Origin of the sequence: Streptomyces poonensis (assembly GCF_014650915.1) — a bacterium.
Taxonomy (GTDB): Bacteria; Actinomycetota; Actinomycetes; order Streptomycetales; family Streptomycetaceae; genus Streptomyces; species Streptomyces poonensis.
Genome location: NZ_BMVW01000014.1, coordinates 83,797 through 194,476, shown reverse-complemented (window position 1 = coordinate 194,476; position 110,680 = coordinate 83,797). Strand labels below are relative to the sequence as shown.

The following is a 110,680-nucleotide window of genomic DNA, read 5'->3' as shown; positions in this document are numbered from 1 at the left end:
CCCGCGAGGAACTGCTGAGGCATGTGTGGGGGTGGGATTTCGGCGACGTGTCGACCGTCACCGTGCACATACGGCGGCTGCGTGAGAAGGTCGAGGACGATCCGGCTGCCCCGGAACTCATCAGCACCGTGTGGAGTGCCGGATACCGCTTGGACCCGCCCGGACACGGGGCGACACAGGCAGGCGACAGGAACCTCCGACCATGATCGACATGCTGGTCATCGTCGCCCTGGCAGCCCTCGGCGCGTTGCTCGCCGGGCTGCTCGCCGTCCCCGCCGTCACCCTGCTGCGCCGCCGCTCGGTCGTCCTGTCGATGTTCGCGGTGGCCGCGCTCGCCGTCGTCGCCATGGCGGCGGGCACCGTCGCGGTGGCACTGGAGATGTTCCTGTCGGGACACGACTTCCGCGTGGTGCTGATCGTGGTCGCCGTGTCGGGCGCGATCTCCCTCGCCGCGGCACTGCTCTTCGGGCGCCGGATCGCCGCGGGCAGCCGGGAACTGGCGGCCGCGGCATCCACCGTCGGCAGCGAGGCCGGCTTCGTGGCCCCGGCGGACCCGCCCACCGCCGAACTCGCCGCACTCGCCGCCGCCCTGGAGCAGACCGGCACCCGGCTGAAGGCGGCCCAGGCGCGCGAGCGGTCGCTGGACGCGTCGCGGCGCGAGCTGATCGCCTGGATCTCGCACGATCTGCGCACCCCGCTCGCCGGACTGCGCGCGATGGCGGAGGCCCTGGAGGACGGCGTCGCGCCCGACCCGGGCCGCTACCACGCCCGCATCCGCACCGAGGTCGAGCGGCTCTCCGGCATGGTCGACGACCTCTTCGAGCTGTCCCGCATCCAGGCCGGGTCCCTGGAGCTGACCCTGACCCGGGTCTCGGTCTACGACCTGGTGGACGACGCCCTCGCCACGGCCCGGCCGCTCGCGGACGAGCGAGGGGTACGGCTGCTGGACGGCGGCATCGCGCCCCTTCCGGTCCGGGTCGACGGCCAGGGCATCACCCGGGTTCTCGGCAACCTGCTGGTCAACGCCATCCGGGCGACACCTGCCGACGGAACCGTCGCGGTGAGCGCGCGCCGCCGGGACGACCGGGTGGTGCTCACGGTCGAGGACGGCTGCGGAGGCATCCCCGAGCAGGACCTGCCGCGGGTGTTCGACACCGGCTGGCGCGGCGGCCGGGCCCGTACGCCACCCGGGCAGACGATGCCGGCCTCCCCTGGTACCTCCGTGGGCGTGGCGGACGGGATGACGTCCCCTCCTCGTGCCGCCGCCGCGGGACGGCTGCGGCATGGGGACACCGGCGCGGGACTCGGGCTCGCGATCGTACGCGGCATCGTCGAGGCCCACGCCGGACACGCCACTGTCCGTAATGCCGGCGCGGGATGCCGCTTCGAGATCACCCTGCCGGCCGCCGACGCCCGTCGGCCGGAACAGGCCGTGCCGGACCGGCGTCCCCGGCGGGCGGCTCGGTAGGCGCGGGGAAGGACGGTGCGGAGGGTTCGAACGGGGCCGCCGGCACCTGGGGGGGCGTGGTGTCCGGGGCCGCCGCCCGTGAAGCGCCGCAGCACCTGCTCGCCCGCTACGGCGCCCAGGAGGAGGCGGCCGCCCGGGAACCCGTTCACCGAGTGCTTCCCGAGCACCCAGCAGGAGTGCGGGCTGGACGGCTACCGGATCCGCCGCTGTCCCGGTCGGCACCGCCATATGCCCTTGACCTCCCGTGTCCCCTGCCTGACCGTCTGCTGGTCCGCGAGCTGGACGAGGATCGCACCCGGAAGGCCGCAACCTGCACGCCCCCGCCGAGGAGCTGCGGGCGATGATCACAACGTTCGCCGACGTCGGCTCGGCCACTGGAATGCTGATGCGGACCCCGCCGGCCGTCCGACAGTCCCTGCGGGCATGACGTAGCACCCGGCGGAGCACTGGGCTTTGCGCCGTGCACCCGCTTCGATCACGCCACCTTCACACGTGGCACACCGTTCCCTCCGGGAAATCGGTATGAGATGTTCCGGTCTCTCCGCACTCGCCGTTCCGCGGCGCTTCACAGGAAGACCACCGGTGCCCGCCCCACCACTCAACGTTCGCGCAAATTCGCGGAATGTCCAAGTTTGAGCCATTTCCCCTCTGGGTCTAGACGAAAATGATCACCTCCTCGGAAACTTGTGCGCGTTTTGATCTTCTTTTGACTCTCTAAAAAGGAGTGGGCGTGCATCGCCACAGATCCGTCGACCCGCTACCCGGTCGGCCTCCCCGCCGCGGCAGGGCCCGGGCCTTCGCCCTTCCCCTCGCTCTCGCCCTCCTGACGCAGACCGCCGTCACCCTGGGTCTCGCCCCGGCCGCCTCCGCCACGGAGACGGACGCCGGAACCGCCCCGGCCCCCTCCGCCGCCCAGCAGGAGGAGTCCGAGGCCCTCGTCACCGCCGAGGCGCAGGGCCGGCGGATCGAGGTCGTCGGCGCCCGGACCGAGCACACCACGGTGTGGGCGAACCCGGACGGCACGATGTCCGTCGAGTCCTCGGCCGGCCCGGTGCGCTACCGGGAGAACGGGCGCTGGGCCGACGTCGACCTCACCCTGGTGCGGAACGCGGACGGCTCGGTCGCCCCGAAGGGCCACCCGGGCGACCTGCGCCTGGCCGGCCGGACCGGCGCGGCCGGCGGCGACCTGGTCACCCTGGGCGACGGCGACCAGCAGATCTCCCTGGGGTGGAAGGGCGCACTGCCCAAGCCCCGGCTGGACGGCACCGAGGCGACGTACGACGACGTGATGCCGGGCACCGACCTGGTGGTCCGGGCCACCCGGACCGGCTTCGAGCAGTTCCTCGTGGTCGCCGACCGGGAGGCGGCGGAGCGCGCGGCGTCCATGACGCTGCCGGTCCGGGCCGAGGGCCTGAAGGCCGCGGAGAGCGCCGACGAGGGCCTGGTACTCACCGACGCCGACACCGGTGAGGAGGTCGGCCGCACTCCCACCCCGTTCATGTGGGACTCGTCCACCACCCACCCCGACGCCCCGGGCAGCCGGACCGCCCGTGTCGACCTGGACGTCACCAAGCGCAACGACGGCTTCGACCTGTCCGTGGAGGCCGACAAGGGGTTCCTGGCCGACGAGGACACCCAGTACCCGGTCACCATCGACCCCGCCGTCTACCTCACCAGCAACCTCGACACCGAGGTCCACGAGGGTGACACGAGTGACCACTCCGCCGACTACGGCCTGAACGTGGGCCGGGAGTATCAGAAGACTCCGGCCCGCGCCTTCATCAACTTCCCCCGTGAGTACAGCGACGTCGACATCACCGGCCAGGACGTCGTCAATGCCGAGCTGAACCTCTACTCGCTCTGGTCCGACGTCTGCACGCCCCAGTCCTGGGAGATCTGGGAGACGGGCCCGGCCACCGCCTCCACCACCTGGGACACCCAGCCGGTCTGGCGCACCCAGGCGCGCACGTCCACCCAGACCTTCGGTCACGACGACTGCGGCCCCGAGTGGCTGAACGAGGACGTGACCACGCTGGTCCAGCAGTGGTCGAAGACCAGCAGAGCGATCGACACGATCGGTCTGCGCGCCACGGACGAGGACAACACCGACGCGTTCAAGATCTTCGCCTCCTCGGACAGCGAGTTCACGCCGTCCCTCCTGGTGACCTTCGAGCCGGTCACCGCCCCGGAGAAGGACCACGTCGAGTACTGGACCGACGTCCTGCAGGCCACGTACCGCGAGTTCGGCGGGGCTCCCGGCCCGCTGGCCCGGGCCGGCGCCATGGTGCACGGGGCGGTCTACGACGCCGCCAACGCCGCGCGGTGCGCCGAGGACGAGCTGCTGTGCCTCGGTGACGCCTACCTGGTGAAGCCGACGGCCTCCAACGGCGCCGTGCCGGACGTCAACAGCGCCGTCGACCAGGCCGCCCACGACGTGCTGACCTCCGTCTTCCCCGGTTACGACTTCAGCGACGAACTGGCCGCCGCGCGGGCCACCGTCCCCGCGGCGGTCACGGCCGCGCAGCGGGCGGCCGGCGCCGAGATCGGGCAGAAGGCCGCGGCCGCCATGATCGCGGACCGTGAGAACGACGGCTCGGCGGCCGTCGAGCCGTACTACGGCTCGGAGGAGCCCGGATACTGGCGGCCGACCCTGTTCGACGCGACTGGTGCCCCGGTCCCCGGAGCGACCCCGCAGTGGGGCGGCGTCAAGCCGTTCGGCATCCTCTCCGGCAGCCAGTTCCGCACCGCGGGACCCGGCGGCCACACCTCGATGAGCTCGCTGCTCGCCAGCCCCGAGTACGCCGCCCAGGTCAACGACGTGAAGGCGCTCGGCGGCCATGACTCGACCGAGCGGACCAAGGACCAGACCGAGGCGGCCAAGTTCTGGGCCAACGACCTCAACGGCAGCTACAAGCCGCCGGGGCAGCTCTTCGAGCACACCCAGATCCTGTCGGAGCAGCAGGGCGTCTCGATGGCCGGCAACGCCAAGCTGTTCGCCCTGGTCTCCTTCGCCATGGCCGATGCGGCCATCGTCGCCTGGGACATGAAGTACCGGACGGACATCGACCTGTGGCGTCCGGAGACCGCCATCCAGAAGGACGGCGACGGCAACGACGCCACCGAGCCGGACGAGGACTGGACGCCGCTCCTGGTGAACCTCATGGGCGCCAAGTTCAGCCCGTACTTCCCCGCCTACGTGTCCGGCCACGCCACCTTCGCGGGCGCCTGGGAGAAGGCCGTCCAGGAGTGGTTCGGCACCGACGACATCGGCTTCACGGGCACCACGGACGACCAGTTCGCGATCGGTGTGACCCGCCACTTCGACAGCATCTCCGAGGCGGCGCTGGAGAACCAGCGCGGCCGGGTCTGGCTCGGCGTGCACTACGACTGGGACGGCGTCGACGGCCGGAAGGCCGGCAACCAGGCGGCCTCCTACATCGCCGACCACACCATCCGGCCGAACACCGCGGACACCTGGGTGGCGTACGAGCAGGTGCACAACCTCAACGGGTGTGCGGCCCTCGGCGAACGCCTGGTCGCCGAGCACCGCTGGAACGAGTACCGGTGCACGCCCACCGAGGACCCCGAGCACACGCTGTACGTCAGGTGACCGGCCGATGAGGAGAGAAGACAGCATCATGCGTGTGCGCAACAGCACTCGGAAGGGCGCCCGGCGCGCCACCGTCGCCCTGGTGGCGGCCTGCGTGGCCGGAGCGGTCGCCACACCGCTGGCCATCGCCGCGGCCTCGTCCGGGACGTCCTCCGCGGCGTCGTCCGAGGACCAGGCGGCGGGCCGGAGCGACCTGCTCCTTCCCGTCCCGGGCGCCACCCGTATCTCGGACGACCCCTACATGCCGTTCCAGATGTGTGCGAGCCCCGCTGGTGACCCGGTGGTCGCCGACGGCGCCCCCACCTTCGCCGCCACCCTGGAGTCGGTCGCCCCGCCGGGTACGGTCGAGCCCGAGCAGCCGGGTTCGCGCCGGAAGGTGACCTTCGAGCTGGAGAAGGCCGACGGCAAGCCGGTGCTGCACCAGCAGCTGCTGAGCCCGAGCAGTCACAGCTTCGTCTACAGTCCGCCCGCCCGCACCCTGGACGACGGTGCCTACCGCTGGCGGGTCCAGGTGAAGGACGGTCCCCGGACCTCCGGCTGGACAGACTGGTGTTCCTTCACGGTGAAGGGCGCCTGACCTCCGCCCGGGGCCACCCGTACGGCGGGGCCGCCGGAACGAGCGTGCTCGTTCCGGCGGCCCCGCGTTCCCGCGCCCGGCTCAGCCCTGCCGCAGCGGCGGCGTCGCGACGGGAATGCCGTAGGCGGTGTCCCCGCCCCGCCCACACCGCCCTCGCAGGAGACGCCCACCGGTCCCCCGACCGTTTCCCGACCGCGGCGGCCTCCGCGCATCACTGCGGAGTCGCCCCGGTGGGAATCGCCGACGTGGACCAGGCCCGCCACCGTCTCCCGCAGCGGTGCTGCCGCTGTACCGGAACCCGATGGCGGGCGGGTTCGTGCGTCCGTGGCGCAACGCGGCGGCGGCCGGCTCCTGAGGGCGGGCGACACCGTCGCCCGAGCCTCGCGGGGGTCCGACGCCGGCGCCGGGGAGAAGACCGACGGCCAAGGCGCCACCCGCTCACCGGCGCGCTCGGACTTCTCCTGGCCGTGCCGGCCCCACCACCTGCTCCGTGTCCGCCTCCGTGACCGCCGGGGCCGGCGGCCAGGTGCCCGGCGCGAGTATCCCGAGCGCGTAGGCACGGGCGACCAGTTCGGTGCGGTTGGCCGCGCCCCAGCGGACGGACAGGCGCCGCAGATGGTAGGTCACGCCGTCCGTGGTCAGGCCGGTCGTGCGGGCGGCCTGTGCCGTGGTGGCGCCTCCGGCGAGCAGGGCGAGGATGCGGGCCTGGACCGGCGCCACGCGGACGGGCGGCTCGGCGCAGGGCGTCCGCTCGCCCAGCACCCGCAGCATCACCAGCAGCGTGGGCGTGGCGTCCGCGGAGTCGCTGACCGGGTCCGCCGTCAGCTCCCCGTGCCGTTCCGCGCCGCCGGGCCCACGCCAGCGCACCGCCACCTGGTACCGCGACCGGTGCCTCAGCCGCAGCGCCTGCGCGATCCGCGCCACCTGGCCGGCCTCGCGCGGGCTGAACAGCTCCAGTACGTCCCGGCCGCGCAGCCGTCCGGGTGCCGTCCCGCACTCCGCCGCCATCGCGGGGTTGGCCAGCAGCACCGCGCCGTGCACGTCGCAGACGGCCACGGGCACCGCCACCCGGTCGAAGAGGGTCAGGGCGCGGTTGCGCCACACCACGGCCTCCGCCCGGTCCGGTTCCGCCTGGTCCATTCGCGCCCGATTCGCCTCCATCAGCACCTCCCGCCTGCCACGGCGGGCCGGCCGGGGGCAAGGGCGACACGCCTGTGCGTCCTACACAATCATGTAGTGCGGTGGCGCGGACCGGTGGGCCCCGTCGAGCACTCTGGAGGGCAGTACATCCGTACCGCGAAAGGCAGTTGTCGCGCCATGCCCCCCACCGCGCCCACCCCCCTGTCCGCCGACGCCCGTCCCGGCGTCCCCGTCGTCGACATCTCCGCCACCGGCCCCGGCCGGGCCCCGATCCAGCAGGTCATGGACCTGATGCGGGAGCACGGCCCGGTGCTGGTGCGGCGGCTGCACGGGCGGGACACCCTGTTCGTCGCCGACCTGGACCTGGTGACCGAGCTCGCCGACGACCGGCGGTTCGCCAAGCACATCGGGCCCGCCCTGGAGAACGTGCGCGCGTTCGCCGCCGACGGGCTGTTCACCGCCTACAACGACGAGCCCAACTGGGCGAAGGCCCACGACGTCCTCATGCCCGCCTTCGCACTCGGTTCGATGCGCACCTACCACCCGGTGATGCTGCAGGTCGCCCGGCGGCTCGTCGGGGCCTGGGACCGCGCCGCCCGCTCCGGGCGGCCGGTGGACGTGCCCGACGACATGACCCGGATGACCCTGGACACCATCGGGCTGGCCGGCTTCGGCTACGACTTCGGCTCCTTCACCCGCGACGAGCCGCATCCCTTCGTCGCCTCGATGGTGCGCTGCCTGGAGTGGAGCATGACCCGCCTGGCCCGCGTCCCGGGCCAGGACCACTCCGCGGCCGACGCGGCCTTCCGCGGCGACGCCGACTATCTCGCGCAGGTCGTCGACGAGGTCATCGCCGCCCGTACCGCCGGTGCCGAGTCCGGCGGGACGGGCGGCGATGACCTGCTCGGTCTGATGCTCACCGCCCGGCACCCGGCCGACGGCACCACCCTCGACGCGGCCAACATCCGCAACCAGGTCATCACTTTCCTGATCGCGGGCCACGAGACGACCTCCGGCGCCATGTCGTTCGCCCTGTACTACCTGGCCAAGCACCCGACCGCGCTCCAGCTCGTGCAGCGGGAGGTGGACGAGTTGTGGGGCGACGCGGCCGATCCGGAGCCGACGTACGAGGACGTCGGCAGGCTGACCTTCACGCGTCAGGTGCTCAACGAGGCGCTCCGGCTGTGGCCGACGGCCGCCGCGTTCAGCCGGCACGCGCTCGAGGACACCGTGCTCGGCGGCCGGATCCCGCTGCGGGCCGGGCAGGGCGTCACCGTGCTCGCCCCGATGCTGCACCGGGAGCCCGTCTGGGGCGACAACCCCGAGCTGTTCGACCCCGCCCGGTTCACGCAGGAGGCGGAGGCGGCCCGGCCGGTGCACGCCTTCAAACCGTTCGGCACCGGTGAACGCGCCTGCATCGGGCGGCAGTTCGCGCTGCACGAGGCGACCATGCTGCTGGCGATGCTGGTCCACCGCTACCGGCTGCACGACCACGCGGACTACCGGCTCACGGTGAAGGAGACCCTCACCCTGAAGCCCGACGGCTTCACGCTGACGCTCACCCCGCGCACCCCCGCCGACCGCGCCCACCCGCCGCTGCCGGGCAGCCGCCCCGCCCATGGCACCGGGGACCATGGCACCGGGAAGGCGGCCGCCCCCGCCGCCCTGCCCGCCCGGGTCCGCCCCGGCACCGGCGTTCTCCTCCTGCACGGCAGCAACTACGGCACCTGCCGCGAGTTCGCCGTCCAGCTCGCCGACGAGGCCGCCGCGCTCGGCTGTGAGACGCAGGTGGCGCCTTTGGACGCCTACGCCGGAGGTCTGCCCGCCGACCGGCCCGTGGTGATCACGGCCGCGTCCTACAACGGCCGCCCCACCGACGACGCCACCGCCTTCGCCGCCTGGCTGGAGGGCACCCCCGCCCTGGAGGACGTTCCCGATCTGACGGACGTCACCTACGCCGTCCTAGGCGTCGGCGACCGCAACTGGGCCGCCACCTACCAGCACGTCCCCACCCGCATCGACGACCGCCTCGCCGCCCTCGGCGCCACCCGGCTCCTGGACCGCGCCGCCGCCGACGCCTCCGGCGACCTGACCGGCACCGTCCGCGACTTCACCGCCCGGCTGCGCACGGCCCTCCTGGAGCGGTACGGCGACCCCGAGGCGGCCCCCGGCACGGACCACGAGGCCGCGGAGCCCACGGCGGCGTACGAGGTCCGCACCCTGACCGGTGGTCCGCTGGACGCCCTCGCGGAGCGGCACGGACTGGTGCCCATGACGGTCACCGAGGCCCATGACCTCACCGCCCCCGGGTATCCGCGCCGCAAGCGCTTGGTACGCGTCGCCCTGCCGGAGGGCGTCACCTACCGCACCGGCGACCACCTCACCGTGCTGCCCGCCAACGACCCGGACCTCGTGGAGCGCGCCGCCGCCGCGTTCGGCGTGGACCCCGACGCCGTCCTCGACATCCGTGCGACCCGGCCGCGCCGTGACGGCCTGGCGGTGGACCGGCCCCTGACCGTGCGGCAGCTCCTCACGCACCACGTCGAGCTCCAGGAGCGCCCCGGCGCCGACCGGCTGGCCGCCCTGGCCGCCGCCAACCCCTGCCCGCCCGAGCGTGCGGCCCTCGCCGCCCTCCCCGGCGACGACCCGCGCACCCTGGTGGAACTGTTCGAGGACCACCCCGCCCTGCGCGGCGCCCTGGACCGGCCCCGGCTGCTGGAGCTCCTCACCCCGCTGCGGCCCCGGCATTACTCCGTCTCCTCCTCCCCCGCCGCCGACCCCGGCCACGCCGACCTGATGGTCTCCGTGCTCGAGGCCCCGGCCCGCTCCGGCAGGGGCACCTACCGGGGCACCGGCTCGGGCCACCTCGCCGCCGTCCGGCCCGGCGACACGGTGTACGCCCGCGTCCAGCCGTGCCGGGACGCCTTCCGCGTCGACGGCTCGGCACCCGTCGTCATGGTCGCGGCGGGCACCGGACTGGCCCCGTTCCGCGGCGCGGTCGCCGACCGGGTCGCGGCACTCGCCGCGGGCGCCCAACTGTCCCCCGCCCTGCTCTACTTCGGCTGCGACACGCCGGACGCCGACTTCCTGCACGCCGCGGAACTGCGCGGCGCCGAGGCCGCGGGCGCCGTCTCCCTGCGCCCTGCCTTCAGCGCACTTCCGCAGGGCGAGGTGTGCTTCGTACAGCACCGCATCGCCGCCGAGGCCGACGAGGTGTGGGACCTGCTCGAAGCGGGAGCCCGGGTGTACGTCTGCGGTGACGGCGCCCGGATGGCTCCGGGCGTGCGGGAGGCGTTCCGTACTCTCTACCGCAAGCACACCCCGGGCGTCAGCGGGCAGGACGCCGAACGGTGGCTCGACGCGCTGGTCGCGGACGGGCGCTATGTCGAGGACGTGTACGCGGCCGGCTGACCGGGAGGACGGCCTGGATCGGTCCCCGGACGGACGGGACAGGCCGCCCGTGATGCCCCGGCCTCCCCTCTCACTGCGCCGGTCGAGTTCGGGAGTCGAGTTCGAGGAGCGCCCACCGGAGCGTTTCACCCCGCGCGGGGAGTGGCGGAGGACGACCGGTGTGTGCGGGGACGGACCGCCCCCGCACACGTCCGTGGGTCAGTCCACGGTCACCACGTTGCGCGGGGCCTCCGCCAGGCGGGCGAACGCGGCGCCGAAGTTGCTCTCGACCTCCGCCTTCTCCGCCGTGTTCGGATACGGGTTCTTGCACGAGACGCCGGCGCTGGAACCCGACATCAGGCTCGTGCAGGGGCCGGGCTTGCGGTCCGGCAGGCCCAGGATGTGGCCGAGTTCGTGCGCTGAGATACGGACCGTGTCGTAGCCCTGGTTGACGGCCTGCCGTCCGATGTAGACAGTTCCGTTGCCGAGTGAGGTGGTCAGGGCCCGGGGCCAGCCGTTGTCGGCCAGGATCCGGATGTTGGCGCGTTGACCGGCAGCGGCCGGACGCAGTTCGACGCTGTCCACGCTGGCGTTCCAGATCGCCGCACCTTGGTCGACGGCGGCCCTGAACTCCGCCGAGGCACTGGCGTCGTAGGTGACGACGCGGGCTGCGAGGGACTGCGCGCCGGAGCCTGTCGGTGCTGCGTACGTCTGGCCGCCGGCCAGGGTGAGAGCCACCGTGAGGGCGGCGGTGAGGCCATGGGCTAATGCGCGTGCGTACATGGTCGACCTCCCGTGGGGGGTTGGCGTGCTCATGTCACGTACTGCCGGGTTCCTTGCCCACGGCCGGCGCGCGTCAATCCGTCAATAGGCGTGAGCGGTTCCGAGCCGGCGCCCCGCCCCGGGGGGCGCGTCGGTGCCGCGCTCAAGGCACTCCTCGTCGACACTCCACGACACGCCGTGTTCTGCCGCCCGGGTCACGGTCACGGCCTCCCGCGCCTTCGCCGCCTACGTGATCGGGGTGTTCCGCGCCGCACAGAGAGGGGAACGCCTACGCCGCTGCCGCCGGCACCACGCCTGCGGCTCACGCACTCGCCCAGCACGCCATACATCTGTCACCTGGAGGTGCGCCAATGCAACGCGGAGCGATTGGTGGGTGCAGCTCAAGGCGCCGGGACCGTACCGCCCCGGCGGCGTACGGCGCCGCCGGGGCGTGCGAGACGGACGGTCATGGGTTCGACCCCGTCAGGAACGCGAGCCGCGGATCGGTGAGGTTCGGAGCGATCTCGATGATCTCGGCCGAGACGACCTCGTGGGCGACGAACGGGTCCGCCGCAACGCGTTGCCGCAGGTCGTCCAGGGTCGTGTCATGGGCCAGCACGGCACCGCCCTGACCCGGCTGAACGCCTCCGACCAGCAGGAAGACCCCGTCACTCATGCCTTGCTGGATCCATTCCTGATGGCCCGCCATGTAATCCGGAGCCTGGCTTCTGTTGGCCCCGAAGCGGAGCAGGACGACGAACACTGGTTCTCCTTCGTTTGCTGGTGGTGTGGTCGGTCGGCTCAGCGACGGGAGCGCGGTGACGCATGATCTGCGAGGCGCTCGTCGAGCCAGCCATGGAGGCGGTCGACCTCCCGCTGCACGAACTCGCCGTCGTGGAAGGCGTTGGACAAGGTGGCGATGCCTTGACTGAAGGCCAGGACGTGCATCGCGAGATCGTCGGCTTCTACCGTGAACCCGAGCGCCTCGAACTGTTCCCGAAGCCACGTCCGGAACAGCTCGAAGACGGCGACAGCCTGGGAGCGCGCGGGGTGATCGAGTTTGGCGAGTTCGTTCGTGAGGGTTCCGACCGGACAGCCGTAGTTCTCAATGTCCGCACCGTTGGTGATGACGATCTCCACGAACCGTCGCACCCGCTCAGCGGGGCCCGGCTCGTCCCGTTCCCACTCCGCGAGCATCGCGCGCGTACTGTGGAGCCGGGCCTCGATGACCCCGATGAGGATCTCGTCCTTGGTCTTGAAGTGGTGGTAGAAGTTGCCCCGCGAGATGCCCACCGCCTCGGCGATCGCCGCGAACGACGTGTGCTCGAAACCGTGCTCGTAGAAGAGCCGGTTCGCAGCATCGACGATCTGTGCCCGCGTACTTGTGCTCCCGGCCACCGCACGACCTCACAGTCCTCATCCAGTCAGTACTAGGACAGGCGTCCTAGTCGTGGGCGCTACTCTAGGACAAGCGTCCTAGAGGGCGTCAAGGATGAGCGAGGGCGGGCGGTGTCGACAACGTCATGGCTCGCACCAACTGGTGGCGGGGCTGCGCCGGTTCGGTGCTTGGCCACGGGTCTTTTCTCACCGGGGCGCGGCGGTGGGGTGTGTCAGCGCGAAGACGAGCCCGGCGAGGGCACAGGCTCCAGCCGACAGCAGCAGGGACCACCCGGTGTCCGCGGCTGCGGCGGCGCCCATGAGCGCGACGCCGAGGGTGGCGCCGACCTGGCGCACAGCGTTGAGCAGACCACCGGCCGCGCCGGCGGTGCCTTCCGGTGCGGCGCTGATGACGGCCGCGACGAGGGCCGGCAGAACGTAGGAGACACCGAAGCCGGTGAGCACCAGGCCCAGCGCCAGCCAGTGACAGGCGCCGTCGGCGAAGACCGTGCAGGCGAGGACCGCGCCGCCCGCGGTCAGGAGAGCGAGGCCGGCCAGGATGGGGCGCCGGGGGCCTGTGCGAGCCACGATCCTGCCGGTCAGTGGCGGGTTGGCGGCGAAGGGGACGGTGAGCGGCAGGAACGCGAGCCCGGTTTCCAGCGGACTCAGGTGCCGCTGTTGCTGCAGCAGCAGGGGCAGCACGAACAGTGCGCCGGCCAGCGCGAAGCCGGCAGCTGCGGCGGCCAGCAGGCCGGCACGTACTTGCTTCGACCGCAGCAGGGCCCGGTTCACGACCGGCGCCTGGCTTCTGCTTTCGAGTACGGAGAATGCCAACAGTGAGACCACGAGTCCCGCCGACGAACAGACCGCGTGGCCCCAGGCCCCGGCTCCGGCGGCGATCAGCGCGTCCGTGAGGAGCGCCAGCACCACTGCGGCGGCCAGCTGGGCCGGCCAGTCGACGCGGTGGCCGCTGCGCGGACAGGCCACCGAGCGGGTCCAGGTGAGGGCCAGCACCACCGCTCCGAGAGGCACGTTGATCAGGAACACCGCTCGCCATCCGGCTGCCCCGACCAGGGCGCCTCCGGCGATCGGACCGGCCGCGACGGCCGCGCCGCTGATCGCGGCCCACACCGAGACCGCGCGCGCTCGGGCGGCCGGCTCCGGGTACAGACGGGCGATCATCGCCATGGAGGCGGGCACGCACGCCGCGGCGGCGGCCCCCGATATCGCCCGCAGAAGAAGCAAGGCCCACAGGCCGGGGGCCACGGAGCTGAGCAGGGACGCCAGACCGAACACCGCGATGCCGGACCGGAAGAGCCGCTCCGCGCCGAACCGGTCGGCCGCTGCTCCCGCCGACAGCAGCAGCGCCGCGAACGCCACGGTGTAGCCGGTGATCGCCCACTGCAGTCCGGCCATCGAGGTGCCCAGGGACGATGCCAGATCGGGCTCGGCGACCGACAGCACCGTGGTATCGAGCAGCACCATGAAGTAGCCCAGCGAAATGCCCGTCAGCGTGCCGGCACGCCGTCTCCTCGCCGCGGGAGGGATCGCGGATGCGGTCGGCTTCACATGAGTCATGGCTGAACAGCCTCCTGAGCGATGGGAGATGCGGGAGAGACGCGGTCCACTGTGGTCGCTGCGGATCCGGGGCTCCACCGGCGCATTCGCACGTCCCGTTCGGAATTTTCGAACGCTCGGATGTGTTCTGCCGTCACATGGAGCTGCGCCAACTCAAGGTGTTCGAAGCCGTCGCCGAGCACCGGACCGTGACCGACGCCGCCGTCGCCCTCAACCTCGCCCCTTCATCTGTCTCGCAGCAGATCCGGGCCCTGGAAACCGCGCTCGGCGTGGCCCTGTTCGTGCGTAGTTCCAAGGGGATGGTGCCGACGTCCGCCGGGCAACGGCTGCGCCGCTGGGCACGCTCCCTGCTCGACACCGCCGAGCAGGCCGTCCGCGACGTCCGGACCGAGCGCTTGAGGCTGCGGCTCGGCGCGCTGGAGACCCTCGCCGGCTCCCACGTTCCTGTCGTCCTGACCCGGCTGGCCGAGCGGCGGCCCGACATCGACGTCGATGTGCGCTCCGACCGTGCCCGCCAAGGGCTGTTCACCGATGTCATCGCGGGGCGGCTCGACGCGGCCCTGCTGCTGGACGCCGGCGAGGACGTGGGCGGCCTCGGCTTCCCCACCCCGGCCGAACCGCTGACCTTCGTCGATCTCGACCCGGTCCCGCTCGCGCTGGTCGCCGCCCCGACGCACCCACTGGCCGGCCGGGCCGAGCTGTCCCCAGCCGACCTCGACCGCGAGCGGCTCCTGGTCAACGTTCCGGAATGCTCCTTCTGGATGGCCGGCGACCGGATCCTCGGCGCCGGCCCCGAGCGGGTCCGGGCCGGCGGGGTGACGGTGATGCGGGCCTGGGCCGAGCACGGTCTCGGGATTTCGCTGCTGCCGCACTTCGCGGTCGCCGACAGTCTCCGGGCCGGCACGCTGATCCGGCTCGGCCTTCCCCTGCCGGACCTCAGCCTGCGCCTGGTCTGGCGGGAGGACCGCGAAACCCTGCCCGGCCTGCGGGACATTCTGTACGCCGCGGTCCGCCCGTACGCGCACGGCTCCCTGCCCCGCGGAGAAGAGGACGGCCCGGGTCCACGCGCGGGCGCGGTGCTCACCAGCGAACCAGATGCGCGACGGGCCGACGTGGGCTACTGATCTCTTCTGGCTGTTGTCGGGTGGTGGTCGGTCCGAGGCCGGTGCCCGTGAGACAGCCGGAAGAGATCAGTGGTCTCCTTGCAGGAGCCACGCGGCGACGTCCACGTCACTCAGGTGCACGGATTCGGAGAGCACCACCCCGGTAGTGGTGTCCCCCAGCTCTGCGAGGTGCTCGATGACCTGCTCCAGGTGGTGCGCGTCCCGTACCGCGATCGTCAGCTCGTAGCAGTTCGCCCCGGTGACGTGGACGCACGACAGGACGTGACCGATAGCCAGAAGCCGGTCGCGAAGGACCTGCGGATTCCGGGAGGAACCGTGCCGGGGACGCAGCGAGACGTGCGCCCGGAGGCTCAGTCCCAGCCGATCGAGGTCCAGATGGACGCCATAGCCCTTGATCACACCGTGCTCCTCCAGGCGCCGGATCCGCTCGGCGACCGCCGGCCGGCTGAGGCTCACACGGCGGCCCACCTCGGCGAGGCTGATACGGGCGTTGCGGGAGAGCTCGCGTATGAGCGCGAGATCCACGGCGTCGACACCAGACGATCGGGAGACAGACACGCCAGACCACCTTCTGTTTGACGGCTGGAGCTGCGGTATCCCGTCGAAGTGGCATGGCCGGACGGACAGCGGCAGCCTACCGTGATCGCTCATGAGAGCTACCGTGCTGGAAGATGCCGGACGCGTCCGCCTCGTCGACGTCCCCGACCCGGTGATCGAGCAACCGGGCGACGCGCTGGTGAGGGTCTCCCTCGCCGCCGTGTGCGGATCCGACCTGTGGCCGTTCCGAGGTCAGGAGGCGTTCACGCCGGGTGACCGCATGGGTCACGAGTGGATCGGGGTCGTCGAGGAGGTCGGCGCGGACGTCACCCGCATCCGGCCGCGCGATCTCGTGCTCGCGCCGTTCGCCTTCTCGGACGGTTCCTGCCGGCAATGCCGCGACGGACTGTTCACCTCGTGTCCCAACGGCGGCTTCTGGGGCGGCCGTCATGACGGTGGGCAGGCCGAGGCCGTGCGTGTGCCGTTCGCCGACGGCACCCTCGTCCCGGTGCGTACGGACGCGGACGCCGAACTCCTGCGCCGGCTGCTTCCGCTGACGGACGTCATGGCGACCGGGGCGCATGCCGCTGTCCTGGCCGATGTGCGGCCAGGGTCGGCCGTTGTCGTCCTCGGGGACGGCGCCGTCGGGCTCTGCGCCGCCCTCGCCGCCCGCCGCGCCCGAGCGGGACGTATCTTCCTCGTCGGCCGCCACCCTGAACGCAGCGACCTGGCCAGGCGCATGGGGGCGACCGACATCCTGGCCGCAGACGACCCCGCGACCATTGGATTCATCCAGGACGAGACCAAGGGCGGTGTCCGCAGCGTCGCGGAGTGCGCAGGGACCCAGTCCGCGCTCGACCTCGCGACCGAGCTGGTCCGGCCCGGCGGCATCATCGGCTCCGTCGGCGTTCCCAACGGCGTGGACCGCGTCGACCTCTACCGGCTGTTCCGCCACAACATCGCCCTGCGGGCCGGGGTCACCCCGGCCCGCCGCTATCTGGAGCCCCTGCTCGCAGAAACCCTCGCCGGGCAGCTGGACGCGTCACCAGTGGTCTCGGCCGAGATGTCCCTGGAGGATGTCGCCACCGCCTACCGGGCCATGGACACACGTCAGGCGATCAAGATTGCGATCCGCCCATGAGCCCGACCGTGCGGAACCCCGCGCCGAGCGGAGCCACAGCACACCCGGCGTCCGCCGGTTCGAGCGCCCTCTGCTGCTACGGGCCGATGTGCAGGTGGGACGTCCAGAGTGACGGCCGTTCGGGCTCTCGCTCGCGCAACCGGGACATGGCGTGGTGGAGGGAATCGGCGACGGTTGCCTGCTGATGCGTCGTCAGGTGGTCGTAGAAGGCCGACACCAGGCGGGTGTTGGCCTGATCGGTCACCTGCCAGAGGCTGCCCACCAGATGACTGAAACCGGCGAGCTGGAAGGCCGACAGGAGGTTGACGGACTCGTCCGGCAGGTCGAGGCGGTTCCGAGCGGTGCCGCAGGCGGACAGGAACGCCAGTCCGGCCCGGTCGGTGCGGGCGGCCGCGATGTCACCGATGTGGAGCCGACCGTCGTGCAGGACGAGGTGGCCCTCGTGATGGCGGCCGGCGTCGTGTCCGGCGTGGCAGGCCACATGGACGATGTCGTGGTCCGGGAGGGCCGTCATCAGGTGTTCCCTGGTGGCTGCCGGGCCGTGCAGCAGGCGGGCGCGGGGGAAGGAGCCGGTGAGCAGGGCCGCCTCCTCGTCGGCGGCCGGCAGGTCCGGCGCGCCGGGAGTCCGCGGCAGGGTGACCCCGGCAGGGTGACCACCAGGGGACGGCTGTCCGGGCCGGGTCGCCAGGGCCGGAGACGGCCGAGGGCGTGGACGGTGGGGGTGTAGGACGACACCACGAGGGAGAAGGCACTGCCCTCCTCCCGGCGTTCGGCCATGTGCAGCGGGAAGTGGCTCAGCGGACCGGTGGGACACCATCACATGCGCGGTGGAGCGGCACCTTCCCGCGGACCGCCGAGGTCGTCCCGCAGGGCGTCGAGCACGGGCCCCACGACGGTGTCCCAGAGAAGAGCCAGCCCCGTGCGCAGGGAGTACTCGCCCAGGCTGCGGCGGGCCGGGGTGACCGTGTGGTCCAGCGCCAGTTCGGCACCGCCGAGCAGATCCCGGCCGAGGCGCCGGACGGCGTCGAAGGTGAACCCGGGCAGCGGCAGGCGGCGGACGCCCTTCCGGGTGACGAGCAGGGCGTCGGAGCCGTAGCGGCCGAACACCGGGACGGCGACGGGGCCTTCGCGGCAGGCGGCGAGGATCTCCTCCAGGCGCGGCGGCTGAAGGAGATTGCCGAATCCCGGTACTCCTTTGATCTCCTCGATCAAGTGCCGTCGTTCGTCGGCGAGCCGGTGGCGCCGGTCGGCGTCCGGCACGGATCGCAGCCGGACCGGCAGCTCCTCCAGGGCCGTGGCGAGGCGCGGGGCGCCGGCCCGCAGCCGCTCCAGGTCCACGCGCACGGCCGACGTCTCCGCGTGCAGCACCCCGCGTCCTTGCTCCAGCAGTTCCAGCGCGCGGGCCGGTGAGCCGTCGGCCGGCGCGCAGGAGGCCGCCGGCGTGGGCAGCAGCGCGTAGGAGGAGAGGCGGCGCTTCCGGTCGCCCGACCGCAACTGGCAGCCCGCGAGGTCGGGCAGCAGGCGGACCGCGAGGGCGAGATCGTCGGCCGCGTTCGGCCAGTCCTCCAGGACGATCTCCAGTTTGCCGGCGTACCAGGCGCTCTCGAGGCGTCTGTGCACGTTCTCCGTCGTGGATCTGGCGACCTCGCGCAGCAGGGTCGCCGCCTCCCGGGCGTCCGCCGCGTCGCCGTAGTCCACATACCGGTTGTTCAGGGCCGTGCCCAGCAGGTGACACCGGGAGGCCCGTTCGGAGGGACTCACGGCGGCGGCCAGACCGTCCCGGAGGACGGCGACGGCCTCGGCCGGCACGGCGGGGTCGCGGGTGCGGGTGTACTGCTCGGCCAGGCTGTCGGCCAGCGCCTGCAGCACCGCACCCGTCGGCCGGCCCGCCGTACCGGTGTGGGCCTGCCGGCTGAGCCGGAGGGCTTCGGCGAGGTCGGCCGACCCGTCGTGTGCGGGTCCGCCGGACTGGGCGCGCCGCAGGAGCCAGCGGGCGAGGTTGGCCTGGACGGTCGTCTGCAGTTCGGGATCGGTGTCCGGGTTGAGGGCGGCTTGGGCCGCGCGGCCCAGGCCGACGATCTCGTCCAGTACGGCCGGGTCTCGACGCCGGCCCTGGAGGCCGGCCAGTGCCTCGAGTTCGTGACCGAGGTTGTTCAGTTCCCGGGCACGGGCGGGGTGGTCGTGGGGCAGTTCGTCGACCAGCGCACGAGACAGGCCGACGGCCTCGCGCAGCGACTCAAAGTCGCCGTGGTCATCGTGGCGCAGGCGCAGCAGTCCGGCGAGATCGGACACCGCGTCGGCCCGGCGCGGATGGTCGGGCGGCAGCCCCGTGGCCACCGTACGGGCCAGGTCGATGGCCTCGGTGAGTACGCGAGGTTCGGGGCGCAGGGTGTAGGCGTGCCGCAGGGCTTCGCACAACCGGGCCAGATGGTGGAGGCGGTCGGGAGAGCCTTCCGGTGTCTCGGCCACCAGTCGACGGGCCAGGCCGATCGCTCCGTCGAGGAGTTCGGGGTCGGAGTGGTCCTCGTGCAGCAGGAGCAGGGGTGTGCACGCTGTTGCCCATGGACCGCGCCCGGTGGTCCTTCCCCTCCGCCATGACGATGCCCAGGTGCAGCACCGCGGCCGCGCCCAGCATGGCTCTGAGCGGCCCGGTGGGTGGAAGGTGACAGCGTTCGGCTGCGCTGGTCAGGTGGAGGGAGGGCGGGCAGTGTCATCCGGCCGGTTTCGGGTGAGGTCGGTGGCGGGCTCGGTCGCGTAGCGGCTCATCACGTGGAGGGTGGCCTGTGGCGTCAGCGGCTGGCCGCCGGCGCTCACGTTCTGGAGGTCTCGGAAGTACTGCACGTACAGGGCAGGGGTGAACGTGCTGAGCATGACGGCGGGTCGGTCGGTCAGGTTGGCGAAGGTGTGCGGGACGCCGGGCGGGACCATGACGAGCGTGCCCGGGGTGGCGTCGTAGTCCGTGTCCCCGACGGTGAACCGCACGGTGCCGGAGACGATGTAGAAGCCCTCGTCGTGCCGGGCGTGGCGGTGCTGCGGCGGTCCGGGGGTGTGCGGGGCGAGGACGGACTCGGCGATGCCGATGCGGTGCTCGGTGCGGCTGCCGTCCTCGAGGATGCGCATGCGCGTGGTGCCCACGACGATCCTCTCGCCGTCGTCGGGACCGACCACCGATACGGCGGGGGTGGCCTGCGGTTCACTGCTCTTGGCTTCGTCGGACATGCTCCCAGTGCACCGCCGGGGCGCTGCGGCTGTCCAAGATCCGTTCCGTGACGCCGATACCTTAGGGGTATCGTTGCAGCGTGGAGCTACGTACCCTGCGCTACTTCGTGGCCGTCGCTGAGGAACTCCACTTCGGCCGGGCCGCCGCTCGACTGCACATGAGCCAGCCGCCGCTGAGCCGGGCGATCAAGCAGCTGGAGACCGAGGCCGGTGCCCTGCTGTTCACCCGCTCGCCTGCCGGCGTCACGCTCACCTCCGCGGGCGCGGTGCTGCTCGACGAGGCGCGGGCCCTGCTCGAGCACGCCGACCGCGTCCGCGCACGTGTGAGTGCAGCGGCCGGCGCCGCCACCCTCACCGTCGGCATCCTGGGCGACAGCACCGACCCGGGCATGACCAGGCTGGCCGCCGCTTACCGCCGGAGCCACCCCGGCATCGACATCCGCATCCGCGACACCGACCTGACCGACCCGACCTGCGGACTGCGCGCCGGGCTGGTCGATGTCGCCCTGACCCGGGCGCCGTTCGACGAGACCGCCCTGACGGTGCGTGAGCTGCGCAGCGATCCGGTCGGCGTGGTCGTGCGCGCCGACGATCCGCTGGCCCGCCGCGACCGGCTGCACCTGGCCGACCTGGACGACCGCCGCTGGTTTCAGTTCCCGCAAGGAACCGACCCGATCTGGCAGTCGTACTGGAACGGCGGCAAGCCACGCGAGGGCCCAGTCGTGCGCGTCGTCCAGGAATGCCTGCAGGCCGTGTTGTGGAACGGCACCGTCGGCCTGGCCCCGCTCGGACACGACCTGCCCGCGCAGCTGGCTACGGTGCCGCTGGCCGACCTGCCGCCGAGCCGAGTGGTGACGGTATGGAACGAAGGCGACACCAATCCGTTGATCCGGTCGTTCACCGACATCGCGACAGCCGCATACCGCCACTGAAAGCGCCTTTCCATCGGCACTGCCGCACCTCGCTCGTGACCGAGCCAAGCGCCGTGGGCCGCCGACCGACCGGATCAACGGGTTGGTGCCGTCCTCGTCCAAGGAAATGACACCGCGGTGGCCGTTGGCGGTCGCCGCATGTCCCCGTGCCGCGCTGCCGGCCACGCGCGCGGGTGGCGACCTCGGTGGCCCCGATCGTGACGAACCGGCCGCTCGGGGCGTGGAGCGTGGACCTCACTTCGGGGGTGGAGGACCTGCAGCAGCTGCTCGAACCGGCCGTCGCGGGCCGCGGCCAGGAAGGCCTGCACCACCTCGCGTTGCTGTCGTCGGCCGCTTGCCGACTGCCGGGCTGCCCGTACTTTCCTGCGGGCGCGGCTGGTGAGCATCTTGGTCGCGTCGGCGGTTGCGCCGAGGATGGTGCCGATCTCCCCGTGGGGCACGGCGAACACGTCGTGCAGCACGAATGCCAGTCGTTCCGCCGGGCGCGGCGAGTCGAGGACCGTGAGGGGCGGAGGCCGACGGAGTTCCCGAGCGCCACGAGGTCATCCGGGGCAGGCGCGTCGTCGAGCGTCATGGCGTACTCGGGCAACCGGTCGTCGAGGGCGACTTCCGAGCGGGTCCGGCCCGACCGCAGGACATCCAGGCTGAAGCGGCCGACCACGGTGGTCAGCCAGCCGCCGAGGGTGTCGGTGGTTTCGGTGGTGTCGGTGTCCTGGCGGGAGAGACGCAGCCACGCCTCTTGGACCCCGTCCTCCGCGTCGGCGTGTGATCCCAGCACGCGGTGGGCGACGCCTGTGAGCCGGTCGCGGTGGGCCTCGAAGGCATCGGCGATCGATCGGATCCGTGGGACGGGCGCCGGGCATGTTCTTACCTCCCGGGAAGCTGCCCCGTCATGCCGTTGCACGATGCGGCCCGGTCGCTGCTCCACGAGTTATGGCCGAGCAGCGACCGGGCCGCGTCGTGCGCCGGTGCCGTCGCCGTGACGGGGCCACCTCAGGCCGGAGACGACCGGGCCTGGCGGCGGTGATCAGACCGACGCGGTCACGCGGCCGGCAGCGTGCGCCTTATGACGGCTGCTGTGGTGCCGGTGGGTGAGCAGGAAGGCGAGCAGGCCGAGCGCGGTCATCAGGGCACCGGCCACGGCGAGCACCGGGTAGTGGGTCGTCCGGTCGAGGACGAGGCCGCCGATCGCGGAACCCAGCGCGACACCGGAGTTGAACGAGGCCGCGGCCAGCGCGGAGACCAGGGCCGATGCCGTGCCCGCGACGTTCAGGACATAGGACTGCAGCGGCGGCACCATGCCGAATCCCGCGCCGCCGAGCACGACCAGCAGCACCAGAACGGCGGGCAGGACAGAGCCCAGCGCCCACAGGGCCAGCAGTCCGACGATCAGGAGGGCGAGGATGACGACGACCGTGCGGGTCACCGACCGGTCCGCGTAGCGGCCGCCGAGGGCGTTGCCGGCGATCAGGCCCGCCCCGAACAGCAGGAGCAGCCAGGTCACGGAGCCGGCGGACACACCGGTCACGGACGTCAGGTAGGGAGCGATGTAGGTGTAGACGACGAACAGACCGCCGTAGCCGAGCGCGATGGCGAGGAACGTCGTCCACAGCGCCCCCTTGCGCAGGACGGCGAAGCCGCGGTCCGCGGAGGCGTCGCTGTCGGCGGCGGCGCGGGGCAGCAGCAGCCACATGGCGAGGATGCCGAGGGCGGCCAGGGCCGAGACGACCCAGAAGGAGGCTTCCCAGCCGGCCGCGCGGCCGACCACGTTGCCGATGGGGACGCCGATCACGTTGGACACGGTGAAACCGGTGAACACCACGGCGATGGCCATGGCCCGCCGGGAGGGGGCGACGAGACCGGACGCGATGGTGATCGCGGTGCCGAGGAACCCGCCGAGCATCGCCCCGGCGAGCGCCCGGGAGACGGACACCACCAGCAGCGAGCCGCTGAGCGCGGTGACGGCGTTGGCGACGAGGAACACCAGGGCCAGGCCGATCACCAGCGGCTTGCGGGGCAGGCGGAGCGTGGCGGCTGCGACGACCGGGCCGCCGATCATCGCGCCGAGCGCGAAGCTCGTGGTCACCCAGCCCGCCAGGGACACCGAGACCCCGAGATCGTCGCTGATGACGGGGAGCAGGCCGTTGGGTACCAGCTCCGCCGTTCCCAGGGCGAAGGCAGTCAGAGCGAGGGCAATGATGGGGAGAGGCATGCCCCGATAGTGAAAGGTGCGCAGGTCAGCTACCAGTTCCCGCTTGCTGCGCTCCCTGCGGAGGGTGTCACTGGCAGGGATATGGTCGGCATGTGGTCGCGTCCCGCCGCGAGCCGTACGGTTGAAGTATGAACAATCCGGGTGATCTGGCTGTGTTCCTCCGCGCCAAGCGTGCCGCCCTCCCGCCGGAGGCGACCCCCCTGAACGGCTTCGGCGTCCGCCGCCGGGTGCCCGGCCTGCGCCGCGAAGAAGTCGCGCAGCTCGCCGGGGTCAGCGTCACGTACTACACCCGCCTGGAACAGGGCCACAGCCGCCATGCCTCCGACGAGGTCCTGCTCGCGCTCGCCCGGGCGCTGCAGCTGTCCGTCACGGAGACCGAGCACCTGCTGGACCTGGCCCGCGCCAAGCGCCCCGCCGCCGCACCGGACTCCGCTCCGGAGGCGGCCGGCCCGAGCGCACGCGCCCTGCTCGACCTGGTCGCCGTACGGCCCGCGGTCATCCTCGGCCGACGCAACGACGTCCTGGCCTGGAACGACCTCGGCCACGCCCTGATCGCCCCGCACCTGCCCGCCGACGCCCCCGACGACCCCGCGACGCGGCCTTCCCTGCCCCGCATGCTCTTCCTCGACCCCCAGGCGCGCGCCCTGTACCGGGACTGGAAGCAGGAGGCCGCCGACTACGTCGCCTACCTGCGGCTGATCAGCGGCAAGTACCCGGACGACGAGGTGCTGACCCGCATGATCGGGGAGCTGTGCATGCGGGACGACGACTTCTCCGCCCTGTGGGCCTCCGGGCGCGTCGGCGAATGCGTCGCCGGTACCAAACGCATGGTGCATCCCCGGGCCGGCGAGATCACCGTCGACTTCCAGCTGTGGGCGCAGTCGGACCGGCCCGAGCAGCGCATCGAGATCTACGAACTGCAGGACGCCCCCGACAGGGCACGCACCAGTGCCTTGCTGGACGTGCCCGTCGCACCCGTGTTCTGACTCCTCGGGTCCCCGTCCTGCCCGCGGACCGAGCCCGCTCGCGCTGACCGGTCGGCAGGGCCGGCTCGACGCTGTCGGGGATCTTGGAGTTTCCCGGCGCGCCATTATGATCAGCGGGCATGCTCGGGGCTGGGGCTGTTTCGAAGATCGATCCAGTTGTCGAGATGTCTGTTGTCGCTCCGCTCCGTTGCGGTGAGCAGGTCCCGGCTGCGGACGCCCGGGTCGGGATACGAGTGCGCGCAGGCGGCGGCCGACTACCGGCGCTGATGGCCCAGGCGCCCCTCGCGCCGGCCGTCCACGCCCTGCCGGCCGGCGGCGTCCGGCTCGGGGGCGATGTACACGACGCCATCCTCACCCCGGCCGACATCCGGCTGCTTCTGGGCGACGTCAAGGGCCACGGCCCCGGGGCCGTACCGCCGGCCGCCACCGTCCAGACCGCCTTCCGGCACACCGCCGCCACCGAAGGCGACCCGGCCCGTCTCATGAACACCCTCGGCCTCACCCTCACTCCCTCCCCGGGACGCTATGGGCGCTATCTGCACCTCCTCGACCCTCTCCGCCACCACCAAACACCCTCCGACCGCTGGACCGCCCGCGAGCTCGACACCGCCGTGTACTGGGCCGGCACCAACCCTGGCCTCCCAACACCCCAGAACAAACACCCACCCCGACCCCGCCCCGACCCCGCCCCGCCCCCGACCGCCCGCCCGCCCGAGAGCACCGGCGCACATCTCGGTGCCCCGAGCAGGTGGCACAGGCGCGATCGCCTGACGTGGCAAGGGTGCTCAGCAGGTCAGCGTGCTGCGTAGTCGGGGAGGCGGACCGCCCGCGTGCGGGTCTTCTCCGGGGCGTCGGCGGCGAGCATGTCCAGGACCTCCTGGGTGGGGGCGGGCATGAAGAACCGCTCCGCCCCCTCGCGCCCCACGGCCTGGTGCTCGGTGACGAAGGGCCGCATCGCACTCTCGTAGGCTCTGAACGCTGCCGTGTGGTCACCGCCGGCCTGCGCCAGCTCGCCGGCCAGCACGTACGCGCCGATCAGGGCCTGGGACGTACCGCGTCCCGACGTCGGAGCCGCGCAGTAGCCGGCGTCTCCGAGCAGGACGACCCGGCCGCTGGCCCAGGTGTCCATCATTACTTGGGCATTGGCGTCGAACCAGAAGTCCTCGGCCGTCCGCATCTCAGTCAGCAGCCGCGGGATCTCCCAGCCCTCTCCGGCGAACCGCTCGGCCACGATGCGCTGCTGCTCGCCGGTGTCGTGGCGGTCGTACTCCAACTCCTCGGCGGTGAAGTGCAGGGCGGCCCGGGCCCGGCCGTCCAGGTCGCCGGCGAACACGTTGGCCGCCTTCCCGGGGGACACGTACAGCTGCCCGGTTCGGCGCAGACCCAGATAGTTCGGCAGGCTGAAGATCGCGGTGTGGATACCGAGTGGGTGTACGAAGCGTTCCTCGGGGCCGAAGACCAGCGCCCGGGTCCGCGAGTGCAGCCCGTCGGCGCCGACCAGCAGGTCGAACCGGCGCGGCGGCCCGTTCCCGAAGGTGACGTGAACGCTGTCGCCGTCCTGCTCCACTGCGGAGATGGAGTCACTGAAGAGATACTCCGCTCTGTCCTGGGCGGCCGCGTGCAGCAGCCGGGTCAACTGCCCCTTGGGCACCTCCAGGTCACCGGCGAAGACCGCGGCCGGCAAGGTGACGTACTGCCTGCCCTCGGCGTCCACCATCGCCGCGTCGCCCATCTGGGTGTCCAGCGCCCGGACCGGCTCCAGCAACTCCATCCGGTCCAGAACGTCGAGGGCTTCACCGCGGAAGTCGACGGCGTAGCCGCCGTGCCGGACCTGCCGGGCGCGTTCGATCACAGTGGGCTGAAAGCCGTGACGGTCCAGCCAGTAGGCGAGTGCCAGGCCGGCCACGCCGGCACCGGAGATCAAAACCTTCTTGTTCATCGTCATGCATACAACGTACGAACTCATCCACTGGCTTTGAAGTGCTACTTTGATGAAAGCGTCCTAGTACATAAGAGATATGGTGCACTAGTGCACCATGGTCCGGACCTCACTCGGCAGAAGGGTCGGCCATGCCCCAGCCCCCGTACGCGCGGATCGCGGGAGAACTGCGTCACCGGATCGAGACGGGCGAACTCGCTCCCGGTGAGCGCATGCCGTCCACCCGGGCGATCACCCAGCGGTGGGGCGTGGCCATGGCCACCGCCACCAAGGTGCTGGCCACGCTGCGGCACGAGGGCCTGATCAGGGCCGTGCCCGGGGTCGGGACCTTCGTCCGTGAGACCACGCCGCAGGCCCGCTCGGCGAGGTCCCCCGCCGACGATGCGGCCGTGCGGACCCGCATCGTCCGCGCGGCGATCGCGCTCGCCGACGCCGAGGGAACGGCCGGGCTGACGATGCGACGGGTCGCCACGGAACTCGGGATGCCGACCATGTCGCTCTACCGGCACGTCGCGAACAAGGACCAGCTGATCGCCCTGATGGTGGACGCGGCCTTCGCCGGCGAGCCGCTGCCGGCCCGGCCGCCGCAGGGCTGGCGGGCCCGGCTGGAGCTGTCCGCGGCCATCCAGTGGCGCATTTATCAGGCCCATCCCTGGCTGGCCGCAGCCCTCAATCTCAGCCGCCCTCTGCTGGTGCCGCACGGCATGCGGCACATCGACTGGGCCCTGGCCGCCCTGGACGGCCTCGGACTGGACGCCGACACCCGCATGCACGCGGCCGTCACCCTCTTCGGATACGTCCGAGGCCAGGCCGTCGACATGGAACCCGAAAAACGAGTCGCCCAGGCCAGCGGCATCACCGCGCAGCAATGGATGGACGCCCAGCACGACCGCATGACCACCCTGCTGGCCCAGGGCGGCCTGCCCCATTTCGCCTCCGCCGCCGCTGGAACCGACCTCTCCCCCGCATCACTCTACGAGTTCGGCCTCACCGCCCTCCTCGCCGGCCTCACCACACTCATCGACGCGGCGAACCCCGCAACACCGCCACCCAAGAACTTCGTTACCACTCCGCCCAGCGAAGCACCGACGACACCTCCACACCCAGCCGGCCCTCACGCTGCGGCATCGGGCTAGCACCTCCCCCGAAGGACAACGCACTCACCGGCCCGCACCAACGCATGGGGACCGCCAGAGCCAGCAGACCGGCGCCGAAAGACAAGGAGAACATGATGTCCACCCTCGGTTCGTTGAACGAGTTCTGCTGGATGGACGTCAAAGTCCGCGACCCGTCCGGCACCGCCGCCTTCTTGTCGGAGGCACTGGGCTGGTGCTTCGCAGTGGATGAGGAGGACTGGCGCCAGGCCACCAAGATAACCATCGAGGGGTACCGGATCGGCAGGGTCAGTGACAACAGCCGCCCACGCAAGGCGCTCGGCTGGGAAACCCCGGCCGAGCGCCGGCACAAGATACTCGCCGCCTGATCGACCAATTACGTATAGCGACGACCGCTAAAAACCGCGTTCCCTGCCCCTGCGCGGCTTACGTGGCGCCTTTCCCCAGGGTCCGGCAGGCCGTTCCTGCCGGACTCTGGCAACGAATTCGGCACGGGTCGAAACGGCCCGTGACTGCGGGCGCAGGACCGACTCTGCGTCCCACGGCTCGACATCCGTCCATCCGAACCCGAGGACGATCTCGTCGAAGACCGGTGCGAAGTCCGCACCGACCAGGTCCGGCATCCGGTGGCGCAGCTCTCGAACCCGGGCAACGAAGGCTGCGGGCAACGGGACGTGATACGCCTCCAGATAGTGCGCAAAGTCCGCGCGCCACACCCACATGCCATCGGTCACCAGCGACGAGCAGCCGGACGTGTGCCGGTGAACCTCTCCCGTGACGACATCGACCCCCGCCTCCATGAAGTACCTGAGGTGATGGCCTACGTCGAGATACTCCACGATCTCTGCTTCATCCGGTTCGCCGGACGCTTGCATCTGAGCCCTCAGCGGTCCCGCAGCCAACTCGCTCGAGTAACCGAAGTCATCGAAAAAACCGAGCAGCCTCAGCACGCGCAACCCCTCTCAGCCTCTCCGAAGCAACGTCGAGGCGAGGATACGCGGGTTTGAGGGCCCCCAGTTCGGCCCATGCGCGACCGCAGCCGCCCGGCCGCGTGATCACGACCGAGCGACTGCTTGACTCTCTGTGCCACACGTCAGAGATCACGTGCTGCTACGACCGCTGAAATCCGCGGCCTGCTCCGGGCCTTGACGACGTCCGAGGGTCAGGCCGGCGTGATGTTCTCCGCCTGCGGGCCCTTCTGCCCCTGGGTGATGTCGAAAGTGACCGCCTGGCCTTCCTGAAGCTCACGGAAACCAGAGGCGTTGATGTTGGAGTAGTGCGCGAAGACGTCCGGCCCGCCGCCGTCCTGCTGGATGAACCCGAAGCCCTTCTCGGCGTTGAACCACTTGACGGTTCCGCTGGCCATGCTGCTGCCTTCCAGTCGTCCTCCGGGCCCACACCGCGCGGTCCCGGAGATGCCCTGATCCGCGTCGCACAGCAAAACGCCCGCGCCGAGCACGGGCAGGTACTGCGAACCACGACATCTGTGCAGTGACGCTACACGGCGAAAGCGAACCTCACCAGGGAGCAACAGGCACGATCCGCACCAGGCCACCAGCACCAGTCGTCTGTGCCCGTTCGCGAGACCGGCCGATTCGTCCTCTGCCGATGGCGGTCCGCGTACCGCGCCCAGTACTACGGCCGCCACGGGAATCTGAGCATCCGCACCACCGTCTTTCGCTGACACCGGTTCCTGGGTGCTCCCCGCGCCGCAGACGGGACGGTTACGGTCCCGGAAAAGCTGACCGAGTCCGGCCGCGATGTCCGCCCCACTCCGCAGGGTCCACGACGTCCACGCGAACCTGAGCATCGGCGACCTGGGCCTCAAGGAGTACGCGGCATGGGCGCACGATGACCCCGAGGGAATCTACCGGTCCCTATGAAGGGGACTCACGAAATGAACGGGACTCACGAAACGGCTGACAGAGCAGCCTTAGTTCCTGCAGGAGGCGGGCGTTGATCTTGAGGTTTTTCGCGGCGCCGCGGTGGTCCGTCAGCTTCTTTCCCAGCTCGTAGCCGTCGGGGGCCTTGTAGCCGCTGGTGACGGCGAGGCCGCCGCAGGCGCGGGCGCATTCCTACGGCACGGAGACCTCTACGACAACCGTCGGCCTGGGCGTCAGAGTGTCCCTGAAACGTGCACGCGCGCGCTTCAGGGACACCGCCTCAATCTGACGATCAATCCGGTCACCGCTATGCCTACAGGCTGGCTCTCAGACGCTCGACGAGTTCACCGACGGCTGCCTCACCGCCCCGCGGAGCCTCTGGCCACTCCTCAACATGTGTCCACCAATATTGCCGAGGAGTGCCGGGGTAGCGCGGCAGGAGGTGAACATGCAGGTGAGGCACCTGGTCCCCGATCACAGCCGCATAGACGTGTTCAGCACCTGCAACGTTCCGAAGGGCTCGGGCGGCCGCGGCGTTCCAGCGCCCCATGTGCCCGGCTTCCTCATCGGTGAGATCGGCAAGCCCGGCTGCGTGCCGACGCGGTTCCACCAGTAGGTGTCCGGAACACGTCGAGCGTCTCCTCGTCGCGGATCTGGTAGCCCTGCCGCGTGTGTGGGGTCTGATCGCCGGGGCGGTCGTCAGCAGACGCCGTTTCCCGGTGCTCACGCCGGTGCGGGCGCCTTCTCGGCGGCGTGCCGGCGCTTCCAGCACGCGACGGTCAGCACGGCCAGCAGCGGCCCCCAGAGGATCAGCGGCGCGTAGCAGACATAGAACCAGGCAGCCTCCCAGCCGCTGGCCTGGCTTGGATAGCTGTCCGGCAGGTCGTCGCCTCGGATCGTGGTGCCCTTGATCTCGGAGACGGTGAACAGGAGGGTGAAGATGAGCGTGAGGATCGTGGCCCCGACGGCGGCCGGGACGATCGCTGCCTTCGTCGGGACCCGGCGGCCGCGCAGGACTGGGACCCAGCGTGGGAACACCTCGCCCCAGCGGGCGATCAGGCCTATCGCGGTGAACGCGAGAATTTCGGACATTATCGACAGGGAGACGATGTACGCCCGCTCACCGACCCCGATCCCGTCCTTGAACGCGGCCGGGAGCCGCCAGATACTCGATGGCAGGACGGTCAACGGCACGGTGTACGCCACGAGTTGGATCCCTCGGGACACTCCGGGAACGGGCTCGTGGGCCGCCCGCCATGCAGCGCGAAGTCGTCCGCGACGGGCGGGAGCGGGTTCTTCGACGTGCAGGAGCGGATGCATATGCGGTCCTCGGTTTCGGTGGACTGGTGGCCGACCCGTTCAGTAATGAAGATCCCAGTCAGAGGGGCACCGAGGATCGCTCTGCGGAATGAACTCGGCTCCGACTGAAGGCCGATGGGAGCGGTGGACCACAGGATGACGGCAGGGCGCCGCACGGTGACCAGAGACGGACTGCGCAAGCTGTTCAACCGCCGCGTGCAAGGCGTCCCACAGCCCTATCACGAAGCACTTCGACGGCCTTACTGCAAGCCCTCGATCGTTGCCAGAACTGAGAGGCATCGCTCTCCGGTGGGACCAGACGTTCTCGACCCCGAACGGCGAACGGTGTCGGATTTCCGCTGACAGCACCAGACTCCACCCGTTCGATCGACGGACAGGCGGCCTCCACCTCTCAGGGATCCGTAACTGACTGGCACGAGCGACAATCTGGTCGAACGTGGGGATTCCCATGAACACTGGCAAGGTCCGTGGTCCTTGCTGTGCATCGAGCTGGTCGATTTTTTTCTCGGCCGCGGCCAGGCTGACGGAGAGTCTCGACCTCGCCGAACCAGCCCTCGCGTTGCGCTTCGGCGATCCGGTCGGCGACCGGCTGTCGCGGATCTCGACCAACCGCGCCCTCTCGGCAAGGGAGACGATCAGGGCGGGACATCGGACGCCCCGTTGACTGAACGAACCAGGTTGATTGTGCAGTTCAGGGCACAGGTGACGTTGTCGCCCAGTACGGTCTGCGGTCGTGATGGACGATCGTGTGCCCGACCGAGATCTGTCGAGGTTGGCCGTTCCTCGGTGGGGTCGGCTGGTGGAGACCGGCGACCGGTACCAGCCCTACCGGCTCGTCGACGCCGACGCCGACGGCGCGGCCGTGGCGCCGGTTGCGGTGTTCTTCCAGGAGCTGCTGGCAGCCGGGAAGACGGCGGCGACCGTCCGCTCCTATGGCATGGACCTATTGCGGTGGTGGCGGTTCCTGCACGCGGTCGAGGTGTCATGGGATCGAGCGACGCGCGTGGACGCTCGGGATTTCAGCTGCTGGATCCAGCTGACGGTCAAGCCGCGAGCGATCGCGGCCAAGCAGCGGCCGGCCCGCAGCGTCGGCGCCCCGAACCCGGTTACCGGGAGAACGAGCCCTGGGCTCGGCTATGCCCCATCGACCGTTGCCCACAGCGAGACAGTGCTGCGCAGGTTCTACGATCTGCACCGTGATGCCGGATCTGGGCCGCTGATCAACCCATTCCCACTGGACCTGGCGCGCCGCTCCGGCCGTGCGCACGCACACCACAACCCGATGGACGCCTGGGCACCGGAGCGGAGAGGCCGCTACCGGCCCACCCTTCCGCGCCGGATTCCGCGCTCGATCCCTGACGAGTGGTTCAACACGCTGTTCGCGGCCCTGCCGTCGAACCGGGACCGGGCAATGATCGCTTTTGGGATCTCCAGCGGAGTCCGGGCCTCGGAGCTGATCGGCGTCCGGCAGTGCGACGTCGACCCGGGACAGCAACTGATCAGCGTTGTGCGGAAGGGCTCCCGAGCACGGCAGCAGGTTCCTGCCTCGGCAGATGCGTTCGTGTGGCTGCGGCTTTACCAGCAGGAGCTGCACGGGCTGGTGCCGCGGGGCCGGACGCAACCAGTGTGGTGGACGCTGCGGCGCCCGTTTCAGCCGCTGACATACCACGGCGTCCATCGCATGTTCGAGCGGGTAAACGCCGCCTTGGGTGCGGACTGGACCCTTCACGACCTTCGTCACAGCGCCGCCGCCCGCATGGTGCGCGACCCGGCGCTGACCCTGAACGACGTGCAGTGGATCCTCCGGCACGCGCATCTGACCACGACTGAGCCGCAGGTCGCCTGGTCGAAGCAGGAAGCGGAACGAGTTCGCAGGGTCTATGGACTGGCCTCCTGAGCAGGCATGTTGCCGAGATGATCCCGTCTGATGCATGATCTGCCCTCCAGAAGGGAGGGTCTGGAGTGGTGCATCAGCGCAAGGTGGCCCTGGCCGGGTCGGCTCAACCAGAGCTCGTCTCCGGGATGGTCCAGCTGCGTCCCGAGGACGCGATGTTCGACGCGATGCTGCGGGGCTGGCGTGCTCAGCAGAAGTCACGGGGGCTGAAGGACGACACGATCGACCCGAGGGAACGGCTGATCCGCCGGTTTCTGGAATCCACGAACGGTACCCGTGGCGATGGACGCCCGCCCACCTGGACGAGTGGTCGGCGTCGTTGACGAGCGAGAGGCACTCGGCACCGTCCACGGTCCGCAGCTACCAGGGCATCGTCCGGCTGTTCACCGACCTCCTCATTGACGCCCGCTACGGCTGGGTCCCGGCCTGCGAGGAAGCCTTCGGTACCTTTCCGGTGGCGATCTGCCACGAGTGGAACACCCTCCCTCACCTGCAGGATTACGAAGGAGACCCGGAGGCGAGGCCTTCCACGCGGGAAGAGCTGCAGGTCTTCCTCGACTACGCCGACGACCAAGTGGAGCGAGCGGTCCGGGCGAAACGCAAGGGAGCCCTGGCGGCCTACCGCGACGCCACACTCTTCAAAATGATCTATGGTTGGGGACTGCGCCGGACCGAGACGTCCAAGCTCGATGTGGTCGACTTCGGACGTAACCCGCAGGCCCGCCAGTTCGGCCGGTACGGCACCCTCAACGTCCGCTACGGCAAGGCGAAGAAGGGCCAGCCGCCGCGCAGGCGAAACGTGCTGTCGGTGATGGACTGGGCCGTCGAGGCGGTCACCGACTACGTCGAGAACGTCCGCCCGCGCTTCGGGTTCACCGATCACCCTGCTCTGTGGATCACCGAGCGCGGTGGCCGCCTGCAGCCCGGCTCGATCAACGACCGGTTCGAGGCATACCGGGACGCTCTCGGGCTGACGAAAGAGCTGACCCCGCACAGTCTTCGGCATTCGTACGTCACGCACCTGACCGAGGACGGGGTGGACCGGCGCTTCATCCAGCAGCAGGTCGGCCACGAGTGCGACAGCTCCCTGGCCATCTACACGCACGTCAGCGACGACTTCATGAACACTTCCCTGCACAAGGCACTGGCCCCGGCGTTCGCCGGGGCCTGACAGGAGGGATCCGGCGATGGCCGCCAAGCTCGACTACCACTGGCACCTGCGCAAGGTCATGGCCGGCCGCGGAATGTTTTCCACCACCGACCTCCTCCCACTGCTCGCCGAACGCGGCATCACACTGTCCACGAGCCAGGTCTACCGGCTCGTCGTCGAGCGACCGGAGCGACTGAGCCTGAAGATCCTCATGGCCCTGCTCGACATCCTCGACTGCACCATGGACGACCTCATCGAGCCCATCGCGGCGGCCGGAGCCGTGAAGAAGCCGAAGAAGGCAGCCGCCGGCGGCTCGGCGCCCGAGTCGGAGGGGCTCGGCGGACTGCGTCCAAAGCGTGCCCGGATCAGAGGAGTTGATCGGCCTTGACCACGGCCGACCATCTAGATCGCGCCGTCGCGGACCCGATCGGCCTGATCACCGACCTCGTCTCCGATGTCGAGAAGGAACTCGCCGCCGAGAGAATCCGGGCCGTGGTCACCGCGGTCGCGGGCGGCCGAGCGAAGTCGCGCCAGCTGGCCAAGGCTCTGGCGATGCGGTCCGCCGTCCTGGCCGACGGCCGGTCCCCGGCGCCCCGGGCGATCGGCGATCTGCTCATCGAGCTCCGCAAGGCCGGCGCCTCGGCGATCGCGGCACCGGTCTGCGCGGAGTGCGGCAAGCAGCTGCGGACCCTCCAGCGCAAGGGCCATGGGCGAAAGGCTCCGCACACTCGGCATCCGGCTCGCGGAAGCCCGCTCGACCGCACTGTTCCAGCTCGCCACCGAACTGCCCGCCGCGGTCCTCGCCCGCACCCTCGGCATCGACATCACCGTCGCCGTCACAGGGCAGCGAGCCGCCGCCTGAGACTGGGCGGCTTACGCGGCCGAGGTCAGCCACCGGGCAGCTCAGTCTCACCAGGAGGAAGAAACCCATGCCCCTCGATGACCAAGGCACGAACGCCCAGCCCCCCACAGGCCACGAGATCACGGAAGCAGGCTGGCAAGCCGTTCGCCGAGACGGGCGAGTCCGCGACGAACTCATCAACGCCGCCTGCCGGGAGCCTCGCCTTCGACAGCTCTTCCCCTGGACGGGCATGGGAGAACTGCACTTCAGCCGCTGCACCGAATTTCGCTGGACATGGGACATCCCATACATCCAGCCCGCCAGGGGTGGTGGCTACTGGGTTTCCGGCCCTCTACGCACCGAATCAGTCGGTCCGGCCGCAACCGCAGAAGACGCCATCGCCATGGTGATCGCGAAGTTGCCAGCCAACGCCGGCCCAGCATTCGTGGGAACGCCCGAACAGCTTGCCGCCCATGAAGCTTCGCTCGGCCCGCACCCGACCGTGAACCCAGGCGCTGAATGACCCTGACCGCGGCCTCGCACCTCATCAAGCTCGCTGAGGCATTCCGAGAGTTCCAATACCCGAGCACACCATTAGCGATCTACCCGGCCGAGACCATCGAGGCCCATCGCGCCTTCATCGCCCGCCGCAGGGCCACCCGACCCAGCGATGAGTACCGAACCCCGACCGAGGAGGAATGGGACGCCTTCCTCGCGCACTTCGAGAAGCGCAAGGTCTCCATCGGCACCTGCGCTCGTGCTTTTTCAAGCCCTTGTGTTCAAGGGCACGCTTGCATTCGTTGCTCGCTCCTCCGGCCGGACCCGGCCCAGCGCGGCCGGTTGGAGGAGATCCGCGACAACCTCATCGCCCGCATCGCCGAAGCCGAACAAGAAGGCTGGCTCGGTGAGGTCGAAGGACTCCGGGTCAGCTTGGCCGGCGCCGAAGACAAGCTCGCCCAGGTCGACGCACTGGCCGAGAGACAGTCGGCTGCGGTCCAGCTCGGAACGCCGGACTTCAGCCGGTCCGGAGGAACCGCTGGGACGCCGAGACCAACGTCATGATCGAAGCCAGAGCGAGCGAAGACGAAGATCAAAACGGAACCGACAGCCCGGCCTCGCGCAGCTGGGACAGGGCTGTGGACATGCATTGCTGCACAGTCCTCCCGTCAGCACGCATGCCATGTTCCAAGGGACCCCCACTGGCGGCGAACGTCCACGCCGGCGCGTTGTCGGCGACCCTCTCGGCGTCCACTCTGATCATGGCGTTCACGCCCTGCTCACCCAGCCATTCCAGGATGAGGAGTGTCACGTCCTCGATGCCACCATCCTGGTCGATCTTTGGCCAGCGGCCCTGGTTTCCTGTCATTGCCCAGACTCTACTGAGGGGTCCGAAACGGTCGGCGTCCAGTGGTCAAGTCGGGGGGCTCAGTGCCTGGTTTCCATTCCGGCAAAGAGTTCAGCGCACTCGCTGGCGAAGGAACAGAGCTGGTCCACGACCTGCCGGTACTTCTGCGGATCCCGCAACAGGTTCGGCGTGGCATCGGTCCAGTGCTGCCACAGGCCACCGGCGGCAAGGTATGGGGATGCTCGCTCGGTCCCAAGGACGGCATCGAGGTGAAGCAGGGTGCTGAGAGCGACGATCTGGTCGTAGACGCGGTCGGGTTGAGGCAAGCAGCGATCAAGGTATCTGCAGACTAGATCGGCGTCCGCACTGGTGCCGAAGGTGGCAAGAGTGATGCAGTAGCCCCCGCCGCCGGGGCCTTCGCTGGCCAGCAGGAGTTCGCCGATGCGGCTGCGGAACTCGGTCCTGCCGGCTACAGCAACCAGCCAGGAGGCAGTCTTACGCTCTCGCCAACCGCCTTCGAAAAGGACGCCGAGCTCAGCGGGAGTGATCTCCCCGGCAGCCTTGACCAGCTCCCGCATGAACAAGTCGCGCTCAGGCCCGCTCAACCGCAGCGAGCTTCCACCCAGCCGCAGGTACCGTCGGCCGGGCGTGACGAATCGTCGGACCAGGGCCGAGAGCTCGGGGTCGGTGTTGGCATAGCGCATGGCTGCATCTTTGCCCGGCGGGGACCCAGCTGCCAGCGATTTACCCAGAGCCCCGAGTAGCGATCGCTAGTTCAGAGAAGCATCCATGCTCGTGGATGCAGTCAGTTCCGTCAGCGCGTCCGCAGTCCCCGAGGACGGTGTTGCGAGCAACGTCACGACGGCTGCGCGAGCATGGCGGGCCGGGGCCGGGTCGCCGCTGATGCCGGCCGTCACGATGGCTCCTTCAGCGAGGAGGAAGACCGGTTCGGCCACCGCCACCCCGGCGGCTCGGACCCACGCTGCGATCTGGTCGTGGAATGCCTGCTTGTGTGACCGCACTTCGGCCAGCACCGCCTCGGACGACGAGCCGAGTTCACCGTAGGCATTGGCCCAGGCGCATCCGCGGAAACCGGGCTGCGCGAACCACTCGGCCAGCCAGTCGAAGACGGCGAGTACGCGTTCACGAGGGTCCGGGACCCGTTCCACGTGGGCGGCCAGGTCCCCCCTCCATCGCCGGTCACGACGTTTGAGCACCGCCACGACGAGATCTTCCTTGGCCGCGAAGAACCGGTAGATCCGCTTCAGGGGCAGACCGGATGCTGCCCGGACCTCGTCCATGCCGACCGCCTGGATCCCTCGCTCGTAGAAGAGCCGCTCTGCCGCGTCGAGCAGCGCCTCGCGGTCCAGGCGATGCTGTTCTTCGGTGATCGGGGCCGGCATCCGGGGGCTCCTTGACGTTGAGAACGATCGTTCCCTATCTTAGCCCTGCCGATAGAGAACGTAGGTTCTCAACGTGGGGCAACTCGAGGAGGCCGCATGCCGCAAGACCGCCCGCCCTACCCGCCGTTCACACGGGAGACCGCCCTGCAGAAAGTGCAGGCCGCCGAGGACGCATGGAACACTCGCGATCCCCAACGAGTGGCGCTGGCCTACACGCCGGACTCGACGTGGCGGAACCGGGACACGTTCGTCAGCGGCCGCGAGGAGATCGTCGCTTTCCTGACGCACAAGTGGGAGCGTGAACTCGACTACGCGCTCCGCAAAAGCCTCTGGGCATTCGACGAGAACCGGATCGCCGTCCGGTTCCAGTACGAGTGGCATGACGCAGAAGGCCAGTGGTGGCGCAGCTACGGCAACGAACTGTGGGAGTTCGATGAGCGCGGCCTGATGCGGCGCCGCGAGGCCAGCATCAACGACATCACCATCACCGAAGCCGACAGGCGCATCCACGGCCCCCGGTCCGTGCACGAACACGGGACCGACATCCCACTCCAGTAGCACCCACCCCCACGCTCGCTGCCCCGAGACGGCCGGTCCACGGCCACCTGGGCCCACCGCACCCATTCAGCTTGTCCTCCATGGTCCGGCCAGGCCGCGTCCGGCGATGGACCCGAGCCGCCTGACTGTGCTGCCCATGCCGCGGTGGATGGCAGACGGTCCTTCCTGACCTGCACGGTCCTGGCCGCCGACGACCGCGAGGTGGCCGCCCTTCACGACCTTGCGGACACCCTGTCGCCCTTTCGCCCCAGCCAGCGGGAACGAAGCCCGTCGAGGGTGATCCGGTGCAGAATCTCGGGGTGAATCCGGCCTGAGCCGTCACGCGGAGACCGGGACTGGGGGTGTTGACCAGGAGTGCGCCTTCACCGGCATCGTGGCCGTCAGGAGTGTTCCCGTCCGCACGGCCGGCCCGGACGGCGTCCTCCAGCAGACCGAGGCGCTCCCGCAGGTCCCGCTCGAGAGTGCGCGCGATGCGCCTATCGCGCGCCCGTACGTCCGGACCTGTCGGGGTGTGCACACCATGCAGCCGGCGGCATGCCCTTCGCTACGAGCGACACGCCCCTCGGGGCGGTGATCGCATCGATCGGTTTCCGCATCCGTTCGGCACCGCTGAGGGACATGTTCGTGACATGGCCGGTGGCAACGGGGTTTCCCCTTCCACGGTGCGGCGCTGGGTTCTGGAGGTCTGCGATCTGCTGGCCGCCCGAACCAAGAGACTGGACCGGGCGCTGAGGGAGAACATCCGAAAGGGTGGCCAGGTCGTCCTGCTGCCTGTACGTGGACCGCATCGGCATCTCCTGGCGCTGTCTGCCGCACGACTTCCCGCCCTGAGCCACTGTCTACGGCTACTTCGCCGCCTGGCAGCACGACGGCGTCTTCGAGCAGCTCAACGGCCTGCTGCGGCGCCTGCTCCGCCAGGCCGAGGGCCGCGACGGCGAGCCAACGGCCTGTGTGCTGGACTCCCAGACCGTCAAGACCTCCGCCGACGTGCCCCCTGGCCGGCCAGGGCCTGGACATGGTCAAGCGGATCACCGGGCGCGAGCGGCATCTCGGCACCGACACGCTCGGCCTGCAGCTGACCGTCCTGGTCACCGCCGCCTCGCCCGCGACTACGAGCGGCACCCGCACCGCTCCGCCGCGCTGATCCCCCTGGCGATGATCGACCTCATGGCCCGCCGCCTCAGCGGCGAAGCCACTGCCAACTGGGCGCGGGACCTGACCCGCCGGAACCAAACGCGAAGCGACGGGCCAAACACTCACTATCAAAAGTGGTGAACTTGACCTGGTCAGCGGTCGGTGTGGCGCACGAGGCCGCCGGGTAGCGGGACGTGGTCAACCGCGCACTCGCACGCCACAAACCCGGCGACGTAGACGATCATCCCCGGGGATACTGGTCGCCCATGGATGAGGTCGAAGTCGTCGTTGCCCATTCTGAGCGCGCTACCCTGCGCGTCGGCGATGTGTTCCTGAAGGTGGACGCCGATCAGACGCGTATCGACGTCGAGGTCGAGGCGATGGCCCTGGCGCCGGTCCCGACCCCGAAGGTCCTGTGGCGCAAGCCGCCCGTGCTCGCGATCGCCGCGGTCCCGGGGACAGCGCTCGGCCGCCTCGGCGAGCCGTCGACCGCGTCCCCGGCGGCGTGGGCCGCGGCGGGTGCCGCCATCCGGCAATTGCACGACGCGCCGTTGCCGCCCCGGCCGGGCCGGGGCGGCCGGGGCCTCGACGAGTTGGCAGCAGATCTCGACGGCGAGTGCGAGTGGCTCGTGACGAACGGCGTCCTGCCCGCCGGCCTGGTCACCCGCAACCGCCAGGTCGCCGAGGCCGCGCTCCGGCCATGGAGTCCGGTGTTCACGCACGGCGACCTACAGATCGCTCACGTGTTCGTCGACGGCGACGAGATCACGGGCATCATCGACTGGTCCGAGGCGGGCCAGGGTAATGCCCTGTTCGACCTCGCCACCTTGACGCTCGGACACGAGGAGCACCTCGGCGACGTCGTCGCCGGCTATGGCACCGACGTCGACCTCGACGGGATCCGCGCGTGGTGGTCGTTGCGAAGCCTCTTGGGGGTTCGCTGGCTGATCGAGCATGGCTTCGACCCGTTCGCGCCGGGCTGTGAGGTCGCCGTGCTGAGGTCCCGGTTGTGAGGCTGCGCGAGCCCGACTGCTGTGAGCGCGTTCTGACGCATCGAGCAGCCCATCCCCTGGGCACATCGCCTGTCCTGTTCAATGCAACATCCGCCTCCCCGGCGCCCCCGACAGTCGGCGACTGCGTACCCATGCCTATGGACGCGCCAACCAAACTGCGCAAGCGGTTTCGGTTCGTGTCGGGCGTCGGGTGGCCCGCGAACCAGGGTGGAGTCTTCATGGGGTGCGAAGTGTCCTTCCGCGTGCCGGAAACCCTCGACGTGGCGGTCGCAGACAGACCTGTGGAAATGCCGACCGGCAAACAACGTGTCCTGTTGGCCTCCCTGCTGGTCGACGCCAACCAGGCGGTGCCCGTGGAGTGCCTCGTCGACCGGCTGTGGGGGGCCTGCCTGCCCTCTCGGCCGCGTTCGGCGCTGCACACGCTGCTCACCCGGTTACGGCAGACGCTGGACGCGGGGCGCACATGGTCTGTCGGAGCGGTGCACACCTCCGCCAGCGGCTATTCCCTGCGGGTCCGCACCGACCACCTCGATCTGCTGAGGTTCCAGGGGCTGCTCGCGGTGAGTCGGCGCCTCGCCGACGAGAAGGACCTCGAGGCGGAGCGCGGCGTCCTTGCCGACACCCTGGCGCTGTGGCGGGGAACGCCGCTGGCCGACGTGCACTCCGACGCCCTGGACCGCGACGTCGTCCCCGCCCTCACCGAGCGGTGGATCAGCGCCATCGAGCAGTACCACGACGTCTGTCTGCGGCTCGGCCGCCAAGTACTCCAGACCCCGTACGAAGTTTCCGCACGATGAGCCAGGCTCGCAGCAGGCGTGGTCGTGGTCGTGATCCTGGTCGATGTGCCAGTGGGACGTCTTCCTGAGCGGAATCCCGAAGTCGTCATCTTCTTCACGTCGCCACAGAGCGCACACGCGGAGTTCTGTATGCGCAGGATGGCGTTGACCTCGTCCATCGTGGAGGCCGGGGTTGCAACTGTGCGCCTTGCCGCACTCGGAGCCTGCCGCGGTTGCGGGCTCCACCGGCGCGTGGCGGTCCAGCAGGGCCCGGCCCGTGCTGTTCCCCGCAATGGCGCGCCCGGTCCGGGACCGCCCGGCAAGCCCGGTCGTGAGAGGGCTTCCGCCCCTGGGTACGGTCCGCTGCCTCTCCGCACCGCGGCCCGAGTCCGGGCATCTCCGCGTCCGGCCTGACGCGGCGAGCGGCTTCCGGCACGGTACGGAGCCCTGAGAACCCGAAGGCTGGCACCCATGCGACATATGCACTGGACCACACCGAACCGACTACAGCGGTTTCCCCCGCGAAGCCGTCCGCCCCCCCCCGCCCGGACGATCGCTTACGCCCCGGAAGCCGTCGAGACGAACTGTTTCTGTCACGTCCAAGGGGATGTCCTGACCGTGCAGGCGCTGGCCCGGCCAGCAGCCGGGCCAGCGCCTCTCCCGGGGGAACCGGCTGTTCGGTGTCGTAGCCGCGCAGATTCACATACAGCTGCCCGTCAGGGAAGGCCTCCCGTGCCCGGTGGCCCCAGTGCACGGCCAGCGCGGTCTTGCCCACTCCCGGCGTGCCGGAGATCAGGCAGATCACCGCCGCGGTGGACGACGTGTCCGGGGCCGTCAGCTTGTCCAGCTGTGCCAGTTGCTGCTCACGGCCGGTGAAACCGGACACGTCACCGGGCAGCAGCCACGGTGCCCGACCCAGCCGTAGGGGGTGGCTCGGGGCCGGCGCTGCCAGCACGGGATCGGCGGTGAGCACCGCCCGCTCCACACGCCGCAGTTCGGAGCCGGGTTCGATGCCCAGTTCCTCGTCCAGCAGCCCGCGGGCGTCCCGGTAGGCGGCGAGAGCCTCCCCGCTCGCCCGGTGCCCCGCGATCGCCCGTCATCGCCGGTCTCCTCAGCGCGTGGAGCAATCCCTCCCACCGTAATCCCGGGACCGCTGCCTCGGCGCGACCCGGTGCGGGCGAGGTCCGGCCCGGTCATCTGCTGGGTGCCGATGACGCCGAGCAGCCCGCGTCTGCCAGTGACGGTGCTGCCCGGGGCGGCAGTGAGGACGACGATGCGCACGTTGCTGCCGGGGTCGGGGAGCCGCCTCTCCCTGTGGTGGCGGCTGCCACTCGGTGGCCGAGCCGCCGCAGCTCGCCTTGGATCCGCAGGTAGCCGTATGAGGTCCTTGCCTCCCCTGATACGCGACCGCGGCCAGCGTCCAGGACTCCGTCGCCGGCACCCACCTGCTCAACCAGACGGCCGCCGCCCGTCCCGCCCTGCGCAAAGCCTGGGTGGACGGCGGCTACCGCCAGCACCTCATCGAGCAGGCCGCAACGCTCGGCATCGACATGGGCAACGTTCAGCGCCCCGCCGACCGGCGCGGCTCCAGGCCGCTGCCGCGTCGATGGACGGTGGAGCGCACGCTGGGCCGGCTGATGTTCCACCGCCGCCTGGCCCGCGACCACGAGGCCCTGCCCGCTGCGGCCGCCTGGGGATGCCGCGCCAGGACGGAGCGGACGTGGTGAGGCGGCAGGTCACGTTCACTGGGGAGGCGCAGTAGACCGGGGGAACAATCCCTCAGCCGACCCCGCCCCCACCCGCACCAGCCCCAACTCATAGGCCATGATCACGGCCTGCGCCCGATCGCGCAGCTCCAGCTTCGCGAACAGCCGGTTGATATGGGTCTTCACGGTGTGATCCGTGATCGTGAGCCGGCTCGCGATCTCCGCGTTGGACAGCCCTCGAGCGATCAGGGTGAGCACCTCTGCCTCTCGCGCGGTGAGCTCCCCCACGGAGTGCACCGGCAGCCGCGACACCCGCGCATGCACGAACTCGCCGATCACCCGCTTGGTGATCTCGGGCGAGAGCAGAGCGTTCCCGGCCGCCACCACCCGCACCGCGTGCAGCAGTTCGGGAAAGGTGGCGTCCTTGAGCAGAAAGCCGCTCGCCCCGGCCGCGAGCGCGTCGTACACGTACTCATCGAGCCCGAAGGTCGTCAGCATCAGGACTTTCGTCGCGCCCCCGGCCCCGGCCCCGGCCCCGGCCCCGGCCAGAATCTCGCGGGCCGCCTCGATGCCGTTCTTGTGCGGCATCCGGATGTCGAGGAGCGCGAGATCGGGCCGCATCTCGGCAGCGATGCGTACTGCCTGCACACCGTCCTCGGCCTCGCCCACGACCTCGATGTCCTCCTGAGTGTTGAGGAGGTTCACAAAGCCGGTGCGGACGACCGCCTGATCGTCGGCGACCAGTGCCCTGATCACACCCGACTCCTTCTCCGTGCCGATCACCCGGTCCCCCAGGGAAGCTCCGCCTCCACCAGGAAACCTCCGTCCGGGCCCGCGCCCGCGCTGAGCCGACCGCCGACCAGGGCCGCCCGCTCCCGCATCCCGGTCAGGCCGTGGCCCGCGCCGGAGCCTGGACCGGAACCCGGGCCCGGGCCATTGTCGTGGATGCGCAGCGTGAGCAGCCGGTCGGCACCGTAGCCGATCTCCACCACGGTCCGGGCGCCGGGCGCGTGCTTGCGCGCGTTGGTCAGCGCCTCCTGGGTGATCCGGTAGGCGGACAGCTCCCACGCGGCGGGCAGCGGCACCCGTTTCCCTGTGACCCTCAGCTCGGCCTCACCGCCCACCGCGCGGTGCTGCTCGACCAGTTCGGCGAGATGGTCGAGGGTCGGCTGCGGGGCGGTGAGGGCCATGTCCCCCTGGCCCTGGGGGGTGCGCAGGACGCCGAGGAGGCGGCGCAGTTCGGCCATGGAGGAGCGGGCGGTGCCGGCGATCTGCTGGAAGTTTTCGCGGGCCTCGGGGGTGAGTCCGGGGGTGGTGTACGTGGCGCTCTCGGCCTGCACGGCGATCATCGACACCGAGTGCGAGACGATGTCGTGCAGCTCACGGGCGATGGCGGCCCGTTCGGCCTCGGCGGCCTGCTGCCGCTCCATGGCGATCAACTGGGCCTGTGCCAGGTTCCGTTCCTTGCGGGTCTCCTCCCGGGAACGTACCGCGTCACCCATCATCACGGCCCCGAAGATGGCCACGGTCAGCAGGAACGACTCGGTGAACAGACTGAGCGAGCCCTTCTCCCAGAGCGCGGGCACCGGCAGGTCCATCCGCGACCAGGTGTTGATGTGCACCAGGTTCACGCACAGGGCCCCGAGCGCGGCGCCCGCGACGGTCAGCGCGGGGTGCAGTACCCGGTTGCGGCCCAGGGTGTAGCAGCCGATCAGCCCGCTCGCCATGATCGAGACGTACAGGTTGACGTCCCCGGCGAATCCGAGCAGCCCCGCGGCGACGGTGAGCACCGCGACGGGCGGGAACGACCGTCGCCACATCAGCGAGGCGGAGGAGACGAGGACCCCGATCGCCGTGGTCATGGATCCGGGATAGGCGATCAGCTCGGCCACCGCGCCGACGGTCAGGGCGCCGCCGGTGACCCAGGGGTAGGCGGGCCCGGCGATCCGGGCGTGGAACCGTTGCTGAAGGGACGTACTCATACGTCCATGGTCCGGGCCGGCGCGGGTGCGCGCGTCGCCGCACGGGTTGAGCCTGCGGCCGGATGTCATGCCACGGGTTGAGTCCCAGGTCCGGAGCCTCGGTTGACGCCCTCCGACCTGCGAATTTCTACCGTCGATGGTCATGACGAGAAGTCTTGAACGGTACGTGCGACACATCTGGTACGTGCGACACATCCGGTACGTGCGACACATTCGGTACATCCGGTACATGCGACAGATCCGGTACGTACGTCACGAGCGGTACACGTGGGCCGGCTGCGCGGTCGTCGCACTGGGGCTCGCCCTGGCCTCGGATCTGGGGCCGCACCGGGTGTGGGGTTGTGTGGCGGGGGCGGGCTACGCGGTCGCGGCGGTCCTGGCATGCGGTGCGCGCTCCCGCCCCGCCGCCCGGGTGGTCGCGGTGGCGGGGGCCGTCGTGGTGCCGCTCGTCTCGCTGGTGACGGCCGAGCTCGGGCAGTCGGAGATCAGGGTCGTCGAGCGGTCGGGACAGTTGCTGCTCACGACCGGCAGCCCGTACGTCGCCGACCCCACGACCGTCGCCGACTTCAACCCCTACCTGCCCGGGATGGCGCTCTTCGGTGTGCTGCCCGGAGATGCGCGCTGGTGGCTGGGCAGCGCCTTCGTGGCGGCCCTCGCCGCGGCCGGCCTGAACCGGGCCCGACTGCTCGCCTGCCCTCCGATCGCGCTGTCCCTCGCGGTCGGAGGCATCGACCTTCCGGTCGTCGGCCTCATGTGCCTCGGGGTCGTGCTCGCCGGGCAGGGTCGGTCGGGGCGGGCGGGGCTGGTGCTCGGGTCCGCGGCCGCGCTCAAGTGGACGGCGTGGCCCGCGCTGCCCGTGGCGCTGGCGCTGATCGTGGTACGCCGGGGCGGTCGGCCCGCGCTGCGGTACGCGGTCGTGGCCCTGTCCACCGCGACGGCGGCGGTGCTGCCCTTCGCCCTCGCTGACCCCGCCGGCTTCCACCGGAACGTCATCGCCTTCCCGCTGGGCCTCACCGACACCACCTCGCCTGCCGCGAGCCCACTGCCCGGGCTTCTGCTCGCGACGTACGTCCCCGGCGGCAGGGTGATCGCGCTCGCGCTCCTCGCGGTGAGCGCGCTGCTGATCGCGGTGTCGCTGGTGGCGCAGCCGCCGGGGACGGCACGGGCGGCGGCCGCCCGGCTCGCGCTCGGTCTGGGCCTGGCGATGGCCCTGATGCCCGTGAGCCGCTTCGGCTATCTGGTCCATCCGCTGGTGCTCGGGGCGCTGGCGTACCGGATGACACAGCGCGGCAGCACCCCTGTCGGCCCTGCCACCCCTGCCACTCCTGTCACCCCTGCCGCCCCTTCCAGGGAGAAGGCCCTCGTATGACGAACAACTCCCGCCCTCGCACACTGATCGTCACCAACGACTTCCCGCCCAGGCAGGGCGGCATCGAGACGTTCGTCCGTGAACTGGCCGACCGGTTCCCGCCCGACGAGGTGGTCGTCTTCACCTCGGCGCCGAGCCCGGCCACGGCGGAGTCCGCACCCGACGAGTCCTTTCCGTACCCGGTGATCCGCCACCGGGTACGCACCCTCCTGCCCACCCCCCGGGCCACCGCGCACGCCGCATCCGTGGCCCGCCGGTACGGCTGCGACCGAGTGTGGTTCGGCGCGGCGGCGCCGCTCGGCCTGATGGCGGGCCGACTGCGGGAGACGACGGGCATCCGTACCGCCGTCGCCACCACGCACGGCCACGAGGTGTGGTGGGCCCGCACCCCCGGAGTCAGGGCCCTGCTGCGCCGCATCGGCACGGAGGTCGACGCCCTCACCTGGCTGGGCGCGAGCACCCGCCGGCCGATCGAGGCGGCCCTCGCTCCCGGGACCCGCTCCGCACGTCTGGTCCCCGGTGTGGACACCACGGCCTTCCACCCCGCCCTGGACGGTGGGCCGGTGCGGGCCCGCTATGGCCTGGGCCGCCGCCCGGTGATCCTGTGCGCGGCCCGGCTGGTCCCGCGCAAGGGTCAGGACACCCTGATCAGGGCGCTGCCATGGATCCGCAGGGCGGTCCCGGACGCCATGCTCCTCCTGGTCGGCGACGGCCCTTACGCCTCCGCACTACGCCAACTTGCCGCAACCGAGGGCGTCTCGGACTCGGTCGTCTTCGCAGGCGGCCACCCCCACCACACCCTCCCCTCCTTCTACGCCGCCGCCGACGCCTTCGCCATGCCCTGCCGTACCCGCAGACGCGGCCTGGAAGTGGAGGGCTTGGGCATCGTCTACCTGGAGGCCGCCGCGTCCGGACTCCCCGTCCTGGCAGGCGACTCGGGCGGCGCCCCCGACGCGGTACGCGACGGCGAGACCGGCCATGTCGTCGACGGCCGCTCGGTGGCAGCGACGGCGGACCGCCTGACCAGACTCCTCCGCAACCCCGAACTCGCGCACGAGATGGGCGAGAAGGGCCGCCACTGGGTCCAAACGGAATGGAGCTGGGATTGCTCCTACGCAACTCTGGCGGGGCTACTCAATTCAGGAGCAGCAAGGTGAGTGAGCGCAAGCCGTGAAGGTCCTCCACCGCAACCCCGCCGACCAGGGCAAAGGCTTCGTCCCGCAACCCAAAAGGTGGGTGGCCGAGCAGTGTGACGGCACCTTGACGCTGCACCGGCGCCTGGCCCGCGAATGCGACCACCGGCCCGACAACGCGGCTACGCGCGTCTACTGGGCCTCCCCAGTGAACGTGACCTGCCGCCTCACCACGTCCGCTCCGTCCTGGCGGGGCACCCCCAGGCGGCCGCGTGAACATCACCGGCCTCCTCACCACTCTCCAAGCCCGCCACGACGCGGCCACCGCCAGGGCCGGCGAACTACGCGACCAGATCGAGCATTTCACCGCGGTTCTCGCCGGCACCGAAGCGCGTCCCGCGCACCGGGACACCACCCGGAAAGTCATCGCCGAACTCGCACCACCCGAGACCCCGCCGGCTCCGCCCGAGTCGACCACCGCCCACCGGGCCATCGCGGGCGCTGTCGGCCAGCACCCCGACCCCGACCAGACCTTTTGAGTCCGCGCACCACACCGCCTCCTCGGCATGTCCACCGACGACCCGGCCCTGAGCCTCACGCGTAGCCGTCCACATCCAGGTGGTTCCCGGCGGCCGCACTCCGTCCGCCCCCCAATCAGCGACAGAGCCCAGAAGCTGAGCCAGAACCACAGAAAGGACAGCAGGCGTTCACCACTTCGGGAGGCGCTGCGAGTGCCGATTGCTCGGTTCCCTGTCGGGTTCGTACCCAGGGGGGCGTTTCCCGCCGGCCCGCGATCCCGCGTTCGGCGGCTGTCAGCTGGCTACCAGGACTTCCACACCGAGCGTCTTGAGCTGCTCGACGACCGTGTCTTGGGGGTCGGCATCGGTGATCAGTCCGCTGACTTTCTTCCATGGCAGGACACGGAACCGCGAGGCCGTGCCGATCTTCTCGGAGGAGGCGAGGATGTAGGTGTCCGCGGCCCGCGCGGACAGGGCGCGCTTCATCGCCGCTTCCTCGGCGTCTCCTGTGGTCAGTCCGGCCTCGGGGTGCACGCCGGTGACGCCGAGCAGGCACAGGTCGGCGGAGATGTTCTGAGCGGCCTCGACCGCGGCGGCACCGCAAGTGACCGCCGAGTGCTTGAAAACGCGCCCCCCGAGCAGGAAGAGCTCCGCCTGCGGATGGTCGAGCAGCGCCGCGGCGATCGTCGGGCTGTGGGTGATCACGGTGCAGTCAAGGTCCGCCGGGAGGGCGCGGGCGACGGCCAGGGCGGTGGTGCCGCCGTCGAGGATCAGCGCACCGCCCGGCCGCACCAGTCCGACTGCTGCCGAAGCGACCTTCCGCTTGCCGTCCGGGGCCACCGTCTGCCGGGCCTCGTAGTCCACCACCGCCGGGGACACAGGCAGCGCGCCGCCGTAGACGCGCTGACACAGCCCCTCGGCGGCAAGGTCACGCAGGTCGCGCCGCACGCTGTCCTCGGAGATTCCCAGCTCGGCGGCGACCTCCTTGGCAACGATCTTCCCCTTGCGGGCGAGCAGACCAAGCAGGTGATCACGCCGTTCAGCAGCCAGCATTCACGTTCCTTCCTGTTGTTGCACGGTTCTGCATGTATCTTAGCGCCCGTGACCGACAAGCCCATGCTCATCCTGATCGCAGGCCCCTACCGCTCCGGCACCGACGGCGACCCGCGGGCCATGGCCTCCAACCTCGCCCGCCTCGAAGCCGCCGCCTGGCCCGTCTTCGCGGCCGGCCACCTCCCCGTGATCGGGGAGTGGATCGCCCTGCCCGTCCTCCGATCCGCCGGCGCGGGTCCCACCGACCCCCTCGCCGACCAGGTGCTCTACCCCACCGCCGACCGCCTGCTCGCCCACTGTGACGCCGTGCTGCGTCTGCCCGGCGACTCTGTCGGCGCCGACCAGGATGTCGCCACCGCCCGCAGCCGAGGCCTGCCCGTCTACCACGACGTGACCGAGATCCCCCGCCGCACCCCGCAGGAGACCGCGTGACAACCCGCCCGGGCATCGACACGCCCGACCATCGCGGCCGTACCGGCCTCGACCAGGCCGGACGCGACCTGGACCGCAATCCCGACGTCGTGATCCGCGACGTCGAGCTCACCTCCCAGGGCTGGCACGTCCTGCGCCGCACCACCTTCGACTACCGGCGCCGCGACGGCCGGTGGGAAACCCAGCAGCGCGAGACCTACGACCGCGGCAACGGCGCCGTCGTCCTGCCCTACGACACCGGACGCGGCTGCGTCCTGCTCACCCGCCAGTTCCGCTACCCGGCCTACGTGAACGACCACCCTGACGGCATGCTCATCGAGGCCGCGGCAGGACTGCTCGACGCGGACGACCCGCACACGGCGATCCGCCGCGAGAGCGCCGAAGAACTCGGCGTCACCCTCGGCCCGCTCACCCACATCATCGACGCCTACATGAGCCCCGGCTCAGTCACCGAGCGCCTCCACTTCTTCGCCGCCCCCTACACCCCCGCCGACCGGACCGGCGCCGGCGGCGGACTCGAGGAGGACGGCGAGGACATCGAGGTCCTCGAACTCCCCTTCACCGAGGCCCTCGCCATGACCCGCGACGGACGCATCACCGACGGCAAGACCGTCCTGCTCCTGCAATGGGCGGCCCTGGACGGGCCCTTCGCCCGACAGCGGAATCTCTGAAAGCGGCCTCCCATCGGTACGCCCACGTTTGCGAAGAGTCCGCTTCCCAGGGCGGCTCAGGTGCCTCCCAACGCGGTGAACAACTGCTGTCCATCTCGGGGCTCCGTCCCACTTTCCGTCGTGCGAGGGGGAGCGCCTCTGTGCGGTCCAGGCGGAGGCGCCTGACCTGCACCGCATCAGGTCCGTCGCTGCCGGGCGCCCTCGACGTCGACCAGCTGCACAGAGAGTGAGCCAGAGCCCGTCCCGGTGAACGGAGCCAGCCGTCCGGAGGGCATCCGGAGGGCATGGTTCCGCAGCCCACTTCCTTTGATGGGGCCGTGTGTCGTGCCGGCTCTGTTCACACCCGGGCCGGTCATCCCACTGGGATGACCGGCCCGGTGACTTTCAGTTCTCGGAGCCTGCTGGTTGATCAGCGAACTCGCGCATGATCTGCTCGAACGCTTCGGCATTGCTGTCCCGTGCGCGCCGGTTCAGCATGGAGGGGAAGCCTACTCGGCGGGTCATGAAGTCTGCGGGGTTCTGATGCTGCGACTCAGGAGCGTCTTGATCGCAGCGGCGTCGTGACACAAGACGGCGCTGCAGGAGGGACGACAGCGGAGGCCGTGCTGCCAGACGTCGGTCGATGCGGCCGAGTTCTGACTGCCAAGGTTCCGTACTGCTCCTGTTCGAAGCGACGTTCCGGCAGGCGAGGGACTGGCATTCGCCGTGATCGGCCAGCCCTTCGAAGCGGCCTCTGCGGGCTCGTTCGCAGAGTGCCTTGCCGTGGTCGTGGACGCAGGTGATGCAGGTGATGCAGGTGCCGGGATAGACGGCAGGGTCTTCCCGTTTTCATGGTCCGTTTCAGGCGCCGTTCGTCCGTGACGACGGTTCCCTGGAAGCGCGCCCGGTGTCCAAAGCCCTCGAGGCGGCGGGCTGCTTCGGTGACGGCCGGGCCGGTCAGTTCGGTGTGTTCGTGGGCGTCGACCATGGCGAGGTAGTGCTCACCACAGGCGAGGGCTTGTTCGCTCTCGACTTCCGCGCGACGCGCGAAATCCCGAGTCGCTGGTGCCGGCGTGACATTCGAAGATCTGGATGCCGTGACCGGTATTGCAGGGCTCCGGCGATCGAGCCGCCCGGTCGGCGGGCGATGAACCAGGCCAGGGTCCGCCTTGTGTCCGCAGTTGCTGTGTGAAGAAAGGGGCCGTGTAGTCATTGAGCAGGCAGAGGGCAACTGCTCAACGCCGCGACTGCGACGGCGGGGCGTGTGTCATTCCAGGGCCACCTGCGTGATGCGCCTCACTGTCGTTGTGTGTGCTCTGCCCCGCCTCCCAGTAGCGACGAAAGGTAGGGCTTCAGCCCTGCCAGGGACGACACGCATGCGTCCGCGTGAAGCAACTGGGTGGCCTCGTGCGTGGTGGTGATCCCGATAACCGTGCAGCCCGCCGCCTTGCCTGCTGCGACGCCGGCCGGGGCATCTTCAACCACGAGGCAACTTGAGGGCTCTGTCCCGAGACGGGCCGCTGCCAGCAGGTAAGCCTCTGGGTGGGGTTTGGCGTTCCGCACGTCCTCGCCGTAGACCTGAACCCGCGGCAGGGGAAGGCCAGCGCGGCCGAACCGTTGGTGCACTGGCTGGCGACTGCCCGATGTCACGATCGCCCAGGACTCTGGCTGGAGTGTGTCAAGGAGATCGTCAGCGCCCTCGATGGGAGGGAAGGCGTCCCCCTCCAAGCGCATCAGTTCATTGAGCACTTGCCGTTCCGCGACCGGATCCAGATGCGGAGCGACTTCCCGAACGGTGTCCTCTGGGCGACGACCGAACGTCTGCTGCCAGACGACGTCGGCATCCAGACGGCGGAGTCTCGCCCATGCGGTCCAGATCCTGTGGTGGGTGGCGGTGGAATCGAGCAGAACACCATCGACGTCGAACAGCACGGCAGCGAGCTTCATGTTCACCATCCTCCCAGGCACGTGTTGTTCGGCAGAGAGGTTCGCGAGCCCGTGCGTACCTCTCAGCTTGTCGTTCAACGTCGCAGGCCAGTCAGCGCACGGCCCGAGGGCCGGTCGTCGGCCAGCTTCCCAGCGCGCACGCGAGCCGGTCCTGGAGTGCCGGATCTCGCACTTCGATGGCCAGGCGGTACGCGATGGGCCCGATCTGCCAGCCTGCGTGATGATCGAAGTGCGGATAGGGTCCGGCAACATTGTGTGCGAGCTTGCCGACCAGTTCAGCGAGCCGAGAGAACAAATGTTCCGCGAGGCGGTCTTCCCTGCCCGGACTGCTTCGGCGGACGCGGTCAAACAGTTCGCGGCCCCGGCTCCACTGCGTCTGGTCGGCGGCCATCTCCAGGGCTGCTTCGACCTCTGGGGTCCTGCCGAGACTGAGCGAAGCTGCCTCAAGGACGTGGCCAGCCCATGTCACTGGGTGTTGCTGCCGCTCGAACAGGGATCGCCCCCATTGATGAATGTCGTTCGTCCCGTCGCTGCTCATTTCACGATCATGACAACGCGGAAGGTCAGAAACAACGGCGTTTGCGGCTGTCGGCTGTCGGCTGTCGGCTGTCGGTTCAAGCCGACTCGAACGGAGCCTCGCCGGGGACCGCTCGAGGGCCTCGATCGCTGTGCAGGGCCAGGGACGTGGACACAGCGCTGTAGGCCGCCAACCGCGCATCGGGCAGCGCTCCGGGGCCCTCGACCATGCACTGCATTCGTCCGCCCCGCCTCACCCACCGAGTCCCACCACAGGCGTCCGCCCGCGCTCACAGCTCCCGCCGACTTCTCGACCGCACTGTACGTGAAGACCAGCAGCAAGATCGGCGAATGCGCGGGATGGTGGAACGCACAGCCCGACCGCCCACTCGGCTGCATCGGCGTCCTCGAACACCGAACACCGGAATACCGCATGCTCCGAGTAACCACCACTTCACCAGTAGGTGCGGAGCACCACCACCGAAGAAACCCTCCCATGTCAGAGCCGCTGACCATCGCGTCCACCCGCACCAGCGCATGGTCAGAGAGGGGCCGATCCCAAGCAGGAGCACCCGGTCAGGACCCGGCCACGGGTCCTGACCGGGGCCGCGAAGCTCTTCACCGAGCGCGGATTCCGCCAGACCTCGGTCAAGGACGTGGCCGACCGGATCGAGATGACGAGGGCGCCGTGGGCGAGTCGTTCACGGCACTGGATGCGGCACCGGGCTCCGGGCCGTCCCCGGACGGGCGGGTACCCCTTGTCCAGGTCTCCAGCGCACTGGTGGTGTACGTCGTCGTCTCGTCACTTCGCTGCCCCGGCTCGGGGCGGTGATCGGGAGCAGCGTGGCAGAGTCCCCCTTGTCCGCGATCTGATCGCAGCCGGTAGCGAGACCGGTCAGGACATCTCAGGGGGCTGAGAAGTCAAGCTGGCCTCCTCGGCGGCGGTGGTCGGCTTGTGGGCGAGGAAGCTGGCGGTCTTCCCATGCAGTTCTTCGTCGGGCTCCTGCACCAGTTGAGCGGTGACGGTGAGTCCCGCCTGGTTCAGCAGCTCGGCGTGGCCCACGAGGAGAAGCTGTCCGCCCGGCGCCAGGGCGCGATGGAACTCGGCGAACACGACCGGCAGCAGCTCCGGGGGCGTGTGGTGGGTGGAGTAGTAGGCCAGGATGCCGCCGAGCGCGTCGTCTGCGATCTTCAGCGCGGTCATGGAGCCCACGGAGAAACGCAGGTCCGGATAGGCGCTTCGAGCCAGTTCGATCATCTTCGGGGACACGTCGATGCCGAACGGAGACACCCCGAGTCCGGCCAGGTGTGCCGTCACTTTGCCGGGTCCGCAGCCCACGTCCGCGACCGGTCCTCCGTCGGACGCCCGCACCAGTTCGGCGAACGCGGTCAGCATCGAGCGTGACAACGGGTCCAGCTCGGAAGGGGACTTGACGAGGGCGGCGTAATCGTCGGCCACGGTGTCGTACGACTCGCGGACCGCGGCGAGGTAGGAAGGTTCAGTCACGCGGCGAATCTAGACGGGCGCACTGACATGGCCTGTGCCGGCTTCCGGGTCACACAGGAGCTTGGCGGAGCGGTGCGAAGGCGCGTTGTTCGTCGGACGGCTGCCGGGTCTGGAGGCAGTGGTGGAGCTGTCCGGGGAAGCGGTTGAGCAGGTGGCTTTCCGGCGCTGCTCGGGAAGGCCCCCGGCGGCCCGGAGGGCGGCGAAGTTGTGCTCTCACCCTGTCCGCCGACCTCGTTGCTCACTCTCCGGGCGATGTCTGGGAGGCAGTGCGCTGACCAGCGGCCAGGGCGGGCTGTCACCCAACCCGCCAGGCGCCCACGATCCAGACGACCGCGGACCCCGTCGTTCGCGTCCGATCGGTCGGTAGGTCGGGGATGGCTGCTGAGGACCCGTCATGGGCCCGGATAGCGCATGATGCAACCCTCAGCAGGGAATCCGTCCCGCGTATCGCCCGGTTCCCCACCCGCATCGGCCGAGGATGCGCCCTTCCACGTGCCAGGCGCTGGCTGATCAACGTCCTGACGCCGCTCTTCGGCGCCGTCCGGCCGCTGGTCCGGGTCCTTGGCCAGGAGCCGGCTGACCAACGCCTCCGGTTGCATGGCTCTGCGAGGACATCGGCGGCACGATCGAGACGGCCGTCCCCGCGGAGTGAGCTCACCGCGCGGGAAGGGGGCCCGCGCAGGAGCTTGGCAGGTCACATACAGGTCACATACAGCCCATGCCGTCCTTCGCCGAGGGCCAGGCCTCGATGCCGTCGGACGTGCGGACGTAGGCCGTCACACGATCGTCTGTCAGCCATAGCTGCCAGTCCTGGTAGCGGTATCCGGTGTCGTGGGCGTCGGCGGGCATGGAGACGTCACTGTGGTACGGAGCGTTCAGCAGGGCGGGGTCGAGAACGCCCTCGGGGTCGCGGACGTACGTCTCGCCGTCCGTACCACGGCCCAGATACAGGAAGCGTGCCTCCTGCCAGTCGCAGTGTTCGGGGCCGACGGCAGTGTGGATCCGGGAGACGGGCTGCCGCCTGCCGTCCTCATCCGTCCAGATCTCGTAGTACTCGGAGTTCACGGATTCTGCGGGCAACTCGGCAGGGTCACAGGACGCGCTGGTCTCCGGGCCCCAGCCGGGTCGGTCCTTCTGATCCCGGGCGACCACGACCGCTACCTTGGTCCGGCCGTCGACATCGAAGGAGTACAACACCCGGTCCGCGTTCCTGCGCTCCACGCGGTACCCGTGCCGGGGAACTTCGGGCTGGAACATGTCGAAGTAGAGCCGCAGGCCCTCCTCCGGAGTTCGGCCGCCATCGCTCTCGTTCCATCCGTCGGGCCCGTTACCCTCGAAGATCTCCCCCTCACACTCCAGTGCCCGGCCCGCCGCGCCGGATGCGAGGTGCAGCGCCTCCGGGGTGCTCTCGTCCAGCTCTTCCGTGGAGATCTCCAGCGGTCCGCCGTACGGCGTCGCCGGCGGCGTTCCCTCGACCACGACAGCCCGTCCGTCCCCGCCATCGCAGGCCGTCGCCATCACGACTGCCAGCACCGCCACCGCCACGAGCCCTCTGCGCATTCCCGCCCCACTCCACTCACCTGTCTGTCCTTGCGCTTCTATGACGGGGCAGCGGCCCCGAAACGTTCGGTGGAACGCTCGGAACATCCTCTGGCCCACCCGAACCGGACCGGGCCGGGTCTCTGCGCACCCGCCACGACGACGACTACGGCCACGCGACACGGGGGATCTGGCAGAAGGCACAACACGCCGTCGGCGAGCAGGTGAGCACCAGCCGGTTCCGGTTCCTGCGACCGTGTCCGAAGAACTCGCTCCGCCGGCCGAGGACTTGCTGGCCGATGCCCGGGCCCTGTCCCGCGTACGCCGCTGCGCGGGACAGGGCCGCGGCTGGTTCTCCCTGGACCGCAGCCGCAATGGCGACCGCCCTTGGTGTAGTTCGAACGACTGCGGCACCCGCGACCGCGCCCGCCCGACGCCACTGCGCACGCACCCGGCATGCGATCTGAGCGGCTGCCCTGATTGAGGGTGCGATCCGCTGAGGCATGTCTGGTTCCGGATGGCCAGGTTCCGCGCCGGTCAGGGGTAGCTTGGCCGGTGAGGCGGCGGGCCATGAGGTCGATCATCGCGGACTGGCTCACCGCGGCGGAGCGGCGCGGGTGGATCTCGTAGTCACGGGCGAGACGACGGTGGTGCATGAGCCGGCCGAAGGTGCGCTCGGTGGTCCACCGGCGCGGAATGACCACGAAGCCGCGGCTGCCCGGCGGGAGGAGACGGGCCGGAGACGGGCTGGACGTCGATGCCGAGGCGGGCGCCGTGGTCGATGGCGGTGGTGCGGTAGCCGGCGCCCACCCAGGCCTTGCGGGCGCAGGTGCGCGGCGGCGATGCGGGTCAGCAGGAGTTGGCCGGCCCCGGTGTCGCCGACGCCGACGGCGGTGACCAGGACGGTCAGCGGCAGAGGCCGAGGGTGCCGCAGCCGAGGTGACGCTTGCGGCCGATGATCGCTTACCGGCATCCGTACCCTGTCCGGCGAGGGGGACGTTGGCAAAGGTCTTGATGGGCTGGGAGTCGAGCACGCACGCGGCCGGCTCACCGTCGCGGCCTGGCAGCCGACCTGTGCTGCACGGGACGCGGTCAACTACCCGGCCCGGGGCCCGGACAACCGTCACCCAGAGGCCACTGCCCGGGTCCGGCGGACCCTGGACCGGCTCATGAGGGAGAACAGGACTTGAGCGACGTCCACCGAAGCATCGCCCACGTCATCGTACTGCTCCAGCGTCCCAGTGACGGGCGGGTGCTCACGGTCCGGCACCAGCCGCACTCGTGGCACTCCCCCGGCCTGCTGACCGTCGGCGGCGGCAAGCTCGAAGCTTGTGAGTCCTTCGACGAAGGCGCGGCGCGCGAGCTCGCCGAGGAGGTCGGGATCCGCATCGCCCCGGACCAACTCGAGTTCTGCCAGCTCGCCCATCTCCATGCCGCGGAGGGAGAACGGGTGGTGGGCGCCGTGTTCCTCGCCCGGAGCTGGAGGGGCGAGCCGTACAACCGGGAGCCGGGCATCCACACCGAGCTGGTCTGGGTGTGTCCGGTGTGTCCACGAACCCTTGATCGGTGACTGTCTGCCGCTGGTGCGCGAACCCGTGCATCGCTGACCCTGCCGATCGTCAGCCTCTTGACCGGCTGCGGAAGCCAGATCATGAGGCACTGACCCTCCCCGACCGGTTGTTGCCGCATCGGGGGCGGTTGACGCGATTGCCCTCCACCGGCCGTGGGGCGGCGTGGCTATGTTGTGCGGTATCGGTCCGCCGCTACGGAGGCCGTCTCGTGGTCGTGTGGGTCGGCACGGGAGGGCAACGGCATGAGGCAGCGTGACGGCGTCCCCGGGTGCGGCCTCTCACGGCGCGGGATGCTGAAGGGCGCCGTGGCGACCGCGGCAGTGGCCGCGGTACCGGCCGGCCTCGCGGCCCGGGCGGACGGGGCGTTCGGCAGCCGGGCGGAGCTCACCGGCGGGGATGTGACAGGAGCCCTGACATCCAACACCTGGGGCAGCACCGCCGCCGACCACGCCCGCGTGGGCCTGCGGCCCGGCACCGTCCAGCAGTGGGAGGACGGCTGGCGCACCGCCGACCGCAACGCCGACCCCGACGTCTTCGAGTGGTGGTACTCGGACTTCACCGGGGACGACGGCACGGTGATCTCCTTCACCGTGCAGACCCGGCTGGACGACGGCTTCGTGCCCGCCCCCGGCGCGCAGCGCCGCAGGCCCTCCGCCGTCCTGATCGTCACCGACCCCGACGGCACCGGCCACCGTGTCGCGCCCGAGTACACCTGGAGCGGGTTCCACGCCGCCACCGACCGCTGCGCGGTGCGAGTCGGCGCCTTCAGCTTCTCGGGCGACCTGCGCACGTACCGGATGAAGGGACAGGTCGGCGGCGTGGGCGTCGACCTCACTCTCACCAGCACCACCCGGCCCTACCGGGCCGGCACCGGCTTCGTCTTCCTCGGCGCGACCGACCACTACATGGCCTGGCTCCCCACCGTCCCGCACGGCCGCGCCGAGGGCACCGTCACCGTGAACGGCACCACCCGTCCCTTCACGGGGATCGGCTACCACGACCACAACTGGGGCACCCTCCCCTTCCCCTACTTCATGGACCACTGGCGCTGGGGGCGGGCCAGTGCCGACCGGTACGCCGTCATCTGCGGCGACGTCCATCTGCGGCCCGAATGGGGTTCGGGCTCCGCCCCCACGATCGTCATCGACGACACCCGAACCGGCCGACGCCTGGTGGGCGCCTGCAGCGACCGCTCCGTCACCGCCCGCCAGTCGGCCCCCGGGCCCCACCCCGACCCGGCCTACCCGGCGGACTACTACTCCACCGTCACCTGGAACTGGTCCCAGGCCGGCGACAAGGCCACCATCACCCTGACCGACACTGACACCCTCATCACCACCCGGCGCTACGCCGCGGATCCCACCCCGGTCCAGCAGCGGGCGCTCGACCGGCTCGGCACCGACCAGATCTGGTACACCCGCTTCGACGCCGCAATGTCCCTGAACCTCACCTCCGACGGCCGCCACCACCAGGCCGACACCGGTGCCGGCACCCTGGAAGGCGCCCAGTTCGACCTGGCCGACGCCTCGCCCAAGAGCCGCTGACAGCGCCGGCCGACGTGATGGTGACGTTGGCCGGGGTGCTGTCCGGCCTTCCAGCAGGTGCGGCCGGACAAGCCTGTGCTCCGTACGTCGTTGCTCCGTACGTCGATGCTCGTACGTCCTTCTTGATCCCGCCGAGACCCGTGTGGACGCGGTCACAGCCGTGGCCGGTGTTGGACTGCCGGCCGTCGCCGCCGCATTCGGCCCACCGCCTGAGGTTCTCGCCTTCGCCCGCTGTCCTGCCGTAGACGGCGTCACAGCCGGCGAGACCGGATGGGTCTGCCCGGGGCTGCTGGACGGTCAATGCTCCGGCAACCCGACGCCATCGAACCCGGAACGGACCACCTCGGTCGACAGGCCCTATAGGGCTGTGAAGCCGCGTTCGTGCCAGATGAGCGGCGCGCCGGAGGTGTGTCCCGCAGAGCGGACGAGGCCGGTGAGGATGGTGTGATCGCCTCCGGGGTAGGTGTGCCGTACCTCGCAGGCCACCCATGCGATCGCCCCACGGAGGATGGGCACCGCAGCGATCCGGTCGTACGCGAGTCCCGTGAACCGTTCGCCGGGACTGTCCGCGGACCGGGCGAAGCGCTCGGCCAGTGGCGCCTGGCCGGCTCCGAGTACGTTGACGCCGAATGCGCGGTGGGTGCGGATTCGGGCCAGGGTCCGGCTGGTGTTGGCGACAGCGACCAGGGCCAGGGGAGGATCCAGGGAGAGCGAGCACACCGCGCTGGCCGTCATTCCGCACGGTTCTCCGGATGCGTAGGTGGTCAGGACGGTCACTCCGGCCGGAAGACGAGCGAATGCGTCACGCAGCTGCTGCGTGGACACCTGGTGGTCGACCGGGGTGTCCGCGGTCATGTCGGAGCGGGCCATGGCCAGATGCTCCAGGTCGAGAGGGCTTCGGAGATGGTGGGACGGTGGCGGTCACGACGCGCGGCGTGGTCATGACGTTGAATCGCACACGTGTATGGTCCCAGGACGTCGTCACAGCAGCGAGTGAAGGTGGCGGCGGTCGGGCTTGCTCGCATCGAAGCTCGCTGTGCCGTGGACCGGCCGAGGTGGAGCGGCTTCTTCACGGCTGAGAAGCGACATGGCGGATCCGGTGATCGGCTGCCCGATCGGCTGCGTGCGGTGAGCCGGGTCACGGACGTCCGGCTTGGGTCCTGTGGCCATACGTGGGTAGAGCGTGCGGATCGTTCGGAGAGCCCACCGCATGCGGGGTACGGCTGTCTCGGGACAGTCCCCATAGGCAGCGGCGAGCACGGCGGCACAGCCGCGAGTACCGCCATGTGCTCGTATCGCGCCCCGGATGGCTTCGGCGGTCTCCATGGACGTCAGCTGTGAGCCTGTCGCCAAGCCGCTGCTGAACAGCGCCTCCGCCCTGGCAGCGGTCAGAAGGTCGGTCGGATGGATCATCGTCGTCGTCACCTCTTCCTGCGGCACACCTGCCGACTCGGGCGGCAGCCTCTTCCAGGCCGCTTCGATGTCGTCCGGCACGGCGTCTGCGTCGCGGAGCCCTGATTCTGGCGCGGGAAGGCATTCGGCGTCGTCCTGCTGCCGCCGTCACCTGTTCGTCGTCCTGCCGGCGTACGCCGACCGGGCTCTACGGCAAGGAGTGGAGTGGGTCACGCCGGATCCGGCTCATTCCCCTGGGCGGGCCGCCTGCTGCGGACGGGGAGTCGTGCAGGCACTGCGGGAACCCTGCGGCGCGTACGGGCACGCTCTCACGATGGCCGTGCCGGGTTCGGTGGTGCGTCGCCGGGCCGGACCAGGCCGCTCTGATACGCGGCAGCAACCGCCTGCGCACGGTCGTGCAGGCCCAGTTTGACCAGTATGCGCCCCAGATGCGTCCGGACCGTGGCGTTGCTGACGATGAGATGCGCCGCGATGTCACGATTACTGAGACCGTGAGCGACCAGAACCAGCACCTCCCGTTCTCTGGCAGTGAGCCGTTGCATCTCCTTCGAGGTCGGCAAGGTCGGGTTCGGGCGCTCCGCGAAGTCGGTCAGGAGTTTCCGGGCCACAGCCGGGGCGAGCCAGGCATGCCCTTGCGCCACGGCGCGGATCGCCGAGGCGAGGTCACTGGGCGCGGCATTCTTCAACAGGAATCCAGAGGCGCCGGCGCGCAGCGCGGCGTACACGGTCTCGTCGTCGTGGAAAGTGGTGAGCACCAGCACGGCCGCGGTGCAGCCGTGGTCGTCGATGAAGGCATCACCCGCCAGCCTGCGTGTGGCCTCCACACCGTCCATGTCCGGCATACGCACGTCCATCACGATGACATCCGGACACAGGCGTGCGGCCTGGGCAAGTGCCTGCGCGCCGTCACCCGCCTCCCCCACGACGACGAGGTCGTCCTCGACCTGAAGCAGCATGGCCAGGCCCGCGCGCACCAGCGGCTCGTCGTCGGCGAGCAGGACCCGCGTCATGTCGGTACGCTCGCTGGTCATGACGGCGGCTCGGTGGCCGACGGCGGGGTGCGGTGTCCGTCGGGCGCGGCCGGTTCCGGGGGCCGGGTGAGGGGAAACACCGCGGTGACGAGGAACCCTCCGTCCGGCTGGGGGCCGACCTGCAGCCGGCCGCCGGCCGCAGCGGCCCGTTCCTGCATGCCGAGCAGCCCACGGCCGGTGGAGAGCGGATGCGCCGAGTGGCGGCGGACGACCGGGCACTGGTTCCGTACGCGGACCTCCAGCTGCGCCGGCTGCCAGCGGACGTGCACCTGCACCGGCAGCCGCCGGTCGGCGTAGCGACTGGCGTTGGTGAGAGCCTCCTGCACGATGCGGTACGCGGAGAGCTCCGCTCCCGGGGCCAGGGCCGTCGGAGTGCCGGTGACGTCGAGTTCGACCGGAAGGCCGGCGGTGCGCATGTGCTCGACGAGCACATCCAGGTCCCGTAATCCGGGCAGCGGGTCCGTTACGGCCTTCTCTGTGCCGTCCGTCAGGATGCCGAGCATCCGGCGCAGCTCTCCGATCGCCTGCTGCCCCAGCACATCGACGTGGTGCAGAGCCTCCTGGGCACGGTCGGGATCCTTGCGCAGGATCTTCGCAGCCCCCGCTGCTTGGAGCACCATGAGACTCACCGCGTGCGCCACGATGTCATGGAGGTCCCGGGTGATCCGGCCGCGCTCCGCTGTGATCGCCTCCGCGGCGGCGAGTTCGGCCACAAGCCGCTGCTGCCGTACTGTCCAGGCCGCCCATCGCCCCACTCCGAAGATCGTCAGGACGATGACCGTGCCCAGCACCGCCGAGACGACGAGCGCCTCACTGCGAACGGCCGGTTCGCTGCGCCGCACCTCGTCCACCACGTTCAGTGCTGCCTGTGTGCTCGCTGCCAGCAGGCCGATGACCGCGGCGCGGCGCCCGCAGTGGAAGGCGACCGCGTACAGCCCGAGCCACACATTGAACGTGGGGACGTACCCGTAGGCCACCACCCAGGCCAGCAGCGCATGCGCCACCACGATCAGGAGGACCGGCAGCGGGAACCGTCTCCTCCACAGCAGCGGCAGGTAGCCCAGCACCGCGTAGACGGGCGTGACCCACTCCGGGAGCCCTCCGGGGCGCTGATCCCACGAGACGGACAGGTCGAGCAGACACAGCAACGCCAGGAACGCCGGGTCCAAGCGCACCATCCACCGACGCGGGTGCGTCGTCACCACCACGGCCCCAGACAGGCACACGTCGGAAACCAATCGCAGATCCTGATGGAGACTTCGTCGACGGTTCGGCCGGCGTCGTCGCGGACGAACCCGCGTCGGCGAGTAAGTTCCCAATTCCTCACCGGGCCGAGAACCCTCGTACGTGGCAGGTCCCGGATACCGGGCGGAACGGCTCCGGCGCCTTCGAGGGCCCGCCACACGTCGGGATCCGCGGCGAGGAGTTCCTCGAACCTCCGCTGCTGGAAGTTGTCCGCGACCGGGCGGTGCAGGGAGTCGTGCGTCAGCCGGAGAAAAGCAGCAGCACCTTCGGGAGACGCGTCCAGCCCCAGGACCGCGGCGTCCGCAATCTTGATCCGTTCCACGAAGCCCGCTTCGTTCCCGTTCCTCGGCGCCGAGGCCAGGAGAACCTCGATCCGCGTTCCTTCGTCGCGGAGCCAGTCCAGCGGGCCGGGCACCGCGACCACATCCCGTTCGGTGAGAACCCCCCAGGCCACATGCCCTGTCACGGCATCGTGCACATCGGCACGCTGAACGGACACCACAGGCTCACATCGCACGGCCACAGCAACTCCCCTACCGCAGTGTGTTCGTGTCCCGATATCGGGCAGTGTGCCCCCGGTGAGCGACAGCGGCCATCCGCACGGTGTCGTATCCCTGTCGGCCTGCCTACGCCCCGGCGACCACGGTGAACTGACGGCGAGCGGCTGATGAGATCACGTCTCGTCCCGCGAAGAATCGAGCACTGCAATTCCTCCGGCACCGAGGAGGCGCCCGCCGGCCGGACCGGCGGCCGGCTCCTGGGCGGCCGGCAGCCCAGCTGACCGGAGCCCAACGCCGGAATCCGTCCCGACGAGGCACGGAAGGAGGTGACTGCGGTGAAGAAGCTCGCAGGCGGCAAGAAGATCATGGTCCGCAAGCCCGGGGCCGTGCGGCTGACCCAGATGTGCACCAACTACTGCTACGGCAACTGCTGCTGTGCCTGATCGACAAGCGGTGCGGGCCGGAAGGCGCAACCGGCGTTCCGGCCCGCATTCTGTGAGCCCGCCCCGTACGGAAGGGGGATGATGACTGCCGGGGCAGAGAGGCTGTGCTTCCACCCGCTGACCTATCTCGAGCAGGGCGACGAGGTCGTGGTCGGACGCACCGACGTGGATTCCTATGGAGCCTTCCCGGCGGACGGCGCCGCCCTGCTGCGCAAGCTCGAGGCAGGCATGGAGCCGGCCGTCGCCGCGCTGTGGTATTCGACCCGGTACGGCGTGCCGGTGGACATCGACGATTTCGTCGAGACACTGCGCGCACTGGAGTTCCTCGCACCCAGCGGTGCGGCAACGGGCCCCGCTGTCCGGGTGAGGGGCCGGCGGCTCGGGCGGATGATGTTCTCCTGGCCGGCCTGGTGCTGCTACGCCATGCTGGTCGCCGGCGCGCTCGCGGTCTGTCTCATCGATCCCCGGATGGTGCCGCGCCCGGGCAATCTCTTCTTCAGCCGGTACGCCATGGCGGTGCAACTGGTCGTCTTCGTCAGTCAGCCGGTCTTCATGTTGCTGCACGAGTGCGGACACGTCCTCGCGGGGCGAAGACTGGGGTTGCGGACCCGGCTCCGCATCAGCCGGCGACTGTATTTCGTCACCTTCGAAACGGTGCTGGACGGGCTGGTCGTCGTCCCGCGGAGGCGTCGCGTTCTCCCGGTGCTCGCCGGGATGCTCGTCGACGTGCTGGGGATGTCCGCTCTGACACTCGTGGCGTGGCTGAGCCGGGCGGCCGACGGAACGGTGCCGCTGCCCGGCCGGATCTGCCTCGCCCTGGCCTTCACAGCGATCCCCCGGATCGCGGCCCAGTTCTACCTGTTCCTGCGCACTGACCTCTACCACCTGGCCGTCGTCGTGCTGGGCGGCAGCGACCCGCACGGCACTGCCCGGGAGATGCTCGCCAACCGCGTCAACCGATGGCGCGGGCGGCACGACCTGCTGACCGACGAAAGCCGATGGCACCCGCGTGACCGTGCTCTCGCGCGCTGGTACACGCCCATGTACGTGGGCGGGTACGTGGTCATGACCGTTCTGCTCACCACCGTCGTCGTTCCGGTGGCCTGGCGGTTCACCGAGTCCGCCGTCCGCACGGTCCAAGGCGACGCCGCATCGGCCGCCCGTCTCGCGGACGCGGCTCTGGTGCTGGTCCTGGTCGCCGTCCAGCTGGCGGCGGTGGTCTTCGGCGCATGGCGTGCCTGGCGTCGCCGCCGCGCCCCGACGATTCGATCGAAGAGGAAGCCGTGAAGAAACCCGACCCAGTCCCCCAGCTCGATCCGCCCCCTCCGGACCGGCAGTCCCACATCTGGCTCGTCGCCCCCGACGAGGACTCGAGGCACCGGCTGGCACCACAGGCGCTGAACGGGTGTCCGCCACTGCTCGCGGTGCTGGACGCGCACCGCCGACTGCGTGGGCCCTTCACCGCCGCCGGCACCCTGATGCGGCTCCTCGTTCCGCAAGCCCTCGAGTCGCGACCGGAACTCGTCTCCGCTCATGACATCGAGGTCCTGTCCGCAGCCCCCGAACTCCGCGCCGTACTGCCGTGTGCGCGCGAGACGCTCACCTCCCTGACACCGGCCGAGAAACGGACCCGTTTCTACCCCTACATCCGCACCACGCGTATCGCCCACGGGCTGACCGATTTCCTCCTGTCCTTCCTCGGTCCTCCCGCGACGCTGCTGGTTCTCCACGCCGAGCACGCGGATCGGACCGACTCGGAGTGGCTCGCGATCCTGCTGCGGCGCGCGGACCCCCGGCGACTGCGCCTCCTGGTGTGCACGGCCGGCCCGACCGTGCCGCCTGCGCTGGCGTCCGCACTCGGCAGCTACGCGGCACGCTGGACGAGCACCGGCACCGAGACGGCGGACGACGCCGTGAAGGTGCCGTCGGACCCCGCGGACCGACAGGCACGCGCGGCCGTCTTCGTGAACGCCGACTGCGCAACCGAGGACCCGGTGGGCGAGGAGTGCTACGCACAGCTGCCTCCCGCCACCCGGGCCCGCCTGCACGACGTACGGGCCGGCGAACTCCAGGCCGCCGTCGACGCCGGTGAAACCTCGCTGTGCCGTGGAGCGCTGCCCTTCCACCTCGAGCACGGCAGTGATCCTCTGACGGCGGGCAGCCGTGCGCTGCGGGAGGCGATGGAGCACTTGCTGCTCGAAGGGTTCTATGACGCACTGCTCGACATGGGGCCGCGCACCCAGGCGTTGCTGGACTGGACAGCCGCTCCGGAGGAGTGCTGGCTGGTGACAGTCCGGATGGCCATCGCCTACAGCGTGATGGGAGGACATGCGGAGGACGTTCTTGCGCTCTACGACGCCGCCTGCGCGGCAACCGCCCTGCCCTCGGTCCACATGTCGGCGGCCTATGGCCGCGCCATGGTGTTCACCCGCTATATGGAACCGGAACGGCGGGATCACCAGAAGGCCAAGGCATGGGTGAACACCGCGGTGGCTCTCTCCCAGCTCTCCCCGACCGCGGAACGCCGGGCCTACAACCTGACGTTCAACGAGAACGGGCTGGCGCTCATCGAGACGCACCTCGGCAACCCGGAGCGCGCTCTGGGTCTGGTGGACGCCGGAATCGCCCGGCTGGACGCCGAGCTGGACAACGCCGACCAGGGCCAGCACCGCTCCGTGCTGGAGTACAACCGAGCCCAACTGGTGGCCAGGCTGCAGGGCCCGGACGCCGGTGCGGCCGCCTACGGCCGCGTCATCGCGCAGGACCCGAATCACAGCGAGTACTACTTCGAACGCGCTGCCCTGCTACGGCTCGCCGGCCGCAGCGAGGAGGCACTCGCGGACTACTCCGAGGCCATCCGTACCTCACCGCCGTATCCGGAGGCCGTGTACAACCGGGCCGACCTGCGGGCCGAGCTCGGTGACATCGAGGGTGCGCTCACGGATTTCGATCGCGTTCTCGAACTCGATCCGGATTTCCTCGACGCTTATGTCAACCGGGCCGGGCTGCGCCATGCCTGCGGCGACATCTCCGGTACGGCACAGGACGTGACCGCGGGACTCGAACGCGACGCGGAGCAGCCGCACCTGCTCTGTCTGCGCGGCCTGATCGCCCAGCACGAAGACCGCTCCGAGGACGCCCTCAGTGACCTGGAGGCGGCCGTGCGGCTCGCCCCCGAACTCGCCTGCGCCTGGGTAGGGCTGGGCGACCTGGCCTTCGAGCGCGGCGAGTTCGGCGCATCGGTGCGCTGTTTCGACCAGGCGCTCCTCCTGGAGGAGGACCCGACGACACGGGCTCATCGCGCACTGGCCCACGAGAGCATGGAGAACTGGGCCGCGGCCGCCGACGATTACACTGCCGCGATCGGGCTGCTGCCGGCAGAGGAGACCGAGCAGGTGCAATGGTTGCGCGACAAGCTGTCGTACAGCCGACGTCGCGGTCGGCACCAGCTGTGGCGCGGTGGGACGGGCCGGGTGTGACCCCGGCCCGGAGCGCCCGAGCAGGCCGGTCGTATCGCAGGGCGCCGGCTACTTGCCTGCCGTCTCATGGCTCGGCAGCCGACCGCCCGAACTGAGCCAGTCGACGCGTCCGCCGGGACCGCGCACGACGTCGACTCGACCCTGGGTCAGGTAGAGAGGCCCTCGTAGGCGGCGAGCTGCTGTCGGGTCTTCTCGGCGGTCGGTTGCCGCTGCTCGCGGACGACCAGTTCCCGGGTCCGATCCACTTCCTGCGAGCCCAGTCGTCGATGAACAGGTCGGCGACCAGGCGGACGCCTCCCGCGGAGTCGGTGAGCGAGGTGAAGGCGAGGCCGCGGTCGGGCACCAGCAGGAAGCCGGAGTGCTGACCCGCTGTGTCTCCGCCGTGCTGCACGATGCGGACGCCCTGCGCGCTGGGCCGTCGTGGCGAAGGCCGACCGGAAAATCATAGTCCGCGCGCTCAGTTGTCACCCACGCCGTCGAGTTCGGTGCCCAGTGTCCCGCCCGGTCCTGGTTGTGAGCGCGTGGTCAGCAGTGACCCGGCGGGCGATGAGCGGCCGCGCCGAGGCAGCACTCGCCGCCCGTCCGGCCGAGGCCGACACGGCCAAGGCGCCCTACCGGGGCCTGACCCGCTACGAACCCGCCGACGCTGCCCGGTTCTCCGGTCGCGGCCAGCTCACCCGCGACCTGCTGGACCTGGTCCGCCACCACCGGTTCATCCTCACCCCGGGCCCCGCCCCGTCCGTACCCACACCGCGACGCTGGTGGCCGAGGAGGACACGGCCGGGGACACACACCGTTGAACACGGCCCGCCTGCGCCGATAGTCTGGTCTGCTGCCCACCAATGAAAGGAGCGTGGCGTCGTGCGATCCACCGTGACAGCCCTCGTGGATTCCTTGGCCTAGCCGCCCGCCCGGAAGGTCCGGGAGCACGGGCGGCGGGTTCCCCAAGGAACGAGATGTCCCGTACAGACAGCACAAAGCCCCTCTGGGTGCGTTACGCCGAGCACAATCCCCAGCCGATCCACGACCACCGCTTCGGCCCCTGCGACCTGCCGCCGGCCCCGATACGAGACGACCCGGGCACCCGCTGCCAGTGGGAGCACCCCGCCATGCAGCTGTTCTACGGCGGCAATTGCTGCGCAGGATGCAAAAGGCGCTCCCACATCAGGGAGCGGCAGCAGTGGGCCAAGGCAGACAACCGCAGGGAACGCTACGCGGGGCGTCGTGAGGCACGACGCTTCGCCCACGGCGAGTACACCGACTGACAGCAAGGGGCCGGCTCCGGGCTCATCCTCTCGGCCACCGTGCCAGACCTCACCTGAGTGGAAACCAGATACCGATTCCTGCCATGCCGATCTTCGCGACAGGAAGATATCCGCCCTGGGCGGATGCGAAGCCGATGTCGCCGTGATCGCGGGAGGCAGCAGCGGTCTCGGCCTGGCCACCGCCTGACTGCTCACCGACGGAAGGAGCACGCGTGCTGACGCACCGGGCGTGACCGGTCCGCACTGGGTGCCGCCCGTGACCGGCTCGGCGACCGGGTGAGCGCGGCACGCAGCGACGCTGCGTCGTTACCCGGCATCGCTGTCACCCGGCATCACTGTTACCCGGCATCACTGTGCCGGCCGCCCGCGTCGATCAAGTTCGGAGCCCCGACGTCCTGTTCGTCAACGCCGGTGTCAGCGGATTCGCCTCGTTCGAGGAGACCCGTGCAGGTCGTGCCCGGCGGCGTAGAGCAGCATGGCGGACCGGATGCGGTCCGACAGCGTGTCGTCCAGGCCCGAGGCGGTCAGGTGGAGGGCGGCGGAGTCGAGCACCAGCACGGAGGGCAGCGGGAGCCCCTGGTATCCACGAGCGGAGGCATCGTGCCGGGGAGCCGGTCGACGTCGAGGGCTGGCGGGCGGCTGTCGTGCGGCTGGACGACTGGCTGTGGGACAGCCCGGCACCGAGCGGGACGCGCCCGATCCACCCGGCGCCGGCGGTGCGCCGGGACCCGGCGGAGGAAGCGGCCGCCGCGCCGGCCCGGCGCGAAGCCAGGGCCACGGTCGTCCGCCTCGGCCCACCGTGCACAGCTCGCTCGACCACCACGGCTTCGCCCCACCCTCATCTGCATCGCCCGGCGTACCGGCGTACCGGCGTACCGGCGTATCCGCTTGCGCCGGGACGGCACCAACCGATGCCCACGGTGCACACCAAGGGCGCGGCCCGGCTGTACCGGCCGGCCCCGGAGACGGCGTCACCGGGTGCACGCCGGCCCGGAGCCGCCGACCAGGACATGCCCTTCGGGACATCACCGAGGTCATCGGCCACCGCCTGAGCCTGCCGGTGGTCAGCGTTCCACCCGAGCGAGCGGCGGACCACTTCGGCGGCCTCTCCTGCGCGGTGACGGCGGACAAGCCGACGTCCAGATCGGCACGGTATGGCGCGGCAGCGTCGCGGAGCACAACCAGGCGAACGACCACTACCAGATGCTCGTGCTGGACGCCGGGGACGCCTACCCCTTCCAGCCGCCGCGGCCCCTGTCCGCGCCACCGTCACACCGGACCGTCACTGCGTCGTACGCTTTCTGCTTCCGCATCACGCGAGCTAAGGGGTGCGGCGGGACGGCGCAGGGCGGGCGGTCGCGGCTGCTGGAGGATGCACGTGACCGCCGGCCGGATCGCCGAGCTGACCTGGCCGGCGACCCGGCTGGTGAACCGGCTGGTGGACCGGCTGAAAAAGGTCGGTCATGTGCGCCAGGAACGGGACACCACGGACCGGTGCAAGGCGCTGGTGGTGACCGTGCCGGAGCGCATCGCCGAGTCCGGCCGCCTGTGGGACCGGCTCGGCGGTGGCTGGTACGCCCTCTTCGACGACCTGGACGAGGCCCGGCTCGGTGTCATCGTGGACCACATGCGCCGTACGACGCAGTTCGGCGCGGGGCAGGTGGCGCGGTTGCGGGCGGGGGCGTCCGGCCCCTGCTCATGCCCGCTGCCACAGCGCCGGTGTGTTCGGCGGCTCCCAGCCCGGCTGGGCCTGGTGGCCCTGCAGGCAGCGGTAGGTGGCGCCGCCGTACGTGACCGTGTCGCCCGCCTGGTAGACGGTGCCGGCCGACCAGGTGCCGCCCGGGTTGCCCGGGTTGCCGGGGTCGGGCGCGGTGGTCTTCAGGGTGAGGCCGTAGTTCTGGAGGATCGGGTTGATCGGCTGGAAGTAGGTCGTGCCGCCGCTCGTGCAGTTGCCGGAGCCGCCCGAGGTGACGCCCTGGGCCTGGCTGCCGGAGATGTACGAGCCGCCCGAGTCGCCCGGTTCGGCGCACACCGAGGTGCGGGTGACACCGGCGACGGTGCCCTCCGGGTACGTCACGCTGGAGTTGAGCTGCTGCACCGTGCCGCAGTGCCAGCCCGTCGTGGAGCCGGAACGGCAGACGGAGGAGCCCACCGTGGCCTGCGTGGACCCGGCGACCTGTGCACTGGAGCCGTTGACGTACGGCGTCGCCGTCCAGTTGGCGTTCGTGGCCACCCAGGCCATGTCGTTGCCGGGGAAGACCGACGCCTGGAACGTGCCCTGAGCGACCCGGTTGGAACCGGTGGTGCTGGTGCCGGCGCGGCCGCAGTGACCGGCCGTGGCGAACCCCTGCTGGGTGCCCCGGGTCACCGCGAAACCGATGGAGCAGCGGCCGCTGTTGCCGATGTAGTAGGCGTCACCGCCCCGCAGGTCGTAGAGCGGGCGGGGGTGTTCGGTGGCCTGCACGATCCGGCTGAGGGAGGCGTCGACGCCTGCCGCGGCGAGCAGGGAGCGGGCGGCGTCCGCCCGTGTCGCCTGCACCACCAGCGTGTTGGTGGGGACGTCGACGTACCACACCGGTGTGTCGGTGGTGCCGTGGAGCGCGGCGGCCCGGTCCACGCGTGCCTTGGCCGCGTCCAGCGCGGCCAGGGAGTGGTCCACGACGACGGCGTCGGCGCCCCGCGCCCGGATGGCGCGCACGTCGGCCGGGTCGGTCGTGGCCACGGTCAGGGTGTCCGACAGCGTCCCGCTCACCCAGGCGCCCGCGAAGTGCGCGCCCACGGCGGCACGCAGCCGGCCCGCGGTGGCGCCCGCCTCGGCCTCGTTCGCCAGGCGACGGTCCGCCTGCTGCCGGTCCAGGCCGAGGTCCCGCTGGAGCGCGGCGAGGAGGCCGGGCGGGGCCGCGGCGGTGCACAGACTCTCGGCCGCCGTCGGCACGGTGGAGGTGGAGGGGGTGGCGGTGGTGGGCTGGGCGCTCGCGGAGCCGCTGAGCCCGGCCACGAGCAGGGCACCAGCCGCCGCGGCGGCGGCGCACGCGGCTCTGATGTGTCGTTGGAGCATGGGGATGTCTCCTCGGAGTCGGTGGGAGTGCCGAAACCGTAGGGAGGATCCGCCGCGGCCCGTAAGACGTCAGCCGACCCCCTGCCCTCGCGTTATGTAACCCGTTGCGGGAGCCGTCGTGGAATCCATTGCGGGGACCATCGCGGGATCCGTTGCGGGATCCGTCGTGTAACCCGTTGCGCGAACCGTCCCGTACGCCGGATGCGGCAGGGCGTTCGGTGCCGGGCGGCGCTGCGCGAGCCAGCGCGCGTAACTGTCGCTGCGCGCCGCCACGCCCGCGTGCGCCTCGCGTGCCTGGGCCAGCACCGTGGCCACGGTGTCCGGCTGCTGTCCGGACGGGTGCCAGCCCAGCAGGTGCCGCCACGACAAGGGCGTGCCGGCGAGCGGACGGATGGTGAGCCCGGGCGTCGGCGGAAAGGTGGCCCGGCACAGACCCACCGCCCGGCCCACCTGCACCAGATGCACACAGGACGCGGTGTCCGTCTCGTACATGCGCCGGGGGGTGAAGCCGGCCCGGGCGCAGGCCGCGGTGAAGCAGTCCGCGAAACAGCCGTCGCCGGGGACGCACGCCCACTCCTCGTCCACGAGCGCGGCCAGGTCGACCTCCCGCCCGCGGGCCAGCCGGTGACCGTCGGCGAGCATCACGAAAACCGGGTCGACGGCGATCTCCTCCCACCGGACGTGGGGGCACTCCGGTGGCGGGGCCGAGCCGCAGGTGCCGGTGAGCACGAAGTCCAGGCGGCCCTCGGCCAGCAGCTCCGCGAGTTCCCGTTCCGACCAGGAGGCACAGGTGGACACGGCGGTGCCGGGTGCGGCGTCGGCCAGCCGGTCCACCAGCGCACCCAGCAGCGGTCCGTGCGTCCCGCCGAGCCGCAGCCGCAGCCGCTCCCCGCCCCGCCGGGCCCGGGCGAAGCGGGCCGCCTCCCGCTGGAGGTCGCTCACCGCGGGCAGCACGATCCGGGTGCGTTCCAGAACCAGCTCGCCGAGGGCGGTGGTCCGTACACCGTGCCGGCCGCGCTCGAACAGCGCACCGCCCAGCGCCCGTTCGATGCGTCTCAGCTGTGCGCTGAGTGCGGGCTGGGCGAGCCCGAGCACCGTCGCCGCCCTGGTCAGGCTGCCTGCGTCCGCGGTGGTCCGGATGGTCTTCAGATGCCGCAACTCCAGCTCCATGGCAGGAGCTTGCGGCGCCCGGGCGCGACGGGCAAGGGGTTGACAGGGGTTGGTACAGACCAGAGCGGGTACGGATGTGCCCGACCCGGCCGGTGTCCGCGAGAGAAGCGCGACCGATACGCAGCAGCACCACCGTCCTACCGGGAGTTCCGAGCCTGCCCGGCGCGGGGGACGTGCCGCTGCACCGGCTGGAGGTGGCCGGGCCCGGCGCCCCGCCCTTCGCGGGACGGTGCCGCGCGCGGCACTCGCGGCCACCGCCGCGATCCCCGTCGCCGTCGTCGCCGTGGCCGGCGGCCCGGCCCTCGCCCGCACCGCGGTGACGACCGGCACGGCACCGGAACTCACCCCGTCGTGCGACGACGGCGACCACCCCACCCCGAAGCAGCTGGAAGGTCCCTCCTTCAGACCGAACTCACCGCGGCGCACCAGCCTCCTGGAGCCCGGCCTGACCGGCACCCCGCTCACCGTGACCGGCTATGTCTTCGGCCGCGCATGGACGGAGGGTCGCGCACCTCTAGACGGAAGTCGTGCGCTCCTGGCCGGAAGACGGATGCCCGGCCGTCGGCTGTCTCTCTAGCATCGACCGGACCGATGACACCCGAACCCTTGACCCACCACGCGAAGGATCCTCATGCCCGCAGTATCCGCTCCTGCCGCACTGCCGCGGTTCGGGCACCGCTGGGCGGCGGTGGCCGGCCTGCTGGTGTTGTCTCCGATCAGCGCGGAATACCTCATCGGCTACGGCGAAAGCACAGGTCGGCCGCTTGAGCTGCTGGCGGGCCTGCTCATCCTCGCGCCACTCTACGGAACCGTCGCCGTGCTCATCCGCGAGATCACTCGGCGCACCGGTCACGGCTGGCCGACGATCCTGCTGCTGAGCGCGGCCTTCGGCGTGGTACAGGCCGGCTTGATCGACCAGTCCCTGTTCGACCATAGGGTCGACGCCGACGGCCCCGACTGGGCGACCCAGACGCTGGTCACCCTCATCCCGGGCCTGGGGGTCGACGCGGCAAGCTCGCTGAACTATGTCGGGGGGCATGTGATCTGGAGTTTCGCCGCTCCGATCGCGGTGGTCGAATCCTGTGCGCCGCGCATCGCGGACCGGCGGTGGCTGGGCCCGGTCGGCGTCGGCGTCATGGTGCCGCTGTGGGCGCTGAGCGCCGCACTGATCCACAACGACACGGCGGCGGACTCCACCGCCGTCCCGGCGCAGCTGTTCGCCGCCGCCGTGGTCGCCATCGCCCTGATCGCCGCAGCGTTCACCGTCCGGCCCGCGAGGACCCGATCGTCTGCGAAAGCGCCGTCGTGGTGGCTGGTCGGCGCTGTCACAGGGATCGCGTGGTGCACCCATCAGCTGCTGCCGGCGACCTGGGCTGGGGTGACGGTGAACGTCGTCGCCATGGCCGTACTCGGCTGGCTCTTGCTGCGCTGGTCGCGCCGGCCGGGCTGGGGCCGTCGGCACGTACTGGCCGTCGCGGGCAGTGCCCTCGTCGTCCGCGCCGGGCTGTCCTTCCTGGTCGAACCGCTCGGCGACGTCGATGGCACGGTGAAGTACGTGGTCAACGCCACGATGCTCGGTGGTGTCGCCGTCCTTCTCCTCATGGCCGCCCACCGTCTGCGTCGACAGGAGCCGAGCGCGTGCTGACCGTCCGTGGCATCTCCTGCCTGGTCGGCGAGGCAAGCACCGATGACGTGCGGCGGGACCTGGGGATCATCGCCCGTGATGTGCACTGCACCACGGTGATGCTCATCGGCAGCGGTGACGGGAAGCGGTCGATCGATGCCGCCCGCACCGCTCCCGAGACCGGTCTCGACGTCTGTATCCGGCCCGACGTCGCCGAGCTGCCTCAGCCGAAGCTCCTGGAGCACCTGGACGCCGTCGCCGAGGCGGCGGAAGAATCTCGCCGGGAGCACCCGGACCGGGTGACGCTCCTGGTGGGCAGCGAGTTCTCCCACACCGCGCCCGGCATCGTCCCCGGTTCTCGGTCGTTCCTGCGCTTGCGGCTCATCGTGCGTTTCCACCGCATGCTGCGGCGCCGGATCGACCGGCGGCTCCACAGGCTGCTCGCCATCGCCGTGACCACCGCGCGGCGCCCGCTTCGGCGGGCCGGTCACCTACTCCGCGGCCGGGTGGGAACACGCCGACTGGTCGCTGTTCGACCTGGTCGGCGTCAGCCTCTACCGCTCCGGCCGCAACCACACCACTTGCACAGACCGCCTGCGCGGCCTGGTGCGCGACCACGACAAGCCCGTCGTCATCACCGAGTTCGGGTGCGGTGCCTTCACCGGAGCCGACCAGCGGGGAGCCGGTTCCTTCTGGATCGTCGACTGGTTCGCCGTCCCCCCGCGGATCCGCGGCGAGCACCCCCGCAACGAAGCCGTCCAGGCCCGCTACCTCGGTGAACTCAGAGGTGTTCGCCCGTACGCGATCGGGGAGCGCAGGTCGCCTTCGACGCGCATCGTCCCTGGCCGCTGTCGGCGTGACGTGACGATGTCGGGGCTTACAGGCATCCAGTCGTGTCCCACGGGGCCGCCGTCTCTTCCGGCGCTCCGGCCAGGACGACTCCAACACCGCTCTGACCGTGCCGGACCGGACGCCGTGTTCGCGTATCGAGGCCCGGCAGGGCGTTCCCGCACGGACATCACGGCGGATCACCGTGTGCGGATCGGTCTTGGCCTTCGGCGGGGAACAGAGGTACATGTCGACCGCGGGAAGGACTCCGCGCGTCATCGAAGGTTCTTCCAGGTGGGACGATCAATCTCTTGGCGACCCGGCGCATGCTCTCTCGGCTCCGGGCTCGTGCCGAGCGGAGCCACATCACGCCCGGCGCCGACGGTTCACCGCCGAACAGATCAAGCATGCGACCGCGTTCCTGCAATGGCTCGGCGAGCGGAACACCGACCTCGCGTCGTGCGGCCAGATCGACATCGACGCCTGGTATCGGCGAGCCCGCCTCACTCGTTCCCGCACTGGTCGCCGCCCTGCTGCTGGACCACATCGCGAACCGGACCGCGACGACATGAGCAACCGCCACCGACCCGTCATCCCCTGGCTCTCCCCGGCCGCCGGGCGGGCCGGCCGTCCCGCCCCGGCCACCTGTCCACGCTCCTCGACGAGACCGGCGGGACGTCGAGCCGATACGCCCCGGGGATCACGGCAGGTCATTACAGGGATGAGCGGCACCGACAGCATGCGACAGTTGACTACGCGTCCGTACCAGTGAACGCCCGAGCCCGTCCGGGACAACGGCGTCGGCATTCTCACCTTCCGCCGGACTGCGGCTGGGCCCAGCCGCAGCCACCCTCACCTGCAGCTGTTCAGCGAACAAAGTGAGACACCCGGCATCTCAGGCGTGGACCAGTTCCAGCGCCCGCTTCAGGTTGTACTCGGCGATGCCCGCCATGAAGGCTCGGTCGGGGAAGTCCCCGTCGAGCAGCCGCAGCGGCCCCGCCGTCAGCGAGAGTCGCTGTGCGAGCAGGTAGAGCGCGATCCGGTCCTCGTCCAACCCGGCCGCCCTCAGCGGCTGGTAGGCGTCGTGCAGGCGGATCTGCAGAAAAACGTGCTCCCACTCGACGTCGAAGTACATCGAACCCTCGATGTCGATCGCCACGGGGTTCCCGTCAGCGTCCACCAGTACGTGGTCGGGCCCCAGTTCGCCGTGCACGACGGCGTACTCCGCGCGCGGCCGCACCGCCGCCGCCAGGTCCAGCAGCCGCTCCTCCAGCCGGTCGCGGGCGCCCGCGATCCGCGGATCGCGCGAGGCCGCCTCGGCGAGGTCCCGCAGCGCACGGTCGAGGACCACCCCCTCGCACGACGCACCGCGCGACGTTCCTCCTCCGTCGACCACGGCCACCTTGCCGTACGCGGGTGCCCGGTGGCCCCGCATCGCCTCCAGCGACTCCGCGAGCCGGGCCATGACCGGAGCAGCCGCGCGCCGGTCGCGCGCGAGCAACTCCTCCAGGCTCTCGCCCGGGAGGTCCTCGACGATCGCGAGGTCGGCCGGGTGGTGGGCGCCGTAGCGATCGACGAGACGGATCGCCGGAACGCGCACGCCGAGTGCGTCCAACCGCGCGTGCGCAGCCTCGAACAGATCGAGCCCGAGGCCGGGCGAGAACGGGTCGGTGAGGTCGTCGTCGCCCTCGGCCGCCGGCCAGTAGTTCTCCGCGTCATCCCACAGGTAGGCGATCGCCGTCGTCGCATCGTCCATCACCAGGCGGTACACGCCCTTCTTACTGCCGCCCGCGATCCGCTCGACCGCTTCCAGCCGCCGCCCGCCGCCCAGCGCGGCCCGTGCGGCACCCGCCCATTGCTCCCGCGTCACTGCCCTGGGTGCCACGTTCCGAACCGCCCCTCCGCCACGACAACCCGCGCACCCTACGGGAGCATCGACGTGCAGGCGACTGATTTGTTCCGGAACCGAACACGCGCTGACTCTGGTCCCCTGGGGCGCCCCCGCTGCCGACCGGGATCACTGACGGTGACCGTCGGACTGAGCTCCGCGGGGAACCGGCGACAGTTGCATACGAGAGCCCAGCAGCACCAAGGCCACCATCAGCCCCATGGGGACCACGGGGTGATCTTGAAGTCCTGGGCACCCGAAGTCACCTCCGATGCCGGACCGAGTGCCACCACCTCCGCCTGGGCTCCCCATACGGGCGATCGGTGCCGTGTCGTCGCTCCGGGTCCTCCGCCGGTCGGGAGACTGGCTCCCACCACCTGGAACACAGCGAAGGATCGCTGAGAGCCCGGCACCGAGGTCAGGGATGGTCGTTGTACTCGGCAATAGGTGAACGCTGACACCGCCGAGGGCCTCCCCGAGTTCCTTCTCCAGATCATGCACGCGCACGGTGACGCGCTGGACTTCTACCGCACCGTCACCGACGTTCGCTGGACCAACGTCAGCCCCGCCGGGCTGATCGAGCCGGGCGAGCGCACAGGCACCTACCGCACCGGTCTGGATGACCTCCTGACCGACGAGAACGGCAGCAGCCGCATTTCCACCGAGGACTACGCCGTGGCCCTGATCGACGAGGTCGAGAAGCCGCAGCACATCGGCGAGCGCTTCACCGTCGCATACTGACCCCCGTAGGCCCTGGTAGTCCCACCGGCAGCACTCGCCCGGTGCGGCTTCTCGCGGTACCGGCCGGGCCGAAACCAGCACCGAACCTTCGACCCGGCGTGCTGTCCGAGAATTCAGGAGAGCTCAGTCCACAGAGCCGTCGTCGTTCCCGTCAGCCCCGGTCTCAGTCCGTCTCGAAGGCGTCCTCCCGCAGGTGCGCGGTGAGGATCTCCTCCCGCAGGTGCGCGATGAGGATCTCGGCGATGGTGTCGAGGGCGTCCTTGATGGCGATGCGGTCGGCGCCGCTGGCCGTGGCGTGCGTCCAGCAGCCCGCTGTCGCTGCGGACAGTCGCCCATCTTTCCTTCCGCAACACGACGCAAAGGGAAGATCGGTGGCGCGGGTTGCGGTGATCGGTGGGGGTATCAGCGGGCTGGGAACGGCGCTCATGCTGGGCCTGGGCCGACGGGGCCACACGGTCACGTTGTTCGAGCAGGCCGATCGGCAGGCCGGAGAGAACCTGAACCGAAACTTCTTCGACTGGGACAGGCCCCGGGTGCCGCAGGCCAACCATCCCCACTGATTCCTCGCGCCCCAGCTCACGTTGACGGCACCTTGTTCTCGAAGGCTCAGGCCTCGCGTCGCCACGGCCCAGGCCAGGAAGGTTCCGGCACAGGAGCTCAGCTTGTTCTTCGGCCTCTGGGCCCGTCAGTCCAGCAGGGCGGCGGTGAACGTCTCGTCGTGAGCCTTCAGCCACCTCTGTATACGATCCCAGCGCTGCCAGCCACCGCGCTCGGACAGCGCCTGGATGTAGAAGGGGTCGCCATCGGCCACTCGGGCGGCGGCGAAGGCCCGGCAGGATGCTGTGGCCTGCTCGATGACGCCAGGCAGTTCAGCGCGCTCCTGCGGGGAGAGGCCGTAGCTGTCGGCCAGGATGCGCAGCCGTGCCGGTGCGTCCAGTCCTGCGGGATAGAGAGCAGCAGCGGACGCGGGGTCGAGCATGGGGACCCAGTAGCGGGCGGTCATAGCGACGTCCCACAGTGGTCGGCCGGGTGCCGCCAGATCGAAATCGATGAGAGCCGCGGCCCGGCCGTCACGGAAGACGACGTTCTCCGGGCACACATCGTTGTGGCACAGCATCGTTCCTCCCGCCGGGTCGGCCAGGGTACGGGGCCACTCGACGCTTGCGTCGACCGCGACGGCCGCACTGGCCTCGTGCAGGCGCCGCAGCAGACAGCCCACCGATTCCAGAGCGGTCTCTGTCATCACCCAGTGCGGAAAAGGCGACAGGGCGACGTCGCCGGGGATGAAGGTCAGCTGCTCCCGGCCGTCCGCGGTGAGACGGACCGGCGTCGGAGCCGCGTCGAAGCCGTGCTCTTCGAGCGAGAGGAGATGGGCGTGGAGGGCGCGCGCGGTGCGCGGGGCAGGGCGCTCCACGAGTGCACCTCGGCGGAGAACCGCGCCCGCGTTCACCATGCCACCGACCAGAGCTTCGTCTGCCGCCTCGCCCTCAGCCGTCATGTCGATCACGCTACCGTCCGGTCGACCGCGGAGGGGAGCGTCCCGTAATGCGCTTTGAACGTGGTTGCCGACCTGACCATTCTCCCGGCGCCGAGGCAGCCCTCGTCTGATCATGTGCTCCGACCAAGGTGCGCGTGATCACGACGAAGGCCGTGAAGGTGAGTCCGCTGCCTGCTGTCGTTCCGGGTGAAGCGTCAGCGACCGCCTCCTGCTTCCGCGACGACTTGTTCGGCTGTCTGACCGCGCGCGGGGACGAACTGTTCGGACCGGTGGACGCATTGCTGTGCGCGGACGGGCCGGTCACGGCTCCGGTGGACCTGACACTGGTGGTCGAGCACCGGCGCGGGCACCGCGCCATGCACGACGCGCTGAACCGCGGGAACGTCGATGTGCCCCGGCTGCGGCAGGTTCTCGCCGGCCTTCCCATGCCGCAGGCCGCCGACGGGCGCCTGACGATGACGGTCGACATCAGCCACCGGCTCCGCCCGAACGCCCCCACCAGCGCCGACCCACGTGTTCTGCCACATCCACGACCGCAGTGGCCGGTCCTCGGACCAGTTCGTGCCCGGCTGGCCGTACCCCTTCGTCGCGGCCCTCGGATCGGGGGTGTGCGGTGGCGCGGTCGAAGCCGTGGGAACTCGACGGCTCCAGCATCCGGGCATGGACAGGACCACCGGCGATCCACCTATAAGACGCGGCCCATCGCCCCAAGTGTCAGGCAGCGCTGCATCTCCGCTCGCCGCAGACATCTCGCGTTGCTGTCCCGTCAACTTCTCGAGATGAGTCCTGCGAACACGGCGCGGTCGTGGAGCCGCTGGTGCCACTCGTTGGCCTTCGGCCCAGGGTCGGTGGTCAGGACGGGGTCCGGGCCGGTCTCAATGAGGTGGAGAAGAGTCCAGGCGACGCCGTAGCAATCGTCCGGGCCGAAACAGGAGACGAGCGCCTGGGCTTCCTCCTCCGTGACGGGTGCCGAGATGGCATCGAGCTGCTGGACGCGGCTGTCGATCTCTTCTTCGCTCGCGTCCCAGTCGGGCAACGGGCCATCAGCGACGAACGTCTGCACTTCGGGTCTCATGAGCGAATGATCGGCTGCCGTCGCCACCATGGGCAAGGAAACTTTGCTGGTCACGCAGGTCCGCGCCGCGCTCAGGGGGCCGGCCGCCAGAGCGGCCGGGAAGTACTCCCGCAGCAGCGAGCGCAGCTCGTTGGCGATGACCTGCCGGTTCCACAGGGCGTCCTGCTGGGCGCGAGCGAGGACGGCGCCGGCGCGGGCCAGGTCTGAGCCGTTGGGCGGCGGCCGGGGGGTGCATGGCCGTGCGCAGGTTGTTCGCCGGTACCAGGGCGTCGCTCGCGTCGAACTTCTTGCGCGAGACGGCGTGCCGGTCGCGGTAGCGGGCCGCAGTCATCGGCTTGATCGCGTAGACCTGGCGTTCGCCCTGCCGCAGTACCGTGACCAGCAGGCCGGCTGGGGGGGCTCGATCGCCACGGCATCGGTTCTCCCGCTGTCGCCGTACTCGGCGAGCAGGTCCAGCAGGAGACGCGAGCCAGCTGCGTCGTCGGAGATGTGTCGCTTGGCAAGTAGCTCGCCGATGTCGTCGGACAGGGCTACGTCGTGGTGTTGTTCCGCCCAGTCGATACCGCGGTAGATCGACTTGCCCTTCCTCGTGATCGGACTGTTCGTGCTGGTCACGAGCACATACGGGCCACGCCTCGCGCTGATCCCAGGCATCAGCCGGTCGACGGCCGGGCCGACACCTCACCAGTCGTTCGCGGCACCAGCGCACCACGCGGGCCCCGGCTGGTCCCATCACTCCCCGGCGGCGACGGCACCGCCTACGAGAGGCATCCCTTCGGCGTCCCTCGGACGGCGGGACGGCGAGATCTGACGCCATGCGATCAGCGATCGCTGCTCGAACGGCACCGGGGCTCAACACGTGCTCCGTGGTGCCGCTGACAACGGATCAGCTGTACGAGAACAGGGCCCGGCAGGAACGGGCGACGGACGCCGCCCGTATCACCCGGGAGGCTGTCCAGCCCGCAGGGCGGGCGCACGCGTCCGGCCTCACTGGTTTCGGCTGGGCGCGTCCTCGCACTCATCTCAGGAGCGGGCGTAGCCCGTCAGAGGCGGGGTGCGCAGGGCGATGACCGCCTTGTCGTCGTGCCCGTTGCCGGGCGGGTGGTCGAGCAGCGCCCGGCACATCTCCTCCGGTGGATGTCCGGCGTACCGGGAAGCGGTGACGGCGAGTGCGTCCAGCCCTCGGTCCAGTGGCTGGCCGGGGATCTCCACCAGGCCGTCCGTGTAGAGAACGACAGTGCTGTCCACCGGCACCGCTCGGCAGTGGTCGCACCGCGGCAGATCCGGCGACACGCCGAGGGGAACTCCGGGCTCGGTGTCCAGGTAGCGGACCCGCCCGTCGGGCAGTACCAGGAGCGGCGGCGGGTGCCCGGCGCTGGACCAGCGCAGTTGCCATGCGCCGTCGGCGGGTTCCAGGCGGGCCAGCAGCACGGTGGCGATGGGCGCCTCACCCGGGGCGGCCTGCATGAGTCGGTCGAGCCGGGTGAGGGAGGTGCCGGGCGCGGCGTTCCTGTCGTGGTACAGGGCCCGCAGCATGTTGCGGAGCTGGGACATGTCGGCCGCGGCCCGCAGGTCATGCCCCACTACGTCGCCGATCACGGCCGCGCACGCTCCGTCGGGCAGCAGCATGGCGTCGTACCAGTCACCGCCCACGGCGGCCGGGGCGCTGGCCGGCCGATAGGCCGCCCCGGCCAGGAAGGGCCGCAGGTCGGGCAGGCGGGGCAGCAGCAGCCGCTGGAACTGTACGGCATTGTTGCGTACCTGCTGATAGAGGCGGGCGTTCTCGATCGCCACCCCGGCGGTGCCGGCGAGCGCCCGGATCACGCCCTCGTCGTGCCGGTCGAAGGGCTGCCCGTCCCTGCGCTCGGAGAGGTAGAGGTTGCCGTAGATCCGTCCGCGCACGCTGATGGCGACGCCGAGCAGCGTGCTCATGGGCGGGTGCCCGGGCGGGAAACCGGCCGACTCCGGATGGCGGGAGATGTCCCTGACCCGCAACGGCTCGGGATGGTGGATCAGGTGCCCCAGCAGCCCCCGCCCGCGCGGGAGCTCCACACCGTCCAGGTCGGCCAGCTCCTTGGCGGTGAGTCCCAGCGGGATGAACTCGTCCAGGAGCCTGCCCTCCGCGTCGAGCACGCCCATGGCCCCGTAGCGGGCGCCCACCAGGTCCATCGCGGTACGCACGATGCGCCGCAGCACCATGGGCAGTTCGAGTTCGCCGGTGATGTTCACCACCGCCTGGAGCAGCTCCTGCAGCGTGCTCTGCGCACGGGCCAGGGCGTGCAGCTGCTCGCCGATGCGGTCCAGGTCGGAGCTGAGCGGCAGGTCGAGCAGGGACGTGTAGGGCACCTCACCCGGCGGTGCGGCGCCGTCCTGCGGAACGCCGTCCCCGCCCGGTGGGTTCTGCCTGTACTCCGTCACTGCCGCTGCCTCACTTTCCGCGGTCTCCTCCGGGTGCCCCCAGTGCGCGCGGGCGGGCGCACCGTACGGGCCGCTTCCGCCATCTGAACCGCAGTCCCGCTCCGCTCCCCGGCGACTGGCCGCACGCAGCCCGCGGCCACTCCATCGGCCCAGCCGCAGCCATGTCAGCAGGCAGGCGCCCTGCACCGCCCCGGCCCGGCCATGGCGTTCCCCAGCGAGATCATGGACAGCCCACGCGGCGCCGACGGCAGCCGGCTCCACGCCGCTGTCGGCCCGATGCCAGGATGCGGACCGCCTTCAGAAGGAGCCTGTCAGCAGCAGGCGGCCGCCCGTCGTCCATGCCGAGCCCGCCGGACCAGTACGGTCCGGCGGCCGCCTGCTGCCCGTGTTCCTGTTCGGCTTCACGCTGGCGGAGCGTGGCGATCTTGTGGTCGACGCCCTTCAGTCACATGGCGTGGCACATCCGCGTTCTGCGGAATCGGATTGGTCGAGCGTCTTCGGCAGCGGCAGCGGCAGCGCACTCACGGGCCGGCCCAGTCGCCCGATGCCTCTGCGGCCCCGTTCGAGCAATCGATCGGGGTGCTGCGACTATGAACCAGGACGATGCCCGGACTCCCGGCCGCCCGTCGGAGGGAAGCATGCACGGCGGCACTTCCAGGCCGTACCCGACCGTGTCCGCAGTCGGCACGCGGGGTCGGGGCTCGGGAGCCGGCGGCGGAACTGATGGCCCAGACGCGATGACCCAGACACGCACCGCCCGGGACTGGGACCGGCGCGGTCAGCACAGTGCCGGCCTGGCCGACGGGAAGGACGTCGCATCGATGGATCACGTAGCCTTCTTCCCCTGTGCGCGGCATAGTGATCAACATGATCGGACGCCTCTTCTCTCTCGTCATCGACTGCCCTGACCCGTCCGAGCTCGCGAGCTTCTACGAGCGCCTGCTGTCGCTGTCGCGAGTGGAGGACACGACTGACTACGTAGTACTCAAAAGCACGACAGGCACGGACATCGTGGCCTTGCAGCGCGTCGACGGTTTCCGGCCGCCACGGTGGCGTGATCCCGATCGTCCGGCCCAGATGCATGTCGATGTGATGGTCGACGACTTGGACCTGGCCGAGCCGAAGGTACTCGCCCTGGGTGCCACGTTGCTCGAAGGGTCGGACAAGCCGATCGGATATCGCGTGTACGCGGACCCAGTTGGGCACCCCTTCTGCCTCGTCACACGCGAAAGTGTGATGCTCAGCGAATAGCAGTACCCATCGCACGGCCCTCTCCCCACGGCTGCCACGGACGAGCCGGACCCTGATTCTGGAACCATCAGCAAGAGCAACGACCGGACAGGCTCACAGCCGCAGGATCAACAGCTCTCGCCAGGGCCGGTCAGGTCCTCTGCGCCTGCAGCATGTCCTGCCGGTGGGAAGCCCCGTGTTCGAGCTCCTCGAGCGCCTGGCGCAGGGCGGGTGCGGGCGCAAGGCCGTGGGCAGCCCGGAGCGCGCCTGCCAGGAAGGTCATGAAGCAATCGACCAGTGCTTCGACCGGCATCGGGCGGCCGTCTCTCAGCCACTGGCGGGACATCTCGTCACAGGCGGCATTGAACCCCCGCATGGCCAGTCGGAGTTCGGGTTCGTCGGCGTCGAGGCCGAACAACGCACAGATGCTTCGAGTTCGCTCGTGCCGGACCGCTTCGAATGCCTCCCATGCGAGGTCCGTGGCCTCGCCCCTGCGCAGGATGAGATTCAAGGCGGCATCCTCGTGGTCGGCGAGGAAGCTCAGATGTGCGGCGAGGTGCCTGCGCAGGCGCGCGTCGACTGATCCGCCGTCGGTGATGTCCGCCGCTGCACGAAGCCGGCGGCTGATCTCGCGCACCACCTCCGCGTAATCACCGCGGCCAAGGAGCTCACCACCCAGGAGAGCCAGATCGTCCGGTTCGTGCGTGAGGGCCTCACCAACGCCGAGATCGGCACCCGGCTCTTCATCAGCCCGCGCACGGTGGAATGGCATCTGCGCAAAGTCTTCGGGAAGCTCCGGACCTTCACCGCGGCAGCGCGGGCGGGTCCTGTCCGGTTGCTGACGGCAGCACCGGCGCGAGGGCGTCCCCAGGGGCCCGGCCGGCTCCGGCGGGCGCGGAAGGAACCCGAGCCGGACGGCAGGACCGGCGCGTAGTGGGCGTCACCGTGCCGAGCGCGCAGGTGCTGCCTCAGTGACGGTACGGCGCCGCCGTAACGGCTCGTGGTGACGTGGGATCCGCGCTGTCAGGCACGAGCTCAACCGGACGGTGTGACCGAGGACCACACGCCGAGCCACTGCTCGGCGCCGTACTCCTCGAACCGCTCCACCTCGGTGAACCCCAGCTTCGCCGCGAGGCGCATCGCACGGTCGTTGGCGATCTGGGTGCAGAGCACCACCGGCTCGCCGGGAGACGTGTCGGCGAACCAGCCCAGTGCCGCTGCGCACGCCTCGGCTGCGTACCCGCGTCCCCACGCCTTCGGCAGGAACATGTAGCCGAGCTCGGTCTTCCCGGCATCCGCACGGACGTGACTCGGACGCCCTGCGTCGTGCCGATCGAGCGTGACCATGCCGATCATCGCTCCGTCGAGATCTGTGACGAAAAGGCCAGGGCGTCGCCCGGGCAGCTCAGGCACCGCGCGTTCGAGCTCATCACGTGGTCGAGGGCCACCGATGTAGGTGCCCGCCTCGGGCGAGGCAAACAGCTCGATGAACGCCGTACGGTCGCGGGCCTCGGACTGGCGGAGCACGAGCCGTTCGGTCCTGATCGGGGCAGGTGGCCAGGCGACGGGTCCTTGCTCAGTCATGCCGGCCAACCTAACCAGCAGGCGAGGAAGGGATCAAGACTCGCGAGCCGGTCAACCCACCGGTCACCGGGGCCCGCCTCCGCCGCACGCCGGCCCTCGGTCACACCAGGTCATCGGCTTTCGTATGACCCGTCAGAAACAGAGAACCCATCCGTCGAACGGCGTCTTCTCTTCGGCCACGCGTCGGTTCACAGCACCATCTCCCGGCCAGGCGTGGACGTCCGCGTCGGGATCGGGCCCACCATCACGGTCGCGGCCACCGCCTCCGTACGGCAGACGGGGGGAGACGCCGCACGCGGTGCAGTACGCCCTGGCCTGCCCGGCGTCTTCTTTCACCGAGCCGGTGCCGCCAGGCGAAAGCCCACACCGATCGCCGCCAGGCCCTGCTCGTAGGCGCCGTGCCGGCGGGCGCACCGGGCCAGGTCCCGGTCGTGGCAGAACGCGCCGCCCCGAGTGATGTGCGGATCGAAGGCCCAGGCCTCGGTGATCGGTACCTGAGCGGGAGCGTCCGGGTAGGGGGCGTAGCGGGTGGAGGTCCATTCGTCGGCGTTGCCTGCCATGTCCAGCACGCCGAAGGGGCTGGCGCCCTCGGGGAAGGAACCGACCGGCAGCGTGGTGCCGATACCGAGATCCGCCAGATTGGCCAGGCCGGTGCGGTATTGATCGCCCCACGGGAATTCCCGGCCGTCGTCGCCACGGGCGGCGCGCTCCCATTCGTCCTCGGTGGGCAGCCGGACCTCGAGGCCACCGAGCCGTGTTCCGAGCCAGCGGCAGTAGGCCACCGCCGCGTCGAAGGTGACGCCGGTGACCGGGTGGTCAGCCGGCGCCTGCGGGACCGGCCTGCCGGTGGCCGCTGCGAACAGCGCCCACCGGCCGACCGTGACCTGGGTGCGGGAGATCCGGAAGGCCGGCAGGTGAACATCCATGCGCGGGGCTTCCTTCAGGTACCACTCCACCGGTATCCCGATGTCGGCATAGCGGCGAGCCACCTCCGCCACCTCGTCAACGGGTGTACCGCGCCGCAGCAGCCCAGCCGGTATGTCCACCCAGTCCACCTGCTCCGCCCGCACGCTTCCTCCCCGGCTCGTTCGAACGGCTCTTATGATCACTCCGATGTCCGTGGCCGGCATCGGTCCGAAGACCCACCTCGACCGCGACCATGGGACCAGGCCGCGCTCATGGGCGAGCGGTGCGCGTTCACGTCGCCGGGCCGCGCACTGTGTGATCGACACGACAGAGGCGGAGCCCGCGCAGCGGCGCAGAATCCTCGATCGAACGGCGAGCCCGCACTGGCCCGTACGGCGCTCAGAAGAGCACCGGGTCACCGATCCGTGTGCGGCGCGACGCCGTCCCGGTAATCATCCTCATCCCCACACCATTGTCCGACACAGCTGCTCACTCATGGGGGGGAACCGGCCTGGTAGCCAGCTCGGTCCTGGGAGCATCGCGGACTGTCAGGTCGACGCAGGCCGTGGCGGAGCGGTGCTCGTGGAGCGCTTCTGGCGGGGCGCGGAACGAGGTCCGGTGCCGTCAGCCCAGGACCGGGGATGTCCAGTCGGCATGCCGCAGGACGGTGCGGACGGTCACGCGGGAAGGAGCCAGCCGGAGAGCCGTGTTCCGCACGGCGACGGCCAGGGGGTGCGTCAGTTGTTGGCCCATCCGGCCGGCCTGGCGGGCGGCGCGTGCGACGGACTGGCTGCGCGGGCGGCGCTCGGCGTCGTAACGGGCCAACGCCGCTGCGACGGTCGGCTCGGTGGCGAGCGCGGCGGCCAGCACGGCCGCGTCCTCCAGCGCCTGGCAGGCGCCCTGGCCCAGGTTGGGAGTCATGGCGTGGGCCGCGTCGCCGAGCAGGGCGATCCGGCCCGCGGTGAAGGCGGGCAAGGGGGTCGTCAGCTCGTGGATGTCGTGGTGCAGGACGGCATCGGGCTGGGTCGCGTCCAGCAGAGCGGGGATCGGATCGTGCCAGTCCCGGAAGCGGCGGCGCATCGCGGCGAGGGCGTCCCCGTAGCGCACGCCGGGCGGCGAATTGAGCACCGCGTGCCACTCGGCCCGTCCGTCGGCGAACGCGATGTGGCCGAACTCGGCACCCCTCCCCCAGGTCAGCTCGAAGTCGGTGTCCAGCTCGACCGGGTTCTCGGTGATGGCGCGCAACACGGTCGACCCGCTGTAGGCCGGGCCGGGGTGCCGGGGGAACAGCTGGGCGCGCAGCCGACTGCCCACCCCATCGGCGGCCACGACCAGGTCCGCCTCCAGGACGCCGTCCGCGAACGGTATCCGCACCCGGCTGGGGTCGATGCGGTCGACGGACGCCACCTCGGCCCCCACGACCAGACACTCGGACGGCAGCGCCGCGCGCAGCAGGCGGTGCAGCACGGCCCGGGGGACGCCGACGATCGGGGTGCCCAGCTCGCGCTCGAGAGCGGTCCCGTCCATGCGGGCCAGCCAGCCGCCACCGGGGACACGGGTGCCTCCGGTGTACTGCGGCCGCGCGGCCGCGCGCACCGCCTCGCCGACGCCGAGGGCGTCCAGGGCACGGATGCCGTTGGCGTGCAGGGAGATACCCGCACCCATGTCGGCGAGGACGGGGGCGCGTTCGACCACCGTCACCTCCCAGCCGATCCGGCGCAGACCGATCGCGGCGGCCAGCCCTCCGACGCCTCCACCCACCACCACCGCGCTGCCGCCCATACCGGCCCTCCTCGCCCCGCCGTGACCTTCTACGGATGTAGAAGAAGAGTACTCCCCACCTCTACGGATGTAGAAAGGGGGGATGCCCACTGACCGACGTACCGCCCTTGCCGATACGGCCATCGACGTGCTCGCCGAAACCGGAGTCCGAGGCCTGACCCACCGCGCGGTGGACCGGGCAGCACACCTGCCGCCCGGAACCACCTCCGCCTACTACCGCACCCGTCAGGCACTGCTCACCGCACTGGTCCGGCGGCTGGTCGCACTCGACCAGGCAGAACTCCAGGAGATCGGGGAACAGACACCGGTGCCGCGCACGGCCGGGGAACTGGTGGCCCAGATCGCCGCGTTCGTCGAGCAACGGCTCACGGGGGACGGACGGCGACGCTCCCTCGCGCGCTACGCGTGCGCCCTCGAGAGCGTGCACCACCCCGAGCTGCGGGAGATCCTCGTGCCGCGCCGGAACGCAGGACGACAAGTCGTACACGACTTCCTGGCCGCGCAGGGCGTCGCAGACGCCGAGGACCGTACCGTCACGCTGCTGACCTGTGTGGACGGATTGGTCTTCGACCGCCTGGTAGGGGGCGGAACCGTGTCGGACCAGGAGATCCACGGGCTGGTGGCGGCGGCGCTCCGATGACCCGCACCCCGGCACCGGGCGGGCCGCCCCGCCGTCATCAGTCACCTCATGGGGGCAGGGAACGGGAGCAGCTCCGGAGTTCATCAACGGGCACCGCCCGGTGGTGGCCGACGGCCGTGTTGGCCCCGCCGGAATGCCCGGCGCCGGAGAAGCAGGAGCGGATGAAGAGCAACCTCCGAACATGTCGCCTTGATTCGCGGCAACAGTCAACGAGGCTGGTGGGGCGTGCCGTGCCGAATGGTCTGCGCAGCGAGCACCGAGTCGAGCGGCTCCACGAGTTCCTTGATGGCGACGGCCACAAGGCGCGCTGAGGCATCGCCGCCCAGCAGCGTGTTCGCGTACTCGACGACCTCCGCGGGCGACAGTACGGGCAGTCTCCGGCGCAGGGCCTGCACAGCGCGCATGCGGCCGCCTGCAGCGGCGACTTCGCGGAGCACATCGTGGAGACCGTCCACCGCGGTGCGCACCGGCAGCCCGCGTATACGGGCCCGGTAGCCGTCCTCACAGGCTCCGGTCACCGCGGAGACGACGCCGGCCTGACGCAGTCGTCCGTCGACCCGGTCGACCCGGTACGGCCCATTGCCGACCAGCATGAACTCCGAGTTCCGAGTGCGTACGAACTCCCCGGCCCGCCAGCAGACGATCCTGTCATCAACGAGTGGCAGTGACCGATGCCTTCGCTCTGTCGAGCAAGCGAAGAGCGTCGGCAGCCGCCGGTGACAGCACGGTGTCGTCCTGCAAGTCGGCCAGGGAGACCCATACCGCCGCCTCGGTGGAACCGTCGGTCTCGGTCACCGTAGGCGCCCCGCCCTTGAGAGCCACGGCATAGAACAGCGCGGTCAGGCTCCCACTCACACCGTGCCGCCGGACCGCGTACGTCCGCGCGTGCAGCAGCCGTGCTTCGGTGAGTTCAAGGCCCGTTTCTTCCAGGAGTTCACGGGCCAGGGCCTCAACAGGCTGTTCACCTGGGTCGATCCCCCCGCCGGGCGAAGCAGGCGGGTTCGCGGATTTCTGGCCGGGGAGTCGCAGGAACCCACGCGTGAGCTTGCCGTTTATGGTCCGACGTCGAACGCGACTCGAACTTGATCGACATTTGTGCAGTTCAGCGGACACGTAGGCGGCCTCCGTCTGATCCTGTGCTCCGTCACAGAGTGGATCAGCGCGAAGGCCGTGGTCGTGAGTCTGGTGGATCAGGGCGTCCTGCGGGATGCGTTCGCGGAAGTGTCACGCTTCCGGTCGGAGCTGTACGAGTGTCTGACCGCGCGGGGCGACGCCTTGTTCGAGTTGTGCGACGCGCTGTTGTGCACGGACGGGCCAGTGAGGACGCTGGTCGATCTCGCGCTCGCGCCCGAGCACCGTCGTGGGCACGGAGCTCTGTACGGCGGGCTCAACCAGGGCCGGATCAATATCGCCCGGCTGCGTCGCGCCCTGGCCGGGATGCCGCTGCCAAGGGCGGCGGACGGCCGACTCGTGCTGGCCGTGGATGTCTCGCCGTGGCTGAGACCGGACGCCAACACATGTGCTGACCGGGCCTTTTGTCACACGTTCGGCCGGGGCGAGGGCAAGCACCAGATGGTGCCCGGCTGGCCGTACTCCGTGGTGGCCGCACTGGAAACTGGCCGCACGTCCTGGACGGCGGTGCTGGACGCGGTCCGCCTGGAGCCCGGCGCCGACGTCGCCGCGGTCACCACGGTTCAGATCCGCGAGGTCATCGAGCGGCTGGTGGCCGCCGGCCAGTGGCAGCAAGGCGACCCGGAGGTCCTGGTGGTGCTGGACGCCGGATACGACGCCCCGCGCATCGCCCACCTGCTGACAGGTCTGCCTGTGGAGATCCTCGGCCGACTCCGCTCCGACCGCGTGATGCGCCGGCCGACACCGCCGCGGGTCTACGACCCCAAAGGGGGCCGGCCGCCCAAGCACGGCGGCGAGTTTGTCTTCGGCGACCCCAGTACCTGGGGCACCGAACAGGCCGTGACGACCACGGACACCCGGCTCTATGGGAAGGCGACCGCGCAGGCGTGGGACCGGCTGCATCCCAGGCTGACCCGCCGGGCGGCCTGGCTCCACCACGACGGCCCGCTGCCCATCATCGAGGGCACCATCGTCCGGCTGGTCGTGGAGAAACTGCCCAGCGGCGGAGTGAACAAGCCGGTATGGCTGTGGTGGTCGGGCACCGGCGCCACTGAGACTGACGTCGACCGCTGCTGGCAGTCCTTCCTGCGGCGCTTCGACATCGAGCACACATTTCGCCTGTTCAAGCAGACGCTCGGATGGACCAAACCTCGGCTTCGCAGCTCAAAAGCGGCCGACCGGTGGACCTGGCTGGTGATCGCTGCCTATGCCCAACTGCGGCTCGCCCGCCCACTGGCCACCGACCTGCGACGGCCCTGGGAGAAGCCGACGGAGCCGAACAGACTGACACCTGCCCGCGTCCGCAGAGGGTTCAGAAACCTGCACGCGAAGACCGGGTCTCCAGCCGGTGCACCGAAACCCTCCCGACCCGGGCCAGGCAGACCGCCGGGCTCGAAGAACCGCCGCCCGGCCATCCGTCACGACGTGGGCAGAGTTCTGGCCACGGGCGAGGCGTTCAGCCGCCCTGCTCACCACAAGGTGGGAACCAAACCGCGACGCGTGGGATGACGGGCACGCGCGGCATCAGGAGATGCTGTGAGAGGGTACGGCATGCCCTATCATCTGCGGTTTTTCTTCGAGTACGGCGTCCACACCCCCCTCTGGCCAGGCCCGTCCGGTGACCCTCACCTTGTCGACAGCCCTTACGGATACCCCTGCGAGCTGGAGCGGCTGCCGATCACTGCGGATACCCAGGCCGAGCTGGCAAGACTGGCCGAGTGGTATCAGTCGTCGCTCGACTGGGAGTACCCGCCGAATCCAACTCCGTGGCCCAAGGAACAACAAGAACTGTTCACATCGCAGGCAGACGCCGCACTCGAGATGCTCCGTCGCGAGTTGGGTGACGGCTGGTCAGTGGAAGACCAACGTCAGCAGTGGTGATGTTGCGGACGGTCACGACAGACCGGCCCCAACCGTTAAACGGCAAGTGAGTGCCTGTGCCAGATCCTTCGATTCGAAGGCGGCACAGTTCACGCCTGCCAGCGGAGGGACGTCAACACGGCGGTCTCCCGGTTGAGGCTTCCGGTTCCGTGTCCCCGGGGCAGTGCGTCCGTTGACCGGTGCGCCAGGTGTTCATCCGACGACACGGAGATGCGATGAATCGTGCGCGGGTCACCTGTCCGTCCGTCCCGGCCGGCCCCGACCTCGGCGGCCCGAGAACGAAGGAAGCCCATGAGGCGATACATCCCGCCCACGCGGCGGAAACGCCGCCTGACCCCGCTCGGCCCGGCCACCGCGCTGGCGGTTGTCCTGACCGGCACCGTGCTTCTGACGGGGTCCGGGGTGGCGGCCGCCGACACCAACACCGGCAGCCAGAAGTCCACCATGCTCTGCAACGTGGTGCTCCTCTCGCCCGGCGCGGGTGTCGGCGGCTGCCGCAACGTCCAGATCACCAGCCAAAACATGACCAAAAGGGGCACCGCCAACACTGCGGTCATCGACTACGCCAACGTCAAGTCGGCCACCGGCCTGCTGCCCTGACCACCCTCGCGCGGCACCGGCCCGGCCCCCTTTCGGTCACGTGCGGGCGCCGCCCGTCCCAACCCGCCTCTCTCGCCCCTGAAAGGGGAACTTCATGCACGCACGCATGCGCACCACGGTCAGCGGATTGCTGGCCACAGGTATCGCGTTGGCCGTGGCCGTCGGCGGTACCGCCGTGGCGGACACCAACAAGAGCCAGCAGACCTCCAGCATCAGCGGCCCCACCGCCGCCCTGCTGTCCCCGGCCGCCGCTCACCCCGACAGCAGCCAGGCCAACCGGCAGACCACCCACAAGGCCGACACCACCAACTGGGCCGTCATCGACTACTTCGGCAACTCCAAGCGCTCCCGCTTCTACGAGTCTGGGAACAATTACGATCAGGTAAACATTGCCCTCATCTGACATCGCCGATTCCGGCATCGGGAGCACGTTCCGCCTCGGCAGACAGCCATGCGCATGGCAGGCGCACCACGAGCACGGTGATCGCGCGCTCCCCTGCCCTCGCCGCCGGCACCGCCTGCGCGGACACCGAGCGAGGACGGGCGGATGCCCCTGGCAGTAGCTCCATCGCCGCCCCGCTGTCCCGGCTGATGCCCGCCCGGCCAGCGGCCAGGCCGACCAACAGGCCACCGACAAAGCCGGCACCACCCACCGAGCCGTCATCGACTGCTGCGGTGCCCCGGCGTCGAAGACACCGATGACGCCCGCCCTCGACAGCACACCCGGACATCTCCCTCATGCAAAGGCAGGCCCATCCATGAACACGACGACCACCCGCTCCCTCACCATCGCCCTGGCCGCTATCGCACTCGCGCTCGCCACCACCGGCACCGCCAGCGCAGACACCAACAAGAACCAGCAGACCTCCAACATCGGCGGCCCCACCGCCGCCCTGCTTTCTCCCGGCGCCGGCCCCGGGGACAACCACCAGAGCAGCGACCAGGCCATGATCAAGCGCCACACCCACAACTGGGCGGTCATCGACTACATCGAGACCCCCAGCCCCACCACCATCGTCGGCCTGTGACCCGGCGCTGGCAGGGCAGCATCGGGCGCCTCCTCGTCCGCCGCCGGACCCTGCACCACCGTGACCGCTCCGTGTTGACCGCAGACAACGCGGAGCGGTCACGCGGCCGGGCTCGCGCCGTGAGGCGGGCCTGTGCTTTCGAAGGCGCAGGCACTGTCCCGGCCCCGCCAGAGAGGTTCTGGCACAGCCACTGAGCTTGTCTTTTAACCTCTGAGGCTGTCGCGCTCGATGATGCTTTCGGGTCGTCTGGTCGTTTTCCCGACGTCATAGCGGGTCGTGGGACGGCGATTCTTGGAGCCCAGTGGCCTTCCTGGTCCGGGTGTTGAGGGTTTCGGCGCACGGGCCGGACAGACAAGATGCGGGCGGAGATTTCGAAACCCTCGACGGACACGGGCCGGGGTGAGCCGTGCGGGCTCGGCCGGCCTCTCCCAGGGGGGGCGGAGATCCGCTGCGGCTCTGCGGGTGAGCCGGAGTTGAGTGTGGGCGGCGATCACGAGCCACGTCCAGCGGTCTCCGGCCGCAGGGGTGCGGAGCTTCGGTCGGGTCCACCCCAGGGTCTGCTTCATCAACCGGAAGGTGTGCTCCAGGTCGAACCTTCTCAAAAACGCCTGCCAGCGCACGTCGACGTCCTCGCTGGTCAGGCCGGTGGCGGACGACCAGAGCCAGAGCGGGAGCGGGTCACCTCCGCCGGGCAGGCGGTCGACCTGGAGGCGGATCAGTGTGCCCTCGATGATGGCAAGGTCGCCGGTGTGGTCGATCCACGCGGAGCGGGTGGTCAGGCGGGGGTGGATGCGGTCCCAGGCCATTGCGCGGGCGGTGCCGTATCGGTCGGTGACTTGCACGGTTGCCGCGTCAGGCTCGCCCCAGGTATCCGGTTTGGCGAAGCGGAACTCCTTGCCGTGCTTCGGCGGGCGCCCGCCCCGGGGGTAGGCCAGGGCGTACTCCTTGAGCGAGGGCGTCGGCCGTCGCATGACGCGGTCGGAGCGCCTCCGTCCCAGCGCTTCGACCGGGAGGCCGTCGAGGAGGTGGGCCATGCGCGGGGCGTCGTAGCCGGCGTCGAAGACGATGAGGATGTCGCGGTCCCCGAAGTGCCAGTGGCCCATCTCGATCAGGTCCGTGACCACCCTGCGGAGCTGGGCGGCGGTGACCTCGGCGACGTCGTCCTCGGGGCCGAGACGGACGGCGTCCAGCAGTTGGCACCAGGAGGTGCGGCCTGATTCGAGGGCGGCGACGAACGAGTACGGCCAGCCGGGCACGAACTGGTCCGAGGACCGTCCGCTGCGGCCATAGACGTGGCAGAACAGACGGTCCGCGCTGGTCGGTGCGCCGGGGCGGAGCCAGTTGCTGACGTCAACCGCCAGGACCAGGCGCCCGTCGGCGGCCCGCGGCATCGGCAGCCCGGCCAGCACCTGCCGCAACCGGGGCACATCCACGTTCCCGTGGTTCAACGCCTCATACATCGCACCGTGCCCACGCCGGTGCTCGGCCACCAGCGTCAGGTCCACCGGCGAGGTCACCGGGCCGTCCACGCATAGCAACGCATCCACGAGCTCGAACAGTTCGTCCCCGCGCGCGGTCAGGCAGTCGAATAGGTCCTCACGGAAGCGTGACGCATGCGCGAACGCTTCCCCGGGACCGGCGGCAGGCAGCAGACTCACCTTCACGGCCTTCGTCTCGATCGGTGCACCTCGGTCGGAGCACATGATCAGACGAAGGCCGCTCCAACGTCCGGCGAACGCCATCCGTACGATCAAGTTCGACGACTCGTTCGACCGTGACAGCGAGGGGCGTTATGCCGGAGATCATGCAATGGCTTGTGGACTGGCATGCCGCACATGAACAAAACTCCACTCTCGCGGGATCAGCCCCGCGGTGCAGCAGCCGGCCCCGGGCACAGCCACCAAAGGGCGCCCGAAGGCAACGGCCGTGAGCCTCACTCTGGAGTCGGACGAGCGCCTGGGGAAGCTGTTCGTATGGGAATCGGGAAGCGCTTCACTGCTTTTCATCGACTCCCAGACCGAGTACACCTGGCAAGACGAGCAGGTGATCACCTCGGAGAACGATCTGCCCCGGATCCTGGCCCCGCTCATCAATCTCCTCGAAGGATCCGCTGACCAAGGTTGAAGAACAAGCTCAGAAGCTGTGCCATATCCCGTGATCTGTGACGCTCTGTGAGGCGCGGGGGTCTGAGGAGGTGCATCCGGGACTGACCGGCGACACAGTCATGGACCAGGGTGACAAGGCACAGGACACCGCGCCGAGCACGCTCCCCATCGTCCCGGGCAACAAGTGGCGGATATCTCGCCTCATACCCGGGGACGGACGACCAGCAAGAGCCGCCCGCGACCAGCGCTGACTGCGGGCGGCTCGTTCCTTTTCCGTCACACCTTGCCGATCCCCAGCGTGTTCGTCCCCGGCAGCATTCCCGACCCGATGACCGCGACCCAGTAGTCCCCCAGCAGGTCGCCGAGCCGGTCCATGTCGGCCGCGCCCAGTGCCTGCCAAGGCGCTGCCGCCAACTCGTCCGTGTGACGCTCGACCTCGGCGCGCAGCGCACGCCCCGCGTCGGTTGCCGTGCCGTCCGGCTCCACCAGGCCGCGCCCGGTCAGCCGTTCGCGCGCTGCGACCCACTCCTTGTCGCTCCAGCCCCGGCTCCCGAAGGTTTCCTCGGGCGCCGCTCCGATTGCCGCGAACGACACCAGGGACTCCACCGGGTCGAGCCCTGCGATCAGCAGCGCTGCGAGATGACCGTCCCCGCGGTGCTCGCGCAGGATCGTCGCGGCCTGCCAGAGCATCAGGTGTGGGGCGTCCGGCCAGGGCTGCGCCGCATTGGCGGCGGCGAGTGGCCGGCCAGCGTGGACGGCAGCCTCGGCGGTGCGTCGGGCCAGGACGGCGGCCTCTGCCAGCTCGGGGCTGTCGATGCGGTCGCCGAGTAACGCGCGGTAGGCGCGGTCGACGGCGCGATGGCGAGCGGCGAGGACAGTCTCGGGGCCCGCGGCGTTCCATATGGAGGGGATGTGTTCCCGGACCGTCTCCGGGCTGAAGCTGTAGAACGCGGACGCCACCTGCTCGCAGCCGACCGCTCCGAGCGGCGCGGCCCGCCAGGCGAAGTAACTCGGCCAGCGGCCGGACTTGATGCCGAGTCGGTTCGCCTCCTCGAAGGCTTCAGGGGCGAAGTAGACCACCGCGTGCAGCGGCTCCAGCAGGTGCCACAGCTGACGTACGCGGCCGAGCTTGATCTGATCCTTATGGTCCGGCATGGCGCTCTCCCTGCCCTGCGTCATACATCCACTTGAACTTGTCGCTGGCTAGATTGCTCGCTCCGATTTGGACTTGTCAATGCCTAGATCGGGCGTAATCTGCTGAGCATGCCCACCACCAAGAGCGGCTCGTACCACCACGGCGACCTACGCCACGCCGTCCTGACCGCGGCCCTCGACGTGATCGCCACCGAGGGGCCCGGCGCCCTGAGCCTGCGGGATCTCGCCCGTCGCGCCGGAGTCTCACACGCGGCCCCCGCCCACCACTTCAAGGACCGCACGGGCCTGCTCACCGCGATCGCCGCGGAGGGCTACGAACTTCTGGCGGACGCCCTCGCCGACGCCGCCGACCTGCGCGAACGCGGGGTGCGCTATGTCCGGTTCGGGATCGAGCATCCCGCGCACTTCCAGGTCATGTTCCAGCCGGACCTGCTGCGCGGTGACGACGCCGCCCTGCTTGCCGCCCGCGCCCGGGCCGGGGCCGAACTGCGGACCGGGGTCGCCGAGGTGCCGGCAACTGGGCGCGGCGAGAACGCCCGGCTCGCGGGGATTGCCGCCTGGTCACTCGCCCATGGGTTCGCCACACTCCTGCTGAGCGAGAACCTGCGGGAACCGGTGGGCGGCCGGGATCCGGAGGAGGTGTTCCGGACGCTGGCCGAGCTGCTGTTCTCCGGCAGCCGGGCCAGCCGGAAGTAACCAGCAGGACGCCCCCGTACGAAGAGTTGGCCGGGTGCTTGGCTTGCCCCGCTCCAGGCAGCCGCCGAACCGCTCGCACCCCACTGGTCACAGGCTTCGGACCGGTGGCATTCACCGCCTCGTAATGCGGCTCGGCCGCACTCTCGAACGCAGCTGCTGCAAAGTCACCAGCCCCGGGGTCGGCTCGGCGGTGCAAGACGTCCTGTGGACTGCCTCCAGCTCCCCGCGCGACCCTTGGTGCACCGCCGAACGACTCTGCCTCTCGTCACGGAACGTCACAGATCAAAAGGTGTGTCATACTCCCGTGATTTATGGCGCTCCGTGAGGTGAGGTGCGTCTTGGGAGCAGCCGGGGTGATGGGTAGAAGTTCGCGTAGCCCGGTGTGGTGGAGGGCGCTGTGACCAGAGGCGCTCGCCTCGGTGGTGGAGAGGCTGCCTCCAAGGTGGTTTGCGGCATGCCGGATTCCGAGGATGGTGAAAAGGCTGCCGTTGTCGCAGCGGGTGACGCCGGCGAGGTCGAGCAGAAGGGGTCGGTCATCGCGTTCGAGAACCTGGACGATGGCTTCGCTGAGTACGCCGACGTTGCTGACTTCCAGCTCGCCGGTGAGAACGAGGGTGAGGTACGGGGTGCCCTCGGGGGACGCCTGTTGGATGATCAACCGGTCCATGCCTGATGTCACGAAGAGCCGGTCAGCGCCAATCGTGTGGTGCTGATCAGCTCAACGCGGCCGGAGCAAAGCGGATGGTGTGCGGTCTCTGCATTCGATGCACTTCGGCTTGGGTTTGCTGACCGGTTCGACAGGGTGGGGGATGGTGCGGGGCGGCCGGGGTGGGCGTGTGAGGCGGCGGGCCATGAGAGTGATGAAAGTCCAGGTGATGTAGGCCTCGTTGTGGGAGATGAGCCTCGCGTAATCCCGCACGTTCCGGCGCGCTCTCATGATCCACGAGATCGCTCGCTCCACTCGCCACCTCTTTGCCAGGACGGCGAAGCCGTTCTGGTTCTTTCGGCGGGGCACCGTCTTGAGGGTAAGGCCGAGGAAGGAGTCCGCCCACTCGATGAGGGGCCCGCCGTAGGCGGAGTCGGCCCAGGCGGTGGCCAGTTCCGGATGGGTGCTCATCAGGCGAAAGAGCAGGTCGCGGGCTGGAACGCTGTCGTGCGGGGAGGCTTTGGTGACCATGACGCTCAGCGGCAGGCCGCGCATGTCGACGGCCAGGTGCCGCTTGCGGCCGTTGACCAGTTTCCCGCCGTCGAAGCCGCGCGTGTCCTGGCTCACCGTCTCGGCTCCTTTGACGGACTGGGAGTCCAGGATCACCGCCACCGTGCGGGGGTCCAGGCCGTCGTGGAGACGGACCTGTTCGTGTGGTTCGGCGTGGATCCGGGCCAGGGCGCCGCTGGCCCTCCACCGCTGGAAGAACCCGAAAACGGTGCGCCACGGGACCCCGAAGTCGACGGGGACAGATCTCCACTTGCAGCCGTTGTCATTGACGTAGCGGATGGCGTCGACCACGTTGCGGCGGGGGTGCTTCTCCGGGCGTCCGCCGGTGGACAACTGGCAGGCCGAAGTGGGCAGCAGGGGTTCGAGGACCGCCCATTCGGCCTCCGTGGTGTCGCTGGGACAGGTGCGCTTGGGCACCGCGGTCGCTGGTGCGGCGCTGTTCGAATGGGTCATGGTCAGCGTTCCATGCGGGGGAGGACTTCGAGGGTGGCCTTGACGCCGCCGAGCTGTTCGAGCACCAGGCGCACCCCCTCGTCCCGGGGCGCCATTCTGGCGTGCGGGGCGACAATCCCGGTGATGACGTTGGTGATCCGGTGCAGTTCGGTCTCGAAGATGGCCCGCTCATAGGCGATCCACATCTGGAGAGGCTGATAAAGGAGCCCATGGAGCCTCCAGCCAGCCGAAATGGAACGACGCGCCGATCAGCGCCTCAGGGAACCCGCCCGTACTCCAGTTAAGTGCTACAGGCCCGGTATGAAGACCGGTGAAGCATCCGACAACCGGGCCAACAGCAGCCGGTCATCCTCCTCAGCGATTGCGTACGCCGAAATGCGGGTCCGTACCTGACCATCCATGGGTCCCACCCCTCCCCGCACCGCCCCTGCCAGGCGGAACCCTAGCCCCGACAGGATCGACTCTTGCGGCAGACCTCAGTGGCGTGTGGCGAGCCGCTCCAGCAGGGCGGCGCTCCGTGCCAGCAACGTCCGCTCCTCGTCCGTGAGTTCGGCCTCGATGGCCTGCGCGAGCCAGCCGGCCCTGCGGCCGCGCTCCGCTTCGAGGGCGGCCCGACCCGCGTCCGACAGCTCGACCAGCCACTTGCGGCCGTCCGTGGGGTGCGCCCGGCGCGTGATCAGGTCCTGCTCCATGAGCAGCCCCACCGCCCGGGCCATCGACTGGGGGCGTACGCGCTGATCGGCTGCGAGGTCGCTGGTGGTCATGGCGCCGTTGCGGTCGAGTGCGCCGAGCACGGCGACCTGACCCAGCGGGATGCGGTCCTCGTGTTTGACGCGTCGGGTGAGCTTGCCCATCGCGGTGCGCAGTTCGGCGGCGATGGCGGCGGCTTCCGGGGTGGGCATAGGGCACTTTACCTCGTTGGCCGGCACCGCTGTGCAGCTGACCTGCACAGCAATGCTGTACAGCCAAACTGAGCAGCAAAACTGATCAGTATTGCTGTAGAGTTTGGCGCTGTCGGGCTCAGCGCCAGCGTTGTCGCAGCAGGGGCCACGGCATACGACAACGGGAAGGACCTCCCATGTCCGCAAAGGCAGCCGGAACCGTCGACGCCGCCATCGAGACCGTCACCGCCCGCCGGATCATCGACAGCCGGGGCAACCCCACGGTCGAGGTCGACGTCGTCCTGGCGGACGGATCCCTGGGGCGCGCGGCTGTCCCCTCCGGCGCCTCCACCGGCGCCCGGGAGGCCGTGGAACTGCGCGACGGGGACTCCGCGCGCTGGCACGGCAAGGGCGTCGACCGCGCCGTGGCCCACGTCAACGGGGAGATCGCGGTGTCCGTGCGCGGCCGGGACGCGGCGGACCAGGCGGGTCTCGACGCCGCGCTGGTCACCCTCGACGGCACCGCCACGAAGTCCCGGCTCGGCGCCAACGCGATCCTCGGCGTCTCCCTCGCCGCCGCCAAGGCCGCCGCGGCGGCCCACCGCCAGCCCCTCTACCGCTACCTCGGCGGCGCCGACGCCCACCTCCTGCCGCTGCCGATGATGAACATCGTCAACGGCGGCGCCCACGCCGACAATCCGCTGGATTTCCAGGAGTTCATGATCGCGCCCGTGGGCGCGGACACCTTCGCCGAAGCCGTCCGCATGGGCAGCGAGGTCTTCCACACCCTGCGCCGCGATCTGCTGGCCGCCGGACACTCCACGGGCGTCGGCGACGAGGGTGGCTTCGCGCCCGCGCTGCGTACCGCTGAGGAGGCGCTCGACTTCGTGATGACCGCCATCGAGCGCACCGGCTACCGCCCCGGCACGGACATCGGCCTGGTCATGGACCCGGCGTCGTCGGAGTTCTTCCGCGACGGGATGTACGACTACGCGGGCGAGGGGGTGCGCCGCACCCCCTCCGAGCACGCCGACCACCTGGCCAAGCTCATCGACGCCTACCCGGTCGTCTCCATCGAGGACCCGATGGCGGAGAACGACCTGGACGGCTGGCGCGAACTGACCGCCCGCGTCGGCGACCGTTGTCAGCTCACCGGCGACGACGTGTTCTGCACCAACGAGACGCTGCTGCGCGAGGGCATCCGCACCGGCGTCGGCAACTCGGTCCTGGTCAAGGTCAATCAGATCGGGACCCTGACCGAGGCGCTGGCCGCGGTGGTTACGGCCCACCAGGCGGGCTGGACGGCTGTCATGTCGCACCGCTCGGGCGAGACGGAGGACACCACCATCGCGGATCTGGCGGTGGCGACCGGCTGCGGTCAGATCAAGACCGGCTCGCTCTCCCGCTCCGACCGCACGGCGAAGTACAACCAACTGATCCGGATCGAGGAGGAGCTGGGCGACTCGGCGCGCTTCGCGGGCCGCTCCGCACTGCGTCGGGCGTAACAGCCGACAGAAGTGAGGACCACGCGGGCCCTCAGGTCGGTCGGAGGGCCCGCTCGCGTGCCGGGGAAATGCATCTTCCTGGACTGTTCCTCCCCCCTGTGACCTGCGCCGTCCTGGACCGGTCGGCACGGCCGGTCGAATGGAGCCGGCTAGGGAGTGCCTCTTGGCTGGGCTGGTGAGCTGATCGGGACGCGTCTGCCCGGTCAGTGATCACTGATGTGATGGAGGATCCGATCGAGCCGCTCATGCCGGCTGATCCGGTCCGCGGACGGCGGCCCAGGCCATTGATCAGTATCAGCTCGGGGCAGTGGACACCCGCTCCCACGTTCCGTTGATCAGGATGAGACGCCCTCAGAATTGCCCCGTAACTGCTGGTCGTCATTGAGGGCGATGCATAGGTAGGCCCCGGATGTACCAGTCGAACCGTGTGCCGTCCTCGCTGTGGGGCTGCGACAGCAGTGAATCCTGCCCGTCGCACGACGGCGGCGGATGCGGGATTCCCCGGCTCGACCTGGATCACCGCCTCCCGCCCGCCCTCACCGGCCGCGTACCGGGACGCCAGGAGGACCCCGCGCGGGTAGCCAGGCCACGCCCCCTCCAGGACGGACAGAGGCCGTAGGCGACATTCACCTGGCCGGGAGCCAGACCCTCTCCTGCGAACCGCAGGTCGACCGTTCCCGCAAGAGCCTCGTCGGCACCTACCCGGATGCCGAAAGCGCGGAGCGGCCCGGCGGTGTCCCACTGTTCCCGGCAGTGCCGGACGTACGCTTCGACGCCCTCGCGCGTGCCGGGACCGCCATGGAGCCAGCGAACGAGCGACTCATCCTCGCCGGTGAGGTGCGCCTCCACATCGTCCATGCGCAGCGGGGACAGAGTGATGATCCCGTCGGACGGCTTCACTTCATGCATCCGGTGATTCCTGATGCCGGGACCGTGTCGCACCATCGGTTTCCGCGGCGAGGCATGGCATGGAGCTGCTCGACCGCAGGGAATGATCTTGGTGTGGCTTCGGGCCGATCACGCAGGGCCGGCCTGCCGGATCAGCCCAGGCACCCGGACTCTCTTCGAGGCCGGCGAACACGCCGCTGAACTCGCGCATGAACGGCGGATCTTCCCCTGGCCATGCGCGTTTCCGACGAGTGAAGTGCATCCGCCACCCAGTGATCGGCATGACGCCGGACCACAGCCCGTGGACAGCTCGACAGCGCATGCCCCGAGTGGGACGGGGGGCTTCGCTGAACTCGTCGAGTGGCCCGCGGCGGCTGTCGGACACCCCGGTTGTCGATCAGTTGGAGGTGCTGGATCGCAAGACCGTCGATGTGATGCGCATCACTGTCCAGGTGCTTCGGGTCGGGCATGCACGATCATGACCGGATGGAGGCTCGTTTCCTTGGTATCGCCGAGTTGGACAAGGCCCCGTCCGTGGCAGTCGTAGTCGACGTCATGCGCGCTTTCACGGTGGCTGCCTGGGCCTTCGCCCAGGGGGCGGGAAAGATCGTGCTGGCTGAGTCGCTGGACGAAGCCCTGGCGCTCAAGGCTCGCCACCCTGATTGGGCGGCGCTCAAGGACGGTCCGTCCGCGCCCGGGTTCGACATGGTGAACTCGCCAGGCCTGCTGCGGTCCATTGACCTCGGCGGACGGACCGTTGTGCAGAAAACCACGGCAGGGACGGTCGGCGCCCTTGCGGTCAAGGAGGCGTCGCTGGTGCTGTGCGCCAGCTTCGTGGTGGCGGAGGCAACGGCTCGGCTCTTGCGGACACGCGAGTGCGACAGTGTCACGTTTGTGGTCACTGGCGAGGATGGGCGCGCCGATGAGGATCTGGCGTGCGCTCAGTACATCGCTCGAAGGGCCACCGAGGCCGGGACGGATGCGGCCGAGTTCCTCCACCGCGCCGGCGAGTCGCGTGCCGCCGCCGAGCTGGCGGAGGGTGTGCGTCAAGGAGTCCATCCCGATGACGTCGCACTCTGTCTCGAGCTCGACCGGTTCCCCTTCGCCATGGTGGCGACGTCGGAAGACTCGCTCATGGTCCTCCGTCCGCGCGCCCGCCGAAGTTCTGATGCACCTCGATCGAGCGCTCGGTGAGCACGGCCGGAACACGGCCGGAACACGGCTGATGGTGACATCCGGTAGGGGAACGACCTGAAAGCCTCTGCTGGTCAAGGCTTGTGATCTGGCTCTGGAAGGTAGGGGGCGAAGTGATCGGCGACTGTCTCCGCTATCGCGGCGGCGTCGCGGGAACCATCGATTGCGATCACGCGGATGCCGAGCTGGTGGGCCTGGCGGACCGCGTCCTCGGCGACGAGTCGGTCGCGGGCCAGTCGGTTGGCCTGTGCTCGGGCGGGGTCGCTGACCCGGTGCCCGAGTGAGGTGGCCCGGGGGAGTTCGCGGACCTGCCGATCGCGGAACGCGGGCGTGGGCACCATCACGATCATCCGGCGCGGTGAGTCGATGATGGGTGCGACGAGTTCGGGCCGAAGTCCCCAGCCTTCGGCGAGGATCGGGCGGCCGGACACGAGCGCGCGCAGGTCGTCGAGAGCCCAGTGGAACCGGTCCGGGAAACCGGCCAGGGTTTCGGTGGCCATCTCGTCCGGGGTGGTGTGGACCCACGCCTTGTCCAGGTCAGGCTCGGTGGCGGGCTCGCCGAGCGCGACGCGGCGGGCGATCCTGCGGTCGTTGTGACCGCGGGCGTCGTGGTAGTCGTAGTGGTAGACGGTGACGCCGTAGCGAACGGCCAGCAGCCGGGCGACGGTCGACTTGCCGGCCCATTGGCCGCCTCCGATCCACAACGCGCGGTGCAATGTGCCGAAGGGGTCCTCGACCTCACTGGCCGCGCGAGGGGTGTGGCTGGTCATCTGCTGTCCTCCTGTGTTGAGGTGCGGCGGCTGACTTCGGCGGCGCAGGCGGCCCGGCCTCCGGCTGCGGGTCGCTGCCGGTGACGGCGGCGGTGGTGTCGAGGCCGAGGGTACGGGCGAGGGCTGCTGCGGGCAGCTCGGTGGCGAGCTGGAACAGCGCGGTCGAGCGGGTTCCGGCGAGCCGGATGCCGGGATCGCGGAGCCGTTCGCCCATGGCCCAGGCACTGATCGGGCGGCCGTGCCGGCCACTGAGGAAGAGCCAGTGCGAGTCCGTCCGGCCGAGGACGGCATGGCTGCGGCGAGTTACGACCTGCTGGAGGGCCAGTTCCGCGACGGTTCGGGCAGTTCGACGGGGGTGGCACTTGACGGACGGCCCTTCTTGGCTTTTCCGTAGCGGACGTTGAGCGTGCCGTACCGGCCGACCTGCGGATCGCGGCTCGCGGCTCAGCAGCGCGGAAGCCGGGTCCGCGCGCGCCGGTGCACTCGCGGTCGCGGTCAGAGATCTTGTCGTCCACCTCGTCAGCACTGCCGGGACACAGCGATCTCATTCATGTCCATGAACGATGACCACGTACGCAACTATTGACGTGCTCATAGCAAGCGCTTACGTTCCCTCCCCAGTACCCCTGCGAACCCCCTGAACCCGGAGACGAACCATGCACCTGAGACCTGCCATCACGGCCATCTGCCTGCTGACCGGCACCCTTGTCGCGGTGTCGGGCACCACGGCGCAGGCGGCCACCACACGCTATGAGGCCGAGAGTTCCCCGGCGGTGTGCACCGGCGCCATCGAGACCGAGTGGGCCGGATACTCCGGCAGCGGATTCTGCAACGCGACCAACGCGACCGGTGCCTACGCCCAGTTCACTGTGAACGCCCCGGCCGCCGGTACCGCGACCCTGCGTCTACGGTTCGCCAACGGGACCACCACAGCCCGGCCGGCCGCCCTGATCGTGAACGGGACCACGGTGCAGACCCCGTCCTTCGAGGGCACCGGCGCCTGGACGACCTGGGTCACCAAGACCCTGACCGTGCAGCTGAACGCGGGCAGCAACACCGTCCGGCTGAACCCGACCACCTCCGCCGGCCTGCCCAACGTCGACTACCTGGAGGTGGAGACCTCGGGCGACACGACCACCCCGCCGGCCGGCAGCACGCTGTACGTGGCGCCGGGCGGCACCGACGGCGCCGCCGGGACCCAGTCCGCCCCGACGACCCTGACCTCGGCGATCTCCCGCATCACCCCCGGCGGGACCATCTACCTGCGCGGCGGGACGTACAACCACTCCCAGACCATCACCATCCCGCCCACCAGCAACGGCACCGCCGCCGCCCGCACCAAGCTCTCCGCCTACCCGGGCGAGAAGCCGGTGCTGAACTTCTCCGCCATGGCCGAGGCCGACGCCAACCGCGGGCTCGCGGTGAACGGGTCGTACTGGCATGTCTCCGGCATCGTCGTCGAACGAGCCGGTGACAACGGGATCTTCGTCGGCGGCAGCAACAACGTCATCGAGCGCACCGTCACCCGCTACAACCGGGACACCGGCCTCCAGCTCTCCCGGATGTCCTCCTCCACCCCCAGCAGCCAGTGGCCGTCCAACAACCTCGTCCTGAGCGCCGAGTCGCACGACAACGCCGACTCGGACGGTGAGGACGCCGACGGCTTCGCGGCGAAGCTCACCGTGGGCCCGGGCAACGTCTTCCGTTACGCCGTCTCCCACAACAACATCGACGACGGCTGGGACCTGTACACCAAGCCCGACACCGGCCCCATCGGCGCGGTGACCATCGAGGACTCCCTCGCCTTCGAGAACGGCACCCTCAGCGACGGTTCCCAGGCGGGCAGCGGCGACCGCAACGGCTACAAGCTCGGCGGCGAGGACATCGCGGTCAACCACGTCGTCCGGCGCAGCATCGCCTACGACAACGGCAAGCACGGGTTCACGTACAACAGCAACCCGGGCAGGATGACGATCTCGGACAACATCAGCATCGGCAACGAACAGCGCAACTTCAACTTCGACGCCGGTACCTCCGTGTTCCGCAACAACACCTCGTGCGACAGCGGCTCGAACGACCGCGTCATCGGTGACGCCGACAGCACGAACCAGTTCTGGTCCGGCTCCGACGGCTCCCGCTGCTCCGCCTACTCCGGCGCACTGGGCTGGTCGTATGCCTCGGACGGCCGTCTCGTCGTCACCTTCGGGGGCAAGCAGGTGACACAGTAACCGGCCTTGGCCGCAGCCGAAGGTCCGGTCGGCGGTGGCGGCTTCAGCACCGGTGCCCGTCTCTCGGGTGAGGCGGCCGAGGCCGTCGTCAGTGCTGTGCCGCTCGACGCCGCCGGCAGGATCTCGAGATCGCTTGGCCGACCGCCTCGTAGACGGTCGGCCAGGCGGGCGGTCGGACGAGGACTCCGCCCGCTCTCGTAACAACCCGCTCCCGCACAACCTTCCAGAGCCGGGTTCATTCACTCATCCGCCTCCCGGGACTACCCGTCCAGAGCCTTCTTCCGTGCAGCCAGTTTCGCTTCTTTCGGCATTTCCAACAGTTCCATGTTCTTCTCCTTCGACGGTACGTCCTTGGGCCAGGCCACGATCAGGGAGCCGTCCTCGGGCTCCCTGTACCGCCAGAAGAATCCCTTGTCCCGGTCATAGTCGAGCACTTTGCGCGGGTCGTTCAGGAGACGACGTTCGAAGCGCTCGGCGTCGGTGACCTGACGCGGGGTCATGTGCGGGTCCTCCATAAGGGCTCGCAGGTACAGCTTCAGGCTCTCCAGCGGGTACGCCGTATGGTGCGTGCCCTTGCCCCCCTGGACAGTCTTGACCTGCCACGGCACCAGATCGTGAGCGTGCGCCACGTACCTCGACTTGGAGCGCAGTTCCATGTCCACCAGGCGCTTGTTCACCGCCTGGCGCGTCACCTCGTACCGCGCAGCGATCTCGGCGTCGCTCATGCCCAGCAGGTGCAGCTGTTCCAGTACATCGTTGCCCGGCAATTTTCCCATTGACGCTGAGCCCCTTGTTGATCTTGGTCAAGCCGGGCCGGAGATTAGCCAAACACTTTCGACTTGTCAACTGCCTGACAACGATTCCTTCCTCTCGATCTGGGTCTTGCTTGGTCAGTCGGCCGTGAGGTGGGCCGGTCTCGGAATTCACCGGCATGCGTACTGAGGTCTTTCAGTGTTGCCGCTCCAGGATGAGGGCAGCCGTGCGGTGACGGACGACACCGCGGGTAGTGGTCGGCGTGCCCGAACACCAGGAGTGAAGGGATCGACATAAAGATCACCACCGCGCTGCAAGGACTGTCAGGAAGGACAACCCGTGTCCACTTACGAAGCTGCCCATCGGCTCGGCAAGCAGTTCCACACTCTGCTGGTCAGCGGCGACTGGAACGGCCTCCGCGAACTGCTCACCGACGACGCCACCTGGACGCTGCCCGGTGACAACGCCGTCTCCGGCACCGTGAACGGTCCCGGTGCGATCGCGGACCACGCACAGAAAATCGCTTCCTACGGGGTGAACTTCGAGTTGCTGCACATCCTGGTCAGCCGCGAGAACGTCGCTCTGTCCGTGCACAACACGGCTCGCCGAGGTGATGTGGTCCTGGACCAATACCTGTCCGCCGTCTGCCGTCTGCGCGACTGCCGGATCGCCGCCATCGAGACCTACCTCTCCGACGTTCCGGGCATGGACGCGTTCTTCGTCTGAACCGCCGACGCACCCACCCACCAGGTTGCCAGGCCAGGTAGACAGCGGCGGGCACGAAGAAGGCGACTGCGACGACAGGCGCCGCGCAGGCGACGACGGAGCGGCGGCGGGCGGCACTCCGTACGGATGCGAGCCGCTTGGCGGACTCCGGTACGACGGTGTCCGTGTCCGTGTCCGTGTCCGGGGCCAGGGCCAGGGCCGGGTTCAGGGCCGGGTTCAGGGCCGGGTGGAGAGCAGTCCCGGAAGGCAACGCGGACCCGGTGGGCCGCCCGCGGGTCTTGGCCTGTGTTCCGGGCGCCCTCCCGGGTTCCGGCGCCGGTGTCCCCGGGCGGGCCGCGGCCTGGTGCGGGAGGACCGCGGGGACGCGGAACCCGCCCCGATACGGGCCGGTCCACAAGGAGCCCCCGAGAACCGTCAGCACGGCGACCAGCGCGTGTGTTCCCGCCCTGAGCGTCGGCCTGAGACCGCCCACTGTTCGTCCGTGAGATCTTCCCGCGCCGTGCACCACGCGCATGCGCAGACGTTCGTTGCTCGGAGCGGCACCTGATCGTGTCTTCCCATGTACGGCGCGATCCACGGGGACGCCCCGGTCACGGTCCGGTCCGGTGCGGCAGCGTTCAGCGCGGAGTCACCCAGTTCGGCGTCCAGGTACCGGCTGCGTCGAGGCCGGCCGCTGCGGCGGCGAGGTGGGCGCGGAGGGTGGCCAGCGCCGGGTGGGGGTTGTCGCGGTGCCAGAGGAGCGAGTGCGGGTAGACAGGGGTCGGGTCGGTGAGCGGAATACGGCGCAGGCCGTGGCCGGCGGGCCAGACGAGGCGCATCTGCTCGCCCATGAAGGTGGCCAGGGCCGGGGTGTCGGCGACGGTGTCGAGGAGCGCGTCGGAGCCGAAGTTCGGGCCGGTCGCCTCGATGGTGAGGCCGAACTCGGCGACGAGGTCGTCGTAGTAGGCGGCCCACTCGGTACCGGGGACGACGCCGGGCATCCAGATCCGGTGCCCGGCGAGCTGGGCGACGGTCACCGACCGGGCGCCCGCCAGCGCGTGGGCAGGGCCGGTGAGGAGCTGGAGCGGCTCGTCGAGCACCCGGACGGACTCGATGTCCTCGGGGAGGGGCCGGCCGGGCATGGCGACGGCGCGGAAGGACGCGTCGATCGCACCGGACCGGATGGCGGCGACGGCCGTATCGATGTCGAACAGCATCACCACGTCGAGTTCGATGTCGGGGTACACGCGGTGGAAGCCGCGCATCAGGCCCGTCGCCGCACCGCGCGAGGCGATCACGTCGACGCGCAGCGGACGGCGGCCGGTGCGCACGGACGTGACCGCGCGCTCGGCGACGCGCAGCAGCTCGCGCGCGTGGGGCAGGAACGCCTGCCCGTCGATGGTGAGCTCGGCGCCGCGTGCGGTGCGGGTGAACAGCCGCACGCCGAGGTTGCGCTCCAGCGCGGCGATGCGCTTGGAGACGGCCTGCTGGGTGACCGCCAGCTCGGCGGCGGCCTCCTGGAACTGCCCCGCGTCGGCGGCGGCGACGAAGGTCCGCACGGTGTCGAGGTCGAGGTCCATGCCGACACCCTAGAGGTACAACCGCTGGTTGTGGCCGATGGGCTCTGCGGTTGTTTGATCCCTGGGCACGGCGCTCGCTTTGATGCTTCCGATCGCGGATCGGTTGTGCGGGTGAGTGGCGAAGGGCGTCGGGCATGAGGAGCGAGCACCGGCTGGGACAGCTGCTCGGGCATCGTCGGCTGGGGCGGCGGTTCGGGTGGCTCTGGGGAGCGTACGGGGCCAGCACGCTCGGCACGTGGCTCGCCTTCGGCGCGTTCCCGCTGATCGCCATCCAGGTGCTGCACGCCGGGCCGGCCGAGGTCGCCGTGCTCTCCGCCGTGGGGGCCGCGGTGGGCGCGGCCGTCGCGGTGCCGTTCGGCCCGTGGGTGGAGTTCCGCCGCAAGCGGCCGGTGCTGATCGCGACGGACCTGGTGCGGTGCGCCGCGCTGCTGACGATCCCCGCCGCGTTCGCGCTCGGCGTGCTCACCTTCCTTCAGCTCCTGCTGGTCTCGGTCGTCGTCGCGGCCGCCGACATCGCCTTCCGCGCCGCCTCCGGCGCGTATCTGAAGACGCTGCTGCCGGCCGAGGACCTGCTCATCGCCAACGCCCGGTTGGAGTCCACGGCCTGGACGAGCACGATCATCGGGCCCCCGCTGGGCGGCGCGGCGATCGGGGTCCTCGGTCCGGTGGCGACGGTGGTGGCCGACGCGGTCAGCTACCTGCTCTCGGCCCTGGGCATCCGTGCGATGGGCGGGCACGAGCCTCGGCCCGAGCGCCGGCAGGCCACCCGCATGCGGGCCGGGGACCTGCTCGACGGCTGGCGGTACATCCTCGCCGACGCGGCACTGCGTCCCCTGCTCTTCAACACCGCCTTGTTCAACGGCCTGGTGATGGCCGTCTCACCGCTGCTGGCCGTCCTGATGCTCGAGCGGCTCGGGTTCGCACCCTGGCAGTACGGCCTCGCCTTCGCCGCGCCCTCGATCGGCGGGCTGCTCGGTGCGCGGCTGGCCCGGCCGCTCGTCGCCCGGTTCGGGCAGTACCAGGTCCTGGTCGTGGCCGGGGCCCTGCGTGCGCTCTGGCCCGTCGGCCTGGCCTTCCTGGGACCTGGCACCGGAGGCTTGCTGCTGGTGACGGGCGTCGAGTTCGGGCTCATCTTCTGCTGCGGGGTCTTCAACCCCGTCCACGCCACCTACCGCCTCGAGCGCACCGCGACCGGCCGGGTCACTCGCACGCTGACCGCCTGGACGGTGACGACCAAGGCCACGACCGCGCTCCTGACGGCCCTCTGGGGCGTACTGGGCAGCCTGCTCGGCCCGCGTACAGCCATCGGCCTGGCCGGCGTGCTCCTACTGGCGACCCCACTGCTGCTCCCCCGCCGCGCGGCAACACCTCTCTCCGGGCCGGAGCCGACACCGAGCCGTACCTGACGGGCCGTCGCGATCGTCACCGCGACCGGGCTGCGCCGCCCCTGTCCGGGTCCGCAGGGCGTACGGCGTGGTGCTCCCGGCGGATCTCGGTGACGGCCCCCGCCGTCAGCCGAGGGCTGTCGGTCCGGACCGGAACCATGTCGGCCAGGTGCTCGGAGAGGCGGCCGCACACCGGCCGGCCGTCACCAGCGCCGAGCAGACCGTCACCAGCGCCGAGCAGACCGTTGAAGCGAGCGACAGCGACACCCGGAGAGCTCACGCATGCCGACCGTCTCCGTGTTCGGCCCGCCGGCGTCGAGGCAGGCCCGGTCGGGTGGGAGGACGGTGCGTCAGCCGGGTCAAGGGGCCCAGTACTGGGCGAGGGCTCCTTGCCGGTACGGGGCCGGGCTCACGCTGAGTTCACCGGCGAAGGGACGGTCCAGGACGAGGACCAGCAGCAGGCTGAAGCCGATGAGGACCGCGACCGAGGCGACGAAGAGGAGCTGGATGCGCAAGCTGCGTACGCCGTACAGAAAGGTGAGCGGGATCAGAACGAACGCGCCGCCGAAGGCCAGGACCTGGAGGAGCGGCGGGAGTTCCTGCTCCGCCATGGTCAGGCGGGCACGGCGCTGGGCGGCGATGTCGTTGATGTTGGTGACGGCCTCCTGGTAGAAGACCTGCTCGCGCCGACTCTTCGGCTCGTAGGCCTGAAGCACCTCGAAGGCGTCTCGCAGGTGGCTCTCCGTGGTTCCGTAGCTCGGCTTTCCCGCACGCAACAGGGGCCACTGCTTCTCGACGACCGCGTGGACGTACCCGC

At 70.2% G+C, this 110,680-nt stretch carries 114 protein-coding genes and 8 pseudogenes (2 of these 122 running past the window's edge); 59 read left to right on the top strand and 63 right to left on the bottom strand.

Annotated features, from left to right (window positions below; genetic code table 11):
* From IE242_RS28405 to IE242_RS28390, 4 genes are all read left to right on the top strand, one after another.
* Nucleotides 1-206 carry the end of a response regulator transcription factor gene (locus IE242_RS28405; RefSeq protein ID WP_189864190.1) on the top strand. Its footprint begins 547 nt before the window's first position, so only the last 206 of its 753 coding nucleotides appear in the window; its start codon lies beyond the left edge, outside the window; the stop codon is at nt 204-206.
* Nucleotides 203-1,468, top strand: coding sequence for a sensor histidine kinase (locus tag IE242_RS28400; protein ID WP_189864188.1), 1,266 nt, complete (start codon nt 203-205; stop codon nt 1,466-1,468). Before IE242_RS28405 ends, IE242_RS28400 begins: the two co-directional genes overlap by 4 nt.
* A gap of 730 nt (nt 1,469-2,198) precedes the next feature.
* Nucleotides 2,199-5,078 carry a DNRLRE domain-containing protein gene (locus tag IE242_RS28395; RefSeq protein WP_189864186.1) on the top strand — a complete coding sequence of 960 codons (2,880 nt, stop codon included), beginning with the start codon at nt 2,199-2,201 and terminating at the stop codon, nt 5,076-5,078.
* A 34-nt stretch (nt 5,079-5,112) separates the two neighbouring features.
* Nucleotides 5,113-5,655 carry a hypothetical protein gene (locus IE242_RS28390; protein ID WP_189864184.1) on the top strand — a complete coding sequence of 181 codons (543 nt, stop codon included), beginning with the start codon at nt 5,113-5,115 and terminating at the stop codon, nt 5,653-5,655.
* 438 nt (nt 5,656-6,093) lie between these two features.
* Here the strand turns inward: IE242_RS28390 and IE242_RS28385 are convergent, their stop codons facing one another.
* Nucleotides 6,094-6,816 carry a PAS domain-containing protein gene (locus IE242_RS28385; RefSeq protein ID WP_229859558.1) on the bottom strand — a complete coding sequence of 241 codons (723 nt, stop codon included), beginning with the start codon at nt 6,814-6,816 and terminating at the stop codon, nt 6,094-6,096.
* A gap of 156 nt (nt 6,817-6,972) precedes the next feature.
* Between IE242_RS28385 and IE242_RS28380 the strand changes: the two genes are divergently transcribed.
* Entirely contained in the window at nt 6,973-10,206 is a 3,234-nt protein-coding gene (locus IE242_RS28380; RefSeq protein ID WP_189864182.1) for a bifunctional cytochrome P450/NADPH--P450 reductase, read from the top strand.
* A gap of 198 nt (nt 10,207-10,404) precedes the next feature.
* Here IE242_RS28380 and IE242_RS28375 read toward each other — a convergent pair whose 3' ends face one another.
* The 4 genes from IE242_RS28375 to IE242_RS28360 all read right to left on the bottom strand — a co-directional run bounded on the left by IE242_RS28375 (nt 10,405) and on the right by IE242_RS28360 (nt 13,902).
* Nucleotides 10,405-10,968, bottom strand: coding sequence for a snapalysin family zinc-dependent metalloprotease (locus IE242_RS28375; RefSeq protein ID WP_189864180.1), 564 nt, complete (start codon nt 10,966-10,968; stop codon nt 10,405-10,407).
* A 445-nt stretch (nt 10,969-11,413) separates the two neighbouring features.
* Nucleotides 11,414-11,710 carry a YciI family protein gene (locus tag IE242_RS28370; RefSeq protein WP_229859551.1) on the bottom strand — a complete coding sequence of 99 codons (297 nt, stop codon included), beginning with the start codon at nt 11,708-11,710 and terminating at the stop codon, nt 11,414-11,416.
* 38 nt (nt 11,711-11,748) lie between these two features.
* A complete protein-coding gene (locus tag IE242_RS28365) occupies nt 11,749-12,345 on the bottom strand; it encodes a TetR/AcrR family transcriptional regulator (protein ID WP_189864178.1) in 597 nt (198 codons plus the stop codon).
* A gap of 186 nt (nt 12,346-12,531) precedes the next feature.
* The gene (locus IE242_RS28360; RefSeq protein WP_189864176.1) at nt 12,532-13,902 is read right to left on the bottom strand and encodes an MFS transporter; all 1,371 of its coding nucleotides are present in this window, start codon (nt 13,900-13,902) and stop codon (nt 12,532-12,534) included.
* Between the two features lie 137 nt (nt 13,903-14,039).
* Here IE242_RS28360 and IE242_RS28355 point away from each other — a divergent pair, with 137 nt between their 5' ends.
* On the top strand, nt 14,040-15,026 hold the full coding sequence (locus IE242_RS28355) for a LysR family transcriptional regulator (protein ID WP_189864174.1): 987 nt from the start codon (nt 14,040-14,042) through the stop codon (nt 15,024-15,026).
* Nucleotides 15,027-15,092: 66 nt separating this feature from the next.
* Here IE242_RS28355 and IE242_RS28350 read toward each other — a convergent pair whose 3' ends face one another.
* Complete coding sequence (locus tag IE242_RS28350) at nt 15,093-15,584, bottom strand: Lrp/AsnC family transcriptional regulator (RefSeq protein ID WP_189864172.1); 492 nt, start codon at nt 15,582-15,584, stop codon at nt 15,093-15,095.
* A 91-nt stretch (nt 15,585-15,675) separates the two neighbouring features.
* Between IE242_RS28350 and IE242_RS28345 the strand changes: the two genes are divergently transcribed.
* Complete coding sequence (locus tag IE242_RS28345) at nt 15,676-16,704, top strand: alcohol dehydrogenase catalytic domain-containing protein (RefSeq protein ID WP_189864170.1); 1,029 nt, start codon at nt 15,676-15,678, stop codon at nt 16,702-16,704.
* 76 nt (nt 16,705-16,780) lie between these two features.
* Here the strand turns inward: IE242_RS28345 and IE242_RS28340 are convergent, their stop codons facing one another.
* From IE242_RS28340 to IE242_RS28330, 3 genes are all read right to left on the bottom strand, one after another.
* Nucleotides 16,781-17,521: a CHAT domain-containing protein gene (locus tag IE242_RS28340; RefSeq protein WP_189864168.1), complete on the bottom strand. Its 741-nt coding sequence runs from the start codon at nt 17,519-17,521 to the stop codon at nt 16,781-16,783.
* Nucleotides 17,521-19,173, bottom strand: coding sequence for a hypothetical protein (locus tag IE242_RS28335; RefSeq protein ID WP_189864166.1), 1,653 nt, complete (start codon nt 19,171-19,173; stop codon nt 17,521-17,523). The genes IE242_RS28340 and IE242_RS28335 overlap by 1 nt, the downstream gene beginning before the upstream one ends.
* Nucleotides 19,174-19,389: 216 nt before the next feature.
* A complete protein-coding gene (locus tag IE242_RS28330; protein WP_189864164.1) occupies nt 19,390-19,923 on the bottom strand; it encodes a cupin domain-containing protein in 534 nt (177 codons plus the stop codon).
* An 80-nt stretch (nt 19,924-20,003) separates the two neighbouring features.
* Between IE242_RS28330 and IE242_RS28325 the strand changes: the two genes are divergently transcribed.
* Nucleotides 20,004-20,855: a LysR family transcriptional regulator gene (locus IE242_RS28325; RefSeq protein ID WP_229859549.1), complete on the top strand. Its 852-nt coding sequence runs from the start codon at nt 20,004-20,006 to the stop codon at nt 20,853-20,855.
* Nucleotides 20,856-20,939: 84 nt separating this feature from the next.
* Here the strand turns inward: IE242_RS28325 and IE242_RS28320 are convergent.
* Nucleotides 20,940-21,696, bottom strand: a pseudogene (locus IE242_RS28320) (sigma factor); the annotation flags it as partial.
* Between the two features lie 186 nt (nt 21,697-21,882).
* Nucleotides 21,883-23,067, bottom strand: coding sequence for an MFS transporter (locus IE242_RS28315; protein ID WP_189864162.1), 1,185 nt, complete (start codon nt 23,065-23,067; stop codon nt 21,883-21,885).
* A 128-nt stretch (nt 23,068-23,195) separates the two neighbouring features.
* On the opposite strand from IE242_RS28315, the gene IE242_RS28310 reads away from it, so the two are divergent.
* The gene (locus tag IE242_RS28310) at nt 23,196-24,053 is read left to right on the top strand and encodes a helix-turn-helix domain-containing protein (RefSeq protein WP_189864160.1); all 858 of its coding nucleotides are present in this window, start codon (nt 23,196-23,198) and stop codon (nt 24,051-24,053) included.
* Between the two features lie 254 nt (nt 24,054-24,307).
* Here the strand turns inward: IE242_RS28310 and IE242_RS38080 are convergent, their stop codons facing one another.
* Both IE242_RS38080 and IE242_RS28300 read right to left on the bottom strand, forming a co-directional pair.
* Nucleotides 24,308-24,616, bottom strand: a complete 309-nt coding sequence (locus tag IE242_RS38080; RefSeq protein WP_229859546.1) for a hypothetical protein — start codon at nt 24,614-24,616, stop codon at nt 24,308-24,310.
* 230 nt (nt 24,617-24,846) lie between these two features.
* On the bottom strand, nt 24,847-25,998 hold the full coding sequence (locus IE242_RS28300) for an FAD-dependent monooxygenase (protein ID WP_189864156.1): 1,152 nt from the start codon (nt 25,996-25,998) through the stop codon (nt 24,847-24,849).
* A gap of 125 nt (nt 25,999-26,123) precedes the next feature.
* Here IE242_RS28300 and IE242_RS28295 point away from each other — a divergent pair, with 125 nt between their 5' ends.
* Nucleotides 26,124-27,128, top strand: coding sequence for a TetR/AcrR family transcriptional regulator C-terminal domain-containing protein (locus IE242_RS28295; protein ID WP_189864154.1), 1,005 nt, complete (start codon nt 26,124-26,126; stop codon nt 27,126-27,128).
* Nucleotides 27,129-27,220: 92 nt separating this feature from the next.
* Nucleotides 27,221-27,475, top strand: coding sequence for a VOC family protein (locus IE242_RS28290; protein WP_189864152.1), 255 nt, complete (start codon nt 27,221-27,223; stop codon nt 27,473-27,475).
* Nucleotides 27,476-27,502: 27 nt separating this feature from the next.
* On the opposite strand, the gene IE242_RS28285 is transcribed toward IE242_RS28290, so the two are convergent.
* The gene (locus IE242_RS28285) at nt 27,503-28,057 is read right to left on the bottom strand and encodes a hypothetical protein (protein WP_189864150.1); all 555 of its coding nucleotides are present in this window, start codon (nt 28,055-28,057) and stop codon (nt 27,503-27,505) included.
* A gap of 212 nt (nt 28,058-28,269) precedes the next feature.
* Nucleotides 28,270-28,473, bottom strand: coding sequence for a cold-shock protein (locus tag IE242_RS28280; protein ID WP_069934205.1), 204 nt, complete (start codon nt 28,471-28,473; stop codon nt 28,270-28,272).
* Nucleotides 28,474-28,867: 394 nt separating this feature from the next.
* Here IE242_RS28280 and IE242_RS38680 point away from each other — a divergent pair, with 394 nt between their 5' ends.
* On the top strand, nt 28,868-28,990 hold the full coding sequence (locus IE242_RS38680) for a DUF6924 domain-containing protein (RefSeq protein ID WP_268249502.1): 123 nt from the start codon (nt 28,868-28,870) through the stop codon (nt 28,988-28,990).
* 313 nt (nt 28,991-29,303) lie between these two features.
* On the opposite strand, the gene IE242_RS39305 is transcribed toward IE242_RS38680, so the two are convergent.
* Both IE242_RS39305 and IE242_RS28270 read right to left on the bottom strand, forming a co-directional pair.
* A complete protein-coding gene (locus tag IE242_RS39305) occupies nt 29,304-29,600 on the bottom strand; it encodes an HIT family protein (protein WP_373299604.1) in 297 nt (98 codons plus the stop codon).
* Between the two features lie 113 nt (nt 29,601-29,713).
* Nucleotides 29,714-30,196: a hypothetical protein gene (locus IE242_RS28270; protein ID WP_373299599.1), complete on the bottom strand. Its 483-nt coding sequence runs from the start codon at nt 30,194-30,196 to the stop codon at nt 29,714-29,716.
* A gap of 562 nt (nt 30,197-30,758) precedes the next feature.
* Here IE242_RS28270 and IE242_RS28265 point away from each other — a divergent pair.
* The 5 genes from IE242_RS28265 to IE242_RS28250 all read left to right on the top strand — a co-directional run bounded on the left by IE242_RS28265 (nt 30,759) and on the right by IE242_RS28250 (nt 33,742).
* Nucleotides 30,759-30,974, top strand: coding sequence for a hypothetical protein (locus IE242_RS28265; protein ID WP_189864144.1), 216 nt, complete (start codon nt 30,759-30,761; stop codon nt 30,972-30,974).
* 72 nt (nt 30,975-31,046) lie between these two features.
* On the top strand, nt 31,047-32,207 hold the full coding sequence (locus IE242_RS28260; protein WP_189864304.1) for a tyrosine-type recombinase/integrase: 1,161 nt from the start codon (nt 31,047-31,049) through the stop codon (nt 32,205-32,207).
* A 68-nt stretch (nt 32,208-32,275) separates the two neighbouring features.
* The gene (locus IE242_RS38945) at nt 32,276-32,527 is read left to right on the top strand and encodes a hypothetical protein (RefSeq protein WP_308436790.1); all 252 of its coding nucleotides are present in this window, start codon (nt 32,276-32,278) and stop codon (nt 32,525-32,527) included.
* A complete protein-coding gene (locus IE242_RS28255) occupies nt 32,524-33,375 on the top strand; it encodes a tyrosine-type recombinase/integrase (RefSeq protein ID WP_308436789.1) in 852 nt (283 codons plus the stop codon). The genes IE242_RS38945 and IE242_RS28255 overlap by 4 nt, the downstream gene beginning before the upstream one ends.
* 16 nt (nt 33,376-33,391) lie before the next feature.
* On the top strand, nt 33,392-33,742 hold the full coding sequence (locus IE242_RS28250; RefSeq protein ID WP_189864142.1) for a helix-turn-helix domain-containing protein: 351 nt from the start codon (nt 33,392-33,394) through the stop codon (nt 33,740-33,742).
* A gap of 14 nt (nt 33,743-33,756) precedes the next feature.
* Here IE242_RS28250 and IE242_RS28245 read toward each other — a convergent pair whose 3' ends face one another.
* Nucleotides 33,757-34,062, bottom strand: coding sequence for a hypothetical protein (locus tag IE242_RS28245; protein ID WP_189864139.1), 306 nt, complete (start codon nt 34,060-34,062; stop codon nt 33,757-33,759).
* On the opposite strand from IE242_RS28245, the gene IE242_RS28240 reads away from it, so the two are divergent.
* The 3 genes from IE242_RS28240 to IE242_RS28230 all read left to right on the top strand — a co-directional run bounded on the left by IE242_RS28240 (nt 34,061) and on the right by IE242_RS28230 (nt 35,257).
* On the top strand, nt 34,061-34,216 hold the full coding sequence (locus IE242_RS28240; RefSeq protein WP_189864137.1) for a hypothetical protein: 156 nt from the start codon (nt 34,061-34,063) through the stop codon (nt 34,214-34,216). The genes IE242_RS28245 and IE242_RS28240 overlap by 2 nt on opposite strands.
* Before the next feature lie 67 nt (nt 34,217-34,283).
* Nucleotides 34,284-34,718 (top strand): DUF6193 family natural product biosynthesis protein, encoded by a 435-nt coding sequence (locus IE242_RS28235; protein WP_229859544.1) that lies wholly within the window; start codon nt 34,284-34,286, stop codon nt 34,716-34,718.
* Nucleotides 34,715-35,257 (top strand): integrase, encoded by a 543-nt coding sequence (locus IE242_RS28230; RefSeq protein ID WP_229859543.1) that lies wholly within the window; start codon nt 34,715-34,717, stop codon nt 35,255-35,257. The genes IE242_RS28235 and IE242_RS28230 overlap by 4 nt, the downstream gene beginning before the upstream one ends.
* 28 nt (nt 35,258-35,285) lie before the next feature.
* Here IE242_RS28230 and IE242_RS28225 read toward each other — a convergent pair whose 3' ends face one another.
* The 3 genes from IE242_RS28225 to IE242_RS28215 all read right to left on the bottom strand — a co-directional run bounded on the left by IE242_RS28225 (nt 35,286) and on the right by IE242_RS28215 (nt 36,943).
* The gene (locus tag IE242_RS28225) at nt 35,286-35,561 is read right to left on the bottom strand and encodes a hypothetical protein (RefSeq protein WP_189864135.1); all 276 of its coding nucleotides are present in this window, start codon (nt 35,559-35,561) and stop codon (nt 35,286-35,288) included.
* Between the two features lie 59 nt (nt 35,562-35,620).
* Nucleotides 35,621-36,244, bottom strand: a complete 624-nt coding sequence (locus IE242_RS28220) for a DUF6000 family protein (protein ID WP_189864133.1) — start codon at nt 36,242-36,244, stop codon at nt 35,621-35,623.
* Between the two features lie 66 nt (nt 36,245-36,310).
* Nucleotides 36,311-36,943: a TetR/AcrR family transcriptional regulator gene (locus tag IE242_RS28215; protein ID WP_189864131.1), complete on the bottom strand. Its 633-nt coding sequence runs from the start codon at nt 36,941-36,943 to the stop codon at nt 36,311-36,313.
* Nucleotides 36,944-37,039: 96 nt separating this feature from the next.
* Between IE242_RS28215 and IE242_RS28210 the strand changes: the two genes are divergently transcribed.
* From IE242_RS28210 to IE242_RS28195, 4 genes and pseudogenes are all read left to right on the top strand, one after another.
* Nucleotides 37,040-37,501: a nuclear transport factor 2 family protein gene (locus IE242_RS28210; RefSeq protein WP_189864129.1), complete on the top strand. Its 462-nt coding sequence runs from the start codon at nt 37,040-37,042 to the stop codon at nt 37,499-37,501.
* A gap of 771 nt (nt 37,502-38,272) precedes the next feature.
* Nucleotides 38,273-38,707, top strand: a pseudogene (locus IE242_RS28205) (transposase); the annotation flags it as partial.
* Between the two features lie 194 nt (nt 38,708-38,901).
* Complete coding sequence (locus IE242_RS28200) at nt 38,902-39,648, top strand: phosphotransferase family protein (RefSeq protein ID WP_189864127.1); 747 nt, start codon at nt 38,902-38,904, stop codon at nt 39,646-39,648.
* 314 nt (nt 39,649-39,962) lie between these two features.
* On the top strand, nt 39,963-40,445 hold the full coding sequence (locus IE242_RS28195; RefSeq protein ID WP_189864125.1) for an AfsR/SARP family transcriptional regulator: 483 nt from the start codon (nt 39,963-39,965) through the stop codon (nt 40,443-40,445).
* Between the two features lie 94 nt (nt 40,446-40,539).
* On the opposite strand, the gene IE242_RS28190 is transcribed toward IE242_RS28195, so the two are convergent.
* The gene (locus tag IE242_RS28190; protein WP_189864298.1) at nt 40,540-41,514 is read right to left on the bottom strand and encodes an AAA family ATPase; all 975 of its coding nucleotides are present in this window, start codon (nt 41,512-41,514) and stop codon (nt 40,540-40,542) included.
* 316 nt (nt 41,515-41,830) lie between these two features.
* Between IE242_RS28190 and IE242_RS28185 the strand changes: the two are divergent.
* Nucleotides 41,831-42,103 (top strand): annotated as a pseudogene (locus tag IE242_RS28185) (transposase family protein); the annotation flags it as partial.
* Nucleotides 42,104-42,166: 63 nt separating this feature from the next.
* On the opposite strand, the gene IE242_RS28180 reads toward IE242_RS28185, so the two are convergent.
* Together IE242_RS28180 and IE242_RS28175 are read right to left on the bottom strand one after the other, a co-directional pair.
* Entirely contained in the window at nt 42,167-42,886 is a 720-nt protein-coding gene (locus IE242_RS28180) for a response regulator (RefSeq protein ID WP_189864121.1), read from the bottom strand.
* Nucleotides 42,887-42,909: 23 nt separating this feature from the next.
* On the bottom strand, nt 42,910-44,112 hold the full coding sequence (locus IE242_RS28175) for a sensor histidine kinase (RefSeq protein WP_189864119.1): 1,203 nt from the start codon (nt 44,110-44,112) through the stop codon (nt 42,910-42,912).
* A gap of 229 nt (nt 44,113-44,341) precedes the next feature.
* Between IE242_RS28175 and IE242_RS28170 the strand changes: the two genes are divergently transcribed.
* The 3 genes from IE242_RS28170 to IE242_RS28160 all read left to right on the top strand — a co-directional run bounded on the left by IE242_RS28170 (nt 44,342) and on the right by IE242_RS28160 (nt 47,153).
* On the top strand, nt 44,342-45,481 hold the full coding sequence (locus IE242_RS28170; RefSeq protein ID WP_189864117.1) for a glycosyltransferase 87 family protein: 1,140 nt from the start codon (nt 44,342-44,344) through the stop codon (nt 45,479-45,481).
* The gene (locus IE242_RS28165; protein WP_189864115.1) at nt 45,478-46,638 is read left to right on the top strand and encodes a glycosyltransferase family 4 protein; all 1,161 of its coding nucleotides are present in this window, start codon (nt 45,478-45,480) and stop codon (nt 46,636-46,638) included. The genes IE242_RS28170 and IE242_RS28165 overlap by 4 nt, the downstream gene beginning before the upstream one ends.
* Nucleotides 46,639-46,886: 248 nt before the next feature.
* Nucleotides 46,887-47,153 (top strand): hypothetical protein, encoded by a 267-nt coding sequence (locus IE242_RS28160; protein ID WP_189864113.1) that lies wholly within the window; start codon nt 46,887-46,889, stop codon nt 47,151-47,153.
* Between the two features lie 273 nt (nt 47,154-47,426).
* On the opposite strand, the gene IE242_RS28155 is transcribed toward IE242_RS28160, so the two are convergent.
* The gene (locus tag IE242_RS28155) at nt 47,427-48,185 is read right to left on the bottom strand and encodes a DeoR/GlpR family DNA-binding transcription regulator (RefSeq protein ID WP_189864111.1); all 759 of its coding nucleotides are present in this window, start codon (nt 48,183-48,185) and stop codon (nt 47,427-47,429) included.
* A 48-nt stretch (nt 48,186-48,233) separates the two neighbouring features.
* Between IE242_RS28155 and IE242_RS28150 the strand changes: the two genes are divergently transcribed.
* Together IE242_RS28150 and IE242_RS28145 are read left to right on the top strand one after the other, a co-directional pair.
* Nucleotides 48,234-48,617: a DUF4406 domain-containing protein gene (locus IE242_RS28150; protein WP_189864109.1), complete on the top strand. Its 384-nt coding sequence runs from the start codon at nt 48,234-48,236 to the stop codon at nt 48,615-48,617.
* Nucleotides 48,614-49,288, top strand: a complete 675-nt coding sequence (locus IE242_RS28145) for an NUDIX domain-containing protein (protein WP_189864107.1) — start codon at nt 48,614-48,616, stop codon at nt 49,286-49,288. Before IE242_RS28150 ends, IE242_RS28145 begins: the two co-directional genes overlap by 4 nt.
* 1,275 nt (nt 49,289-50,563) lie before the next feature.
* Here IE242_RS28145 and IE242_RS28140 read toward each other — a convergent pair.
* Entirely contained in the window at nt 50,564-51,292 is a 729-nt protein-coding gene (locus tag IE242_RS28140; protein WP_229859542.1) for an HAD-IA family hydrolase, read from the bottom strand.
* Between the two features lie 13 nt (nt 51,293-51,305).
* Nucleotides 51,306-51,752 (bottom strand): hypothetical protein, encoded by a 447-nt coding sequence (locus IE242_RS28135; protein ID WP_189864105.1) that lies wholly within the window; start codon nt 51,750-51,752, stop codon nt 51,306-51,308.
* 574 nt (nt 51,753-52,326) lie between these two features.
* Here IE242_RS28135 and IE242_RS39300 point away from each other — a divergent pair.
* Nucleotides 52,327-52,647, top strand: a complete 321-nt coding sequence (locus tag IE242_RS39300; RefSeq protein WP_189864294.1) for a TetR family transcriptional regulator — start codon at nt 52,327-52,329, stop codon at nt 52,645-52,647.
* Here IE242_RS39300 and IE242_RS28125 read toward each other — a convergent pair.
* The 3 genes and pseudogenes from IE242_RS28125 to IE242_RS28120 all read right to left on the bottom strand — a co-directional run bounded on the left by IE242_RS28125 (nt 52,626) and on the right by IE242_RS28120 (nt 54,797).
* Nucleotides 52,626-53,237 (bottom strand): class I SAM-dependent methyltransferase, encoded by a 612-nt coding sequence (locus IE242_RS28125; protein ID WP_189864103.1) that lies wholly within the window; start codon nt 53,235-53,237, stop codon nt 52,626-52,628. The two genes, IE242_RS39300 and IE242_RS28125, sit on opposite strands and share 22 nt — an antisense overlap.
* Before the next feature lie 49 nt (nt 53,238-53,286).
* A pseudogene (locus IE242_RS39295) lies at nt 53,287-53,418 on the bottom strand (IS110 family transposase); the annotation flags it as partial.
* 524 nt (nt 53,419-53,942) lie between these two features.
* Nucleotides 53,943-54,797: a hypothetical protein gene (locus tag IE242_RS28120; protein ID WP_189864101.1), complete on the bottom strand. Its 855-nt coding sequence runs from the start codon at nt 54,795-54,797 to the stop codon at nt 53,943-53,945.
* Nucleotides 54,798-54,837: 40 nt separating this feature from the next.
* On the opposite strand from IE242_RS28120, the gene IE242_RS39290 reads away from it, so the two are divergent.
* Nucleotides 54,838-55,260, top strand: coding sequence for a CGNR zinc finger domain-containing protein (locus IE242_RS39290; RefSeq protein ID WP_373299598.1), 423 nt, complete (start codon nt 54,838-54,840; stop codon nt 55,258-55,260).
* 52 nt (nt 55,261-55,312) lie between these two features.
* Here IE242_RS39290 and IE242_RS39485 read toward each other — a convergent pair.
* Nucleotides 55,313-55,837 (bottom strand): annotated as a pseudogene (locus tag IE242_RS39485) (transposase); the annotation flags it as partial.
* A 125-nt stretch (nt 55,838-55,962) separates the two neighbouring features.
* Between IE242_RS39485 and IE242_RS28110 the strand changes: the two are divergent.
* Together IE242_RS28110 and IE242_RS28105 are read left to right on the top strand one after the other, a co-directional pair.
* Nucleotides 55,963-56,346 (top strand): NUDIX domain-containing protein, encoded by a 384-nt coding sequence (locus IE242_RS28110; protein WP_189864097.1) that lies wholly within the window; start codon nt 55,963-55,965, stop codon nt 56,344-56,346.
* Between the two features lie 243 nt (nt 56,347-56,589).
* The gene (locus tag IE242_RS28105; RefSeq protein WP_189864095.1) at nt 56,590-57,891 is read left to right on the top strand and encodes a hypothetical protein; all 1,302 of its coding nucleotides are present in this window, start codon (nt 56,590-56,592) and stop codon (nt 57,889-57,891) included.
* Between the two features lie 357 nt (nt 57,892-58,248).
* Here the strand turns inward: IE242_RS28105 and IE242_RS28100 are convergent, their stop codons facing one another.
* The 5 genes from IE242_RS28100 to IE242_RS28080 form a co-directional block, all read right to left on the bottom strand.
* Nucleotides 58,249-58,761, bottom strand: a complete 513-nt coding sequence (locus tag IE242_RS28100; protein ID WP_229859539.1) for a flavin reductase family protein — start codon at nt 58,759-58,761, stop codon at nt 58,249-58,251.
* 111 nt (nt 58,762-58,872) lie between these two features.
* Nucleotides 58,873-59,385 (bottom strand): hypothetical protein, encoded by a 513-nt coding sequence (locus IE242_RS28095; protein ID WP_189864093.1) that lies wholly within the window; start codon nt 59,383-59,385, stop codon nt 58,873-58,875.
* A 227-nt stretch (nt 59,386-59,612) separates the two neighbouring features.
* On the bottom strand, nt 59,613-60,335 hold the full coding sequence (locus IE242_RS28090) for a response regulator (RefSeq protein WP_229859537.1): 723 nt from the start codon (nt 60,333-60,335) through the stop codon (nt 59,613-59,615).
* Entirely contained in the window at nt 60,332-61,513 is a 1,182-nt protein-coding gene (locus IE242_RS28085; RefSeq protein WP_189864091.1) for a sensor histidine kinase, read from the bottom strand. Before IE242_RS28085 ends, IE242_RS28090 begins: the two co-directional genes overlap by 4 nt.
* A 20-nt stretch (nt 61,514-61,533) precedes the next feature.
* Nucleotides 61,534-62,058 (bottom strand): hypothetical protein, encoded by a 525-nt coding sequence (locus IE242_RS28080; RefSeq protein WP_189864089.1) that lies wholly within the window; start codon nt 62,056-62,058, stop codon nt 61,534-61,536.
* Nucleotides 62,059-62,601: 543 nt separating this feature from the next.
* On the opposite strand from IE242_RS28080, the gene IE242_RS28075 reads away from it, so the two are divergent.
* From IE242_RS28075 to IE242_RS28060, 4 genes are all read left to right on the top strand, one after another.
* Nucleotides 62,602-63,810, top strand: coding sequence for a hypothetical protein (locus IE242_RS28075; protein ID WP_189864087.1), 1,209 nt, complete (start codon nt 62,602-62,604; stop codon nt 63,808-63,810).
* The gene (locus tag IE242_RS28070) at nt 63,807-66,002 is read left to right on the top strand and encodes a tetratricopeptide repeat protein (protein ID WP_189864085.1); all 2,196 of its coding nucleotides are present in this window, start codon (nt 63,807-63,809) and stop codon (nt 66,000-66,002) included. Before IE242_RS28075 ends, IE242_RS28070 begins: the two co-directional genes overlap by 4 nt.
* Nucleotides 66,003-66,548: 546 nt before the next feature.
* Nucleotides 66,549-66,848, top strand: coding sequence for an nSTAND1 domain-containing NTPase (locus IE242_RS28065; protein ID WP_189864083.1), 300 nt, complete (start codon nt 66,549-66,551; stop codon nt 66,846-66,848).
* Nucleotides 66,849-66,958: 110 nt separating this feature from the next.
* Complete coding sequence (locus IE242_RS28060) at nt 66,959-67,267, top strand: hypothetical protein (RefSeq protein WP_189864081.1); 309 nt, start codon at nt 66,959-66,961, stop codon at nt 67,265-67,267.
* Between the two features lie 414 nt (nt 67,268-67,681).
* Here IE242_RS28060 and IE242_RS28055 read toward each other — a convergent pair whose 3' ends face one another.
* The 3 genes from IE242_RS28055 to IE242_RS28045 all read right to left on the bottom strand — a co-directional run bounded on the left by IE242_RS28055 (nt 67,682) and on the right by IE242_RS28045 (nt 71,495).
* Nucleotides 67,682-67,825 carry a hypothetical protein gene (locus tag IE242_RS28055; RefSeq protein ID WP_189864079.1) on the bottom strand — a complete coding sequence of 48 codons (144 nt, stop codon included), beginning with the start codon at nt 67,823-67,825 and terminating at the stop codon, nt 67,682-67,684.
* Nucleotides 67,826-68,963: 1,138 nt separating this feature from the next.
* Entirely contained in the window at nt 68,964-70,325 is a 1,362-nt protein-coding gene (locus tag IE242_RS28050; protein WP_189864077.1) for a carbohydrate-binding protein, read from the bottom strand.
* 69 nt (nt 70,326-70,394) lie between these two features.
* Nucleotides 70,395-71,495: a LysR family transcriptional regulator gene (locus tag IE242_RS28045; protein ID WP_189864075.1), complete on the bottom strand. Its 1,101-nt coding sequence runs from the start codon at nt 71,493-71,495 to the stop codon at nt 70,395-70,397.
* A gap of 229 nt (nt 71,496-71,724) precedes the next feature.
* On the opposite strand from IE242_RS28045, the gene IE242_RS28040 reads away from it, so the two are divergent.
* Nucleotides 71,725-72,072 carry a hypothetical protein gene (locus IE242_RS28040; RefSeq protein WP_373299597.1) on the top strand — a complete coding sequence of 116 codons (348 nt, stop codon included), beginning with the start codon at nt 71,725-71,727 and terminating at the stop codon, nt 72,070-72,072.
* Between the two features lie 111 nt (nt 72,073-72,183).
* Nucleotides 72,184-73,140 (top strand): hypothetical protein, encoded by a 957-nt coding sequence (locus tag IE242_RS28035; RefSeq protein WP_189864073.1) that lies wholly within the window; start codon nt 72,184-72,186, stop codon nt 73,138-73,140.
* A 1,702-nt stretch (nt 73,141-74,842) separates the two neighbouring features.
* On the opposite strand, the gene IE242_RS28030 is transcribed toward IE242_RS28035, so the two are convergent.
* Complete coding sequence (locus tag IE242_RS28030; RefSeq protein ID WP_189864288.1) at nt 74,843-75,817, bottom strand: phosphotransferase family protein; 975 nt, start codon at nt 75,815-75,817, stop codon at nt 74,843-74,845.
* 480 nt (nt 75,818-76,297) lie between these two features.
* Between IE242_RS28030 and IE242_RS28025 the strand changes: the two are divergent.
* Nucleotides 76,298-76,576: pseudogene (locus IE242_RS28025) on the top strand (NAD(P)-dependent oxidoreductase); the annotation flags it as partial.
* Nucleotides 76,577-76,739: 163 nt separating this feature from the next.
* On the opposite strand, the gene IE242_RS28020 reads toward IE242_RS28025, so the two are convergent.
* Entirely contained in the window at nt 76,740-77,003 is a 264-nt protein-coding gene (locus IE242_RS28020; protein ID WP_189864322.1) for a hypothetical protein, read from the bottom strand.
* On the opposite strand from IE242_RS28020, the gene IE242_RS28015 reads away from it, so the two are divergent.
* Complete coding sequence (locus IE242_RS28015) at nt 77,002-77,136, top strand: hypothetical protein (RefSeq protein WP_373299596.1); 135 nt, start codon at nt 77,002-77,004, stop codon at nt 77,134-77,136. The two genes, IE242_RS28020 and IE242_RS28015, sit on opposite strands and share 2 nt — an antisense overlap.
* A gap of 125 nt (nt 77,137-77,261) precedes the next feature.
* Here the strand turns inward: IE242_RS28015 and IE242_RS28010 are convergent, their stop codons facing one another.
* Complete coding sequence (locus IE242_RS28010) at nt 77,262-78,074, bottom strand: phosphotransferase (RefSeq protein ID WP_189864071.1); 813 nt, start codon at nt 78,072-78,074, stop codon at nt 77,262-77,264.
* Nucleotides 78,075-78,232: 158 nt separating this feature from the next.
* On the opposite strand from IE242_RS28010, the pseudogene IE242_RS38940 reads away from it, so the two are divergent.
* A pseudogene (locus IE242_RS38940) lies at nt 78,233-78,680 on the top strand (transposase); the annotation flags it as partial.
* Nucleotides 78,681-78,840: 160 nt separating this feature from the next.
* Here IE242_RS38940 and IE242_RS28000 read toward each other — a convergent pair.
* From IE242_RS28000 to IE242_RS27990, 3 genes and pseudogenes are all read right to left on the bottom strand, one after another.
* On the bottom strand, nt 78,841-79,203 hold the full coding sequence (locus IE242_RS28000; protein ID WP_229859577.1) for a hypothetical protein: 363 nt from the start codon (nt 79,201-79,203) through the stop codon (nt 78,841-78,843).
* A gap of 27 nt (nt 79,204-79,230) precedes the next feature.
* A pseudogene (locus tag IE242_RS27995) lies at nt 79,231-79,743 on the bottom strand (IS110 family transposase); the annotation flags it as partial.
* 429 nt (nt 79,744-80,172) lie between these two features.
* On the bottom strand, nt 80,173-81,567 hold the full coding sequence (locus IE242_RS27990; protein ID WP_189864069.1) for a PP2C family protein-serine/threonine phosphatase: 1,395 nt from the start codon (nt 81,565-81,567) through the stop codon (nt 80,173-80,175).
* Nucleotides 81,568-82,434: 867 nt separating this feature from the next.
* Here IE242_RS27990 and IE242_RS27985 point away from each other — a divergent pair.
* On the top strand, nt 82,435-82,818 hold the full coding sequence (locus tag IE242_RS27985; protein ID WP_189864067.1) for a VOC family protein: 384 nt from the start codon (nt 82,435-82,437) through the stop codon (nt 82,816-82,818).
* A 130-nt stretch (nt 82,819-82,948) separates the two neighbouring features.
* Here the strand turns inward: IE242_RS27985 and IE242_RS27980 are convergent, their stop codons facing one another.
* Complete coding sequence (locus tag IE242_RS27980; protein WP_189864065.1) at nt 82,949-83,569, bottom strand: hypothetical protein; 621 nt, start codon at nt 83,567-83,569, stop codon at nt 82,949-82,951.
* Between IE242_RS27980 and IE242_RS27975 the strand changes: the two genes are divergently transcribed.
* Nucleotides 83,498-83,731, top strand: a complete 234-nt coding sequence (locus IE242_RS27975; RefSeq protein ID WP_373299595.1) for a helix-turn-helix domain-containing protein — start codon at nt 83,498-83,500, stop codon at nt 83,729-83,731. The two genes, IE242_RS27980 and IE242_RS27975, sit on opposite strands and share 72 nt — an antisense overlap.
* Nucleotides 83,732-83,832: 101 nt before the next feature.
* Here the strand turns inward: IE242_RS27975 and IE242_RS27970 are convergent, their stop codons facing one another.
* The 3 genes from IE242_RS27970 to IE242_RS27960 all read right to left on the bottom strand — a co-directional run bounded on the left by IE242_RS27970 (nt 83,833) and on the right by IE242_RS27960 (nt 87,069).
* On the bottom strand, nt 83,833-84,381 hold the full coding sequence (locus IE242_RS27970; RefSeq protein WP_189864063.1) for a GNAT family N-acetyltransferase: 549 nt from the start codon (nt 84,379-84,381) through the stop codon (nt 83,833-83,835).
* A 332-nt stretch (nt 84,382-84,713) separates the two neighbouring features.
* Nucleotides 84,714-85,451: a formylglycine-generating enzyme family protein gene (locus IE242_RS27965; protein ID WP_229859535.1), complete on the bottom strand. Its 738-nt coding sequence runs from the start codon at nt 85,449-85,451 to the stop codon at nt 84,714-84,716.
* Between the two features lie 460 nt (nt 85,452-85,911).
* Nucleotides 85,912-87,069, bottom strand: coding sequence for an FAD-dependent monooxygenase (locus IE242_RS27960; RefSeq protein ID WP_189864058.1), 1,158 nt, complete (start codon nt 87,067-87,069; stop codon nt 85,912-85,914).
* Nucleotides 87,070-87,151: 82 nt separating this feature from the next.
* Here IE242_RS27960 and IE242_RS27955 point away from each other — a divergent pair, with 82 nt between their 5' ends.
* Complete coding sequence (locus tag IE242_RS27955; protein ID WP_189864056.1) at nt 87,152-87,709, top strand: TetR/AcrR family transcriptional regulator; 558 nt, start codon at nt 87,152-87,154, stop codon at nt 87,707-87,709.
* Nucleotides 87,710-87,915: 206 nt separating this feature from the next.
* On the opposite strand, the gene IE242_RS27950 is transcribed toward IE242_RS27955, so the two are convergent.
* Nucleotides 87,916-88,302 (bottom strand): hypothetical protein, encoded by a 387-nt coding sequence (locus IE242_RS27950; protein WP_229859533.1) that lies wholly within the window; start codon nt 88,300-88,302, stop codon nt 87,916-87,918.
* A gap of 58 nt (nt 88,303-88,360) precedes the next feature.
* On the bottom strand, nt 88,361-88,822 hold the full coding sequence (locus tag IE242_RS27945; protein ID WP_229859531.1) for an NUDIX hydrolase: 462 nt from the start codon (nt 88,820-88,822) through the stop codon (nt 88,361-88,363).
* 63 nt (nt 88,823-88,885) lie between these two features.
* Between IE242_RS27945 and IE242_RS27940 the strand changes: the two genes are divergently transcribed.
* The 5 genes from IE242_RS27940 (at nt 88,886) to IE242_RS27920 (ending at nt 92,349) form a co-directional block, all read left to right on the top strand.
* Nucleotides 88,886-90,349, top strand: a complete 1,464-nt coding sequence (locus IE242_RS27940; protein WP_373299594.1) for an NF041680 family putative transposase — start codon at nt 88,886-88,888, stop codon at nt 90,347-90,349.
* A 42-nt stretch (nt 90,350-90,391) separates the two neighbouring features.
* The gene (locus IE242_RS27935) at nt 90,392-90,721 is read left to right on the top strand and encodes an immunity protein CdiI family protein (RefSeq protein WP_189864052.1); all 330 of its coding nucleotides are present in this window, start codon (nt 90,392-90,394) and stop codon (nt 90,719-90,721) included.
* Nucleotides 90,722-91,012: 291 nt separating this feature from the next.
* Entirely contained in the window at nt 91,013-91,321 is a 309-nt protein-coding gene (locus IE242_RS27930; RefSeq protein ID WP_189864050.1) for a hypothetical protein, read from the top strand.
* Nucleotides 91,322-91,415: 94 nt separating this feature from the next.
* Nucleotides 91,416-91,724: a hypothetical protein gene (locus IE242_RS27925; RefSeq protein WP_189864048.1), complete on the top strand. Its 309-nt coding sequence runs from the start codon at nt 91,416-91,418 to the stop codon at nt 91,722-91,724.
* 355 nt (nt 91,725-92,079) lie between these two features.
* On the top strand, nt 92,080-92,349 hold the full coding sequence (locus IE242_RS27920) for a hypothetical protein (RefSeq protein ID WP_189864046.1): 270 nt from the start codon (nt 92,080-92,082) through the stop codon (nt 92,347-92,349).
* Nucleotides 92,350-92,552: 203 nt separating this feature from the next.
* On the opposite strand, the gene IE242_RS27915 is transcribed toward IE242_RS27920, so the two are convergent.
* Complete coding sequence (locus IE242_RS27915; RefSeq protein ID WP_189864044.1) at nt 92,553-94,007, bottom strand: NF041680 family putative transposase; 1,455 nt, start codon at nt 94,005-94,007, stop codon at nt 92,553-92,555.
* Between the two features lie 268 nt (nt 94,008-94,275).
* On the opposite strand from IE242_RS27915, the gene IE242_RS27910 reads away from it, so the two are divergent.
* The gene (locus IE242_RS27910; protein WP_189864042.1) at nt 94,276-94,473 is read left to right on the top strand and encodes a hypothetical protein; all 198 of its coding nucleotides are present in this window, start codon (nt 94,276-94,278) and stop codon (nt 94,471-94,473) included.
* Between the two features lie 257 nt (nt 94,474-94,730).
* Here the strand turns inward: IE242_RS27910 and IE242_RS27905 are convergent, their stop codons facing one another.
* Entirely contained in the window at nt 94,731-95,609 is an 879-nt protein-coding gene (locus IE242_RS27905; RefSeq protein ID WP_229859529.1) for an SCO6745 family protein, read from the bottom strand.
* A gap of 108 nt (nt 95,610-95,717) precedes the next feature.
* Here IE242_RS27905 and IE242_RS27900 point away from each other — a divergent pair, with 108 nt between their 5' ends.
* Nucleotides 95,718-96,305, top strand: coding sequence for a TetR/AcrR family transcriptional regulator (locus IE242_RS27900; protein WP_189864038.1), 588 nt, complete (start codon nt 95,718-95,720; stop codon nt 96,303-96,305).
* A gap of 265 nt (nt 96,306-96,570) precedes the next feature.
* Here the strand turns inward: IE242_RS27900 and IE242_RS39285 are convergent, their stop codons facing one another.
* Nucleotides 96,571-96,864, bottom strand: a complete 294-nt coding sequence (locus tag IE242_RS39285) for an STAS domain-containing protein (protein WP_373299603.1) — start codon at nt 96,862-96,864, stop codon at nt 96,571-96,573.
* On the opposite strand from IE242_RS39285, the gene IE242_RS38065 reads away from it, so the two are divergent.
* The gene (locus tag IE242_RS38065; RefSeq protein WP_229859528.1) at nt 96,760-96,978 is read left to right on the top strand and encodes a hypothetical protein; all 219 of its coding nucleotides are present in this window, start codon (nt 96,760-96,762) and stop codon (nt 96,976-96,978) included. The genes IE242_RS39285 and IE242_RS38065 overlap by 105 nt on opposite strands.
* Nucleotides 96,979-97,023: 45 nt before the next feature.
* On the opposite strand, the gene IE242_RS27890 is transcribed toward IE242_RS38065, so the two are convergent.
* The 3 genes from IE242_RS27890 to IE242_RS27880 form a co-directional block, all read right to left on the bottom strand.
* Nucleotides 97,024-97,974, bottom strand: coding sequence for an IS5 family transposase (locus IE242_RS27890; RefSeq protein WP_189864034.1), 951 nt, complete (start codon nt 97,972-97,974; stop codon nt 97,024-97,026).
* Between the two features lie 2 nt (nt 97,975-97,976).
* Entirely contained in the window at nt 97,977-98,159 is a 183-nt protein-coding gene (locus IE242_RS27885) for a hypothetical protein (protein WP_189864032.1), read from the bottom strand.
* A 291-nt stretch (nt 98,160-98,450) separates the two neighbouring features.
* Complete coding sequence (locus tag IE242_RS27880; RefSeq protein WP_189864030.1) at nt 98,451-98,876, bottom strand: MarR family winged helix-turn-helix transcriptional regulator; 426 nt, start codon at nt 98,874-98,876, stop codon at nt 98,451-98,453.
* Between the two features lie 176 nt (nt 98,877-99,052).
* Between IE242_RS27880 and eno the strand changes: the two genes are divergently transcribed.
* Complete coding sequence (gene eno / locus IE242_RS27875; protein ID WP_189864028.1) at nt 99,053-100,360, top strand: phosphopyruvate hydratase; 1,308 nt, start codon at nt 99,053-99,055, stop codon at nt 100,358-100,360.
* A 516-nt stretch (nt 100,361-100,876) separates the two neighbouring features.
* On the opposite strand, the gene IE242_RS38060 is transcribed toward eno, so the two are convergent.
* Nucleotides 100,877-101,269: a GNAT family N-acetyltransferase gene (locus IE242_RS38060; RefSeq protein WP_268249501.1), complete on the bottom strand. Its 393-nt coding sequence runs from the start codon at nt 101,267-101,269 to the stop codon at nt 100,877-100,879.
* A gap of 465 nt (nt 101,270-101,734) precedes the next feature.
* On the opposite strand from IE242_RS38060, the gene IE242_RS27865 reads away from it, so the two are divergent.
* Nucleotides 101,735-102,442: a 2-phosphosulfolactate phosphatase gene (locus IE242_RS27865; RefSeq protein WP_189864282.1), complete on the top strand. Its 708-nt coding sequence runs from the start codon at nt 101,735-101,737 to the stop codon at nt 102,440-102,442.
* 74 nt (nt 102,443-102,516) lie between these two features.
* On the opposite strand, the gene IE242_RS27860 is transcribed toward IE242_RS27865, so the two are convergent.
* Entirely contained in the window at nt 102,517-103,212 is a 696-nt protein-coding gene (locus tag IE242_RS27860; RefSeq protein WP_189864026.1) for a hypothetical protein, read from the bottom strand.
* Nucleotides 103,181-103,426, bottom strand: coding sequence for a hypothetical protein (locus IE242_RS27855; protein ID WP_189864024.1), 246 nt, complete (start codon nt 103,424-103,426; stop codon nt 103,181-103,183). The genes IE242_RS27860 and IE242_RS27855 overlap by 32 nt, the downstream gene beginning before the upstream one ends.
* 442 nt (nt 103,427-103,868) lie before the next feature.
* Here IE242_RS27855 and IE242_RS27850 point away from each other — a divergent pair, with 442 nt between their 5' ends.
* The gene (locus IE242_RS27850; RefSeq protein ID WP_189864022.1) at nt 103,869-105,440 is read left to right on the top strand and encodes a right-handed parallel beta-helix repeat-containing protein; all 1,572 of its coding nucleotides are present in this window, start codon (nt 103,869-103,871) and stop codon (nt 105,438-105,440) included.
* A gap of 260 nt (nt 105,441-105,700) precedes the next feature.
* On the opposite strand, the gene IE242_RS27845 is transcribed toward IE242_RS27850, so the two are convergent.
* A complete protein-coding gene (locus IE242_RS27845; protein WP_189864020.1) occupies nt 105,701-106,216 on the bottom strand; it encodes a hypothetical protein in 516 nt (171 codons plus the stop codon).
* A gap of 316 nt (nt 106,217-106,532) precedes the next feature.
* Here IE242_RS27845 and IE242_RS27840 point away from each other — a divergent pair, with 316 nt between their 5' ends.
* Entirely contained in the window at nt 106,533-106,919 is a 387-nt protein-coding gene (locus tag IE242_RS27840) for a nuclear transport factor 2 family protein (protein ID WP_189864018.1), read from the top strand.
* Between the two features lie 617 nt (nt 106,920-107,536).
* Here the strand turns inward: IE242_RS27840 and IE242_RS27835 are convergent.
* On the bottom strand, nt 107,537-108,478 hold the full coding sequence (locus IE242_RS27835) for a LysR family transcriptional regulator (RefSeq protein WP_189864016.1): 942 nt from the start codon (nt 108,476-108,478) through the stop codon (nt 107,537-107,539).
* Between the two features lie 134 nt (nt 108,479-108,612).
* On the opposite strand from IE242_RS27835, the gene IE242_RS27830 reads away from it, so the two are divergent.
* Nucleotides 108,613-109,884, top strand: a complete 1,272-nt coding sequence (locus IE242_RS27830) for an MFS transporter (RefSeq protein WP_189864013.1) — start codon at nt 108,613-108,615, stop codon at nt 109,882-109,884.
* A 338-nt stretch (nt 109,885-110,222) separates the two neighbouring features.
* On the opposite strand, the gene IE242_RS27825 is transcribed toward IE242_RS27830, so the two are convergent.
* Nucleotides 110,223-110,680 carry the 3' portion of a bestrophin-like domain gene (locus IE242_RS27825; protein WP_189864011.1) on the bottom strand. It continues 334 nt past the right edge of the window, so the window shows 458 of its 792 coding nt (coding positions 335-792); its start codon lies beyond the right edge, outside the window; its stop codon occupies nt 110,223-110,225.

Bases quoted from the DNA above. Each gene is read 5' to 3' on its own strand.
- IE242_RS28200 (WP_189864127.1), top strand. From the start codon at position 38,902: ATGGATGAGGTCGAAGTCGTCGTTGCCCATTCTGAGCGCGCTACCCTG.
- IE242_RS28290 (WP_189864152.1), top strand. From the start codon at position 27,221: ATGATGTCCACCCTCGGTTCGTTGAACGAGTTCTGCTGGATGGACGTC.
- IE242_RS28260 (WP_189864304.1), top strand. From the start codon at position 31,047: ATGGACGATCGTGTGCCCGACCGAGATCTGTCGAGGTTGGCCGTTCCT.
- IE242_RS28345 (WP_189864170.1), top strand. From the start codon at position 15,676: ATGAGAGCTACCGTGCTGGAAGATGCCGGACGCGTCCGCCTCGTCGAC.
- IE242_RS27985 (WP_189864067.1), top strand. From the start codon at position 82,435: ATGATCGGACGCCTCTTCTCTCTCGTCATCGACTGCCCTGACCCGTCC.
- IE242_RS38680 (WP_268249502.1), top strand. From the start codon at position 28,868: ATGTCCGCCCCACTCCGCAGGGTCCACGACGTCCACGCGAACCTGAGC.
- IE242_RS27865 (WP_189864282.1), top strand. From the start codon at position 101,735: ATGGAGGCTCGTTTCCTTGGTATCGCCGAGTTGGACAAGGCCCCGTCC.
- IE242_RS27920 (WP_189864046.1), top strand. From the start codon at position 92,080: ATGAACACGACGACCACCCGCTCCCTCACCATCGCCCTGGCCGCTATC.
- IE242_RS27930 (WP_189864050.1), top strand. From the start codon at position 91,013: ATGAGGCGATACATCCCGCCCACGCGGCGGAAACGCCGCCTGACCCCG.
- IE242_RS28310 (WP_189864160.1), top strand. From the start codon at position 23,196: ATGAACAATCCGGGTGATCTGGCTGTGTTCCTCCGCGCCAAGCGTGCC.
- IE242_RS28105 (WP_189864095.1), top strand. From the start codon at position 56,590: ATGAGGCAGCGTGACGGCGTCCCCGGGTGCGGCCTCTCACGGCGCGGG.
- IE242_RS28300 (WP_189864156.1), bottom strand. From the start codon at position 25,998: ATGACGATGAACAAGAAGGTTTTGATCTCCGGTGCCGGCGTGGCCGGC.
- IE242_RS28265 (WP_189864144.1), top strand. From the start codon at position 30,759: ATGAACACTGGCAAGGTCCGTGGTCCTTGCTGTGCATCGAGCTGGTCG.
- IE242_RS38060 (WP_268249501.1), bottom strand. From the start codon at position 101,269: ATGCATGAAGTGAAGCCGTCCGACGGGATCATCACTCTGTCCCCGCTG.
- IE242_RS28250 (WP_189864142.1), top strand. From the start codon at position 33,392: ATGGCCGCCAAGCTCGACTACCACTGGCACCTGCGCAAGGTCATGGCC.
- IE242_RS28210 (WP_189864129.1), top strand. From the start codon at position 37,040: ATGCCGCAAGACCGCCCGCCCTACCCGCCGTTCACACGGGAGACCGCC.
- IE242_RS28155 (WP_189864111.1), bottom strand. From the start codon at position 48,185: ATGCTGGCTGCTGAACGGCGTGATCACCTGCTTGGTCTGCTCGCCCGC.
- IE242_RS28015 (WP_373299596.1), top strand. From the start codon at position 77,002: ATGCTGGGCCTGGGCCGACGGGGCCACACGGTCACGTTGTTCGAGCAG.
- IE242_RS28010 (WP_189864071.1), bottom strand. From the start codon at position 78,074: ATGACGGCTGAGGGCGAGGCGGCAGACGAAGCTCTGGTCGGTGGCATG.
- IE242_RS28225 (WP_189864135.1), bottom strand. From the start codon at position 35,561: ATGACAGGAAACCAGGGCCGCTGGCCAAAGATCGACCAGGATGGTGGC.
- IE242_RS28220 (WP_189864133.1), bottom strand. From the start codon at position 36,244: ATGCGCTATGCCAACACCGACCCCGAGCTCTCGGCCCTGGTCCGACGA.
- IE242_RS28245 (WP_189864139.1), bottom strand. From the start codon at position 34,062: ATGGCCCTTGCGCTGGAGGGTCCGCAGCTGCTTGCCGCACTCCGCGCA.
- IE242_RS27845 (WP_189864020.1), bottom strand. From the start codon at position 106,216: ATGGGAAAATTGCCGGGCAACGATGTACTGGAACAGCTGCACCTGCTG.
- IE242_RS28045 (WP_189864075.1), bottom strand. From the start codon at position 71,495: ATGGAGCTGGAGTTGCGGCATCTGAAGACCATCCGGACCACCGCGGAC.
- IE242_RS28175 (WP_189864119.1), bottom strand. From the start codon at position 44,112: ATGAGTACGTCCCTTCAGCAACGGTTCCACGCCCGGATCGCCGGGCCC.
- IE242_RS27830 (WP_189864013.1), top strand. From the start codon at position 108,613: ATGAGGAGCGAGCACCGGCTGGGACAGCTGCTCGGGCATCGTCGGCTG.
- IE242_RS28050 (WP_189864077.1), bottom strand. From the start codon at position 70,325: ATGCTCCAACGACACATCAGAGCCGCGTGCGCCGCCGCCGCGGCGGCT.
- IE242_RS28090 (WP_229859537.1), bottom strand. From the start codon at position 60,335: ATGACCAGCGAGCGTACCGACATGACGCGGGTCCTGCTCGCCGACGAC.
- IE242_RS27850 (WP_189864022.1), top strand. From the start codon at position 103,869: ATGCACCTGAGACCTGCCATCACGGCCATCTGCCTGCTGACCGGCACC.
- IE242_RS27955 (WP_189864056.1), top strand. From the start codon at position 87,152: ATGCCCACTGACCGACGTACCGCCCTTGCCGATACGGCCATCGACGTG.
- IE242_RS28215 (WP_189864131.1), bottom strand. From the start codon at position 36,943: ATGCCGGCCCCGATCACCGAAGAACAGCATCGCCTGGACCGCGAGGCG.
- IE242_RS28230 (WP_229859543.1), top strand. From the start codon at position 34,715: ATGACCCTGACCGCGGCCTCGCACCTCATCAAGCTCGCTGAGGCATTC.
- IE242_RS28280 (WP_069934205.1), bottom strand. From the start codon at position 28,473: ATGGCCAGCGGAACCGTCAAGTGGTTCAACGCCGAGAAGGGCTTCGGG.
- IE242_RS28385 (WP_229859558.1), bottom strand. From the start codon at position 6,816: ATGGAGGCGAATCGGGCGCGAATGGACCAGGCGGAACCGGACCGGGCG.
- IE242_RS27925 (WP_189864048.1), top strand. From the start codon at position 91,416: ATGCACGCACGCATGCGCACCACGGTCAGCGGATTGCTGGCCACAGGT.
- IE242_RS28295 (WP_189864154.1), top strand. From the start codon at position 26,124: ATGCCCCAGCCCCCGTACGCGCGGATCGCGGGAGAACTGCGTCACCGG.
- IE242_RS28360 (WP_189864176.1), bottom strand. From the start codon at position 13,902: ATGACTCATGTGAAGCCGACCGCATCCGCGATCCCTCCCGCGGCGAGG.
- IE242_RS28165 (WP_189864115.1), top strand. From the start codon at position 45,478: ATGACGAACAACTCCCGCCCTCGCACACTGATCGTCACCAACGACTTC.
- IE242_RS27885 (WP_189864032.1), bottom strand. From the start codon at position 98,159: ATGTGGATCGCCTATGAGCGGGCCATCTTCGAGACCGAACTGCACCGG.
- IE242_RS27980 (WP_189864065.1), bottom strand. From the start codon at position 83,569: ATGCCATTCCACCGTGCGCGGGCTGATGAAGAGCCGGGTGCCGATCTC.
- IE242_RS28400 (WP_189864188.1), top strand. From the start codon at position 203: ATGATCGACATGCTGGTCATCGTCGCCCTGGCAGCCCTCGGCGCGTTG.
- IE242_RS28330 (WP_189864164.1), bottom strand. From the start codon at position 19,923: ATGTCCGACGAAGCCAAGAGCAGTGAACCGCAGGCCACCCCCGCCGTA.
- IE242_RS27960 (WP_189864058.1), bottom strand. From the start codon at position 87,069: ATGGGCGGCAGCGCGGTGGTGGTGGGTGGAGGCGTCGGAGGGCTGGCC.
- eno (WP_189864028.1), top strand. From the start codon at position 99,053: ATGTCCGCAAAGGCAGCCGGAACCGTCGACGCCGCCATCGAGACCGTC.
- IE242_RS28135 (WP_189864105.1), bottom strand. From the start codon at position 51,752: ATGAGCAGCGACGGGACGAACGACATTCATCAATGGGGGCGATCCCTG.
- IE242_RS28340 (WP_189864168.1), bottom strand. From the start codon at position 17,521: ATGGTGTCCCACCGGTCCGCTGAGCCACTTCCCGCTGCACATGGCCGA.
- IE242_RS27900 (WP_189864038.1), top strand. From the start codon at position 95,718: ATGCCCACCACCAAGAGCGGCTCGTACCACCACGGCGACCTACGCCAC.
- IE242_RS28085 (WP_189864091.1), bottom strand. From the start codon at position 61,513: ATGGTGCGCTTGGACCCGGCGTTCCTGGCGTTGCTGTGTCTGCTCGAC.
- IE242_RS39290 (WP_373299598.1), top strand. From the start codon at position 54,838: ATGACGGGGCAGCGGCCCCGAAACGTTCGGTGGAACGCTCGGAACATC.
- IE242_RS27950 (WP_229859533.1), bottom strand. From the start codon at position 88,302: ATGCTGGTCGGCAATGGGCCGTACCGGGTCGACCGGGTCGACGGACGA.
- IE242_RS28240 (WP_189864137.1), top strand. From the start codon at position 34,061: ATGGGCGAAAGGCTCCGCACACTCGGCATCCGGCTCGCGGAAGCCCGC.
- IE242_RS28375 (WP_189864180.1), bottom strand. From the start codon at position 10,968: ATGTACGCACGCGCATTAGCCCATGGCCTCACCGCCGCCCTCACGGTG.
- IE242_RS28100 (WP_229859539.1), bottom strand. From the start codon at position 58,761: ATGGCCCGCTCCGACATGACCGCGGACACCCCGGTCGACCACCAGGTG.
- IE242_RS27880 (WP_189864030.1), bottom strand. From the start codon at position 98,876: ATGCCCACCCCGGAAGCCGCCGCCATCGCCGCCGAACTGCGCACCGCG.
- IE242_RS27860 (WP_189864026.1), bottom strand. From the start codon at position 103,212: ATGACCAGCCACACCCCTCGCGCGGCCAGTGAGGTCGAGGACCCCTTC.
- IE242_RS38065 (WP_229859528.1), top strand. From the start codon at position 96,760: ATGCCGGATTCCGAGGATGGTGAAAAGGCTGCCGTTGTCGCAGCGGGT.
- IE242_RS28170 (WP_189864117.1), top strand. From the start codon at position 44,342: ATGCGACAGATCCGGTACGTACGTCACGAGCGGTACACGTGGGCCGGC.
- IE242_RS28060 (WP_189864081.1), top strand. From the start codon at position 66,959: ATGTCCCGTACAGACAGCACAAAGCCCCTCTGGGTGCGTTACGCCGAG.
- IE242_RS28075 (WP_189864087.1), top strand. From the start codon at position 62,602: ATGATGACTGCCGGGGCAGAGAGGCTGTGCTTCCACCCGCTGACCTAT.
- IE242_RS28235 (WP_229859544.1), top strand. From the start codon at position 34,284: ATGCCCCTCGATGACCAAGGCACGAACGCCCAGCCCCCCACAGGCCAC.
- IE242_RS27935 (WP_189864052.1), top strand. From the start codon at position 90,392: ATGCCCTATCATCTGCGGTTTTTCTTCGAGTACGGCGTCCACACCCCC.
- IE242_RS28065 (WP_189864083.1), top strand. From the start codon at position 66,549: ATGAGCGGCCGCGCCGAGGCAGCACTCGCCGCCCGTCCGGCCGAGGCC.
- IE242_RS28355 (WP_189864174.1), top strand. From the start codon at position 14,040: ATGGAGCTGCGCCAACTCAAGGTGTTCGAAGCCGTCGCCGAGCACCGG.
- IE242_RS27905 (WP_229859529.1), bottom strand. From the start codon at position 95,609: ATGCCGGACCATAAGGATCAGATCAAGCTCGGCCGCGTACGTCAGCTG.
- IE242_RS28020 (WP_189864322.1), bottom strand. From the start codon at position 77,003: ATGAGCGCCGTTCCCAGCCCGCTGATACCCCCACCGATCACCGCAACC.
- IE242_RS27890 (WP_189864034.1), bottom strand. From the start codon at position 97,974: ATGACCCATTCGAACAGCGCCGCACCAGCGACCGCGGTGCCCAAGCGC.
- IE242_RS27855 (WP_189864024.1), bottom strand. From the start codon at position 103,426: ATGGGCGAACGGCTCCGCGATCCCGGCATCCGGCTCGCCGGAACCCGC.
- IE242_RS27970 (WP_189864063.1), bottom strand. From the start codon at position 84,381: ATGACTGAGCAAGGACCCGTCGCCTGGCCACCTGCCCCGATCAGGACC.
- IE242_RS28120 (WP_189864101.1), bottom strand. From the start codon at position 54,797: ATGCGCAGAGGGCTCGTGGCGGTGGCGGTGCTGGCAGTCGTGATGGCG.
- IE242_RS28380 (WP_189864182.1), top strand. From the start codon at position 6,973: ATGCCCCCCACCGCGCCCACCCCCCTGTCCGCCGACGCCCGTCCCGGC.
- IE242_RS27835 (WP_189864016.1), bottom strand. From the start codon at position 108,478: ATGGACCTCGACCTCGACACCGTGCGGACCTTCGTCGCCGCCGCCGAC.
- IE242_RS28315 (WP_189864162.1), bottom strand. From the start codon at position 23,067: ATGCCTCTCCCCATCATTGCCCTCGCTCTGACTGCCTTCGCCCTGGGA.